This window comes from Metabacillus sp. GQ13 (assembly GCF_059758525.1).
In genome coordinates this window covers 57,672-167,977 of record NZ_JCAXET010000014.1, presented here as the reverse complement: position 1 = coordinate 167,977, position 110,306 = coordinate 57,672, and the positions used below count along the sequence as shown (strand labels likewise).

The window sequence follows — 110,306 nt, the reverse complement described above, 5'->3', positions numbered from 1 at the left end:
AATAGATAAGCTCTTTTTAGTTTTAAATTAAAGTGCTCATAAAAATAATATTCAAACAAAGTTCTGACTCCATTAAAAAATGCTCCGTAGTCGAATTTTACTTTATTCTTTGATTTTAGATTTAGTATCACTCTTAGACTTATCGAGATATGCTCTACTCCTTAAGAAGTGAAGCATTGGTAAATCTGAGTTACTGTCTCTGCAGCTCCCGATATATAACTAATTTGCTCCAGTTGTAAAAGCAAGACGATGGTGGCAATGAGAGTTAGCAGGAATTTTACTAGAATTTAAATTCCCCTTGGGTCATTAATGTTTGCCAAGTGGTGCCGTTATCTTTGGTTTGATATATATCACTTTTAAAGGTAACCATTGTAATCTCCTTGCTATTTTTTGGATTTGAAGTGATAAACATAACTGGATTTTCTTGATTTACCTCTGCTGGTATGGGAAGGTTGACCTCTTCTTGAGCCGTAAGTTCTTTCTTAATAAGAGAAGAATTATTTCCATTCAAACTAAAATATAGTATTGAGTTCTCTCGGAACTGAAAAGTAGTAACTGGATTGGATTTTGAAAATAGATTGAATTGACCACCATAATCATCTGAAATAAATAAGCCATTATCAGTTGAGATCCCAATCATCTTTGACTTTGTCGGATGTGTTGCGATATTACCAATCGAGTTAAAAGATACTCCTTGCATGTGACTTTTTGTCCAATTCTCGCCTTCGTCTTCTGAGTAATATAAACCAGTACCTATCTCTGGATTTTGCATCTCATTAATGACGTAGATCGTATGGCTAGAGTACCCTGCTGCTAAATAATGAAAATCTATTTCACCATAAAAAGCAAGTCTTTTAAAAGACCTGCCAGCATCGGTGCTTTTAATTAATCCAAGTGGGTTTTTTAAATTAGATCCTTGCTCAGGATGTCCACTAGAGTAAAAACCCTCATCGATTGCTTGGAATCCCATATAGTCATGTTTGTTTTTGCTGATTTTATACCATTTGTTTTTTGAAAATCGTACTAATCCATCATGAGTTGCGAGATACAAATTATTGTTGTTTCCTATATATCCCATCCCATGAATGTGTTCGGTTTTCTCATCTTTAATTTCTTCAAAAATGTCTGAACTGTTAGTTGAGGTTTTTGTCTCTCCTTCTGCACATGCTGTTAGAAAAATACTTATGAAAAATAGAAAGATAATCCCTTTTTTAAACTTCACTTTGTTACCTCCACGCTATTTATTAGATGAATTTCATATTTTATTGATTGTCGGAGTCACTGGCACGTATCTGAACTCCATTTATATCCTACACCCCAAACGGTTTTCAAATGTTTATCAACCGGAAATCCTGCATGACGTAGTTTGTCTCTGATGTTTCTAATATGAGAATCAATTGTTCTGTCTTCTGTTTCTGCTTTTAGTCCCCATAAGGTTGTAAGGAGATGCTCTCGTGAGAAAACTTTATTTGTGTAATTTAAAAATAACTCTAATAAAGAAAATTCTTTTGGTGTCAATGTTATTCCCTTATTAATATAATTCACTTCAAAGGTTGATTGATTTAAGGTTAAATTATTAAAAGTAATTATTCTTTCTTCATTAATAGGTCTGCAAGTACGACGAATTACTGCTTCGATTCTTGCTAGTAATTCCTGTTCGTTAAAAGGTTTTGATAAATAATCGTCTGCACCAGTTTTTAATCCCTTAACGATATCTTCCTTTGCACTTCTAGCCGTTAACATAATGATGGGAACATTCGAAAAACCTCTTATTTTTTTACAGGTTGTCCAACCATCCATTTCAGGCATCATGACATCAAGAATGACAATATCGACATCTTCATTCTCCAAAAACTGTATACCATCTTTTCCTGAGACTTTCTTTATACACTTGTAATCATAAGGAGATAAATATAAAGATAATAAATCAAGCATTCTTTGTTCATCATCGATCAGTAAAACGGTTTTCATTTTATTACTCCTTTAATACGATTTTAAAGCGAGTTCCTTTACCATCTTGACTATCAGCTGAAATTTCACCATTATGAGCTTCCACAATTTCTTTTACAATAGCCAAGCCCAATCCATAACCACCAGTCAATCTGGATCGAGATTTGTCAACACGGAATAAACGGTCAAAGATATAAGGTAAATCATCATAAGGAATTCCTTGTCCTTGGTCCTTGATAAAAATAATTATATTTTTGTTTTCCTGCAATACTTCAATCGTAGTAGTTGTATTTTCTTTAGAGTATTTTAGAGCATTGTCTAATAGGTTTAAAAAGACTTGTTCGAAGCGTATAGGATCAATTCTAACGAAAAAATCTTCCTTACAATTTAACTCCAAATGAATTCCTTTACTTTTAAATGCAGGTAGTACCTTTCCAAAAATAGATTGTAGGAATAAACAAATATGGGTCCGTTCTTTAGAAATGGAAAAGGCATTTTGGTCCATCTTTGCAAGTTCAAATAATTCTTTTAATAAATCACTTACATGATCTGCTTCTTCATGAATGATGTTTAAGTAATTAATTCTTTCTGTTTCATCTAAATCGTTTCTTCTTCCAATATCGGCATAACCTTTTATATAGGTTAAAGGAGTGCGAAGTTCGTGAGAGATACTTGCTAAAAATTCATTTCTCTCCTTCTTTAAATAATTCAAGTCATTAGCCAATGTTTGAATAGATTTTGATAATTCACCAATCTCATTATTTGAAGTAACAGGAAGAGAAACGGAAAAATCTCCATTACTAAGTTTTCTAGTTGCTTCTTTCATCGAAACAAGGGGTTTTGTTAAAGCTCTAGATAAAAAGAAAATCGTTATCAACATAAAAAATAGGATCATTAACGCAGCAAGTATGAAATGGTTATTTAATTGTGAAATAAGATTATGAATCTGATCTTTGCTTTTGAACATGTAAACATACCCTTGATTTTCTTTTCCTTCATCAAGAGATGAAACCGTTGCAATGTACTTTTCCTTTTGCAAGTCTGATTGTAATATCAGTCCATTTCTTGGTATATCATAAATCGCTTTCCTTATTACTTTTTCCATATCATCATCGATCGCCGTAGATGTTTCTAATACATCACCGTCTGTATTTGTAATCACGACTTCTGTATCTGTTTGGGATTCCATTAATCCAATGTGATGTAAAGTAGTATTTTCAGATGACATTTCTAGAACATCGCGATGGCTATTTCCTCTTGCCTTTAATGATGATAGTTCTTCATTGACAAGAGAATGCAAGACATTACGATGTAAATATATCATTGAACAAGTTTCAATAATGAAAATACAAATGAAAAACCATAAGCCTAATTTAATTGAGATTTTCATAATCATTCACCTTTACGAGTATAGAGATATTTTACTGCTAAAATGTTGAGAAATTATGCAGATTGAATATTTTTATTCTTTCTCTTCAACTTTACATAAAATCATTCAAAATAAAAACTTATAGATTGGAAAATGCATATTTTCTCCACACTTTTTAATTATTCTATTCAAATAACCATTAATCCTGAGGTGATTGAACTGAATAAGCTAACATTAACCAAGACTGGACAGATATATATACCAAGTTGTATACGAAATGAAATAAATCTCGAACCTGGTGATTTTATTAATATTTTTTTAGAGGATAAAGAAATTGTAATGACAAATAAGGAGCAAAATATTATCGAAAATCAATGCGTATATAGTCAAAACGGCACTGTTCATATACCTATAGAGATTAGAAGATTATGTAATATTGAATCAGAAGCTGTCTTTAGTTTCACCCTAAATAAAGAAGAAAAGAAAATAAGCTTAATTCCTGATTGATACTACGTCAAGAAAATAGACACAGATTTCTACCGCGCTTTCGCTTGGAAGCCTTCATAAAAAGGTTCAAATTAGGAATTTAAACTTTTTTATGAAGGTGAAATCAAGCCACGGATTTTCCGCACATTCGTTCAAATTTATTCGGTATATAATTTCGAATGAATTCGTTTGGAATTTTAGAAGAACTCAATATATCCAACAGTGACTTTCTTGCTTCTTCTCTCGTTTTACACTTGTTTGATAAACAAGCTCCCGTTTAAGAATCCTATGAAAAGAATGCGGCTAGTCATATTATACTTTTTTATTAGATTTCGGTATTCACAGAGGCATACTGAACACCGCGATCTGAATGGTGAACCACTCCTATTCCAGGTTTCTGATGTCTGTAAGCCATCTTTAACACAGAGATAACCAATTCTTTGGTCATGTTTTGATCCATGGCCGATCCTACTATCTTACGAGAATACAAACCCATTACGGTCGCCAAATACAACCAACCCTCATATGTCGGAATGTAAGTAATATCCGTAACCCAGAACTGGTTTGGTTTACTCGCTTTAAACTGTCTATTTAAGACGTTTTCACTCACTTGGTGATGATGCTTTGAATTGGTCGTAGCCTTGTACTTTTTGACTGTACAAGACTTCTATTGGTTCTTTGTCATAATCCGGGAGACCGTACGCTCACTTACTTTCACACCACGCATTTTTAGTGTTTTCGCCGATTTTAACACTGCCATAACGCTGCTTGAATTCAAAGTGGATCTTTAATATTTCTTTTGATAGTTTTTCATACTTCTTCTGTCTTTTACTTATCGGTTGATTTAACCATTTAAAGTATTCACTTTTGGAAACTCCCAACACATTGCACATCTTCTCCACTCGGAATTGGGAGCGATTTTCATGTGTGAATTCATACTTTACCGTGGGCTTTTCGCAATTTACTTTACTGTTTCCTTTTTTAATGATTCATCATACCTTTTTCCAGTACCTCTTGGCATTTCGTCACACCTCGTTATAGTTTATATTTTGATTATAACAATCTGTGCCTACTTTTTAGTCTAGCATCAAATCATTATATAAACTAAAAACGTATTTAATATTGAATTGGAAAACTCTTGAGAACTTTATAAGGATCCCAAGGGTTTTAGATTTTCGATAATTAATTAATCATGTTTTTTAGTGTTTTGACCAATAAGGTAAATATTTCCATAATCTTCAAATCAATCATTTTAATATGTCATATTTTTGGAAGGTAATTCCATAAGGTTTATATCTGAAATGCCTCTGCAACTTTCCTCAATACATCTTCTTTCATCGCATGTAGGTAACCGTCCGAATCTTTTGAAGAACTCGTTAGTAAACTCTGTAACCCTTAATAGTTCACATCCTGTAAATAGCCTTCTGACTTGGTCAAATCGATTAGAGCAAGGGCAACAACATTGATTTTGGCACTGACTGCATCTTGAGCACATAAGTAATTCCCCCTTTTGATGGTGATATTACTTATTACTCAGGAACAAGACAAGTTGGAACGGCTAATCCATTAGTTTCAGTTGTTCTACATTGAATTAAAGGATAATAATTCGTTAAAGTTCCAACGTGCTAATGTCACTACCCAGTTTAGTAGTAGTAACTCGTTCATTAAATGCAATTGTTCTTGATTTATAGGAGTAGAAGGAGTTAGAAGTTTTGCATTATCTTCATATAACATCTATATGTTAACTAGTTTTGTATATAGTATACATTGAAAGTCTTGTTCAAGAATGGATCAGTTTATTAATTAAAATAGATGATTGTGGTAATATAGAGATGGAATTGTAAAGGGGATACTTTAATGTTACCCAGAAAAATTATAACTGCAGCAATCGCAAGTTCTCTATATTCTGTACTATTGGCTTTAATCTACCCAAATCCATTTGGAGAAAATATTGACTCCTTTAGAGAATATATGTGGAATTTTATTATGGCCACACCAACATACCTAATTTATAGTTTTCCAGTAATATTAATCTATGGAACATTAACTTCTACTTTAAGTGACAATCTTTCTAAATTTATTTCTACAAATAAGGATAGTAAAATGGAAATATATATTTCAGCTCTGTTTCATTTACTTTTTGGCCTCATATTACTATGGGTAAGTCTTGCAGCATCAATTATTTATTTTTGTGTAGACAGATTTTTAATTAAAAAAATGAATAGTTACAAATGGAACCAAGCATTTAAAAGTTTAGTTATTCCACTCTTATTTTGGTTATTATTTATGGGAATTATATGGTTAATGGATTTTGTTGAAAATTGGACAGATTATATTGTCTATTAGGAATTTATGTCAAGTAATAAAAAAGGATTTTCACCGGAAGATCCTTTTTTGGCCCCGTCACGAGTCTTAATGAAATAACCCCGACTCTTTCGATTTCTTCATCAAAGCTTTTGTCTTCTTATTTAAAGGACCTTTAAGGAAGGTTCCAACTAGCAACGCAATAAAACCAAAAATTGTTAGAAACATAAGATCTTTATAAACTCTTTCCCAAACAATACCTCCAACAGCTTCTCTCATCAAATCAATAGCATAAGAAAAGGGTAAGAACGGATGAATCGTTTGGAAGAATTCAGGGAGTAAGGCTACTGGATACGTACCTCCAGCTCCCGCAATTTGCAGTACGAGTAATACAATGGCCATTGCCTTTCCTACATCCCCAAATACAGAAACTAATGTATAGACAACCAAAATAAATACTAAACTGCTCATCAGTCCAAACAAGATAAACCACACTGGTTCTGCAATATCTACCCCCATAATAAAGATATCTCCTAATGTAACCACAAGAGTTTGAACAAACCCAATGCTGATAAAAGTAAAAAGTTTGCCAAAATAAATTTGTTTCTCCGTAAAGCCTTTTGAATGATAGACGTCTGTAGCTAACAGAGAAATTAACAGAAGGCCTCCAACCCATATCGCAAGTACGGTATAAAAAGGAGTCATACCAGTACCATAGTTAGCGATTGGAAATAAGCTGTTTTTGTTAAGTAGAACGGGTTCTTCAAAGAATCCCTTCTCTGCTTCCGGGTCGTTTTGCAGTAACTCTATTATTTCATTAATATCTGTTTTCCCTTGAACTTCTCGAATCCTATCTGCCAAGAGATTAATTTTATCGTTGACATAGGGGAATTCACCTAATACATACTTGAGAATATCTTTTCCTTCTCCCAAATTTCCCTCTGTTTTGGAGAGGACCTTTTCTACTTCAGGCAGACTAGATTGGATTTTAGTCAGAATTCCTCTAGCATTACCCAATGTTTGCTTAGCATTAGCTACTTCTTGTCTGACAATGGGTTCGATGTTTACTTTATATTCCTTCACAAACGCGTCAATTTCATTTGCCGTTGTTGCTGATCTATCCTGAAGTTGGACGAGTAAATCATCCACCTCTTGTTGTTTATCCGAAAGAAACGTATTGATCCTTTGACCACCTTTTTGGAGTGATTGAAGTTCCTTCTCCAATATGGCTAAATGTTCAAGAGCCTGATTGATTTGTTCTTGATTCTGATTTGTGCCTTGTTCATTATTATTTTGCTCCTGAAGCTGCTTGAGTGCAACCTCTACTGCCTCAATATTCTTAACTGATCTGGCTATTTGCTCATTGATCTGTTCACTAATCTGCTGTCCCTGGTTCAAATTGATATCAGAGGATTGCACATTTTTTATAAAATCGTTTACTTTCGTTGCCATACTCTTTAACTGCTCTAAATCCTTTTGTACTTGAGGCGCAATTTGATTCAGTCGGTTCTCAGCCTTTTTTAGAAACTCCGTAGTTTCATCTATCGTTTGTAATCCATCACCTGTTACACGTTTTGCTTCAGGAATCAGTGCTTTTGCGTCATCAATAATTTCTTGGGCACTTTGCGTATCTGACAAGGACTCATTTAATAAGTTATATATCTCGGGTAACTTTTCTTCCATTTGAAAAACATACTCTTCAAAATTCTTGATATCAGGGAGGTCCTTTTCGATCTCAAGACCTAGATCATTAAACAGATCAAAAATAGTACCATTTACTGTTGAAATAAAGTTACTCGTAATTTGATCCACGATCCCACCTGCACCGGATTCCGTGATTTTAGGCGCAATTGCATTGATTTTTTCATTTACATAATACTCGACCTTCGCCTTTTCCGGGTGATCATTAATGACCGTTCCTAACTTCTTGGAGAAATCTTCAGGAATTACGATGACGGCAAAATAATCTCCGTATTCTACCTCATCCATGGCTTCTTTACGATTAACAAATTGCCAATCCATGTCATCATTCTTCTTAAGTTCTTTGACTAGCTCATCCCCAATATGAATTTTTTTATCACGAACTGTTGCCCCTGTATCTATATTCACAATCCCTACCGGTAGCTGATCAGTTTGACTATAAGGGTCCCAGGACGCTTCAATGTTAATCCAGGCATATAAAGAAGGTAATAAAGTTAAGCCTCCAATTAATATAGCTGCAACCCAATTCGTCAGAATGTTCTTGATATCCTTTTTAAAAATACTCCACACATTATTCATCCCAATCTTTTAGTTATAATGTTTGATTTTGAAAATCCATTAAATTTATTCAAGGTTTTATTATAGTATTGTTGTCCTATCATTCTTTGACTAAGTAACCAACTGTTTGTAAAGTGTTGCACAGTCTTTCCCCCTTAGAATTTTGTTATCTAAAGGAATGTTTTTATAGAGAAAAGGGATAGAACATCTTAATAAAAGATTGATTGAGGAACATTTGACAATAGTGTTGTTCTTTTAATGGCTAATTAAAATTAGACATATCAATGTCTTTTTTCATAAAGTGGATTGCATTATTTTGTATATTTTTTTCGTTGATAGAATTATTGCTTTTTTAGGAAAAACGAAGTGGAGCTTATATGTAAGGACAAATTGGAGAATGGATTTATATGTTAGTATTGGTATATCTACACGTCATTATTATCCTTCCTTCTCCTTTTAATTAATGCCCAGATTTAATCTAATTTATGTTTTTAATTCCGTAATAGGGCACATGAATTAAAGAAGGGATCTTTAAAGGGCTTATCAATCAGAAATGTATAGATATCATAAAAAGCGAGTTCTAGAAGCTATACTAGCTCAACCAGAGGATTTTGATAAAGTTTGGGCAGTGTTCATGGAAGACTTGGAAAAGGCTGGAGTAGAAAAAGCTGAAAAAGTAGAAACTCAATTAATGAAAGAACGTATGGAATTATGGGAAAAGTAGAAATATACCAGACACTTGATCATACACCATTATGATAACTAACTTTATATAGAGTATTCATGTGATTCTTTGAGATCTTCTTCAAAGTTGATGGAGAATTTTGAAAAAGGCTTGGTTTTATCTCATCCAAGCCTTTCTATGTATGGTGAACATCTTTAAGACTCTTCGTTCTTATAAACCTTAGTTGCCCAAAGGGAAGTAATAAATAGTAATTCAAATCCATTCATCACTGCAGAGCTTTTTATGTTTATTGGGATCGAGCTGCCAATTATCATAACAAGGGTTCCGATAAACATCCAAATCCAACCCTGCTTTTTCCAGACAATGATACTTGATACTAAGATCCATATGACTAAACCAATAACCATTAAAGGTGGACCTGACGCTGCTTCTTTGGGAACATAATGTAAGATACCGTACTCCCATTTAGGTACTATTTGTAAACCGATCGTTGCAGTGAAAAGCTCTAGTAAAACGAGTAAGATTGTGTACAACCAGGCGATAGCTTTGAAGATTTTATATTTGCTCCAATTTATCTGAGTTTTGTGAACAGCATTCATCGAAAATAGGACAAGTGTCGGTGTGAAAAATGCATGGATCCAGTATCTAAATGTGCTTACCGTTTCTAAAAAATCCCCTGCACCTATGAATTTCCCTAACAAGATAACAAGATTATCGAAAACAAGACCTAGTGTAACAAGAGGTAAGAAAATCGAATAAATATTCTGCTTATCGTTTCGAACTTGATAAAGTCCCCAACATAGTAGAAGTACATAATAAATCGTAAATAACCCATATATTATAGTATCCATAGTTACCTCCTGTTTTCCAAATAATTCTAGTATGAGTTTACCCTGAAAGTTATATCTATTAACAAAATTAGTTCAAGATTTTTTCAAAGGCAACAATAATAGCTGCAGATTTAGGTGGATGATATAATGGAATCAATCAAAAGTGCTCTAGTCCATTCAGCGCCGTATGAACTAGAGCACTCGCAATGAGATAAAAGATAAATTACATAACATGTTAAAACGGACTTTCTATTTTCGATAAGTCCGTTTACTTATATTAAACACTCAAATTCAAAAATTCAGATCTTATGAGTCATACTCGAATAAATAGATCGAATTATTAGAGTTCAAGAAGCTAATAGGAGTGATTAACTTAGTGAAGACCAACAATCCACCACAAAAAATATCTTTGTTCTATCATTTATTTTTCATCGTTATCACATTTACTTATTGGTTCTCTTTGTATATTTATGTCCCGGTTTTTGTGGAGTATTTAGATTTTCTAGGTGGCGCATATACATTAGTCGGTTTTATCGTAGGTAGTTATGGAATTATGCAAATTCTGTTACGACTTCCAATTGGAATCATTTCAGACAAATTGCAAATTCGTAAGCCGTTTATCATTATTGGTCTTGTTACAGGCGCTATTAGTTGTTTTGGATTTGCGATGACAGAGAGCTTAGGATTTGCTTTTGCATCCCGAGTCATTTCCGGTGTTACCGCCTCAATGTGGGTTGCCTTTACCGTGTTATATGCTAGTTATTTTAAAGCAGAAGATACAACAAAAGCGATGGGGAATATTCAGTTTATTACCGTCACCTCTCAGTTGATTAGCATGGGATTAAGTGGTTATCTTGTTAGTGAATGGGGATGGAAAGCCCCTTTTTGGATAGGTGGAATCATTGGATGTATCGGGATTGTGATGTCATTTTGGGTTAGGGAAGTAGAAAAACAACAAATTAGTGGAAGAATTGAATTAAAGGAATTGCGTGATGTTATAAGGGAACCGTTAGTACTGAAGGTATCTTTATTATCGGCCTTAGCTCATGCTGTTTTATTTACTACGATGTTTGGCTTTACTCCAACGTATGCGATAAATATCGGTGCATCAAATGAAAGTTTGATTTTCCTTGTGTTTAGCTTTATGGTTCCACATGCAATTGCACCGATTATTTCGGGTCGGTATTTTATTAATCGGTTTAATAAATGGTCGATTCTCTTTACCGGATTTTTAGGTACATGTCTTTTTACAGCAATCATACCAGCTATTACAAAATTAGAGCTTTTATATGTTTCACAAGCGTTTAATGGATTTGCTCAAGGACTGACGATTCCACTTTTAATGGGTATGGCAATTCAAACGATTTCATATCAAAAAAGAGCTACTGCAATGGGACTTTTTCAGGCAATCTATGCTCTTGGAATTTTCATAGGTCCTTTTACGGCAGGTATTTTCAGCCAAAATGTATCCTTTGTTGCTGTCTTTTATGCAGCCGGTAGTATCGGATTAATTGCTATGCTTCTAACGTTTATATGGGGAAGGAAAAAAATAGATACACATACAGTTCAAGACAAGGTAAAGAAAATATCTATGTAATGGGGAGTGTTTTCCCCTTAATTAGAGGATGCTAAATCAGAGTAGAAAATTTGGAATAGAAAAAGTTATGTATAGGTATAGCTAAATTAACTTTTATATGACAACATAAATGATAATGATTATCAGTATCATAAAGAAATGAATTCAACGTACATAACGAGGTTACCTTAGTACTATACGATTAAATTAATAATAAATGAAATTATATTAGGAGGAACACCATGAAGAAGTTTCTAGTTATTAGTATGTCATTGATATTTATCGTTGTATTAAGTGCATGTGGGGCAAATAAGGATGGAGCTGCTACAAAAGATACGAATGAGGACAAGAAAGAGGCTTCAGAAACAAGAACTTATAAAAGTGCAAAAGGTGATATAGAGTTACCAGCAAACCCTGAACGTGTTGTTATTGCAGTCCAAGATTATGTCGGTGATGTCTTAGCTGTAGGGGTTACACCTATTGGTGCTACAGGAACGGTCTTTGATATTCCATACTATCAGGACCAATTAAAAGACGTAGAAAATATCGGAGATGGTACAGCTATTTCAGTAGAAAAAGTAACAGCTCTTGATCCAGACGTTATTCTCACCTATACAGAAGATACATATGAACAATTATCAAAGATCGCACCAACCGTTCTCCTTCCATATGGTGAACACAATTACCGTGAGAGATTGATCGAGGTTGGGAAAATTTTAAACAAAGAAAAAGAGGCTGAGGAATTTCTTGCCACTTTCGATGAGAGAGTAAAAGAGAAGAATCAGGAAATAGCTGGGAAAGTTGAAAAAGACGAGAAAGTCGTTATATTAGAATTAACAGAAAAGGAAATTTTTCTATACGGAAAATCATTTGGCCGTGCTGGAGAAATTATTTACAACGAATTAGAACTAACGGCACCAGAGAAGGTTGAAGAGGTTGCGTTTGGTGAAGGATGGGCTGCAATCTCAATGGAAACAATTCCTGAGTATCTGAGTGAGGCTGACCATATATTCTTAGGTGTTCGTGAAGTAGAAGGGAATGCTGAAGGGGCTGAGGAGACCAAGAGTGGTGTCACAACTCTAGACATATGGAAGAACCTTCCGGCAGTTAAAGCGGGAAATGTATACGAATATGATGTCGATACAATGTATTACCAAGATCCGATTGCATTAGATAATCAATTAGATTTTGTCGTTGAGAGCTTATTGTCTAATAAATAGGCTGTTACTGTAACGATGATTTTTTCGTAAAGGTTATTGTTTTTAGCCAATACCCAATTTGAACAGATGTTGATTGTAGTGGAAAGTGCGAGACTCCTGTGGGAGAAGCATGTAAAGGGGAGACCTTCCCCCCCTCGCAAGTGCATAGCACTGAGGAGGCTCCTGGACCGCCCGCGGAAAGCGAGTACCTGCAACGGAAATCTACCCGGGTTGTTAGTGTAGATATAATTGAAAAGCAACAAAGTATGCGAAAAGTGACATTATCGTTATTTAATTTTCAAACTTCAAACATTTTAACCACGTTCTAAATTTAGGACGGGGTTAAAATGTAGTTGTTTACTTTTTGATGTAAGATATTTCACTGTACTTAAAAATAACAATCATGTCGTTTAAATCTATATGTACTCCACAATAGTGCCTTATTCGGGAATTATTCAGGTAATTGAAAAGGTTTACTCTCCATCAAATTAACTGAGGCTTTTGTAATAGAAAATAGTTGCATCTAATTTACCGCTCGCAGATAACGCATAATTAGGAATTCTACCAGCCTGAATGTAACCCATTGAAGTATAAAGGTGATTAGAAGGGTCTCCTTCTCTTGTATCTAGAACCAATAACGACCTACCATCCTGCTTTGCCCTTTCTTCAGTCTTTTGTATTAGTAAACGACCAATGCCTTTACGTCGAAAATTTGGGTGTGTCATTAATTTTGCGATTTCGGCTCTATGTCCACCGTTCTGCTTGGTACATAATTGTAATTGTACACATCCCGCAATCTGATTATTTATTTTAGCGACAAATAGAATCACTTCAGGGCTTAATGCGCTTTCCCAATATTTTGTAGCATCTGAAAGTTTCAATGATGGTAAAAAGCCAATTGACGCACCATCTTCTACTATATGTATCAAAAGTTCTGAAAGCTCATCAATATGTTCTCCACTTGATTTTAATTGTTCGATTTTTACATCACTAACCAACAAAATCACCTCATTTTAGTATCTATCACCTCAATTTAACAGGAAGAACGGTTTTCTTACAACAACAATGTAAGATATTTTACAAGCGTTTTTGAACATTACTTCCCGTTTGCTCAATTAGCCTTAAGAGGTTGTCCCACAATATAAGGGACAGTCTCTTTTTACTTTGTGATATTACAATAAATTTGAACATGAAAATTGGTATGAATATGATAATTACTAGGAGAAGGAATGACCGACCTAGTAAATGCGTATATAGTTGATATGTGAAAACAACAATCTATGGAAATAGATACGTATAATGCCAAGAACTGTTACAATACATAATAAATACCGACAATAAGAGGAGAACATAATGATGTTCAAAATTTTTATCATAGAAGATGATGTAAAGTTGGTTGCTTTACTACAAGATTTTCTTACTAGATATGAATTTGAAACGTACGCAGTAAATGAATTTGATACTGTTTTAGACCAATTTGAACAGTTTGAACCACATATAGTCTTATTAGATGTGAACCTACCGAAATATGATGGCTATTAATGGTGCAGCAAATAAGAAATAGCTCAACATGTCCAATATTATTTGTTTCAGCTAGAGACGCTAAAATGGATCAAGTTATGGCGTTAGAGAATGGCGCAGATGATTATATTACAATGCCTTTTGATTATGAAATTGTCCTTGCAAAAATAAAAAGCCAATTGCGGAGGTCATATGGTTCCTATGCAACAAACCAAAGTGGACGGAACTTAATGATAGATGGATTGGTTCTTGATTTAGAAAGGTTAGATATACGTTTTAGACAACAAAAGATTGAACTGAGCCATACGGAAGCAAGGTATGCAATGAGTGAGTGTAAGTGGAACGTAACTTCACAAACAAATGAGCCTCTTTAATATGATGCTATTTGTAGCCCTATTAGTTGGGGCAGTTTTCTTCATAGCGGCAGGAAGCTTTTTATATTTCCGCTTATATGCAGACATGGATTATGATGTCCGGCAATATACGACGATCATGAGAGTTGGATTAACGGATCAAGAGCTAACGAGAATTGTCACCCAACAACTGTTTTTATTATTTTTTGTGCCGATTATTGTTGCGATTATTCACAGTGCATTTGCATTTATCGCACTACAAAGCTATTTCACCTTATCAATTGCAAAAGAAACGATTATTGTTTTGATCTGTTTCTCCATTGCTCAACTGATTTACTATTTCTTTATTCGTAAAATGTATATGAGAAAGTTGAAGAAAGCATTAATATAGTTGAATGTTGAAAACTTAAAGCACCAATGATGTTTCAAAAATAGGAGGTTAATATGGAAAATTGGATTACGAATAGTATTGAACAATTTGGTTATATGGGAATTTTTCTATTGATTGCTTTAGAAAATGTATTTCCACCGATTCCATCTGAGGTGATCCTTACCTTCGGGGGAATGATGACGAATTTTACAGATTTATCAATAACAGGTGTCATTTTATCTGCAACAGCGGGTTCAATTCTCGGAGCTATTATTCTTTATAAGATAGGGAATCTATTGGATGTAGAAAGACTTGAAAAACTAGTCGATCGCTGGGGACATCTTCTTAGGGTGAAAAAGAAAGATATTCATAGAGCAGATTACTGGTTTGATAAGTATGGATACTGGACGGTTCTTATTTGTAGGATCATACCTCTCATTAGAAGCTTAATTTCAATTCCAGCTGGGATATCACGGTTGAACTTTTGGCTTTTTCTTCTCTTTACGACAATTGGAACGTTAATCTGGAATATCATTCTTGTTTCTATCGGAGCAAAGTTTGGAGAATCATGGGAAGAAATTGTAGATTTTATTGATATTTATTCAAATATCGTATATGTTTTGATAGTAGTTTTTACAGTTGCGTTATTAGTACTATTTATAAAAAAGAGATCGATTAGTAAGGGAGAATAGATGATGGATATTTTCGAGATAGTAAAAGCAGTTATACTCGGGTTAGTTGAGGGTTTAACAGAGTTTGCACCAGTATCTTCAACAGGACATATGATTATCGTTGATGATATGTGGCTTCAGTCTGAAGAATTTCTAGGGAAATATGTAGCAAACACCTTTAAAATTGTCATTCAATTAGGTTCAATATTAGCTGTTTTGGTGGTCTTTAAAGATCGTTTTATTGATTTACTTGGACTTGGACGTCTTAATAAAAACAAACAACAAGCTTCTAATCAAAAGCGCCTTAAACTATCACAAGTAATCGTAGGCCTTATTCCTGCAGGTGTATTGGGAGTGCTTTTCGAAGATTATATCGATGAGTATTTATTTTCAATCAAAACGGTTCTGGTTGGTTTGGTAGTCGGTGCGATTTTGATGATCATCGCAGATTTGTTCGGTCCTAAAGCACCTAAGATTGAAACAGTTGATCAAATTACGTATAAACAGGCACTTTCTGTCGGTTTTATCCAATGTCTGTCCCTATGGCCAGGCTTCTCTAGATCTGGTTCAACGATTTCGGGTGGCGTTTTACTTGGGATGAGTCATCGTGCAGCAGCTGATTTTACATTTATTATGGCTGTTCCGATTATGGCTGGTGCAAGTTGCTTGTCGTTATTGAAAAACTGGCAATATTTCACACTTGATGCGATGCCATTTTTTATTGCTGGGTTCATAAGTGCGTTTGTTTTTGCATTAATATCGATTCGCTTCTTTTTGAAATTGATTAATAAAATTAAGCTTGTACCATTTGCCATTTATCGTTTTCTTTTAGTGTTTGTTATTTATATAGTTTATTTTTAAACACTAACATATCTTTTCCATTACCAAATAGTAAGATAAAAAATAACCTTGCCCATTTCGGCAAGGTTATTTTTTATTTTAGATAAATGTCCGCTATCTTTTCTTGACTAGGTAATTAATTCCATAGATTATACTTATAAGTAATATAAATAAAAATTTGAGGTTTTGAATTTATGGGCCAAAGAGGGCGAAAAAAGGGAGAAATTGGAGAACAAAGTAAAGCACTATTACTCTCTATTGCAACTGATGAATTCGCTAATAATGGTTTTTATGAAACAAAGATAAGTACAATTGTAAAAAGGGCTGGGTTATCACAACCAACCTTTTATCTATATTTTTCTAGTAAAGAAGAAGTTTTTCAGGAATTGGTCGAGTTATTTCGTAGTAAGTTGTTTGACCTTGGTAAAGAAAGTCGACTGGATTCAGGGATTGATCTGGAAGTATTACCTAATAGAATTGCGGTTGGACTTGTTGCGTTTTTTTCCTTTTTTCAGGAAAATCAAAACCTGACTCGTATAGGATTTTTTTATCCTCAGATGCCGAAGTCATTAAAACACAATTATCTGCTCAAATAACGGATAACTTATTATCAGAACAACGGGATGGTTACTTCCGTAGTGGCCTGGACATAAACATCGTAGCCGAAAGTTTAGTAGGAACCATCGAACGGCTAACAGTGACGAAGCTCTTTAAAGGATTGAAGGCTCCAGAGGATTTGGCGAAAGAGATTGTTGCGCTTTTTTTGCATGGATTACACCCTAGATAAGTCAAGAATGATTGCTTTTTCGCAAAGTTTTTTGTTTTTACGTAAATAGTACAACACTACATATTTAGGTCAGTTTCTTTGAAGATAAATTTCATTCTATAGGTTAAAATCCTAGTGTATTAGAAATGAGCCTAAAAATAGACTAATAATGGGGATGTTAAGGGCAATGAAATTAGTTGAAGACCGAAAACATGATGATTTAGACGATGAATGGATCGAGCTTATGAGGGAAGCAGATGGATAGGAATACCACCAGATGAAATTAGGGATTTTTTATTTCATTTTAGCGTTGTTAGATGAGATTGCTCATCTAGCAATCTAAATAATAATTCTGAAATGCCATAAACCTACTCATCAAATTACTTTATTTGCTTGGAAGCAAATAAATATGAAACAAAACGAGGCACTTTCACGTATATATAATAGGAAGGAAGTGGCTATATGAGTAATTATTCAATTGATGAGTTTATTAAACAAACTGAGCAAGAAGATAAAGGTCAAGGATTATTTGAATTGGAAACACCGCGAATGCTTGAAGTCAATCTAGAGAGTCAAGTATGGGCAAAAGCCGGTTCAATGGTAGCTTATAATGGGAAAATAAAGTTTGAACGTGAAGGGATTTTGGAGCATGGCTTAGGAAAGACCTTTAAGAAGGCATTTACTGGAGAGGGTACTTCTTTAATGAAGGCGACAGGACAAGGTAAATTGTATTTGGCAGATCAGGGTAAAAAAGTGATTATTCTTCATTTACAAAATGATGTCATCTTTGTGAATGGGAATGATTTACTTGCATTTGAGCCAAGTATTAAATGGGATATTAAATTAATGAAACGTGTTGCCGGTATGATGGCTGGCGGGTTATTCAATGTCCGCTGTGAAGGAACGGGAATGATTGCGATAACGACACACTATGAACCATTGACTTTGAAAGTTTCTCCTGGAAGGCCGGTAATCACTGATCCGAATGCAACTGTCGCGTGGTCAGGAAATTTACAACCAGAATTTCAAACCGATATTACTTTAAAAACATTTTTTGGCAGAGGCAGCGGTGAATCGATTCAAATGAAATTTGATGGTGAAGGTTTTGTTGTCGTCCAACCCTTTGAAGAAGTGCAGATGAAAACCGAATAAAAAGGATGATGAATCGATTCTTTATGGACTTGCCAGTTCGGTGAGTCTTTTTATCGATTCCACTAATCGTGTATTTTAAAATACGTCTCAAGCCCTAGATAAAAATAAAGCTTGCGATTGTTTATCAAAGTGTGAGTATATAGGATTATAGAATAAGATAAGAAGTGATGAGGGATGTATATTTTACGTAGACTTCCTTTACCTAATTCTAAATTTAAACAATATTGGTAAATCAAAAGGTTTTTCACAAATTTAGAAAATTATAGGGGTTTATTATCAGAGTTTATTATATAATTTACTCATATAGGGGTAATAGAAAATTCACTTCTTAACAAGCAGAGTTTGCTTCAGTGGATTTTTTATATAATGGGGGAATTAAAATGGAAGTGTATATTATTCTTACAGAGACTGGGACGTTATTAGCGAAAATGATCAAAAGGGTGACAAAATATCCATTAAATCATGCTTCCATTTCCTTTACGAAAGAACTAGATACTACGTATAGCTTTGGAAGGAAAGTGCCTAATAACCCTTTCATCGGGGGCTTTGTAAAGGAAAAGCTGACTGGGACGTTATTCCAGGAATCAAATTGTGCTATTTATAGTTGTTCCGTTACAGAGTATGAGTATAAACAGATGCTTGAGTTTGTCCAACAAATAGAAAAACAACAAAATAATTACCGATACAATTTTGTCGGATTATTCTGCGTGTTACTAAATAAAGAGTTAAATAGAAAGCGTGCTTTCTTTTGTTCAGAATTTGTAGCAACCATTCTTTTTAAAGGCGGAATTCAAGTTAAGAATAAACCCGCGAGCCTTACAAAACCTTTTGATTTAACCGAGAGTGAAAATTTAAGTCTTATCTATGAAGGCCAGCTTAGTTCATACCTTTTACAACAAGAAAGCTCTCATATGGAGGGCGAAAAAAATAGTTGTGGAGAACGAGATATTTGTTTGAAAATAGCAAAGTCTATTGCTAGTTGAATTGGCGCCTTTGTAACGATTGAAATGACTGCAATTTTACTAAAATTTACTCATAGGGAAAATTAAAGACTGCTAATACCACGGGCAAATCCCACATTCAAATCCCACACTCAAATGGGTCTAGTCAGTTCAACGTATGAAAAGTGAATAACATGAAACGGGGTCAGTCCTCTTTCCTTGAGTCTTAGAAGATATTTCAAAGGCTCTTTTTAGTATCGTATATTTCTTTAAAGCGTATTTTTGTCTCATAATCGATAAAATGAATATTTCGAAAATAAAGTGGTTGTAAAGCTAAAAACGATTAATAAAGAGGCAAAAAACCGCTTAATCTACTGTTATTAAACAGAATTCCCAACATTTAAAGAATCGTCCATCCTCGTATGTATTCACTTATGAGGATGGAGATACTAATATGAATAGTTACCAATAAGGATGTCCATAGGAGGAAAACGAAATGCTTGCAGACATACATAAAGATAAAAACGGCTATATTGCATGCTTTGAACGACATCTGGATCACTCTATCGAAGCGGTATGGTCTTGGCTGACGGAGAATCAGAAATTAGCGAAATGGTTTGCAGAACTTAGCATAGAGAAACTTCAAGAAGGAGGTATCATTAAGTTTGACATGCAGGATGGTACTTTTGAGGAGTTGACAATTATCGATCTTCAAATATTCTCTGTGTTGGAATATACGTGGGGAGAAGACAGTGTCCGTTGTGAATTGTCTCAAGAACAAGGTGGCTGTAAGTTAATGTTAATAGAAAAAATAAACGAGATAACCCCTCATACTCCTAAGGATCTCGCAGGCTGGCATGTGTGTCTAGATGTCATCAAGGCACAACTAGATGACAGTTCGATCGACTTCCGAAAAGAGGAGTGGGCAAAATGGAATGAGAAATATATTCAGGTGATTGCAGACTTGAAGAATGGATAGTTAGAACCTGAATCACATGAAAAAAACGAGCTATGAAAGTGAGTATGGCTCGTTTTTTGTATTATGAATATTGGTTTTCACTCAATGAGAGAATTTTCCATTTTCTGAGAGTGCATTGACAAAGGTCTCACGCATTTTAAAAAGAAACCAACTTACCTTCCTATTCAGCGCCTCTGTCTTTATCAAATTCTAGATCGTCACCCTTTTCCATTCTTTTTTCCGTATTTTCGGGATTTTCATCATGATTGGTAGATCTATTTGCCGGATTCGTTTCTTCATTAGTTTGATTTTGATTATAGTCGCTTTCATAACGAACCGGTTGATAATCTACTTCTTCTTGCTCAATGATCTCGTTATTGCCTAAATTACATGCTGATAAAAAGCTTACCGAAAGCAAAGTAGACAAGATAGAGATTTTCCATTTGGCTTTCATTTTATGCCTCCCGTATTTTTCAATTTATAAATCTTAATATGCTTCGTTAATGAGTAGTTAGTACAGGTACTTTTTGGAATAATATGTATACCGATTTTTAAATGAAAAAACCTGCCTCCATTTATCTTGGAGGCAGGTAGTCTGATCTTTTTAAGGTCATGAAAAGAGTAGTAGATTTATACGAGTGAGCCTCCCTGTTTAAGGTATTTTACAATTCCTTCAGAAGCTCTATATGAAAAGGCACCTAATGTACCAGTTGGATTAAAGTTACTGTTATGAGGAAATGCTGAAGCACCAGCTACAAATACGTTTTCAGCATCCCACATTTGCATATAAGTGTTGACTGCTGAAAGATTAGGATCAGCACCCATTATGACACCACCTGTGTTATGTGTATTTGTGTCGACGTTTACGTTAAATTGTGCTTGTTCTCCGACGGTATCAATATGGTCTGGAGCCATTTCTTCGGCAATGTTCCTAGTGATTTTCGCCATATATTTTACTAATTCACGATCCTGTTCTGTATAATCATAGGTCATACGTAATAAAGGCATCCCGTAAACATCTTTATAGGTAGGATCTAGATCAAGATAGTTCTGTTGGTGCGGTAGGCTTGCACCTTGTGATTTCACTTGCAATACACTGTTTGCATATTGGATTGATTGTTTTTTGAATTCGGCCCCCCATGAAGGTGTACCGATAGGCGCATGATTATTGGCAATTGGTCTATTACCATATTGGGTTGAGCGAATGCCTGATCCGTGAAGGAACTTTTCATCTGTATGGTCAAAATTATCACCAGTGAATTCTGCAATTTCTATACCTAATGCTCCAGCACCGCCATATAAATTAAATTCCCGATCATTGTAGTACAAGGTTGAATAACCTGAACTTACTTGGTAACAATAATTTTTACCAATTACACCTGTATTCGTGGCTGGATCATAGGGTTTTCCTAGACCTGAATTAAGCAACAGTTTTACATTATTAAATACATAACTTGCTAAGACGACAACCTCTGCAGGTTGTTCGAATTCTTCACCAGTGAATGTATTGACATAAACAACACCAGTTGCCTTTGTCCCATCATTGATGATCTTTGTTACATTAGCGTGTGTTCGCAAATCAAGGTTACCCGTTTCTTTTGCAACAGGGATGACGGTAACAACCGGGTCAGCCTTGGCACCGTACTCACAGCCAAAGTTTTCACAGTAGGCACAGTATTGACATGCGGCACGTGAAATACCATCAGGATTTTTGTAATTCTCTGATAGATTTGCTGAAGGAATCATATATGGTTTATAGTTAAGTTTTTTAGCAGCTTGTTCAAATATCTCTAAAACCGGTGTTTTTATCATTGGTCCTGTTGGATAAGGGTTTGAGCGTTTTCCATAGAGGTCAACAGTCTCGCCAGAAATCCCGGCCATTTTTTCAAATGTATCGTAATATGGCTCTATTTCGTCATATGTAATGCCCCAATCTTGCAGCGGATAAACCGGATCTATTTTCTTTTCACCATATCTTTCTATCGTTTTAGATTTAATTTCAAAGTCATATGGTAGGAAACGATAAGTTTGTCCATTCCAATGACTACCTGCACCACCAAGGCCATCACCTACAATGAATGTGCCGTAGTGACGCATTGGCAAAGCTCTCATTTTTCGGTTATTACGAGAGGTTATCGTTTCCTTTGATAGGTCTTGCATTAACTCTTCGCGATGTTGGAAACGAAGTTCATCATGTACCAACAAATAATCGCTCATCTGTCTTTCTTTCCCACGTTCAAGTCCGACAACTTTAATTCCGGATTTTGTTAATTCAGAGGCGATTATACCTCCAGCCCAACCCATTCCGACAACAACAACAGGTACTTTAGGTAGTTTTGTAGCCATGTTTGTCATCCCTTTCTTCTATTATAGCGAAGCTCACATATGATCTTGAAGGCTATTAGGCTCCAATTTTACAAATTTTTTGCTTTGAATTTCCTTTGTATAACTCATTCGGGAACCAGGATACTTTCGCATTTTCCAGCCAAGCATTTCCTTATTTCCTCCGTACAATGGATCTGCATAAACCCCTTCCATTGTTAAGGTTCTCAGCAATCTGAAAAATTCAGTTGTTGAAACACCAGAAAGTGGATCAGCATCACCCTTCTCAAACATGATTAAAATTTCGTCTTGTTCAGTTGCTGCCAATTCAGAAAATTTCTTTTTGTATTGTTTGTTGCTGTAATTATTTAGTCCTTTGAGGCCTAAACGGAATAAATCTTTACGTAAAATCTTTATTTGTTCGCCTTGTGTTGGTTCTGGTTCGTAATAGGGTCCTAACCGATAATCTTTTGCATTTACTCCCCATTGACTGGCCAATTGATGATCAACATAAATAGCTGCGTTTAAATCCTTAGCACCTGGACCATAATCGTCCTTTGGAAAGATACGTTCAACAGCAGCCACTGTTGTCTGATATTCCTCTGGGTAAAAAAACATTAAGGCTACATTCGGATTAGCAGTTTGAGCTTGAGTCGTATGTTCTGTTTTTTCACCACTTTCAGTATCTCTTCCTAACAGACTTCCAACAGCTCCACCTATAAAGAGCCCACCTACTGTTAAACCAGAATTCTTTAAAAAGGTTCGTCGTGTACTTCTAGTTTCGATTTGACTTTTCGATTTGTCAGACAAAATAAGACCTCCTAATATATAGAAAGAAACGTGATTAACTAACAAATTGAAACAACCAAACGTTGTTTGAGAGCTATGGAATTCTGCAAGCATTTAGCTGGATTTGCGCTGCAATTCTTCTCTCTCTTACGTTAATTGGTCTGACATTAGTTAAAAGATTGAGACACGTTACCATTTTTCCATAAGTCTATCCTGAATTCTGAAAATATAAACTTGATTTAAGTGGGTAAGAAAATTAAAGCAAAGTCCTTTAACCGATAAAATTTTTGATTAACTTACTTAAACTATGGCAATTCTAATACCATTGAAATAGTTAAGGCGAACTTTATATGAAAAATAGGTGGTTAAGAAACATGGAACAAGAATACACGCTTGTCGAACATTTAACAGAGTTAAGGAAACGAATCATTATTATTGCGGGAACCTTTATTGGGTTTCTTGGTATGGGGTTTAGTGTTGCATCCAAGTTACTAAACTTAATTAAATTGCAACCTACTGCTGTAAATGTGGATTGGAATGTCTTTGGTTTTACTGATGGTATTCTCATATACTTTAAGTGTGCAATTATGATTGCCATTCTTCTTACATTACCTATAGCATTGCACCAAATTTGGTTGTTTGTAAAACCAGGGATGTCAAGTGAAGAAATGAAGGGTACGTTTAAATATATACCGATTTCCTTTCTCTTGTTTCTTGCTGGTGTAAGTTTCAGTTATTTTATTTTATTTCCGTTAATGTTGAATTTTATGTCAGCTATCAATCAATCGGTAGGTGCAACAGAAACATATGGAATGAACCAATACTTCACCTTTATGTTTAATTTAATCATCCCTGTTGGAATTGTTTTTGAAATGCCTGTTATTATCCTATTTCTAACCAAGATGGGGATAGTCGATCCAAATTCATTAAGGAAAATGAGGAAGGTAGCTTATTTTTTATTAGTGGTAGTTGGTGTGTTACTATCACCTCCGGATTTTATCTCTGATATTCTGATTATCATTCCGTTATTACTTTTATTCGAAATAAGTATCGCGATTTCTGCCTGGTCTTTTAACAAAAAATAAATGCTCTTAGGAGGAAAACTCATGCCAAATATCGGTGTCCCAGGATTAATATTAATTTTAATTATAGCTTTAATCATTTTCGGACCGGCCAAACTACCACAATTAGGAAGAGCTGTCGGCCAAACCTTAAAAGAGTTCAAAAACTCAACAAAGGGGATAGTAAATGAGGTAACAGAAGAATTTGAATTAGAAGAAAAACAGAAAGAACTAAAGAGCGATAACTAGAATAAAAAGAACCATTTAGAGCCATTATCATGCGGCTTAATGGTTCTTTTTTTATTTGGCAATAATTATCGTTAATCAATACGTTACTTTCAGGGGAAACTGTAACCATTACAGCTATTATATTATTGTAGTTATTCTTCTTCTTCATAGTTAAACGTGATTTGGATTATAAAGTGGTATTTGAAAATGGCCCTTTTAACTACTAATTTTGGAGGTTCTTTATATGGAGAAAAAAACATTGATTATGCTTGGTATGAATATTATTCTAACAGGTACTTTGGTATTTTTACTATTTTTCTATGAAGTCCCTCAAGGTACGGAACCAGCAAGGTCTGGTGACACTGCTTCTGTTAGTAATCCTGAGGAGATTGTAAATGAAAATTGTCTAACTTGTCATGGAGAAAACTTACAAGGGGGAGCAGGACCAGCATTAGATAAGATTGGCTCAAAATATGATCAAAGTGCAATAGAGGATATTATTAATAATGGGAAAAATGGTATGCCAGCTGCTGTTATTTCAAAGGAAGAGGCGACTATTGTTGCCGAATGGTTAGTGCAGAAAAAGTAGATGAACAAAAGAGAAGAAAAATCACATACAGCATTAGGCCAAATGAATGTGCCAATGCTGTTGTGGTATTAGGTCTTAGTATAACAAATTTTAGAATAGATCCTGTTAAAAAAATGAGGACCAATTAAAGACAATAGACCATAAAACAGTAGTAAATAATAACCCTATTATAAAAATAATCCATTGGTTTTTCTTATGTTCCCAACAAGCAATAATGATAGCAAGTCCTATTGGAGCACATATAAAAGGAAGCCGTGGAAATGTCTCAAAGGATTTTAAACAATAAATACCCAAACAGGTTGTTAACAATAAAGACAAAAAAAACTCGTTAAATAATGATAATTCTAATTTAATATGAGGGTTCATGATTTCCTCCTTAGATAAATCCTTGGTATAGTTACAAGAGCTATATTAATAAAATTTGTTGTTTCCTTAGTGTGACAGGAAATCAGCTTTTTATGTAAGGATATTATGTATAGAAGGTATATTTGGGAGGTATTTCATTGAATCAACACCCTATAATAGAGTATTCAATTGATTCAGTTACAAATAATGTTCAAAGTCAGAAGAATTTCTTTTCTAGTGGCAAAACAAAATCAAAAGCGTTTAGAGTTAAAATGTTAGAAACACTTGCGGAACAAATCCGCGTAAATGAGGAAGCTGTTTGTGAGGCTTTAAGAATCGATTTAAATAAATCAAAAACAGAAGCATATCTCACTGAAATAGGCTTTTTATTGGATGAAATTCGATATACACTTAAAAATCTAGATAAGTGGATGAAGCGGGAAAAGGTTAAGACAGCAATGACTCATATTGGGTCGAAGGGTTATAAGATTGCTGAACCATACGGGGTAACGTTGATTATTGCTCCTTGGAATTATCCGTTTCAATTGCAGCTAGCACCGTTGATTGGAGCAATTGCAGCGGGAAATACAGCAATCTTAAAGCCGTCAGAATTAACACCCACTACATCTCATTTGTTAGCTCGCTTAATCAATGATGTGTTTGACCCAGCCTATATTAAGGTGTTAGAGGGAGGGGTTGAAACAACCAGTCATTTATTAGAACAACCATTTGATTATATCTTCTTTACTGGTAGTGTCCCTGTTGGGAAAATTGTCATGCAAGCTGCTGCTAAGCAATTGATACCCGTAACCCTGGAGCTAGGAGGGAAAAGCCCATGTATCATTGATCATACTGCTAATTTAGAGCTTGCGGCGAAACGTATAGCCTTTGGAAAATGGACGAATGCCGGGCAAACATGTATTGCCCCTGATTATTTATACGTACATAAAGATATTCGGGCTCGTCTCATTGAAGAGTTACAAAAAGTTGTCGGTGATTTTTATGGTGACAATCCAATAGAGAATGATGATTATCCGAAGATAGTGAATGACCGACATTTTAATAGAGTTAAGAATTATTTATCTGATGGTAAGATTTTGTTTGGTGGTCAGTATGATGAAAATAAACGGAAACTTGGACCAACGTTACTAGTTCCAAGAAATATGGAAGTACCTGTTATGACAGAAGAGATCTTCGGTCCAGTTCTACCGATTATTGAGTATGAAGATATACAAGACGTTATTCAGTTTGTAACGGATAGACCGAAGCCTTTGGCGCTTTATCTGTTCACAACGAACGAACAGATTGAAAAAAGCGTCATTGATCATCTTTCTTTTGGTGGAGGCTGTGTGAATGATACATTGATGCATATCGCCACACCTTATTTACCATTTGGTGGCGTAGGTGAAAGTGGAATTGGTAGCTACCATGGCGAATCAAGCTTTGTAACCTTTTCTCATTACAAAAGTGTTCTAAAACAAACAAATCGCTTTGATATTGGTTTACGCTATCCTAATGCAAAAAATGGATTAAAACGAATTAAACGATTTATGAAATAATCTCTTGTAGCAGGTTATTGAAATTTTAAAAGGTTTCAATAACCTTTATCCTTGAGAATATTCAAACCATCCAATCCCCTGCATTCAAACTCATTCAACATTTTAGAGTCTAACTTAATAAGTTGGAAAGGGAAATAGTAGGTCGGGGAATTTCTTCAACTCATGTTTTGTGAGATTGTATATTGGATAACTAGTAACGTGAACTTATATAATATAGAAGTATATTTGTTTTTCGAAAGGATCTGTAACATGTAGATCTGAAATTTTTGTGGCATGAGGAAGTTGGAATGAAATGAGATTAAGCGTTCTTGATCAATCTGTTATTCGTAAGGGTGATAGTGCTACTGATGCTTTCCGAAATACAGTGGAATTAGCTCAGTTGACCGATGAGCTTGGCTATACGAGATTTTGGGTGGCAGAACATCATAATACGAACGGGATAGCAGGTTCTTCACCGGAAATTTTGATATCCCATATAGCAGCTCGTACAAATAGAATACGTGTTGGTTCAGGAGGAGTATTGCTTCCACAATATAGTCCCTACAAAATTGCTGAAAACTTTAAAGTGTTAGAAGCCATTAATCCGAACCGTATCGATTTAGGTATTGGTCGTTCACCAGGTGGTTCACCTTCTACAAGATTGGCCTTAACTGATGGTGTAAGAAAAAGTATGAACGATTTTCCGAGGCAGGTTAAAGATCTAAAGGGGTATTTAATGGGCGAATTACCTAAAGAACATCCATATCATCATGTCATTGCTTATCCAAAAATAAATACGATTCCTGAGATGTGGCAGTTAGGAGTTACTCCTAGAGGCGCTAGAGTTGCAGCAGAAAACGGAATTGCTTTTACATATGGACATTTTATAAACCCAACACATGGTACACAAGCAATTGATTATTATTTGAACAATTATGTAGCATCCGAAGTACTTGAAAAACCAAAAGTAAATATATGTATCTTTATCATATGTGCTCAAACTCAAGAGATGGCAGAGCAACTGGCTCTGAGTCAAGATCTTTGGCTTCTAGCCGTTGAAAAAGGAGAAGATACACGGATTGTCTCCTTTGAAGAGGCCAAAAGCAAGTCACTCTCAATAGCAGATAAGAAAAAAATACAAGAAAATAGAAAAAGAATGATTGTAGGAACGCCTGAAATTGTGAAGGATAAAATCCAAAAACTAAGTGAACGTTATCAAACAGATGAATTTATGATCTTAAGTAACCTTTATGATATCGATGCAAAACAGAATATGTATACATTATTAGCTGAAACTTTTATATAGAGTATTTTCGGGGCATGATGTCTAGTGGTAGGCTACACACAATTTCATTTCAATTCGTTCAAGACAAGGTTCTTAATCAGGTTAATCGATTCGTACGATTTTGGAAGGTGATTATTGTGAAATTAAGTATACTGGATCAAGCACCAATCTCCTCTCGTAAGACAGCTAAAGACGCACTAGAAGCGTCCATTGCCCTAGCTCAGATCGCTGAGAAATATGGATACTCACGTTATTGGATTGCCGAACATCACGATTTATCTGGACTTGCCTGCTCGGCACCTGAAGTGTTGTTAAGCTATATTGGTTCAAAGACTGAAAGAATTCGCATTGGTTCTGGGGCTGTATTACTTCCACATTATCAGCCTTATAAAGTTGCGGAGACTCATAATATGTTAGCAACTCTTTTTCCTGATCGCATTGATATTGGCATTGGCCGATCTCCTGGTGGATCCGCGGAAGCGACATTAGCTTTATCTGCTACCTTTTTGGAGCAGGTTAGGAAGTATCCTGACTCGGTAAAGGAGCTCTTGAACTTTTTTAACAACAGCTTTCCTTCGGATCATATGTTTTCAAAAATAAAGGCATCACCTTTACCTCCAAAAGCTCCGGAACCATGGATTCTTGGGACAAGCAAAAAGAGTGCATTGTTAGCTGCTGAAAATGGTGTAGCTTATGCCTATGCAGACTTCATGAGTGAAAGTGATGGATCGAATATAGTAGAACTATATCGGGACAATTTTAAAAGTTCAGGTAACCTGAGTAAACCAAAGTCAATGATAGCAATTGATGTAGTTTGTGCTGAAACAACAGAACTTGCCGAAAAGCTAGCATTAAGTTATCTTTTATGGAAACTGAAAGCTGCAAAGGGTGAACATGTTTCTGGAATAACAACACCAGTTGAAGCTGAAAATTATCCATTTACAAGCACTGACATAGACTTAGTAAATCAGATGAAATCGAAATTAATCATTGGTAATCCACAAGAGGTTCGACAACAGCTTCTTGATATACAAGCTTTGTACAAAGCAGATGAATTGATGATCCTGACAATTACCCATAGTTATGAAGCTAGAATACAGTCATATCAGTTAATTGCAAAGGAAGTTATCGATAAATCTCAAGCGTAGTTGTATGACGTTTACCCTCATTATGACGAATAGTTGAATTTATTTCCATTTCTTTGACTAATCTATCAATGAAGAGCGATTTCTTTAATAACGAATAGTAATAAAGCATCTAAAAATCTAATTCAACTAGAAAAGAGGATATAACAATGAATTGTAAAATAAATCGAAATGCAGCAAAGGTTTTACAAAAGATGATTAGTAGTGAGGATGCTGAAGGGAAAATGATTCGTGTATTTGTAACACATCAACATGGCGACCATGCACACTATGATATCAAGCTAGATACCCCAACTGAAAAAGATGAAATTGTTAAAACAGATAAGGGTATTGATATTTTGTTAGAAAGAGACAATGACTTCTTAGATGGCGTATGGATTCAGTATTTTTATGTTCCAAAAGAGGAGTTTGTTATTACGAATCCTGCAAAAGGGAGCCATACACATTAATGGCCATAAACGTTAATGTAAAGTAGATAAACGTTCTGCTAGTTTTCAAAAGTAATCAAGAGAAATAAGGTGAATATATGCAAAAAATTTTACCCGCATTTACTTCTATTAAACAATTTGAAACATTCCTAACAAGTCAATATCAGATTGGAGTGTTTCTGGAAACTCATATATCTCAGTTGGTTAATATCCATAAGCTTGCAAATCAATACAACAAAAAAATCATTTACCATGTAGACCTAATTCATGGTTTGAAAAATGATGAGTATGCGACAGAATATATTTGCCAAGAATTTGATCCATATGGACTTATCTCAACAAAATCAAGTGTCATCTTAAAAGCAAAACAAAAAGGCGTTCTTGCAATCCAAAGAATGTTTCTAATTGATTCCCACGCACTTGAAAGAAGCTATCGATTAGTGAAAAAAACGAAGCCTGACTATATTGAAGTTCTACCAGGTTCAATGCCATGGATGATTAAGGAGGTAAAGGATCGAACGAACATAAAAATCTTAGCAGGGGGACTGATCCGGTCATCAAAAGAAGTTGAAGAGGCACTGGCAGCAGGGGCTGAAGCCATCACAACCTCTAAAAAAGAACTATGGGAAGAGGTTAACTGAGTTTTTGATAATAAGAGAAGAGGTTTCTGCTACATAATGTCAATAGGTGTAGAAGAAGCTTTTTTAAAAATTGTCTCGAATTAGAAGAAAAGTATACTAAAATGGGATTATCCGAATCTATTCTTTTAGGAGATGCTTAAGATGGAACAAGACTTATGGCTGACAATGTCTGATCAGCATGATGTGTTTGTACATAAATGGTTTGATGTATCGACACCACCTAAAGCGATTTTACAATTATCACACGGAATGGCGGAGCATATCCTTCGTTATCATAGCTTTGCACAGGCTTTAGTAGCAGAAGGGATTTTTGTTTATGGTCATGATCATCGAGGTCATGGGAAAACGGGAGAGAAAAACGGCCTGTTAGGATTTTTTGCTGATGATAATGGATTTGAGCGAGTGGTTGATGATTTAAATGAAATAAATGAGTTTATCCATAAACAATATCCAGATTCGCCAATCTTTTTAATGGGACATAGTATGGGCTCGTTTATTGTAAGGCGTTTTGTACAACGCTTTCACGGCCGTGTAAATGGTGTGATCCTCTCTGGGACAGGTGGAAATCCAGGATTGATGGGGAAGGTTGGACAAAAACTAGCACAATCTCAAATGAGAAAGTTGGGAAACCGAACGGAAAGTCTATTAATGAATAAACTTACCTTTGGAAGTTATAATAAGAAGATACCTAAGGTTGAAACTGACTTTGATTGGTTAACACGAGATCAGCAGGAGATTCAAAAATATATTAAAGATCCACATTGTGGATATGTTTCAACAACCGGATTTTTTTATGATTTATTATTAGGATTAGACATCATACATAACGATAACGAAGTGAAAAGAATAGAAAAGAAGTTACCATTCTATTTTATAAGTGGAAATCAAGACCCTGTTGGAAACTACACAAAAGGAGTTATTGGCGTTATCAAGCAATTTAAAAAGTGTGGAATTGACCAAATAGACTATAGGTTTTATAAAGAGGGACGCCATGAATTGCTTAATGAACTAAATAAACAAGAAGTAATCGATGATATTATTCAATGGTTAGAAGGTCAAATCTAGATTAGAGTAAATACAAGATTGACATATAACCAAAAGAACTGGAGATGTAATGATGCAAACAAATCAGCAAGGTAACGTACCAGAAATTCGTAAAACAACAGTTTTTCAAGCACCAATCGAAAAGGTCTGGCAAGCAGTTTCCACTTCAGAAGGGATTGAGCAGTGGTTTATGCCAAATGATTTTCAAGGAAAAGTTGGCCATGAATTTACTATTCAATCTCCATTTGAGAAATCACCTTGTAAAGTAGTAGAATACAATCCTCCGACTGGTCTTTCTTTTACTTGGGGAACGTTTGGTTGGCAAGTAACGTTTCTGTTAAAGGAACTAGAGGGAAAAACAGAATTTACACTCATTCACTCTGGCTGGGGTGCTCCTGATGAAATCGTTGGACAAGCTGGAGAAAAGGTTGCGGTTATCAGAGAGCGAATGAACAATGGCTGGGACGGAATTGTTTTAGAGCGCCTCCGCAAAGTTGTTGAGGAGTAATGTCTGATGTTCAAAAATACGATGTATTTCAAGCGATTGCTGATCCTTCAAGACGCCAAATGCTTAAACTTTTAGCTAACGAGGAATTACCTGTAACAGTTATAAGTAAGCATTTCCCGATGAGCCGTACAGCAGTATCAAAACATCTTCGTATTCTCTCGGAATCAAATCTCTTAAGTGTAGAGAAAGTAGGTAGAGAGGTCAGGTATAAACTCAAGCCAGATACATTACTCGAACTTAAGCAATGGCTCTCCTTTTATGAACAATTTTGGGACAACAAAATGTCTATGTTAAAGCATTATGTGGAGGAAAACGAATCAGGTGATGACGATGGGTGATCAATAGACGAATGAACATGAAGGTAGTTCTGATCAATAACAATCGTTGCTAAAATTACCTTAAAATAAAAGGAGGTGGAAAATATGGCAGAAGAACTTAGAAATGTATTTAACCAGGACTTCATTCATCAACTTTCAAAGGTCTTTAAACAAGAATACCCAATGTTTAAAGATGGTGTATTTCTGGAATTAATTTATGATGATAAGTGGTCAGAGTTAGCGCTCAAGCAACGAGTGAGACATATTACTACCTCTCTTCATCAAACATTGCCAATGGACTATAGTGATGTACTAGCGTTATTAAAGAAAGTAGCTCCTCAGTTTCAGGGTGGGTTGGCTGGTATTATTTTTCCGGATTATGTAGAGGTTTATGGACTTAATGATTGGGATGAATCAGTTTCAGCACTTGAGTATTTCACATCATTGTCGACTTCAGAGTTCGCAGTTAGACCGTTTGTTATGAAAGACCAGGATAAAATGATCAATCAATTTTTAGAATGGAGTACTCATTCTAATGAACATGTCAGAAGACTAGCGAGTGAAGGTTCTAGACCGAGGCTGCCATGGGGAGTGATTTTAACAACCCTTAAACAGGACCCACTACCAATAATCCCGATTTTAGAAAACCTTAAAGAAGACCAATCTTTATACGTTCGAAAAAGTGTCGCAAATAATTTAAATGATATTTCTAGAGACCATCCAACTTTGGTACTCGATCTTGCGAAAGACTGGTATGGAGTAAATGAAGAAACAAACTGGATTATCAAAAGAGGGTTAAGGACCTTAATGAGGCGAGGGAATCAACAAGCACTAGAATTAATCGGCTTTCCAGGGAATCCTTATATTGATATTACAGAAATACAAGTAACAGACTCGATCTGTATTGGAGAATCAATCACCTTTTCCTTTCAACTGACATCAAATGATCACTTGAAATCTAATAAGGTAAGAATCGAATATGCCATTGAATTTGTGAAAGCAAACGGTAAGCATTCTTCTAAAATATTTAAAGTGACAGAAACAACTATTAATCCTAGAGAAATAAAGTTATATGAAAAAAAGCATTCCTTTAAAAACTTAACAACAAGGAAACATTATCCAGGAAAACATAAGTTATCGATTATTGTTAATGGTGTAGTAAAGGGTAGTGAGTACTTTTATGTTGAGTAAAAAAGAATCTGCAAAGGAAAGTAAGATTTCCTTTGTGGATTAAGCTCTTTTCTAAAAAGTAATGTGCTCCAAAACCCAGTAAAAAATCGGCCCTTGGATTTTTACTAACTAATTAAAGCCAAAGTGCATAGTAACCCACAAAGTAACAAAACGAAAAGAGCTCTAAATATAGCTGAATCAGTATAATAAGTGCTTTAATCCGGTAGATCTCCCAAACATTCATTTCATACTAGTTTGTTGCTTAATCCCCAGTAAAAATCACCCCCTGGATTTTTACTAACTAATTAAAGCCAAAGTGCATAGTAACCCACAAAGTAACAAAACGAAAAGAGCTCTAAATATAGCTGAATCAGTATAATAAGTGCTTTAATCCGGTAGATCTCCCAATCATTCATTTCATACTAGTTTGTTGCTTAATCCCGAGTAAAAATCGGCCCTTGGATTTTTACTAACTAATTAAAGCCAAAGTGCATAGTAACCCACAAAGTAACAAAACGAAAAGAGCTCTAAATATAGCTGAATCAGTATAATAAGTGCTTTAATCCGGTAGATCTCCCAATCATTCATTTCATACTAGTTTGTTGCTTAATCCCCAGTAAAAATCGCCCCTTGGATTTTTACTAACTAATTAAAGCAAAGTGCATAGTAAACCGCAAAGTAACAAAACGAAAAGAGCTCTAAATATAGCTGAATCAGTATAATAAGTGCTTTAATCCGGTAGATCTCCCAATCATTCATTTCATACTAGTTTGTTGCTTAATCCCCAGTAAAAATCGGCCCCTGGATTTTTACTTACTAATTAAAGCAAAGTACATAGTAACCCACAAAGTAACAAAACGAAAAGAGACTTATATATGGATAAATCAGTATAATAAGTGCTTTAATCCAGTAGATTTCCGCAATCAATAATCCATCATATATAGCTCTAATTTACCGTGAACCTTCTTGTTCTAACTCCAACTCATTCTTAATCAACAAACCTAACATACAACGCTAAAAAACTGCATGAAAACTAACTTCATTTTTATCAATTTTCAGTATTCAGATCGAAGCCATCTTCTATAAACATGTTCCTTTCCACTACAACATTTAAAGTTTTCTAGTATTGCTTAAGTATTTCTTAGGCAAAATAGCTAACAATTAGTTGGAAACGCTTTAAAATTAATTGACAAAACTGAAGTTAGAAAGTAACATAATATTTAAGTTATCGGTAAACTAATTGTTGGAGGTTATTGATTTGAGTAAACTAAAAAATGAACTTGAATCTCATTTGTTAAATCATATTTTACCTTTTTGGGTAAAGCTTAAGGACCAGGAAAATGGTGGGTTCTATGGCAGGGTTAACTATGATTTAACCATTGATAAAGAAGCAGATAAAGGTGGAATAGCTGTTTCACGCTTTTTGTGGTCATTTTCAGCTGCTTATCGGATTACAAAAAAACCTGAGTATCTAGAATGTGCACACCAAGCATATAGATTTTTAGCTGAGAAAGTTTATGACCATGAACATGAAGGGTTATTTTGGCTAGTAGATTTCAAAGGAAACCCTGTCGAGTCACAAAAACATGTCTATACTCAATCATTTGGTGTTTATGCATTAAGTGAATATTATCGAATTACTAACAACGAAGATGCATTAACGTTAGCTAATAAAATTTTTGACCTAATGGAAACAAAAGGGTTTGATAAACAATTCAATGCCTATAAAGAGGAATTTGATCGCGAATGGAATGAACTTCCTAATGAAAAGCTAAGTGAAAATGGTGTCATTGCTGAAATTACAACAAACACACATCTTCATGTGTTAGAAGCTTATACAAATTTATATAAGGCATCACCTACAGAATTAGTTAAAGATCGCTTAACTAATTTAGTGGAAATATTCTATGAGAAAATTTATGACAAAGAGACGAAATTCTTAAATGTGTTTTTTGATAAGCAATGGAATTCCTTGCTTGATATAAAATCATTCGGACATGATATTGAAGCAAGCTGGTTGATTGATGATGCACTTAAAGCGTTAGGTGTTGAAGATGAACGTTATGACAAAATGGTCATCGATATTGCCTACAATATTGCTAAATCTGGAATTTTAGAGGATGGATCTCTTGCAAATGAACAACATGGCGAAGAAATAGATGCAACGAAAATTTGGTGGGTTCAAGCTGAAGCAATTGTTGGGTTCCAAAATGCATATGAACGGACAAATGATGATCAGTTTTTGTCAATTATTGATGGGTTATGGTTGTATACAGAAAAGAATATCGTTGATCACCGTGAAGGTGGAGAATGGTATTGGTCTGTTGAACCTGATGGTAAACCGACTGAAAGAGCGGTTGGAGAACCGTGGAAAACACCTTACCATAATTCAAGATTCTGTTTAGAAATGATAGAGAGGATTGGAAAATAATGATACATGAAAAATACTTTGAATTAGCAGAGAAACAAAATGAACTATTAAGTAAAAAAAATGAGAAGAAGGCTGACTTTTATAACGGAGTATATGACCGTTATGAAAACCCAGTTGTTACTCGTCACCATGTTCCTGTACATTGGCGTTTTGATTTAAACAAAGATACAAATCCACATTTCATGGAGCGTTTGGGTATCAATGCAGCATTTAACCCAGGTGCTATCTACTTAAATGGTAAATATTATCTTGTTGTCCGTACAGAAGGATTGGATCGTAAATCGATTTTTGCAATCGTCGAAAGTGACAATGGTATTGATAACTTTAGATTCATTGATACGCCATTAACTTGGGAAGATATTGATGAAGGTGAAACGAATATTTATGATATGCGTTTAGTTCAGCACCAAGATGGTTGGATTTATGGTATTTACTGTTCAGAAAGTAAAGACCCTGATGCTCCAGCTTTTGATACATCTAGTGCGATTGCACAAGCTGGATTAGTTCGCACAAAGGACTTGAAAAAATGGGATCGTCTTCCAAACATTCAAACACCATCACCACAACAACGTAATGTTGTCCTTCATCCTGAATTTGTTGACGGTAAGTATGCATTTTACACTCGTCCACAAGATGGCTTTATCTCAACTGGATCTGGTGGAGGAATTGCATTTGCATTATGTGATGATATTTTAAATCCTGTTGTAAATGATGAAAAAGTTATGCATGAAAAGCGTTATCATACAATTTATGAAGTTAAAAATGGCCAAGGGCCAGCTCCAATCAAAACTGATAAAGGTTGGATTCACATTGCACACGGTGTAAGAAATACTGCAGCTGGATTACGCTATGTTCTTTATACTCTAGCTACTAGCTTAGATGATCCTTCTAAAGTCATTGCAACACCTGGTGGACACTTTATTGCGCCTTATGACAACGAACGTGTTGGTGATGTATCGAATGTTATCTTCTGTAACGGTGCAGTTGTAAATGAAAATAATGATGTATTTATTTATTATGCATCAAGCGACACACGTGTTCACGTTGCAACAACAACTGTAGATAAATTAGTCGATTATACATTCAATACGCCGGAAGATCCATTCCGTTCACTTGACTGTGCAAAGCAGCGTAAAGAGCTTATAGAGAAAAATCAAGAATTACTGAAGAGTGTTAATAAATAAGGCTATTATTAGGGCTGATATGTTTTTCGTGTAGAATAGTTTACTAGTAAAAACATATCAGTTTCATTATTAAAGATTGGCTCGGAGGAAATGATAATGAAAAATAATGTGACCATGAGAGATATAGCCGATCGATTAGGTGTGAGTAGTGTAACTGTATCAAAAGCACTTAATGATAAAGATGGTGTGAGTGACGAGCTGAAAATAAAAATTAAGAACCTTGCTGAGGAAATGGGCTATCGCTATAATGCGATGGCTAAGTCTATGAAAGAAGGATTATCCTACAACATTGGGGTAATCATTCCAGAGCGATTTGCAGGAATGGCTCAATCCTTTTATTTAAATGTTTACCAAAGCATTACAAAAGTGTTAGAGAATCATGGATATTATGGCATTCTTCATATATTAAATAATGAAGATGAAAAAATGCTTTCCCTCCCAAGGATCTATAATGAAAACAAGGTAGATGGCTTCATCATTCTTGGGCAAATTAGCAAACAATATATTGAAAAAATACAAAGTATCGAGCTTCCTAAGGTTTTTCTTGATTTCTATGATGATCATGCGGATATAGATTCAGTCATTACAGATAATTTTTATGGAGCTTATGAAATCACGAATTACCTTTTTCATAATGGTCACTATGATATTGCCTATGTAGGAAATTTATACTCTACTAGCAGTATTCAGGATCGCTTCTTAGGTTATTATAAATCATTGCTTGAACATAATATTGTTCTAAACAATGACTATGTTCTTAATGACCGTGATGAAGATGGCGTGTATATTGATATTCAAATCCCTGATAAGCTCCCAACTGCATTTGTGTGCAATTGTGATCAAGTTGCTCATAATTTAGTTCACAAGCTAACTAAGCTAGGGCTTAACGTACCTGATGACTGTTCGGTGGTTAGCTTCGATAACGATGTGTATGCAACAATAACAGAGCCTGGATTAACAACAGTTGAAGTAGATATCGAAGAAATGGCTAATAATGCTGTTAACTTTATGTTGGAAAAAATAAAGGATCAAAATAAATCGTTTGGACGTGTATTAGTTAAAGGGAAAATTGTCTATAGGAATTCGGTTAAGAAAGTAAAAACAGGGTAAATAGCTGCCTTGTTTTATTTTTTTACTCAATTTAGGGTTTGCTATTAGCGATATGCTTCTCATTGTTTTGACCATCCCTGATAAGTTGGTTATGATTAGTATAATAGGAACAGATTAAGCGGAAATCACGAAGATTAGCTATATAGTTTGGCATTTTACGAATACTGGATCTATATTGTTATACTCATTTTGGGGTAAGAACCAGTTTATATATAGCTATTCGGTGCTAGCGCTTAAAAAAATAATAAGCTATGGGAAAATAGCAACCAGGTAGAGGGATAAAATGAATAGTAAAACAATGATGTTATTTCAATACGTGTATAAATATTTCCAAGTAAGTTTGTATTTCTGGCTATATTTGATAAAAGGGCTAGTTGTTTACAGCCTAGTACCGACTCTAAGTGCACTTTTTTTAGTGCTCCATGATATTAATAAAGGTGAAGATGAAGAAAAGAGCAAAGAGGTAAAGGAACTTTTCAGAGAATATTATGAAACCTACAAAAGTCATCGGCTGCCATCCTTTCTTTATACGATTATTTTCATCCTGCTTTATACGTGTCTGTTTTTTGTGACGATAAGTACCAATGCCTTCACACTTATATTGCTGATTTTATTCATCTATATGTTAGTAATGGCTTTATTGATGATAACGTATAGTACAATCTATGTAAGTTTCAAAAAAATGAATGTAAAAATGGCAAATATGCATGCGTTTGTCGCGATCATCAGAAATCCTATTCAATCTGTAGCGTTGATTATGGTCTTTATCCTTCTGTATCTTGGAGCGGGTTATAACTTTGCCTTTTTTGTTATTTTTGGACCGTTTTTATATGGACTAGGAGTTATTCTATCTTTGGCTAAGTTAATGAAAGAAGAGTAGAAGAAATAGGTAAGTTTGAATTTATGAATATGGTCATAGATAGGGCAAGGCTTTCAATATGGAGCAATCCATCGTTGAGTAGCCTTGCTTTTTTGCAGGTAGGGTTTGAAGGGCTAAATTTAAAACGTTAAAGATATCCTTTTGGTGATTTAAGTTATGACCGCTCAAACAAGAGACAAAAGGTTCACATAAATGTTTGTGATTTTTTAAATAGGTGCGCATACCTCTCTACTGACAGGAAAGGATAAACTATATAACTCTTGCTCCATTCCTAGTTACCTTTATACTAACATCTTTAAGTGAAAACAAGTTAAATTACCTATCTATATAAGTGTAAAGAGCATGACAAAGGGTATATTCGTAGAATGAAATGAAGTTCGTGAGATGATGATCTTAGCGAACAATTGATTTCTTTTATCATGTGTTAAGTTTAAAAAGTAAAGTGGGAAAATTTTATTAACTTAACGTTAACTTTACTGTTGTTTATTTAACAAGGTTGGTTTATTATAATAATTAAGGTAGTTAAGTCATTTGGACTATAACACCAACGATACATTTCGTTCTGGTTATTTATGTTATCCTTCCTGCTTTAAAGTCATTTAATGTTGAAAAAACACTTGAAAATGAAAGGGCTTTTTTAATAAAATTGTGACTAAAGTAGTAGGAAAGATAAAAAATAGTCGAAAACATAAAAAATGTCGAAAAGTTATTGACAAGAAAGCGTTACCAAATTACAATTAACTTGTAACCTTTACGGTAACTTAAAATAGGAATAAAGAGAGGGGTCAAACAAAATGAAAAAAAGTAAATTACTTAGCTTATTTATGGTAATGGTACTTGTAGTTCTAGCTGCTCTAACTGGTTGCTCATCAGCTAATGAAGGTGAGAAAAAGGATGAGGGTAACAAAGAGGCAGATGTAAGTTGGAAAGATAAAGATCCAAAAGAGATTGAAGGGGAAATTACATTTATTACTCAACGTACTGATATCGTGGATACAGTTTTCCCAGAATATGCGAAAGAATTTCAAAAAACTTATCCAAATGTTGACGTGAAATTCGAAGCTTTAACAGATTACGGCGGACAGATCACACCTCGTATGAATACAGAGGATTATGGTGATGTATTATTAATGGCTCCGCAAGTTCCGATTGAAGATGTTCCAAACTTCTTCGAGCCACTTGGTAAACTTGATGAGATGGAAAAGGAATACATGGGTGTTGAAGAAAGAGCTGTTGAAGGAACAGTTTATGGTATTCCGATTGCGATTACCTATACTGGTGTCGTTTACAATAAGAAAGTATTTGAAGAAGCGGGAATTGAAAAAACCCCAAGAACAATTGACGAATTTATGACAGCTTTACAAAAAGTTAAAGACAATACGGATGCTGTTCCATTGTACACGAACTATGCTGCTGGATGGCCTTTAACGCAATGGCAAGGTGCTGTAGCGACTGTTGCTGGTGATGCTGCTTATTATAATCAAACATTGATTAACGAGCCAGATCCATTAACGCCAGGTAAACCAGAATACGAACTTTACAAAGTTATGTATGATGTTGCTAAAGCAGGCTTAATTGAAGAAGATCCACTAACAACTGATTGGGAATTATCTAAAGAGTTAATGGGTAAAGGTAAAATTGCAACAATGGTATTAGGATCATGGGCTGTTGACCAAATTAAAGGTGTATCAGAAAACCCAGATGATATTGGTTACATGCCTTTCCCGACTGATGCGGAAAAAGTTATTTTTCCTTTAGGTGCTGATTTACAAATTGCTGTTAACAAACACAGTGAACATAAAGATGCGGCTCTTGCTTGGGTTGATTGGTTCATTCATGATTCTGGATATGCTGTAGAACAAGCTGGTGGTATTAGTGCTTCTAAGAGTGTTCCACTTCCAGAAGAGTTAGCAGTATACGAAGAACAAGGTGTAGTATTCTCTTTACTTGATCCTGCAAAAGAAGGACAAGAAGGATTACTTGACCAAATCGATAAAGAATCAGAAGTTGGTTTATGGCTTGAAGATAAGAAAAAACGTATGATTGAATCTGCTATTGGTAATACAGACGAAACGTATGAGGATATCAATAAAGAACTAAATGCTGATTGGAATGAAGCAAGAATCAAAATCATGGGTGAGTACGAGTAAGACAAACCTGTGTCAAAGTGTGAAAGATAGAAAAGTGCAAATTTTGCACTTTTCTTATCCTTTACTCGTTATTAAGCCAAAATTAGTGAGTGAGCATGAGAAAATAATAAGTCTCTATATCACAAACCACTCATTAATTAAAGGTGGACATCACCTTTTATTAATGAGTGGTTTATTGAAAAAGGACTGCTTTAAGAAAGACTAAACTGCTTTTACCAAATATCATCATTGTTCATTATTACCGGGAGGTGTAGTTCGTGTTCAAATTCTCAAATCTATCGTATGATGCGCAAAGAAGGGTCATTATCATTCTTTTCTCCCTTGTCCCGGTTGCGTTATTAGTAACCTTTGCATATGTACCGGTAGCAAATATGTTTTATTATAGTTTTACAGATTGGAACGGATTTAGTGACAAAGGTTTTGTTGGCTTTGAAAATTATCTGACAATTTTTACAGACCCAGATTACTTTGTTGTATTTAAAGTAAGTTTATATTATTTCTTTGCTACATTTGTTCAAATGGGGCTTGCTTTATATTTTGCAACGATCCTTACATTTAATGTTCGTTTTAAAAACCTTTTTAAAGGTGTATTGTTTTTCCCTTACTTACTTAATGGTGTTGCAATTGGGTTTATGTTCCTGTTTTTCTTTAGACCTGAAGGAACATTAGATACTGTTATGAATGCGCTAGGCTTAGGAACGCTAATAACACATTGGTTAGGTAATCCAGATGTTATTAATATTTCATTAGCTGGAACGTCTGTATGGAGATATATGGGCTTTAACTTCATTATTTTCCTAGGAGCCATTTCTTCGATACCAAAAGAAGTTTACGAAGCTGCAGATATTGATGGTGCGAATAAATGGCATCAATTTAGATATATTATCATGCCGAGTATTCGTAGAATTATAGAACTTAACTTGATTTTAGCGATTAGTGGAGCACTTTCTTCTTTCGAAATTCCATATATCATGACTGGTGGATCGAACGGAAGTAAAACATTTGTCATCCAAACCGTTGATATTGCCTTTAAATATGGTAAAGTCGGTCTGGGTTCTGCGATGGCAGTAGTTCTGATGATTATCGTTATTCTCGTAACAGTATTACAAAAGAAATTCTTTAAGGAGGACTAGAAGTGTATAAATTAAAATATACGTTAGGTAGCGTTGTTAAATACGTTTCATTACTTCTAGGAGCATTCGTTGCCTTAATTCCTATTGCGGTTGTATTTTTTGCCTCCTTCAAAACAAGTGATGAATATACTAGTACAGGCCCGTTAACACCGCCTGAAAATTGGTTGAACTTTGAAAACTATACACGTGCATTTGTTGAAGGGAATATGATGACTGGTTTTATAAACACTGCGATAATTTTACTTATCTCAATCGTTGGTGCTACATTAACTGGTTCTATGATTGCCTTCGTATTAAATCGATTTAAATTTAGAGGTAGCGGTCTATTGATGGGTGCTTTCTTGCTTGCAACTTTAATCCCAGCTGTTACAACTCAAGTAGCAACATTCCAAATTATTGAAGGACTTGGATTATTTAATACGAGATGGGCAGCAATTATCTTGTATATGAGTACTGATATTATTGCGGTTTATATATTCATGCAGTTTATGGAATCAATCTCAGTTTCCTTAGATGAGTCGGCTATGTTAGATGGTGCGTCATATTTTACTATTTACCGGACCATTATTTTACCATTGTTAAAACCAGCAATTGTGACGGTCATCATTGTGAAAGGTGTAAATGTGTACAATGATTTCTACACCCCATTCCTATACATGCCGAAAAAGGATCTCAACGTTATCTCAACCGCGTTGTTTACCTTTAAAGGACCGTATGGGTCGCAGTGGGAAATTATCTGTGCAGCTATAATGATAGCAATCATTCCAACACTTATTGCTTTTCTAACATTACAAAAACATATCTATAACGGTATGGCTGGATCAGTTAAGTAATAAAATAACAACTATTAATAATGATCGGGGACTGATTTCTTGTATATAAGAGTCAGCCCCTATTTTTAAATGAGGAGCGGTATCAGTGGACTTCATCAATGGATTTACGTACGGATGGATGAGTAAGAAGGGCGATTTTAAAAAGCCTGAAGCAAAAGAATCGATGAGACTTTTAAAGGAAAGAACGAATACAGGTTATGCTGTGATTTCCTTAGCGGCTCTTCAGGATGGTGCCCATACAACAGTGGTTGATTATACTGGTGAGCATATGGTGGATGATGATGAACTAATTGATATGATTGAATATGCACAATCAATTGGATTAAAGGTTATTCTTAAACCAACCGTAAATTGTAAGGATGGTACATGGAGAGCTCATATCAACTTCTTTGACCTCGATGTACCTTGCGAACCTAAATGGAAAGATTGGTTTAAGAGCTATACAGAGTATCAAGTACATTATGCGAAAATTGCCGAACGAACAAACTGTGATATGTTTATTATTGGCTGTGAGATGGTTCAAACTGAACGTAGAGATCAAGAATGGCGTGCACTAATAGATGATGTGCGTTCAGTATACACAGGTCCAATTACGTATAATACTGATAAATATCAAGAGGGAAATGTGAAGTGGTGGGATGCGGTGGACGTCATTTCATCAAGTGGTTACTACCCAATTAATGATTGGGATAACCAATTAGATCGTATCGAAAAGATCATTAAACCATATAATAAACCATTTTTCTTTGCAGAAGCTGGTTGTCCTAGTCGTTCAAATTCACCATATGTACCGAATGATTGGAATCTTGAAGGTGACATCGATATGAAAGCACAAGAAGATTTCTTTAAAGTAATGTTTGAAAAAACAGCGGAAAGAGATTGGGTACAAGGCTTTGGACTATGGGATTGGAAAGCTATTCTTTATGCCGAAGAGAATGCGGGTAATGATGATGAATATGCCGTTTATGGCAAGCCTGCTGAAAAGATTATCAAGAAGTTTTATGAGACTAAGTAATAACTAATTTAATCTTAATACAGGTAGCCATCTCTTTTATTGAGGGCTACCTTTTTTATGATGCTGTGTGAGTTGTGGTGAAAAAGACGCAATACAAGGAGGATTTAACGCAACGCCTTATGAATCTGTATTGATTTTACAAAGCATACTATGTACATAACCTAATTTGTACACTCTTCGTTACTATACTTAACTTTCACCTTCATTTTCTTAAAGATGTCTAAAAATAACAAACTTCTAAAGAGATTATTTAAATAGAAGCTAAAAAATAAAAAAGGGATAATAAAAGGCTTTACTATAGCGGTTGGTTGTTATAAAGTTAGGAGTATAATAACATTAAAATAACTAAACTAACAAAGTGGATCTTCGCTATAGGGATAACATAAGAAGAGTTATAGCTTGATGTGAAGAGTGTAGTAAGGAAATGGAATGGTCTGGTTATATTTATTTATAATTAAAAAAACAATAGAAAAAGAAAATGTAAATAACAAAACTAACAAAAGGGTGAGATGAAGATGAAGAAGATGGATTTGAATGGAACTTGGCAGATGAGAAGCACTGAAAATAACGAATGGCTAGAATCAACTGTACCAGGATCAGTGATGAGTGACTTATTAACAAACGGAAAAATCGATGATCCATTTTATCGTGACAATGAGGATCATGCGTTTGAAGTTGCTTCAAAGGATTATCAATTCGTGCGTGATTTTACAGTTGAAAAGGAACTATTAAGTTATGAACATGTTGTCATTCGCTTTGATGGTCTTGATACTCTATCTGAAATAACAATAAATGATCAATTAGTTGCTCAAACAGATAATATGCACAGAACATATGAATTTGATATCAAATCATTTTTAGTAGTTGGTGAAAATAAAATAAAAGTTACTCTGTTTTCACCAATCAATTATATAACTGAAAAACAAAAGGAAAACAAGCTATGGGGCGTAACAGATGCGATCGAAGGTTTTACGCATATTCGTAAAGGACATAGTATGTTTGGATGGGACTGGGGCCCGAAAATACCCGATTTAGGGATATGGAGAAATGTATCATTGCTTGCATGGAACGTTGGACGTATTGAGGATGTTTATGTTAGTCAAGACCATCGTGAGGAAGGTGTGGCTGTAAATATCCGTGTAAGGTTAGAAGATTGCCAAGAGGAAACAGTCAATTTGGAAGTGAAACTAACAAGTCCAACAAGTGAAGTTGAAACAAAGAAGCTCACAACGAATAAAAAAGAAGAAAATGTGTTAATAAATGTAGAAAATCCACAATTATGGTGGCCGAACGGATACGGAGACCAATCGTTATATAAAATAGAAATTCTTATCTCTAACGAAGAAGATCAATTGGATGAAAAGACATTAAATGTAGGACTTCGAACAATCAAAGTAAAACACGAACCTGATCAGTGGGGAAAATCATTTGAGTTTGAAATCAATGGGCTTTCTATTTTTGCGATGGGTGCTAATTACATTCCTGAGGATAATCTATTAGCACGAAATTCATCTGAGCGAACAGAGCGATTAATCAATGACTGTGTTGAAGCTAACTTTAATATGATTCGCGTATGGGGTGGCGGAATTTACCCTGAGGATTACTTCTTTGATCTATGTGACCGTAAAGGTTTGATTGTATGGCAGGACTTTATGTTTGCGTGTAGCATGTATGACTTAAATGATGAATTCAGAGCAACGGTAGAACAAGAAGTAATCGATAATATGAAACGTATTCGTCATCATGCAAGTCTTGGTATTTGGTGTGGTAATAACGAAGTTGAAGAGGCATGGGTTTATTGGGGTGATATGCCTGACGATGATTACAAGCATAAAGCAGATTATATTAAGCTTTTCGAATTTATTATTCCTGAACTGGCTAAGGAACTTGATCCGCAGACATTTTATTGGTCATCATCACCATCATCTGGTGGAGGATTTAATGAACCACGTAATCCAAATGAAGGGGACATGCACTATTGGGATGTATGGCACGGACTAAAACCTTTCACAGAATATCAAAAGTTCCATTTTCGTTTCTGTTCTGAATTCGGATTCCAGTCTTTCCCATCAATGAAGACAATTGAAACCTTTACTAAGCCTGAAGATCGAAATATTTTCTCCTATGTCATGGAAAAGCATCAAAAAAATGGAGCAGCAAATGGAAAAATTCTCAACTATCTATCTGAGAACTTCCTTTATCCTAAAGACTTTGATTCGTTGTTATATGCATCACAGCTCTTGCAGGCAGAGGCCATTAAATATGGAGTAGAGCATTGGCGTAGAAATCGTGGTCGTTGTATGGGATCCCTATACTGGCAGCTAAATGACTGTTGGCCGGTTGCTTCATGGTCAAGTATAGATTATTACGGTCGCTGGAAGGCATTGCATTATTTCACAAAGAAATTCTACTCTCCAATTCTAGTATCACTAAGAGAAGATGGAACAGATGTAGAAATTCATGTAACAAATGATTCATTAGCAAATGTAAAGGCTCGAATTGAATGGAAATTACGTACAAATACTTCTGAAGTCATTCAAGAGGGAACGGTAACTCCAGAAATTGAAAGCCTTACTGCGAAGCAATGTGAAAGCTTATCATTCGGTGATATTCTGACAGAAGAAAATAAAAGAAATACCTATCTTGAGTGCACATTATTTATTGATGATGAGCAAAAATCGGTCACTACCATGCTGTTTACGAAACCAAAGCATTTTGACTTTTTAAATCCTGAACTGTCATTGAGTGTGACTGAAAGCAATGACACATATACGATTACAGTAGACTCAAACGTATTCGCAAAATATGTTGAACTAGAATTAACATCAGCTGATTGTAAGTTTAGTGATAATTATTTTGATCTATCGGCAGGAAATTCTCGATTAATTGAAGTGAAAAAGCAAAGCTTAAGTGAAACACTCAACTTAGAAGAGTTTGAGCAACAGCTCACAGTTCGAAGTGTTTATGATATTGCTTAAAAATAAACTAGATCCTAAAAATGACTCTCATATCCCTGCGTTATTGAAAGGTCCTGTTCCGAAAGATTGTTGTTCAGCATATAAGCTTAACCGAACTGTCTAAAACGAATGTAAGCTGCCGGAGAAAAGATACAAAGTAGAATTTCTACATTCAAAAAGGATAGATAGGTAAAACAACGTTTCTTACGAAATTAGCATCTTGATAGTGATTAGGTTGATAGAATTCACGTATGAATGAAAAGATTTACGTACAATTTATACTAATAGTAGAACAAAATCAAATACGTTGGTGGAGTGAGAAATAGGTATGGCAAAAAAGGTAACAATGCAACAAATTGCTGATTACTTAGGTGTATCAAAATTTGTTGTTTCCAGAACGTTGGCTGGAAAAGAAGGGGTAAATCCGACAACACGTGAAAAGGTTTTCCAAGCCGCTTCAAAGCTTGGATATTTTGCACAAAAAAGTATTTCAGTTGATGAACGGTTGATCCACAATAATGAAAATGATCTAGAGAGTACACTTAACAAAAATAAAATTGTGTTAGTGCTGATGCCGAACATTCGCTATCAAAGTAAGGAATCCCTTTACTGGGGACGGATCGTAGATGGAATCGGTGAAATGTTAGAAGTAATGGGTGCAGGAATGGTTGTCCTAACTGAAAATAACGTCGAGAGTCTTGATGCGGTTTTAAATCCAAAGGGTTTTATAGGTGTCATTAGTATCGGGGTGGTTTCGACTGCCCTTTTACTGGAGGTGCATCGACTAGACATACCGTTAATCATGGTCGACTATGAAGATCCACTTATCCCAGGAGATGCAATTTTTAATAATAGTTTTGATAGTAGCTTTAACTTAACGAATCACTTAATCGGTCTCGGACATAAGAAGATACAGTTTATTGGAAATATCGAATATTCGCGTAGCTTTTATGACCGCTGGCTTGGTTATCGGAGTGCGATGGAGAAAAATAAACTGCCTATTCCAGAGGATAAACTTGAATATCCCCAGGATGATACAGGGACACGTGCAGATATTAAAGGTTGGCTAAAAAAACATACGAAGAAAACTATGCCCTCAGCCTTTGTTTGTTCGAATGACAATATGGCAAAACGAATGATTACGGAGCTAGAAGAAATTGGTTTACAAGTCCCCAAGCATGCATCGGTTACTGGTTTTGATAATATGGAATTTTCTTATGAAGTGACACCGACAATTACAACAGTAGATGTCGCTAAACGTGATTTGGGGAAACGTGCTGTTGAAATGTTAATTCGCAGAGTTAGAGATAAAAATAAACCCTTTGAAAAGATCCTTCTCGCTGGTGAAATTCTTTTAAGAGAATCAACAGCAAAAAGTAGTTAAATCACCAAATATGTTAGTGCTTATTTAACAAATGGAGGATTAAAAATGACATATAAACCTAATTCGAATAGATATGACAAGATGGTATACAACTATTTTGGTAAGAGTGGACTTAAGGTTCCAGCTATTTCATTAGGTCTCTACCGAAACTTTGGAGCAACAGATGATTATATGAATGCCAAAAACATGATTACAACATCATTTGATCTAGGAATTACTCATTTTGATTTAGCTAATAATTATGGTGAACCTCCCGGTAGTGCCGAAGAAACCTTCGGGAAAATACTGAAAAATGAGTTAGCTGGTTATCGTGATGAACTACTGATTGCTACCAAGGCGGGTTATGACATGTGGCCAGGACCTTATGGGGAATGGGGCTCAAGAAAATATATGCTCTCAAGTCTGGACCAAAGCCTAAAGCGTCTAGATCTTGACTATGTTGATATTTACTATTCACATCGCTATGATCCTAACACACCTTTAGAAGAAACAGTAGGGGCACTTGATATGGCTGTAAAGCAAGGGAAGGCTCTTTATGTTGGAGTTTCAAACTATCCAGCAGATGTTACTAGACAAGTGATTAAGTTATTCAAAGAATTAAAGACTCCTTTTGTCTCACATCAGCCTAATTATTCGATGTTCTTAAGAGATGCAGAAGAAGAATTGTTTGATGTATTAGAGGATGGTGGTATTGGTGCGATTGTTTTTCAACCACTGTATCAGGGGCTTTTAACAACCAAATATGTTGATGGCATTCCGAAAGACTCTCGAGTCGCAAAGGGTGTTGATTCAATATCAGCAGATCAAGTTACAAAGGATCGAATAGAAAAGGTCCAAAAACTGAAATCGATTGCAGATCATCGAGGACAAACCGTTGCTCAATTAGCGATAGCGTGGACGCTAAGAAACAGAGCTGTTGCCAGTGCGTTAATTGGAGCAAGTCGTATAGAACAAATAAACGAAAATATGAAGGCTTTGAAAAACCTAGCATTCTCTGAGGAAGAACTTGCTGCAATTGACCATATATTAAATAATTGATAGTTCAGTATTTAAATAGAAGGTAAAGGATAGTTATCGATGCTTCTAAACAAAATCTAGCTTAAACTAGAGGGGCTTTTTGAAACACAGAGCATGTATAAGTGCAAGAAGCTTGCACTTTCACATTAAGGGGAAGAAAGACATATGTTTAAGTCACATCAGAGAGATAAGCAGTTTTATAAAAAAATGTTTGGGTTAGCTATTCCGATTGCCATACAAACGCTTTTGATTTCGTCACTAAACATGGTAGATTCGTTGATGGTTGGGCAGTTGGGTGTGAACCATATTGCTGCTGTCGGTGTAGGGAATAAAATTACCACAATCCTTATTTTAGTCTTACAAGGATTCGGTACAGGAGCAGCAATTTTCTCAGCGCAATACTGGGGGAAGAAGGATTTAAATGGGATTAAAAAGGTTTTATATTTAACCTTTCTAATTGTAACGATTTTTTCATTATTCTTTTCGTTATTAACCCTATTGTTTACAACCTCATTTATTCAGATTTTCACCAATGATGCCGTTGTAATTGCACTGGGAGCAAGTTACTTAAGAATCATAGCGCTAAGTTACTTTGTAACAGCATTAACGGTGTTGTTTTCTACTGTTTTAAAGTCGATGGGTGAAGTGAAAAGACCATTATATGTAGCGATAATCGCAATTGGATTAAATACATTATTAAATTACTTGTTAATTTTCGGTAAATTCGGTTTTGCTGAACTAGGTGTAGAAGGTGCAGCAATTGCCACGCTAATTGCTAGAACAATACAAGCATTGCTGCTTTTTGTTCTAATTAAACAATATTTATCACTTACAATAAAATCGCTTAACCTGAAGGAAATGTTTGATAAAGCATTATTAAAAAGATACTTGTCCGTTACAATTCCTTCTATTATCAATCATGCACTCTGGACAGTTGGTGAAACCTCCTACTTTTGGGTATATGCACAAATGGGTACTGAGCAGTTAGCCGCTGCAACATTAATAGACCCACTGCTGTTTGTTTTCATGGCACTGTTCATTGGATTAAGTGATGCCTCAACGGTGATGGTAGGAAATAGTATTGGTGCAAATGACGAAGATAAAGCTGTTAACTATGCTAAGCAGTTTCTAATCATTACGTTTGGATTATCGCTCCTTGCTGTTATAGGTATTGCCTTAATGGCTCCATACTATATCTCGATTTACAATGTGACGGATGTTGTCGCCGAGCAGGCAAAAAACATTCTCTATGTTTATGCGTTTCTCGTCATTGGTAAAATGCTGAATATGGTAAACAATATTGGAGTATTACGAGCAGGTGGAGATACAAAGTATGTTCTATACCTCGATGTACTTGGAATATGGATAATTGGGCTACCATTAGCACTGTTAGGAGCCTTTGTATGGGATCTTCCAATCTATCTAGTATTTGGATTAGCGAACTCACATGAATATGTGCGAGCATTCTTTGGAATAAAACGTACCTTCTCTAGAAAGTGGATAAATAATGTTGTAGATCCAAAATGACTTGATGAATCGAAATCAGAAGCAACAGTTGTTGTAAATTAATGTTGTTATAAGTCAAAAGTTCAAAAGGGTTATCGATTATTCTATTTAGATAACGTTGTAAAAGAATTGGAATTTTTAAGAGGAGGAAACAATATGAAAGAAGTCTTCGTAAAAGGGATGACATACGGATGGGACACATCCCGTGGAGCCTATCGAACCCCTGAAGCAGTAGAATCTTTGGAAAAACTAAGTGAAACAGGTAGTGAGTGGATTGCATTATCGTTTTTTACTTATCAAGAAACATACGCATCGACAGATATAACCTTTGATTATGGGTATACCATGACAGATCGAGATATAGAGTTTGCCGTCAAAAAGGCAAAGGAACTAGGAATGAAGGTTTGTTTAAAGCCTGTTGTTAATTCTAAGGATGGTTTATGGAGAGCAAGAATCGGCTTCCCTGAGGATGCGACAGACTATTGGAACAAGTGGTTTACATCATATGAAAACTTCTTACTTCATTATGCAGAGCTTGCAGAAGAACTAGGCTGTGAAATGTTCTGTGTAGGCTGTGAAATGATTGGAACCGAATCAAGAACAGAACAGTGGGTACAAGTTATTTCAAAAGTTAGGAACGTGTATAGTGGACCGATTATCTATAATGCAAATCATGGTAAAGAAGAAGGTGTTGAATGGTTCGACAAGGTCGATATTATTGGGACAAGCGCCTACTATCCAGTTGCAGAAAAACCAGGTGACACTGAAGAAAATATGATCAAAAACTGGGAAAAAGTAAAACTGAAATTAGTGAAACTTCACGAAAAATTCAACAAGCCGATTTTATTTATGGAAATTGGTTGCCGTAGTGCAGAGGGTTGTGCAACAATGCCGTGGGACTTTGAACATACCGAACTTCCATTTAATGAAGAAGAACAAGCAAATTTCTATAGCTCTGTCATGAAGGTCTTCTGGGATGAACCTTGGTTTGCTGGATTTTTCTGGTGGGACTGGAGCACAAAGCTCTACCCATTAGAAGATGCAAAGTCCAACACATACTTTGATATCTATGGAAAAAAAGCCGAGTCGGTTGTTAAAGAGTGGTATAGTAAGTAACTTTCAATTAGAGACATATGGTTAAATCGTTGAGTCATATTAAAGTTCTACTAGAGGGAACAGAGAATTTTTAATTTGATGTTCCCTCATTTAATAACAAGAAAGCTAAGGAGGCAAAAGCATGGAGGTAAAAAGGATTGTCTTAATTGGCGATAGTATTACCGAATGGGGAAGAAAAGGTGATCCAGAAGATATCGGCACAGGATATGTAAAGCTGATTCATGATTATTTTGTTACCACATTTCCTAATCAAATATTTCAATTTTTCAATAGAGGAGTAGGTGGAGATCGGATCACTGATTTAGCAGCAAGATGGCAGACGGATGCAATCGAACTTCAACCAGATTATATCTCGATATCAATAGGTATTAATGATGTCTGGAGACAACTAGACCACCCTGATATGGATCAAGTTGATTCTGAGCAATTTGAACAATTATATGTTGAATTATTAACACAAGTAAAAGAAAAGACAAACGCGAAGATCATAATAATGGAACCAACTATTATTGAAGAAGATGTTCATGCACCTGGTAATAACATGCTAAAAAAATATGTGGAAATGATCCATAAGGTTGCAGAACAATTTGATGCCGTTATCGTACCAACACACACTGCTTTTATCAATTATCTACAAGCTGACAATGGTTACAAATTAACGACAGATGGTGTACATATGAATCCAGCTGGAAATATGCTAATGGCAAGCACCTGGATCAAATCAGTGAATGGACAGTTAAACTAATAGGGAGGTAATTTTAAATGGCGATTGTACAATTTCAGAAAGATATAAAATGGGGAACAGCAACAGCTTCTTATCAAATTGAAGGAGCAACATTTGAAGGAGGAAGAGGATTATCCATTTGGGATACATTTTCACATACACCAGGTAAAGTGAAAAATGGAGACAACGGTGATATCGCATGTGATAGTTATCACCGTTATGAAGAAGATATTGAAATCATGAAGGATCTTGGCATTGATGTCTATCGATTCTCAGTAGCATGGCCGCGTATTTTTCCAAACGGAACAGGTGAAGTGAATCAAGCAGGACTCGATTTTTACCATAACTTCGTTGATAAATTAATTGAAAATGGAATCGAACCAATGTGTACCCTTTATCACTGGGATCTTCCACAAGCATTACAAGACAAAGGTGGTTGGGATAACCGGGAAACAATTGATGCATTTGAAAACTATGCAGACACGATGTTTAAAGAGTTCTCAGGCAAAATCAAACAATGGATCACTCTAAATGAACCATGGTGTATTTCTTTTCTATCAAACTATTTAGGAGAGCATGCACCAGGACACCGTGACCTACAATTAGCGGTGAATGTTGCACATAATCTAATGGTAGCCCATGGTAAAGCTGTTCAAGCATTTAGAGCTTCTGGTGTCGAAGGAGAAATTGGTTATGCTCCGAACACAACTTGGATGGAGCCTTATAGTAATAAACAAGAAGACATTGATGCATGTAAACGTGAAGTAGGCTATTTTGTTGAGTGGTTTATGGACCCAGTATTCAAAGGTGAATACCCACAATTTATGGTCGACTGGTTTAAAGGAAAAGGCATTGAACTAAACATTCAAGAAGGCGACCTTGAGACAATTAATCAACCAATCGATTTCCTGGGCATTAACTATTATAATGGACAAGTGGCACGCTATAAGGAAAATAGTGGTCTATTTGACTCTGAAGGTATCGACATGGGGTATGAACGTACAGATATAGGCTGGCCAGTATTCCCTGAAGGCTTCTACAAAGTATTAACCTATATTACAGAACGATACGGCCAAGTACCAATCTATATTACTGAAAACGGCTCATGTTATAATGATGAACCTGTCGATGGACGAGTGAAAGATGATCGCCGTATCAAATATTTAAAGCAGCATTTAACAGCATTAAATCGAAGCATTGAATCAGGAGTTAATATTAAAGGTTATTTAACATGGTCTTTAATGGATAACTTCGAATGGGCTGAAGGGTACAGTAAACGTTTTGGTATTGTCTATGTAAACTACAATACGTTAGAACGAATTAAGAAGGATAGTTTCTATTGGTACAAGCACATGATTTCAAATGGTTTTTTTGAAAACGAGTATTAAGAAGTGTTGAAGAGACTGACCATTGGTTAGTCTCTTTTGCTTACTATAGACGTTGATTTACTTAATTGATTACTCTAGTTTCTACTATTATATACTCGAGAAAGATAAGGCAAATATTATATAATAATATAATATGGAGATAGATACGCAAGTAAAGAGGGAAGGGTGATAATATGGATATCGCTGTTATTGGTTCCAACATGGTGGATCTTGTTACATATATCGATCGAATGCCTAAGAGTGGTGAAACACTTGAAGCACCGCGCTTTGAAATTGGCAATGGAGGTAAAGGTGCAAATCAAGCAGTTGCTGCAGCGAAATTAGGTTCAAAGGTCATGATGCTTACGAAAGTAGGGGATGATATATTTGCTGATCGAACAATCAGCAATCTAGAAAGCTATGGAGTCGACACGGAGTATACTAATAAGGTTCCTGGAGCATCTAGTGGGGTAGCCCCAATTTTTGTTGATTCACAGTCAAGAAATCGAATTTTGATTATCAAAGGAGCGAATCAATACCTATTACCAAATGACGTAGATGAGGCAACAGAAAAACTCAAGAACTGTTCGATCATCCTACTACAACTTGAAATCCCATTGGAAACGATTTACCATACCATACATTTTGGAAATCAACATCATATCCCAGTTATTCTAAATCCAGCCCCAGCAACTCAGGAGTTAGATTTTGATTATGTTTGTAAATGTGACTTCTTCATCCCAAACGAAACTGAATTAGAAATTTTAACAAATAAGCCCGTTGAAACAGTTGAACAAATAAAGGCGGCAGCGGTGACTTTGTTAGAGAAGGGTTTAAAAAATATCATCGTGACAATGGGTGATCGCGGAGTGATTTGGGGAAACAAAGCCAGTAGTTTGCAACACATTAAAGCACATGAAGTGACAGCCCTCGATACAACAGGAGCTGGCGATGCCTTTATAGGCTGCTTTGCCCACTTTTACGTTCAAACCGGAGATATTAGCGAGGCAATCAAATTGGCCACAGCTTTTGCCGCCATAAGTGTGACAAAGCGAGGTACACAAACCTCATATCCGGATAGAGAGCAGTTACAGAGCTTTTTGGAAGAGTAGTAGGCTATTTTGTACGGATCTTAATAGAAGTGGTGTGGGAGTGACAGGAAGCGATATATGCTTTCTGTTTTTTTGTAGAGAGGTTCAATAAAAAGTGGAAGTGGTTCAATAAAAGGGAAAAGTGGTTCAATTCCGGAGGATTGTGGTTCAAAAAAATGGATGAGACGGCTCAAAATAAGGGAGTGGTTCAATAAAGAGTAGAAGTGGTTCAATAAAAGGGAAAAGTGGTTCAATTCCGGAGGTTTGTGGTTCAAAAAAGTGACAGAGACGCCTCAAAATAAGGGAGTGGTTCAATAAAGAGTAGAAGTGGTTCAATAAAAGGGAAAAGTGGTTCAATTCCGGAGGTTAGTGGTTCAAAAAAGTGACAGAGACGCCTCAAAATAGGGGAGTGGTTCAATAAAAAGTGGAAGTGGTTCAATAAAAGGGAAAAGTGGTTCAATTCCGGAGGTTAGTGGTTCAAAAAAGTGGATGAGGCGGCTCAAAATAAGGGAGTGGTTCAATAAAAAGTGGAAGTGGTTCAATAAAAGGGAAAAGTGGTTCAATTCCGGAGGTTAGTGGTTCAAAAAAATGGATGAGACGGCTCAAAATAAGGGAGTGGTTCAATAAAGAGTAGAAGTGGTTCAATAAAAGGGAAAAGTGGTTCAATTCCGGAGGTTAGTGGTTCAAAAAAGTAGAAGAGGCGGCTCAAAATAAGGGAGTGGTTCAATTCCGCCGTAAAAAGTGAGAAACCGGCTCAGTAAAAAATGTTCAAACAAATCAATGAATGTAGAAGGAACCTTCACTTTTTTACCGAATAGGTATCATGAACTATACTACTAATAGATAAGAGGTGGATCTCCTTGATTATTATGGAAAGAAGAAAGTCTTTGAAACTACAAAAGGTAGAGGTGATTTTACGAAGGTTACGGAAGGCGCATGCAAGTTTCCCTATGCTCGAACATGATCATGCGAAGATGTTGGCTGGATACAAAGGTGAAAAGTCAATTGATTATTTTTTGAGTTATATCAACGAAGATTACTATATTTTCAACAATATAAGATTGTCAGATAGGAATTATTTTTTTCAGATTGATTCACTTATTATTTCTCCGTTTTTCATATGTATTCTTGAGGTGAAAAACATTGCGGGTACAATATTTTTCGATGATGTATTTGATCAAATGATTCGATCGATAGATGGTAAGGATGAAGGGTTTTCTAGTCCTGTAATTCAAGTGAGAAGACAGAGAGACCATCTTAAACATTGGTTAGTAGAGCAGAAGTTTCTCCCTATCCCAGTAGAAACCCTTATCGTAATTAGTAACCCATCTACGATTATAAAATCCTCCAAAACAGATTATCCTCAGGTTATTCACAGTGCTAATATACCACTCGAAATTAAACGATTGGAAGCGAAATATAATAAAAAAATAATCCCTAAACAATCGCTAAAAAAACTAGCAGGACTTCTCGTTGAATTGAATACAGAAGATGATACCAACGTATTATCTCTATACAAAATTGAAAGGAAGGAAATAGTTACAGGTGTTCAATGTCAAAATTGCGGCAATTTTGATTCAGTGCGAAGACAAGGTTTTTGGCGATGTTCCATTTGTACTCATAAATCAAAGTATGCACATATTCAAAGTTTAGAAGACTATAAACTTATATTCGGTGAAAAGATAACTAACCAAAAACTCCGTTCGTTTCTCCACATAACCTCAAGAACAACTGCTACTAAATTGCTCCGAAGTTTAAATTATAGTCATGAAGGAAAAACGAAGGATCGATTTTACATTATAGAATAATGGGTGTCTTCTTTTCTAATAGTGCGACCAGCATGATAACTAATCCAATCATCCACAAATTCATCCATTACTGGTAATCATAATTAATCTATGATAAAGTTGAAATTGTGGTTTTTTTGGGAATTAGGAGTTACTAGTTATATTTGAAATATAATTGTAATATTATAAACACATATTTGTCACTTTTTGATGATATACTACTAATTGTGGCTAATATAAGCAAATAGTAGTATAAAACAAGAATTGTTAGGGGTTACATAGTTACATAGATAGAAAGAGAATATGTAATTGCAAGAGAGAATTTGTACAAGAATGGAAAGTAGGGGAAGAGAATGTCGAAAAAGAAACTAGTAATCATGAACTTAGCTGTCATGATTGGATTAGGTAGTTCATTTGCTATTCCTTCGGCTAAGGCTGAAAGTCTAACTGAAGTTCAAACACAACGTTCACAGGTTCAAGCCGAAATGGCTAACGCAGATAAAGAACTTAAGGCTGTACAAGAGGAACTTGCAAATTTAAATGCTCAGGTTAAACGTGTTGACGAAGCAGTAGCTGAAAACAACAAAAAAATGGAGCAAACTAAGAAAGATATTGCTGTTGCTAATACAGATATTAGTAAAATGGAAGAAGAAATCGCAGTTTTAGAAGAGACAATTAAAAAAAGAACAGATATCTTAAAGCAACGCGCTATTTCATACCAACATAGCGGGGGAAGTGTTGACTACTTTGATGTATTAGTTGGTTCTTCTAGTTTCAGTGATTTTTTAAACCGAGCAATTGCAGTCGGAAAAATAGTAGAAGCAGATAGTGAGCTTTTAAAGCAGCTTGAAACGGATGAAAATGTTTTAAATGAAACGAAGGCTTCTAAGGTTCAAAAACTTGCAGATCTTACAGATATGAAAACAGAGTTAGAAGGTATGCAGACAATTGTCTTAGAACAAAAAGCACAAAATGATCAATTGAAAGAACAGCTTAAGAATGAAGAATCTGCTAACTTAGCTGCTAAGACTAGTTTACAACAAAAAGATAGTGATCTTGCAACACAAGAAACTAGCTTACAACAAAGCACACAATCTACTTCTGTAGAACTAACAAGTGGAAATAGTGTCGACTCTAACAACTCAAACTCTAGTAATAGTAATAGTAATAGTAATAGTAATAGTAATAGTAATAGTAATGATAAAAATAATAGTAGTAGTAATAATAGCGCTAAGATCGCATCAACACCTGTAAATCCTAATGGTACAGTTAGTGATCTTATCTCTGCTGGTTATAAGTATATTGGTAATTCTGTTTATGACTTTGGTGGAGGAAGAAATGCTTCTGATATAGCGGCTGGCAGATTTGATTGCTCTGGTTTTGTTGCTTGGGCATATTCAACTGTTGGAGTGAATGTAGGAGCAAGTACTAGTGCATTGAGAAATACAGGAACAAGAGTATCAGCTAGTGATATGCAACCTGGTGATATGGTTTTCTTTAATACCTATAAAACCGATGGACATGTTGGTATCTATATGGGTGGAGGAAAATTCATCGGTTCACAAAGTTCAACAGGTGTAGCTATAGCTAATATGTCTAGTGGATACTGGGCTGATAAATTTAGCGGGCGTGTTATGCGTGTGAAATTATAATAGTATCTGGAGCTGGCTTACGAGTCAGCTCTTTTTTGTTGGATTTTTTTAAAAAAAGATGTTGCCACTTCATGATAGGTGTTTACTAGTTTATTCCCCCCTATTTAACGAATGAAACGTAAAACTGCCTATTCTTTAATAATATTGGAGCTTCACGTGAATTTCAAAATAGTTACCAACAATTTGTTACAAATCTTGACAGTATTTTCATTGTAGCCTATGATTAAATCAACTTAATTAAATTAAATAAAAAATAGGTTGATAGATTGAGCAAGTCTATCATTAAAAGGGAAGTCGGTGTTAGTCCGACGCGGTCCCGCCACTGTAATTGGGAGCTCATTACAATATGCCACTGTTTAATATGGGAAGGCTGTAATAGAGTGTTGATCATAAGCCAGGAGACCTGCCTGTTTGACATTACCATTAACTCTACGCGGATAGGGATGGTGTTTGGACACGGGTCTCTCATTTATAATGAATAAACTTGTTGAAAGCACATCTCTGCATTGGGGTGTGCTTTTTTATTTAAGTTATATACAAAATGAGGGGGCTTTATATTTTGAAGATTCGTAACATGTCACAACGAATTATTGCACTTTTTACTATTTTATTATTGGTTACTTTTCAAGTAGCTACATTTTTTCCACAGCAGGTTGATGCTGCTTTAGCAAACGGAGTAACTATATCGGTTGAGGATCAAGACGGAAATAAGATATATCCATTAAAAGCACTAGAAATAGAAGAGGCCCAAACAGCTTTGGATCTTATTAAAGAGATAAATGAACAACTAGGAAAAGAATATTTTAACTATTCAGTACATGAGGAATTTGGTGCTTTTATTAATAGTATAGGAGACATCACTCCTGAAGGTGATAAATACTGGGGATTCATTGTAAATGGAGAGGAAGCATCAGTAGGAGTCTCTCAATTTCAGCTAACAAACGGTGACAATATCCGCTTTAAACTAATTGAGTGGCCTTCTAAAAAGGTAAATGTAAAGGTTTCAGCAAAAGATGGTGATAGTAAGCAAATCATTGATAAAACAGTACAGGTCGTTGAAGGATCTAGTGCTTATGATGCACTGAAATTAGCTGGTGAAAATGCAAAGGTTAAAGTAGATACGTCGATTGACCAGACTTATTTTGCTTTTATTAATAATATTGGTGACAAATCGTTAGGAGAAAATGATTATTGGAGCACGTCAATTAATGATGGATATATGTCAGAGGGGTTATCCGCTTATATCGTAAAAGAGGGAGACCAACTAGGTCTTGAGGTAACAACATGGATACCACCAACTGAACCAACTGAAGAAGACGAACCGACACCTGACACAGATAATAAACCTTCTGTAGATGAGGAAGTGACTACGCCAGATCCAAGTCAAACTCCTGAAGCAGTGATTCAACAGGTAACGGAAGCTATTCAAACAGCGACACAGTATGTTGCGAAGAATAATAGTGATGATTTTTCAATAGTGGCACTAAAAGCAGCTGGAGGAAAGATCCCTTTACAATACACAGAGAAAATCAAAAACAATCTTATAACCAATGAAGGTTATTTCAGAAATGTCACAGATTATGAACGAACTGTCCTTGGTCTAACAGCAGCTGGAGAGGACGCAACAGACTTTGCAGGTTATAATCTAATCGAAAAAATATATTCAAATGAGAGAATGACCAATCAAGGTAACAATGGAGTTATCTACGCGTTGCTTGCTTATGATAGCGGGAATTATCTTGTGCCAGATGATGCAGAATGGACAAGAGAACGTCTAGTAAATTACTTATTAGATGTGCAATTAGAAGATGGTAGTTGGTCACTATTTGGTTCGACTCCAAGTGCTGATATTACCGGGATGGCCCTGGCTGCATTAGCTCCATATAAAGAGCAAGCGACTGTGCAAGCGGCAATTGATAAAGCAGTAGAATGGATTGCTAGTAATCAAGATCCTACAGGTGGTTTTAGTAGTGATTTTAATGGTGGTGAGTCCAGTGAGACAACTGCACAAATTATTATCGGACTTTCTACAGTCGACGAAAATCCAACTGGGGAACGTTTTACGAAGCGAGCAGACGAGGGAACAAACGCAAGAAATTCCTCAACTTCAGAGGGAGTAAACCTTATTCAGCATCTGTTAACATTTAAGCAATCAGATGGTGGCTTTGCTCATCTTATTGGTGATGGCTCAAACGGAATGGCTAGTACGCAAGCTCTTTTAGCTTTAGCTGCATATGATCGGATAGGAGAAGGATCAATCTATCAATTTATACCTGCAGAAAGCGAAGAGGATCCAATAGATGAAGAAAAACCACCAGCAGGAAACGAAGAGGATCCAATAGATGAAGAAAAACCACAAGTACCAGGAAACGAAGAGAATTCATTAGATGAAGAAGAACCATCAGCAATTCCTGATCAAAATCCAGGTAATAAAAATGTAACACCAATCATAGAAACACCAGAAACACTTCAGGTTATTCCAGTTAATAATAAAGAAACTGAAAAAGCTCAAGGAAAGCAGCTACCTGATACAGCAACACCATACTTTAATATGGTAGCAGCTGGAGGGACGCTGCTTGTCATTGGATCATCTATATTCGTATACGCAACTAGACGTCAAACGAATAACTAAGTGAAATGAGGCTGAATCAAAGGACCGACCCTACTAACAACATGTCTGTGGGTACAGTACTTTGACAGCCTCGTTTTCCTATTTAAAAATCTAGCTAGGAGAGTGTTAAAGGATGCGAATGCTGAAAGTGATGCTATATGCGTTACTGGTCGTTTTTTTCATGTTAACAGGATGTGAAAAGGATGAAATTGTTCCAGTAGCTGAACCTGCGAAAGAAGTTAGTGATTCCGCATTGGATATTTCATCAGCTGATAGAGAGCAACAAAGCTCAAAAGCGACTGAAGGACCGACGAAAGCTACAGATAGCGATAAGGTAGTGGCAGACGAACAAAAGAAACAAAACAGTAGTCAAACTGAATCAACAACAAAATCAACTACCTCTAGTGAGGAAAAGGCACCAAACAAAAACCTTTCTACTGATAAAGCGAATTCCGGTACAGACAATGAAGAAAAGTCAACAACGAATAAAACGAACACAACAAACAGTTCAGCAAATAAAACCGCTATTAAAACGGAAGAAAAGGATACAAATCATACACCACCTGCTACACAGGAAAAGCAGACGAACTCGACTGCCAAACCAAATACTGAATCAAAAGCGAAGGAAAAAGAGCAACCAACAAAAACAACTCCTCCACCAAAGAAAGAAGTCCAAGCCAAAACGGTGACTGTAACGGTTGTTGGGGATCAGCAGGTAGGGACGATTTTACCGACAACAAAGGTTGAATTAAAGGATGGTAATACGGTGTTAGATGTAACCTTATCAATACTTAAGCAAAAAGGTGTTCCAGTAAGTGTTAGAGGAAGCGGGACAGGTGCTTATGTTGAGGGAATTGCCAATTTATTTGAATTTGATCGTGGACCTTTAAGTGGTTGGCTTGTCAAACGCAATGGGACGCTTCTTGATCGAAGTTCAGGTGCTGTAGAAGTTAAAAATGGTGACTCCGTTCAATGGATTTATACGACTGATTACGAAAAGGATACAAATTAATGACAAGAGGAATTCATTCCTTTCATCCAATTGTTTGTTTCCTTTATTACATGGGAGCAACTGCACTGGTCATGCTTTATAAGCATCCGGTGTTTTTGGTGATTGGTGCAATGATACTCATCCTTTTTAATATTCAGTTAGACAAAGGAAAGTCCCTGAAAAACTGGTTTAAAATGTTGGTCTTTATTTCTGCCTTTTTCTTGATTATCAATCCTTTGTTCAATCATCGAGGTACCCATATTTTATTTTATCTTCATTATAATCCCATCATGCTTGAAGCAGTGATCATCGGTTTGATATCAGCAATTTCTATTTTTACGATTATGATGTTATTCACTTCCTATAATCTCGTGATCACAGCGGATAAATTTTTGTTTTTGTTTTCAAGGTGGCTACCACAGTGGGCATTGTTAACGATGCTTTCGATGAGATTTGTTCCGCTTTTAAAAAGAAGACTACAAGAGATCGAAACTGTTCAAAAAGCAAAGGGGCTTACAGTTACTGAAGGTAAAATCAAAGAACGGGCTAAAAATGGCATTTTACTTGTGCAGATTTTATTAACCTGGTCACTTGAGGAGGCGATCCAAACTGCCGATTCAATGGCTGCACGAGGCTATGGGATCATGAAACGTAGTAAGTATACACCTTATAAGATGATTATGCGGGATTGGCTCACGATTATTTACCTCGTTATTCTGATTGCGATTGGGATAGGGGGGTGGTGGTTAGGCGATGGAGTTTTGAGCGTTTACCCGGTATTAGAAACAATGTATATACAAGGCAGGGAATGGTTTTATTTACTGATCTTTATGCTGTATATGGGATCGCCGCTTATCATTGAAGGAAGGGAGGTCCTCCTATGGCATTCTTGGAGACGAATCGTTTAAGCTTTACTTATCCAGAAGAAAAAAGGAGCGTCTTAAAGGATGTATCGTTTACTGTTGAACAAGGTGAGTTCATTCTCCTATGTGGTCCCTCTGGAAGCGGAAAATCAACCTTATTACGGTTGATAAAAAGAGAAATAGCTCCACATGGTACCTGCCATGGGGACATTTATATAGAAGGTCATCTCTTAACAGCTTTGTCCGCTCTGCAATCAGCAAAGGATATAGGGATGGTTTTTCAGGATCCTGAGAATCAAATTGTCATGGACAATGTTTTAGAAGAGCTAATATTTGGTATGGAGAATATGGGGGCTTCAACGGAGGAGATGAGGAAGCGTGTTGCTGAAATCGTCCACTTTTTTGGCTTAGAGGAATTGCTAGAACGAAAAACGCATGAGCTATCTGGTGGTCAAAAGCAATTAGTTAATTTAGCCTCGGTGCTATTACTAGAGCCAAAGCTATTATTACTTGACGAACCAACTGCACAATTAGATCCAGTTGCAGCGAGGGAATTTATTGGCATGCTTAAGACAATGAATGAGGAATTCGGCATTACTGTCATTATTGCTGAGCATCGTTTAGAGGAATTGTTTAGTATTGCTGATCGTACAATCGTTTTAGATAGAGGGGAGATTGTGGCATTTGAGAGCCCAAAACATGTTATTCATCGACTAGGTCAAAAACAAAACGAAGAGATGTACAACTATCTACCAAGTCCAGCGCGAATCTATATCGAACATACACCAACGATTTCAAACGAGGAGATTCCATTATCAGTGAAGGAAGGGAAGCAGTGGCTAAAGAAAAAAACGGTAAAAAAATCGGATGTTATAGAGACTGTTCCATCCTATCAAAATGAACTACTAACACTCAATCAGATTGATTTTCAATACTCAAAGGAAACGAAGAAAATTTTGAATGGATTATCATTAACCGTTTATGCTGGAGAATGGCTTTCGATTGTAGGGGGAAACGGGACAGGGAAATCGACGTTATTAAAGATTATCGCAGGTCTTGAAAAGGTTCAGCATGGGAAGATTTTATTTAGAGGGAAAAAATTCAAAAAACAGCTGCCCACTGAAATTGCTTACCTTCCACAAAATCCAAAGCTATTTTTCATTCAGGATACACTTGAAGCAGAAATGAACGAAATCATTGATTTTCATAAACTAGAATCAGGTAAGGAAAGAATGGAAGAACTTTTTAAGATCTTTAACATAAATGAATTAAAAGGGCGTCATCCATATGATCTTAGTGGAGGAGAAATCCAAAAGGCGGCACTTGCTGGTGTAATACTGCCAAAGCCAAAGCTTTTATTAGTGGATGAGCCTACAAAGGGTCTAGATCCAGAGGCTAGACAGAAATTTGGGGATTTATTAAAAATATTACAGGAACAAGGGTTAACGATTGTGATGGTTACCCATGATATTGAATTTGCTGCAAGATATGCAACGAGATGTGCAATGATGTTCCAAGGTTCGATTACAACTGAAGCACCTTCAAAAGACTTCTTTCAAGGAAATGCCTTCTATACAACAGTAGTGAACCGAATGATAAGGGGATTCAATGTTCCAAATGTTTTAACGGTAGAGGAGGCTCGTAGATCTTGGCGCGTTCTCGGGTAATTCTTTTAGCAATCGCGGGGCTAAGCAGTGTTGTTTTAATTATGACCACGCTTTTAGCAGAGCAGCATTATCTTTTGGTCAGTATTTTCTTCATGATTCTTACCTTTCTCCCCTTTGTGATCCGCTTCGAAAGACGTAAGGTTGCGGGTAGGGAGTTAGTTATACTAGCTATATTAGCGGCTGTTGCTGCAGTTAGTCGAGTTCCCTTTGCATCATTACCAAGTGTGCAACCAACAACCTTTGTGATTATTGTGACAGCTATTGCGTTTGGGGCCGAAAGTGGTTTCGTAGTGGGGGCACTTGCTGCATTAGTTTCGAACTTATTTTTAGGACAAGGGCCTTGGACCCCATGGCAAATGTACACGTGGGGGATGATTGGCTTAACTGCCGGGTTATTACGTCATACAAGAATGATGAATCATTTAAGTGGAAAAATAATCTTTGGTTTTGTAGCAGGGATATTATTTGGATGGGTAATGAATCTTTGGCATTTTGTAAGCCTTGGTGAATATGCTGATATTTCAACAATTATTGCTTATTATACGAAAAGCATTTATTTCGATCTAGCACATGCACTATCCAATGTCTTCTTCTTAACAATCTTTGCAAGTAGTTGGCTGAAAATTTTACAGAGGTTCAGAAAAAAATATGGAATACTAGCAAGATAAAGTGTTTAATCTGTGAAAGTGGGTTAAGTACTTTTTCAATGGAAGTGTAGTTTTTAACATATAGTTGAAGAAATTGCCCATAATAGAATGAGGCTAATCCGATATAGGTGCTCTAAATAAATTCCGTTTACACATTGATTGTAAATAAAGATTGAATCACATTAATTTTTTGAAAATTTACGTTTTTACCTATTTATCTTTTCTTTCATTTCAGGTATACTTACGGAGTAACAAATGTTCATGGTATATTGAACGTAATTTCTAAGTGACTAGAGTAATGATGAAAATATAGGATTAAAGCTGGCAGATATGTCATAAGTCATTCAGGAATGCCAGGTATAGTCGTTACCTTTCATTCCTGAGTGCCTTAGGATTGGGCTTAAAAAAGTTAGTTGAGCTTTTGTTCAAAATGGGGGGAACGTAGATGAAAATAGGTGTAGTTCATTTTGGTTGTGCTTCAGCAGGTTCTGCTCAGATTGCTCGTACCCTTATTGACGAGGTATCTGAACAAGTAGAATCGGTCTATGGTATCGAATGGAATCGATTTTCTAAAGAAATTGAGCTTGGTGAGCTTTCTCAAAAAGGATCAGCGTTTAGACTAGGTTCGGATAGCTTTGTATTAAGTAGTTTTCCAATTGCTATATGGAAAGAAAAAGCTAAAGAAATAGCCGATAAACTTTCAAGCTTAGATAAAATTATTTTATTAGGGGAAAGTGAAGGTGAGCCTCGTCACCTAACACTTAAACAGTTACACGTTCCGATAAGTATCTTTAACAATATTGAAGGATCACAATTAACGCTGGGCTATGATACGGCTTTAAACTCGATTGTTAAAAATATCGAGAGTGTAAGAGATACAGCTAGTTCCTTGTCGTATGGTAAGGTACGAGTATTCAATGTGCAAATTCCTGGTACAACAGGTTCTTCCATGCTATTAAATAACTCTAGTTTAGCAGTTGACGGAGTGGTTGTTCCACGAGCTAATCAGGATATAATTGAACAGCTGAAACGACATATTAGAGAGAAAGAAGCTAAGCATGAAGGGTATACATTTTTGTTAATGGACCAATCAGTTGATCCGACAAAGCTTGGTGAACACTTTGAAGATTTTGATCTCGATTGGAAGGTTGTCGAAATAGATGAATCTCAATGCGGTGGGCCATATCCGACAGCTTTAGACAGGGTGATTGCTAATCAGCTGAAAAGGGCTGTCGTTGAATGGACTCTATCAAATCAATCTTCAGGGCGTTTACTTGTTCAAGATAATACTATCCTGTTTCAAGAGGAATCTGTTTCAGTAGCGAAGGCTTAAATTAAGCTATATTCGTTAATCATATTACTTTCAAGTTGGATATTAGACATTAGACAATGACTAAGTTATTATTTTTAAGCTAAGAGAATTAGCTAAAATTTACCTATCTACCATTCAGTAGGTTATAATCTTACTGGTGAAATATTTTTAATTCGGAGGGAAAACAAATGAGTGAATTAACACAGATCGAAAAGTTATCTATTGAAACAATCCGTACATTATCTATTGATGCGGTTGAAAAGGCAAATTCAGGTCATCCTGGAATGCCAATGGGTGCTGCACCTATGGCTTACACACTTTGGACGAAATTTATGAACGTGAATCCTTCAAACCCAAGTTGGTTTAACCGTGATCGTTTTGTGCTTTCAGCAGGTCATGGCTCAATGCTTTTATATAGTCTGCTTCATTTAACCGGATATGGTCTTTCGATGGATGATTTAAAATCGTTTAGACAGTGGGGAAGCAAAACTCCAGGACATCCTGAATTTGGACATACTGCAGGTGTTGATGCTACAACTGGACCACTAGGACAAGGGATTGGTATGGCAGTTGGTATGGCAATGGCTGAGCGTCATTTAGCAGAAAACTACAACAAACCTTCATATAATGTAGTCGATCATTTCACATATGCAATTTGTGGTGACGGTGATTTAATGGAAGGTATTTCTTCTGAGGCAGCGTCTTTAGCAGCCCACTTAAAATTAGGTCGTTTAGTTGTATTGTATGATTCAAATGATATTTCATTAGATGGAGATTTACATCTTTCATTCTCTGAAAATGTAGAACAACGTTTTACTGCTCAAGGATGGCAAGTCATTCGCGTTGAAGATGGTAATGATGTGAACGAAATTTCAAATGCGATTGAACAAGCAAAATTGGACTTAGACCGTCCAACATTAATTGAAGTTAGAACAACGATCGGTTTTGGTTCTCCAAATAAATCTGGTAAATCTGCTTCACATGGTTCACCACTTGGTGCGGATGAAATTAAATTAACAAAAGAAGCGTATAAATGGACATTTGAAGAAGATTTCCATGTACCTTCAGAAGTTTATGATCACTTCAATAACACAGTAAAAGAAGCTGGAAACTCTAAAGAAAAAGAGTGGAACGAACTTTTGGATGGTTATGGAAAAGAATATCCTGAATTAGCACAACAATTCGAAACTGCGATCAGTGGAGAGCTACCAGAGGGCTGGGATAAAGATATTCCTGTATATGAAGAAGGTTCAAGCCTTGCTTCACGTGCATCTTCTGGTGAAGTATTAAATGGAATAGCGAAAAGCCTTCCATCATTCTTTGGAGGATCTGCAGATTTAGCCGGTTCAAACAAAACAACGATTAAGGATGGCGGAGATTTCTCACGTAATAATTTTGGTGGACGTAATATTTGGTTCGGTGTTCGTGAATTTGCAATGGGTGCTGCGTTAAATGGTATGGCATTACATGGCGGATTACATGTATTTGGAGGAACATTCTTTGTCTTTTCTGACTACTTACGTCCAGCTATTCGTTTAGCAGCGTTAATGGGCTTACCAGTAACGTATGTATTTACACATGATAGTATTGCTGTTGGTGAAGATGGTCCAACACATGAACCGATTGAACAACTACCGTCTCTACGTGCAATGCCGAATCTATCAGTGGTTCGTCCTGCTGATGGGAATGAAACAGCTGCAGCTTGGAAAACAGCAATTGAATCAAAATCAACACCAACTGCACTAGTTTTAACACGTCAAAACTTAAAAACAATTAAAAATACAAATGAGACTGCATATGAAGGGGTTCAAAAGGGAGCATATGTTATCTCACCGGCTGCAAAAGAAACAGCTGATGTTCTCTTACTAGCTTCTGGTTCTGAAGTTGGTCTTGCAGTTGAAGCTCAAGCAGTATTATCAGCTGAGGGAATTGAAGCAGCAGTTGTAAGTATGCCTGCATGGAATCGTTTCGAAGCTCAATCTGAAGAATACAAACGTTCAGTTCTTCCAAAAGATGTGAAAAAACGTTTAGCTATTGAAATGGCTTCTCCACTTGGTTGGGATCGTTATACAGGAGACGAAGGCGATATTCTAGCGATCAACACATTTGGTGCTTCTGCTCCGGAATCACGCATTCTAGCTGAATACGGCTTTACTGTTGAAAATGTAGTCGCTCGTGTAAAAAAACTTATTGAAGGTTAATTTTTATAAAAAAAGTATAGATAGCGGTCTATGACGTTTAAAGATCCTACTCATTCTTATTTCAAACCATGGAGAGGCTGACTAATGAAAATATGTCAGCCTCTCTCTTTTACAGAAATTTGTTTGCGGTTAATTCAAGAAATATATATCGATAAAACACAGGCTAAGTAATTCTTAGAGCACTGGTTTTAGAATACGTATTTATCGTTTAACGATTTACCTTAAATTATGATTAATTAGGTGCTGTGTAAATGGAAAATGAAAAGCTTAATAAAATAATTGAAGTCGCGAGGCTCTATTACCAACTTGATTATAGTCAGCAAGAAATTGCAAAAAAGTTAGATGTATCGAGACCAACTGTATCTAGATTATTGAAGCAGGCAAAGGAAACAGGTATTGTTGAAATAAAGATCCATAACCCTGTCGAAGCAGGGGCACTATTAACGGAACAATTGAAGAAGAAATTTGGTTTAAAAGAAGTTGTTGTGGCATCTGTTTCAGAGTATGATAATGCACTAATTAAAAGGCAACTTGGTGAGGTAGCTGCAAATTACCTTAATAAAGTAGTGAAAGATCATGATGTGATTGCAACATCATGGGGAACAACTGTCTATGAATTGGCAACAAAGTTAAAGACAAAGCCTATTAGTCAGACAACGGTTGTTCAACTTAATGGTGGAGTTAGCCATTCGGAAACCAAAACATATGCTTCTGAAATTATCCATTTATTCGGTGAAGCATTTAATACTCAAACCTTTTTATTACCACTACCAGCAATTGTCGATCATATTGTTGTAAAGCAGGCAATTGAAGCTGATCGACATATCCGTAAAATTCTTGACTTAGGGAAACTAGCAAACATTGCAATTTTTAGTGTTGGATCCCCAGTTCTTGATTCCGTATTATTACAAGCAGAATACTTCTCAAAGGATGATCAGCATTTAATTCAATCGAAGGCGGTTGGAGAAATATGTTCACGATTTTTTGATAAAAGTGGACAAATCTGTGTTGAAAATTTAAACAGTCGCACAATTGGAATTGAATTAGATGAACTAGCTAAAAAGGAAAAGTCTATTCTAGTGGCTGGTGGTCCGAAAAAGCTCGAAGCTATTTACGGAGCACTAAAGGGCAAATATGCAAATGTCTTAATTACAGATGAACATACTGCTAGTTTATTAATTGAAATGGATTATTGAGCCATTGAAGCTTTATTTTAAGCCTAAATGTTTTTTTATCCTTTACTAGGTAGTCTCAGGGACTGCTAGCGTTCTATGTTTGTCATCTATAACGAGATACGTTAAGGTAGTAGATATAATAGAAGGAGGGGTATTGATGAAGTTAACTGGAAAAAAGGTATTGAGTTTTGTTCATGAGGATTTTGAAGATTTGGAGCTTTGGTATCCGATCCATCGGTTGCGTGAAGAAGGAGCGGTTGTTCATTTAGCTGGTGAGGATGCAAAATTTACATACAAGGGTAAGTATGGAGTTCCGGCTACTTCTGACTTTGCATTTAATGATATTGATCCAAATGATTATGATGCCTTACTAGTACCGGGTGGTTGGGCTCCTGATAAACTTCGCAGATTTCAAGAGGTAATTGATATTGTTCACCATATGGATGAAAGTAAAAAGCCGATTGGCCAAATCTGTCATGCGGGCTGGGTATTAATTTCAGCAAAAATATTGAATGGAAGAACGGTAACTAGTACACCAGGTATACGTGATGATATGGAAAATGCTGGTGCTATATGGTTAGATGAAGCGGTTGTCGTTGATGGTCATCTAATTTCTAGCAGACGTCCACCAGATCTGCCCGATTATATGAGAGCCTTTATCCAAGCTTTTGAAGCATAAGTAATAACTAAAAACTAAAAACTAAAAATAACAGAGAGGCCCCACCAAGCATGTATCAATACCTAATGGTGGTCTGGCCTTTCTTTTTTTTGTATGCTTCTTAAATGAGAGCTGATCCTTCCAAGATGTTGCCATATTTAAGCAATCCTTCGGCCAACGCTAAGTAAGCAGGTAACATTCTCTTTTCGGCGAATTTAAATAGGGATAAACAGGTTAGTGAAGAGAGTAATGCATACAAAATTACTGTTTGAAAAGGAGAATAATGATGTCAAAAAAAATATCGTATAAAGTGAATGACGAGATAACAGCTGAAGAGTTATCAACTGTCTTTAAAAGATCCGGAATAAAAAGACCTGTTGACGATTTGCCAAGACTTCAGCGAATGATAGATTCAGCTGACATTATCATCTCAGCAAGGGATTCTCAGCAACAATTAGTAGGGGTTGCTAGAGCCCTTACTGACTTTAGCTATTGCTGCTATTTATCTGACTTAGCAGTTGATAAAACATATCAAAAGAATGGAATTGGTAAAGAATTAATTCAATTAACAAAGGAAGTGTTAGGAGAGGAAGTTGCCTTACTATTACTTTCTTCCAAAGAAGCGATGAATTACTATCCTCGGCTTGGTTTTGAACAAATAGACAATGGATTTAAAATTGCGAGGAAAAGATAAACATGAAAGTTGATTATTTAGGAAAAGCTCTCTCCTATGTAACTAATTGGAGGGAGCTTTTTTCTGGTTCTCTTTAATTTTACTAACCGCATATCTAATAAAAATCATAGGTAGTATGAACGTCAAAAGACTTAATACAGTGTCTAACACACTACGATCTGTTCTAACGATTTCGAGGTATTTTAGTAACAAATCATAGGCTACATAAGCAAATAACAAGAAAAAATTCCAAGTTCTTTTGACCTTAAATGAGCTTGTGTAGGCTACCAGTGTACCAAAAGTGATTGATGTCAGGGTATTAATAGCCGAACTATCACGATGGAAATGTTCAATCCAGCCAACATGAAACGTTCTTATCTGTAACACGGCATATAAAAAAATGCTAAGTTGGGTATATATTGAGTAAAAGATCGCAAGTGTAGTGCCAAAAAGTAACCACTTACTCCTCCTTTTTTGGAGATGGTGCCACCACATTTTCACGACAAAAAAGTAAGGAATAAGGATAATGAATGTATACCATGTCCTCCACCAGTTGGTATGAAAGACACCTAAATTTTCAAAGAGTAGTTCAATCCCTGAAAAAAACGCTGCAGCAACGATAGCCCAAATCCATTTACCGCGTAAAACGATAAATAAAATCGCGAAGGAAGATAATATATAACCGTTTATTAGTGCCCCAAGGTATGAGTCATACCTACCCTTTATAAAATTAGGCTGATACAAGTAGGCATTTCCCCATACATAAATAAGGTAATCAAAGAAGAGAGTTACACCAGAGACAGCAAAAAGGAACACAAATAACAGTGAAGTTCGATTATTTCGATAAGAGATGAATAAAGATAAAATCGATAAAGTCATTAAGGTAAGGTAAGACCAACTTCCAATACTCACTACAATCACCCCCACCAAATACTAATTTTACTGTTCCCATTTCAGATGAAATATATCCCATATTCGTTTCCAATGAGGAAAAGAAATTTCTACATTTTTACACAAATACAGCTTTAGACTTAGAAGGTTTTACATCTTAAGTCATTTATGCCTTCCAACTTTTTTTATTAAAATAGTTTTTGTAGTGAAAACCATATTTACTATTTTTTACCTATAAGGTGAATATCAATTTGGAGGGAGATTTAAACAATGTCTTGGTTTACGCAATGGTCTTTTAAGAACAAAGCAGCAATAGCTATTATGTCGATGCTTATTTTAGTCCTAGGGGTTTTAAGTTATTTTCGATTGCCGATGGAGTTTCTGCCATCCGCGGACCAACCATTTATCTCAGTTGTCGTAATGGGAGAAGGAATGGATGCAAGGTCGATGGAGGACCAAGTAACAACGCCAATTGAACAGGCTGTAGATCAAGTAAATGGCAGGAAAAATGTATTCTCGACTTCAGGGGATGGTTATTCATCTGTTGATATCCACTTTGAGTCAAATATAAATAAAAAAGAGGCAAAACGTCAAATTGAAGAGGCGCTATCAACGCTTACGCTTCCAGCAAATGTGATGAAACCAAATATTGTCCAATTAAACACATCAATGATTCCTGTTTCATATATCGCGTTAACGTTTGATGAAGGAATTAATGCAGAGACGATTCAATATGCTGAAGATGAAATTATCCCGTATTTTAAAAATATTGAGGGTGTTTCTGATATACAAGCAAATGGAACAATTTCATCATATCTATCAGTTAAATTAGATGAAAAAAAGATGGCCGAAAAGCAAATTTCACTTGAAAACATCATGCCATTGTTGCTGGGCCAGAACATTTCAACTGCTGTTGGTGAAAAAAATGTGGATGGGAAAATAGCCAATATAAAGGTAATCGGTGATGTTAATACGATTGAAAAACTTGAGACTACTGAGGTTACCCAATCTGTACCACTCAAAGATATTGCTACGATTTCAGTAGAAAAACAAGATAATAATCTTACTAGATTGAATGGCAAGGATGGATTAATTGTTGTTATGACAAAAGATAGTCATTCAAATGCGGTAACAATCAGTAAGGAAACAAAAAAAGTAGCGGAAGAAATAAACGAGAAATATGATAAGGTCCAAGCAACGATTGTTTTATCAACTGCTGATTCGGTGGAGTCTTCCGTTCATAGTATGATTAAAGAAGTATTGTTAGGTGCGCTATTTGCAACGATTGTGATTATGCTTTTCTTGCGAAACATTCGCTCTACGTTAATTACAATCGTATCGATTCCACTCTCACTAGGATTCACCTTATTTCTGCTGGCACAATCAGGTGTAACGTTAAATGTTTTGACATTAGGTGGTGTTGCAGTAGCTGTTGGACGCCTTGTTGACGATAGTATTGTTGTGATTGAGAATATTTTTAGACGGGCTCAGAGTGAGAAATTCACGGTGAACATGGTGATTGAAGCAACCAAAGAAGTAGGAACAGCCATTACCTCATCAACACTTACAACGGTTGCTGTCTTTTTACCATTAGGATTATTAGCTGGAAGTCTACAGGATTTTCTACTACCCTTTGCATTAACAATTACGTATTCCCTACTAGCTTCCTTACTTGTTGCCGTTACAGTTGTGCCGATAATGAGTGCAGGTTTACTTAAACATGCAAAAATTAAAGAACATAAACCTTCTGCAAAATTTTCTTCACTTTTAACATGGTCCTTAAACCATAAATGGATTGTTTTAATTACAGCATGTATTGTATTTGCTGGTTCAATTGGTGCTTATATGATTCTTCCAAAAGGGTCTGTCAATAAAACGAAAGCGGATTACGTATTTGTTTCATTGCAATACCCAAATGAAACCCCAATTGAAAAAGTGAAAAATGAATCTATAAAGCTTGAAAAATATATGTTGGACCAGGATGGAATAGATCATGTCTATTTACAATTAGGAAACTCAGCGGACTCAGCTAAATACGGAGAGGTTGGAAATCCGACTCAAACACAAATTATGGCAATTCTCGAAAAGAATGCTGATATGGAGGCATTTGTTGAAAAGATAAACACACAAAAGAATGAATATCAAGATGCAACTTTAGAGGTAACAGAAGCGTCACTAATGGGTGGGGGTTCAACTTCAATTACGATTGATATCATTGGTGAATCGGTAGATGAATTGATTACCATGTCAGAAAAAGTTCAAGAAAAAATTGAAGGAATTGATGGGATAGAGAAAGTGAGCTCTAACCAGGAAGAAACAAAAGCAGTTTATTCATTTATCGTAGATCCAAGTGTCGCTAAGGCTGAACAAATTGCCCAACAAGCAGCTGTCATGTTAAATAAGACACCGATTGGCACGGTGAAATTGAATGACTTGCAAACAATGGTCATGATTGAACCACTTTTTGATCCAGATACTGAAAAAGAATTATCAAACGTTCCTATCATGACAGCTACTGGGATGACAACGATCTCTAAGGTAGCAGAACTTAAAAAAACAGAGGAACCCACTAGTTCGTTCCATAAAGATGGCGAACAATATGTTAGAGTGACCGCAATTGTTGATCCGGAAAAGCTATCAACCATTTCTACTGAAGTAAATAAAAGGATATTCGGTGATAAAACAGTTAAGGGGTTAGACGTGCCAGACCAAATCGATGTATTTGTGGGTGGGGCAAGTGCTGATCAGGCTAGTGAATTTCAAGATTTATTTATGACAATGCTTGCATCGATTGGGATCGTATTCCTGATAATGGTGATTACCTTTAAAACAATTCGTGCGCCAATTGCGATTTTATGTTCCTTACCACTTGCAGCGATTGGAGCAATAGTAGGAATCTTATTGACTGGGATTTCCGTAGATGTTACAGCACTTCTTGGTGCATTAATGTTAATTGGGATCGTCGTAACTAACGCAATTGTTCTGCTTGACCGAGTAAAACAAAACGAACAATCCATGATCATCCGCGATGCGGTAGTTGAAGCAGCAACGATTAGAATGCGTCCAATTCTGATGACAGCGATAGCAACTATTTCAGCCATGCTTCCTCTATTATTTAAAGAAGCTGAATCTGGAAATTTAGTCTCTGCTAGTCTCGCCGTTGTTGTCATAGGAGGGTTGAGTGCAGCGACAGTATTAACACTCATTGTCATTCCTGTTATCTATGAACTATTATACTTTAAGAAGGCAAAACGTCAAAGAGAAAAACAAAAACGTGAAAAGATAGAAAATATGACTGCAGAATAAGGAAAGAGGATTGACTCACTAAGGGGTCAATCCTCTTTTTACAATAGAATAGAAAAACATTTAATCTACCTATTTATTATATATTTCTTCTTCGGTTAAATAGCCATCTTGGATAACGGTACTATTAATTGTTTCTTTTGTTACTGTTGTGGGGTCAAGTAAAATAGTAGGGACTTTTACTTTTTTATTATCAATTGTTGTATCAGTGGTGATTTTTTCGCCACGCGCTACCTTGAGAGCCATTTCAGCAGCCTTTGTTGCGATCACGTTTATAGGTTTATACACTGTCATGGTTTGTGTACCACTAATAATTCTCTTAATGCCATTTAATTCAGCGTCCTGACCTGAAACGGGGATTTTACCCGCTAAACCGACAGAGGATAAAGCAGAAATAGCACCACCAGCTGTTCCATCGTTTGCAGCTATGACAGCATCAATTCGATTACCAGACTGTTTAAGTGCTGTAGTCATATTCTTTTCAGCAACTTTTGGATTCCATTCATCCGTATATTGATCATAGACTAACTGTATATCACCTTTATCGATTAAAGGCTGTAGCACAGACATTGCACCTTTTTTGAATAAGATTGCATTGTTATCTGTTTCAGCACCACCAATATATGCATAGTTCCCCTTTGAAACGCTGCCTACCAACTCTGTAGCTTGTAACTCACCTACTTTTTCATTATCAAAGGAAATATAATAGTCTAAATCACTGTTAGTAATTAAGCGATCATAAGAGATGACTTTTACATCATTTTTATGTGCGACTTCAACAATCTTACTGGCTGCATCAGCATTGTGTGGAACAACGACGAGAACATCTACTCCTTCTTCAATTAATAGCTGAGCTTGTGTCAGTTGAACTTCATCAAGTCCATTTGCAGCTAATGTTTTTACCTGACCGCCCAAAGCTTTTACTTCGTCTTCAAATAACTGCTTATCGTTATACCAGCGTTCTTCTTCAAGTGTATCTAATACAAAACCAATATAGGGCACCGAGTCATCGGACTTTAGATTTACTTGTTTTTTACTAGTTGCTTCATTAGCTGTTGAACAAGCAGTTCCTGCAAGAATCACAACAAGAAACAAAAGTCCAAGAAATGTCTTTTTATAGAATATCGTCACTTTTGTACCTCCGGATTTTTAATAGTGAGCATTGCCTGTAATAGATGTAGGTTCTTTTCTAAAAGTTTTTTGTTCTTAGTCCTAGTGTGAAGATAGGCTAAATACATATTGAATTGCTTATTTGAAAACAACATTCTTTGCAAAAATAGCCTAGATTTACTTACTTCATGCACCCTTCTTATACTTTGAATTTACTGATCATTTCGTTCATACGGACAACCATAGAAGATAATGTATTTGCGCTAGTTGAGACATTATCAATCGATTGACTTTGTTCATAAACTGCAGCCGATATTTCCTGTGATCCTGCAGCTGATTCCTCTGAAATTGCTGCAATATGTTCGACAGACTGATTGATCACTTGGCTAGTTTGTTCAAAGTAATTGAAAGCAGAAGATATATTTTTTATTCGTTCTGTCATGTCCGTTATTTTATCCTTTATATCAGAAAAAGATTGGCCAGTTAATTGTATTTGTTCGGAACCTTCATTAACCTTTTGAAAACCACTCTTTAATTCAGCAGACATTGAAGAAGTTTCTTGTCTAATACTGGTAACGATTGAGGTTATATTTTCAACTGAACTGGAAACTTCATTGGCTAGTTTTTTCACTTCAGAGGCAACAACAGCAAATCCCTTTCCGCTTTCTCCGGCCCGTGCAGCTTCAATTGAAGCATTTAGTGCAAGTAGATTTGTCTGTTCTGCGATTGATTTGATTACAGTTACAAGATCCGTAATCGAGTGTGTCTGTGTTTCAAGACTTTTTATTTTAGCAACAGAGCGTTCAACAATAGAATGGATCATATTCATTTGTTCAAGAGACTGTTTCATTTGCTGATCCCCGTTAATAGAAACCTGTAGCACTTCGTCTGAGAAGTTGACTAATTTACTACCATCCTGATTTACTTCAACCAATTTATCACTGAACTCTTTTATGTTTTCTGAGATATCAGATACTTCATTTGCTTGGTTATTCACTCCAGTAGCCAGATCTTCAATCGTGTTCGCAACTTGTGAACTTCCAAGTTTCAATTCTGAAGCCGTTTCAGCAAACGTTGTACTTTGACTGTCAACATCTGTAGCAATATAGGAAACTTCTAAAATCATTTCACGTAATCTAATTCCCATATGATTAATTGATTGAGAAAGCTGGGCAATTTCATCACTACCAACAATTTTTAAGGGGTCAAAGTTAAGATTTCCATTTGCGATTTCATCACTGGTTAAGACAACTTTATTTAACCCAGTTGAAATCTTGCGACTAATCACAACAAGTAGAATCGTCGATATTACCAATGCACCTACACCCGAAGCAACTAATAAAATGATTGTCATTTCAATCTTGTTTTGTGATGCAGTAAGTGATGCTTTATTTGACTCAGTTGCTATGTTTTTAAGTTGATTACTTAATTCAATTGTTTCAAATTTTATCGCATTAGCCTCACTTTGAAGTTTCGCGAATTCTGCTGTGTTAATTTGTTGTACTTGGGGTACAATCGTACTAAAAAAGTACTCATCAAGTTTATTATTATTATCAATAATTTTCCCGAAAATAGCTAAATGTTCTTCATTGTTCAATTGTTGCTTTAATTTTTTTGCAATCGAGACAAAATTCCTACTATCTTCTAAATATTGCATGAGCTTTTCCTCATCTGCTAGTAAGATATATTCTGGAAGTTGATTGTACTTTTCATGATATAGAGAAACCAAATCAGCACTATAGAGTGCAATCTCATTTTTCACTAATGTGTTTTTCATCGTTTGACTCGTCTGTTGTAATAATAAATAAGTAATGACAATTGATAGTAGGAACGTGACGGCTACTACCATAAATACATAAAAATATTTACCACCAATTTTTGTGTGTTTCCAACTAAGCTTATTAAGCAATCGTATCCCTCCTGTATGACTGACGATGGTGTGAAAAAATCTTTGAGATCCAAAAGATAAAGTTAACTTTCGTTTTATTATCGACGAAATTCTACAATTGTTTAATAGGAGGATCATCTTTATAATTGATATAATAGTAATAGGATAAATTTACTACAATAATCAAAAAGACTATATTTTATAGAGAAAATATGGTTATAATATAGTATGATTGTAAGCGAATACAAACTAGAGTTGGACAATAGATTAGTAAATTGTGTTTATGCCGAAATTTAGAATAGTAGCCTTCTACTAAGATTACTAAGTTTCGTTCGTAATTATCGGAATTATGAGAATATACTTTTCTGTCCTGTAGCAGATAGAATAGCTGAAAGAAAATAATAGGAGTGAAAATTAGTGAGGAAATTAGTTAAATTTAAAAAGAAACCTTCTCTAAAAAAGAATGTCAAACGAAATGGAGAAAAAAGGAAACTTTCTTTTTCCAAAAACTTAAAAGGAATGTCATTAAAGTCTAAAATTATTTTGTTTCTCCTTTTATTCACAATTATTCCGAGTGTGATAATCGGTAATGTAGTTTATTTTGTATCCTCAAATACGATCGAAGATAAAGTATCGGATATGAATGATGAAATCGGAGTACAAGTGACAAAGAACGTCAATCATGCATTAAAGGAATTTGAAAATATAACATTAGTTCCTTTTTCAAATATGGATTTAATGAATGAATTGAAATCTGATGAAGGTTTGACTGAATATGAAATCTTAGGAAAAGAAAGAGGGATTACGGAGTATTTTTCAAGTATTATCTTTACGAACAAAAATGCAAAAGCACTCTTATTTATAAATGAAGATAACAAAGTCTATGGTGATACGAACTCTGCATCGGACTTTGACACGGATCAGTATTTAAGCTCAGATCTACCTGCTAAAGTAGAGGAATTGTCTGGATCAGTTATGTGGGGTTCAGGTATCCAAGACAATTATGAAAATATCTACCTTTTTAGAAAGTATGATCGTCTTGGAGCCCTAACGTTAATTGCAGATGTGAAACTTTTTCAAGATGTCTTTGAAAGTGGAGAAGAAAATTCAAGCAGAGAAATTACGATTATCAATGAAGATGGTGTGATTATCGCTAGTAATAACCAAGAAATTATTGGTAGTAAGTACGAAGGTCATCAAAATAACAAGGAAAATTTAGTCAGCATGAATGAGAGTACAAATGGTTGGAAAGTATCTGTTTCCACTTCAAAATCCTATTTATTAAAAGAAATTCAAAATGTTATTTATCTCGTTTATGTGATTATTTTAGCGTTTGTCTTATTAGCTGTTTTTGTTAGTTTCTTTTTAGCGAAGAGCATGATAAAACCAATAAATGAAATCGTTTTGATTATGAAAAATGCTGAAAAGGGCGACTTAACCCATAGAGCAGCATATTTATATAATAATGAAGTTGGTCAGCTTGGGCAAAGTTTTAATAAAATGATTGATAATATTACGATAATGATTGATGAAAATAAAAAGGTTTCAACGTATGCGGTTAATAGCGCAAATGACCTTAAGAGAATTGCGGAAGAATCGTCATCATCAACGGAACAAATTGCTCATGCAATTGAAGAAGTTGCTAAAGGTGCGGTTAGCCAGGTGGATTATTCTGAACGAACAAACCGTGAAATGAAAGAGCTATCAAGTGAAATAAACGAAGTAGCCAGCAATATGGAAAAGGTACAAACAATCACAGAAACAACGAAAAAGCTTAGTAGCCAATCAATTCTGACAATAGAAGAATTAACTGAAAAGAATCAAGAAGTGGGCACTAACATTGGACAAGTCGATTCAACGATGACTGCACTTAATAAAGAAATTGCCCAAATAAAGGATATTGTTGAAATCATCAAAAGTGTTAGCGAGGAAACAAACTTATTATCATTAAATGCTAGTATTGAGGCGGCAAGAGCGGGGGCAGCTGGACGTGGTTTTGCTGTTGTTGCTCAGGAAATACGCAAGCTTGCTGACCAAACAAAATCTTCATCGCTAAGAATTGAAACGGTTATTGCAGGTATCTTAGTACAAACAAAAAAATCTGTTGAATTAGTTAAGACAACGATTCTCTTATTTAATGAACAAACTAGTTCAATCCATCATACTAGAGATGCTTTTGAAAATATCCTAGATGGTACAAACTCAATCATAAGTGAGATTGATTATGTAGAAGCATCTATTGGAAAAATAAATACGAATAAAGAAAAGGTAGAGACAGCGATAAATGAAATGGTTGAGGTTGCAGAAATATCGTCAGCAACAACGGAAGAGGTTACTGCTACAACCGAAGAACAGGCAGCTTCTGCAGAAGAATTAGGTGATTTAGCAGCTTCCCTTTCAAATACAATTCATGAATTAGAGAGTATGATTAATAAATTTAAAGTTTGATATCGACCTTATTAATACGGTTAAAAGGGGCAATCCTTCTATTGCCTCTTTTTTCGTTTTTTTAAACATAAAAGATAAGTAAGGATAGTATTGCTTGAGCTAGCTATCTGTAAAAGAATGGACAAAGATTATCGTTATTAATTGCAGGAAATGCATGTATAATAGATAGTGAATTACTATAAATTGGAGTTGATAGGGTGTTTAACACATCTGTAGGAATATTACGTTTTATTGGAATTTTAGAGGGGATTTCATACTTAGTTTTACTTATTATTGCCATGCCATTAAAGTATTTATTTGATCTTCCTATGGCAGTCACAATAGTTGGTGGGCTGCACGGTTTTCTGTTTGTTTCATATGTCATTATGGTAGCGTTCGTTAAGTTTAAAAAACGGTGGTCGATCTTATGGGGAATTTGGGCTGTCTTCTTAGCATTTATACCATTCGGTACCTTCTATTTAGATAAGCAATTAAAAACAAAATAGGCAAGTACAATCCTTTTTTAGCAGACTATACTTGGACCAGGTTGTAAAAGCTAATAAGTTAGAAGGATATATTCCTTTTCCCTCAAATAAGAAGGGCTGATGTAAAAATCAGCCTTTTTGTATTTTATTAATAGAGCGGATATTAGTAGTATGTTAATCTATAAAAGATATAAGGTTAGCAATCTATAACTAAGGCTGTTTTCGCAAAGATTGTTGCTTTTCGTAGTAGCACTTCTTTACGTATTTAACCTGTCTTCGTGCTCTTTTCGTTAAATGACTCAGCTATTTTCTTTTAAAGTAGTTTTTAATTATACCAAAAAAATTCAATTACCGATTTTTTAGGTTTGGTAACAACAAACTTTTAGAAAAGAGCCATAACTAATCAAAAAGGAGAAAAAGCATGTTTATAAATAGTATCGATGACGTTTTATCTCTAAAGTTGATCGAATTAAAAGACGGAGGAAGAATTTTCGAATTAACCAATACCTCGAGGGAATATCTACAGGAATGGCTACCATGGCTGCAGGTTACAACAAAACTCGATGATACAATGGCATATATTAAAGGATGTTTAAAGGGTTACTCTGAAAATAAAAGTATGACCACCGTTATCTTATATGATGGAGAAATTATAGGAGTAGCTGGCTATAATCAGTTAAATTGGTCTAACAAAACAGCCTATATTGGTTATTGGCTTGGTGAAGAATTCCAAGGGAAAGGCATTATGACAAAGGTAGCTAAGGCATTGACTGATTATGCGTTAGGTGAGTTGCATTTTAACAAGGTTGAAATTAGGGCAGCTGTTGGAAATAACAAAAGTCGGAGTATCCCTGAGAAATTGGGCTTTGTAAATGAAGGAAGTATCAGACAAGCCGAATGGTTATATGACCATTATGTTGACCATGTTGTGTATGGAATACTAGCTGAAGAATGGAATAAAAAAGGTTGATTTTTGATAGGAGAGCTCCAACTAGAATAGAACTTTTAGAGAATCCCTACAACTGAATACTGCACTTGACATATTCCTGACACATACCATTGCTATCCTATATTCATCAAAGATGAAATGAAGAGTAATTGGAGGTCAATGATGGATAAAATAGGAAGCATGATTAGTTGGAGTGTATGTGGAGTTTTACTGCTTGCTGGCTGTGGAGTAACAAGTGATATTTCCTTAACTGGAACACCTTCAAGTTTACAGCAAGAATCACCAAATGGTGAAGTTAGGTCCGATTTTGAAGGTGAAGAGCTTAGTGAGGATGACATTTTAGTAAGGGCAGAACAAGCGGGAATTGTGACAGAGGGTAAAACAATTGACGAGATACAAGAAGAAATGAGCAAGATAAGGCCCAATACCGGTGGACATAAAGAGTTAAGTGATGAAGAAGTTATAGAGATGGCTAAACAGGCCGGAATTGAGACAGAAGGTAAACTGATTGAAGAATTACAAGAAGAAATCAGGGCCAGTAGATCTGGGATGGGTTTGAATGAAGATGATTTGAAAAAACAAGCTAAAGAAGCTGGAATTGAAATAGAAGGAAAATCGGTAGAGGAGATTGTCCAGGAGCTAGGAATTAGAGAACCACCAGTGAATGAGGATGTTTAACAAATACTGACTAAATGAAAAGGGATGACTCGAATAGGGACATCCCTTTTCATTTTAGTCCCTTTTAGATTAGTGTCTGCCTTATCGTCAAATATAAAAAAATTACTTTATTTCAACTTCTTCCAATATAATTTGAGTCGTTTCTTCTTTTTTATAATACTCAATATAAATCTCAGCATTTGTTTGAAGTGGTTCTAATACCTTCCTTTGTTCTTCATTTATTTGGATGGCAATAGGTTTATTATTTATTAGAACCTCGATTGAATGTGGATCAATAAGTCCGATATAAATAGCTTGTGTAGTAACCGATTCTTTTATAGGAGTTTTAGCTTCTAGCTGAGTACTACTTTCCCCCTTAATAACATCAGCTGTATGTTCTTTCGACGCACCACCACATCCAGATAAACATAGAATAACGATTGTAAAAATAAATAAGAGTTTCCTCATAGAATTCCTCATTTCTTAAGGTTCTTCCTTTAAATATATGGACAGGATGAATGAATGATTCGTTAAATAGTTATAAATCCTGAAGATAGCATCATTATAAGTTCGTTAGATAAGCTAATAAATGAATTTAAAGGTTTGACATATACCGTAGAGGGGTATAGTATATAATATAAAGAAACGTAAACCTATTTGGGGTAAAGGAGAAATAACAAGTGGAACAAAAAAAACAGGAAGTTAACTTAGCAATTTTGGGAATGACGTGTGCAGCCTGTGCAAATCGGATTGAAAAAGGATTAAAACGGATGGATGGCGTTAATGAAGCGAATGTGAACTTTACATTAGAGAAGGCTACAGTCATCATTAATCCTGATCAAATTAATATAGAAAATCTTCATGAAAAGGTAAGCGACCTTGGATATGAAGTTGTTACTGAGAAGGATGAATTCAACATTACCGGAATGACATGTGCAGCCTGTGCAAATCGAATTGAAAAAGGGTTAAATCGTCTTGATGGTGTGAAGAAGGCAACGGTTAATTTTGCCTTAGAAACAGCAAATGTTGACTACTATCCTTCAGAACTGACAACGAAAGAAATAACTGACAAGGTAGAACAACTAGGGTATCAAGCAATCGTAAAAGAGGGAAAATTAGAAGTTAGCAACGAACATCGGACAAAGGAATTAGCAAAACAAAAAAGTAAATTTATCTTTTCTCTTCTTTTATCTTTGCCCTTATTATGGTCGATGGTCAGTCATTTTCAATTTACTTCATTCATATACGTACCAGAAATATTCATGAATCCATGGGTGCAAATGGCGTTAGCGACACCGGTTCAGTTTGTTGTCGGAAAACAATTTTATGTTGGGGCTTATAAGGCATTAAAAAACAAAAGTGCAAACATGGATGTGCTGGTTGTTTTAGGAACTTCCGCAGCTTATTTTTATAGTGTTTACTTATCGTTCAAAGCAATCGGATCTACTGAACATATGTTGTCGCTTTACTTTGAAACAAGTGCAGTGTTAATAACCCTAATTATTTTAGGGAAATTATTTGAGGCAAAAGCAAAGGGTCGATCATCAGATGCAATTAAAAAGCTAATGGGCTTACGTGCAAAAACGGCTCTTGTGATAAGAAATGGTCAGGAAATTGAAGTGCCAATTGATGATGTTGAAGTAGGAGAGATATTCCTTGTAAAACCTGGAGATAAGGTACCAGTTGATGGTCAAATTATTGAGGGGCGCTCTGCATTAGAAGAATCAATGATAACTGGTGAAAGTATCCCTGTCGATAAATCAATTGGTGATACGGTTATTGGTGCAACAATCAATAAAAATGGGTCGTTGAAGGTAAAAGCTACAAAGGTAGGTAAAAATACAGCTCTCGCGCAAATTATTAAGGTTGTTGAAGATGCTCAGGGCTCCAAAGCTCCTATCCAGCGTTTAGCTGACCAGATATCAGGTATATTTGTCCCAATCGTTGTTGTCATCGCGTTTCTCACCTTCTTTATTTGGTATATTTGGGTGAGTCCGGGTGAATTCGCAGTTGCTTTGGAAACATTAATAGCTGTTCTTGTTATCGCTTGTCCATGTGCTTTAGGTTTAGCGACACCAACATCCATCATGGCTGGTTCAGGACGTGCTGCAGAATATGGGATTCTTTTTAAGGGTGGAGAGCACCTTGAAACAACTCATCAAATTACAACAATTATCGTTGATAAAACAGGGACAGTAACGAATGGAAAGCCAGCCTTAACAGATATCGAAGTAGAAGATTGGATGAATGAACAGGACTTTCTTCAATATGTAGCTAGTACTGAAAAATATTCGGAACATCCGTTAGCAGAAGCCATTGTTAATGGTATGAAAGAGAAAGATGTATTGCTTCGTGACGTGGATGACTTTGTCGCAATACCTGGATATGGAGTAAAAGCTACTATTGATAAAAAAACCATTTTGATTGGAACTAGAAAATTAATGGGTAGCTATAATATTGAACTAGGTCAAGCTGATGAAAAAATGAAATTGTTAGAAGCCAATGGGAAAACAGCGATGTTAGTTACAATTAATAACAACTATGCAGGAATGGTTGCTGTTGCTGATACTGTTAAGGAAACATCAAAACAAGCTGTTAGTCGATTAAAGGAAATGGGATTAGCAGTTGTTATGATGACTGGTGATAATCAACGGACTGCTAAAGCAATTGCTGATGAAGTTGGAATTGACTCCGTTATTGCAGAGGTACTTCCTGAGGGAAAAGCAGACGAAGTAAAGAAATTACAAGCACAAGGAAAGATCGTCGCAATGGTTGGTGATGGGATTAATGATGCACCAGCATTAGCGGTTGCCAATACGGGGATGGCGATTGGAACAGGTACCGATGTTGCAATGGAAGCCGCAGATATCACATTAATGAGAGGCGATTTAATGGGTATTGCTGATGCGATTCTAATCAGTAAAAAAACGATTCGCAACATTAAGCAAAACCTCTTTTGGGCATTCGCCTATAATACAGTGGGCATTCCAATCGCAGCAATTGGCCTATTAGCCCCATGGCTAGCAGGAGCAGCAATGGCCTTCAGTTCAGTATCTGTTGTTTTAAATGCATTAAGATTGCAAAGGGTGACATTAAATCGATAGGCTCACTTCATTCACCACGATTAATTTTGCATAGTCCCAGGGGGTATATTAAAATGGAGAGACTAAGGTATGGGGGGATGTTTCCTTGAGCACAGAGTATGATAATCAAGAACATTGTGAGGATAGTCAACATAGAAGTAGTCATCATTCAGACAAAATGAAAAAAAATCTCGTTACGCGATTAAATCGAATTGAAGGTCAAATTCGTGGGATAAAATCGTTGATTGAAAAGGATACGTATTGCGATGATGTTATCACGCAAATTTCTGCGACACAATCAGCGTTAAACAGCGTAGGAAGGCTATTACTTGAAGGGCATCTACGGACATGTGTCGTAGAAAGAATTCAAGAGGGTGACGAAGAAATCATTGATGAATTATTAATTACCGTACAAAGGTTAATGAAAAAATAGGAGGCGTTATAGATGGAAACAGCACTGTTAAAAGTAGAAGGTATGTCATGTAATCATTGTGTAAATTCAGTTGAAAGTAGTGTAGGTAAATTAGAAGGTGTTGCAAATGTAATAGTAAACTTAGATCAAGGAATGGTCGAGATAAATTTTGATAGTAGTAAAGTGTCAAAGGATAAAATTAAAGCTGTCATTGAAGATCAAGGATATGATGTTGTTTGATGGGATAGGTTTGATATGCACTTGTTTGTTTAAGTCAAGTTCCTATCAAACCTATAAAATATATTCAACCATCATTTATTAGAAAAAACATACAAATAAAAACGCTCAGAGTAGTAATCTGAGCGTTGAATTAATGTTGTCCTTTCATTCACAATGTCTAAGTTTCTTTGAAAAAAAGTAATTATTTTCCTTCAAAGTGATAGAAAGATGCCTATGAACTTTTTCTAAGTTTAAACAACTTATATTGATAGGAAATGTACGGAAGTCCTGGAAATATAAGGATAGAGAGAGAAGCAAATCCTAAAACCTCACCAACAATTCCTATCAAATCAGGTATCCAGCCATAGTTACTAAGTATACTTAGTAACAGAAAGACAACAGTTGAAATAAAGAATGGAAAAGCAGCTTTCCCCATTTGCTTTTTTTCTCGTTCATATTTTTCAATCGTTGTAGGTTTGTCTGTATAGATTGGCTTTGTACCTTTTGGTGCACTAAATATATGAATTTCGTTTCCTACTGAACAAACGTGTGACCATCCAGCTTCTTTAAAAATAAAAAAATACTCATCATCTGCTTCCTTTTGATAATCAAGTGAATACTCAATATTCATACATTCGCCTTTTCTTAATTTATACCCCAGTCCAGCAAAACGTTCTAAAATCCATCCCTTACTTGCGTATGCAGAAAGTTTTTTCATATCTTTTTCTTCATAAAAAGCTAATCCACCACTAGGTACATATTTTGTTTTCTTCACAGCAAATGCTCCCCTCGTTGTTCAAAAACTTCTTCGGCATGTAAAACCATTTCTTTTCTTCGCTTTACCTCGGTTCTTAAAAGTTGAATACCCTTCTCTGTTGCAATATACGTCTTTTTTTTAGCATCACTCTCATCAATAAGTCTGATACAATCAGCTGATAATAGCTTTTTGATCGTCGTGTACATAGAAGCAGGTCCAATTGAAAAACGATGATCTGTCATTTCATCAATTGTCTTCATAATTAGATAACCATGCTTTGCATCAACTAAAGATAATAAAATGTAGTAAGCTGTGTCTGTAAGCTCCCCCATATCTAACGTGTCAGTTCGTGGCACTCAAAAAAACCTCCCTATATCATTCAATGATATATCATTGAATATAATATATCATTGAATGATATATAAAGCAATACAAAGTTATAAAATAGTAACTTTTAAAATAATTTTAAAATAAAGATATTCAGAAAAAAAGGGCGATTCCTAGCTAGGAGTCAGTCGGGTTTTATATTGGTGATTAAGAATAGATAAATAAAGCACCTGTTGAGATAAGAATAGAATAATTTTGATGAAGATGAAATTGGCGATTTTTGTTTCGCGCAATCCGTCGAACCTTCATTAAGTTAAGCGAGATAAAGGCCTAGCTAGGCTGCGCAGAAAAAATTGTATAGCCTAGCTTCTCAGCAAACGGTGCATTTAAAAGCCTCTTGCTTTTTAATCAGATCTATGTAAAATTAGTAAGTATAGATACCTAAATATTCGAGGTAGGTGAAGAAATGTTTGATCGCGAGCTAATAAAGGGGAGTACTTCGTTAATTTTGCTCCAACTTTTAAATGAAAGAGATATGTATGGATATGAATTAGTGAAAGAAATGGAAAAACGAAGTGGAAATGCACTTGAAGTGAAGGAAGGTACGCTATATCCTGCACTCCACAAGCTAGAAAGTAAAGGCTATGTTGAAACATACTGGCAAGAGCAACAGAAAGGGCCTGCTCGTAAATATTATAAAATTTTAGATGAGGGTAAAGTAATATTAACGGAAAAAACGAAAGAGTGGGGTAAGTTTGTTTCAATGATGAATGGGATTATTGGGAGAGACCGTTATGATTCCATCTAAAGAAAAGTATTTGCAGAGGCTATCTCAATCCTTGCCCAAAACGGTTAACAAAGACGATATTATTCGTGAATATGCATTACATATTGAAGATAAACTGGCTGATCAACCACAACTAGAAATAGAAGATGTATTAGAGCAATTAGGTGATCCTGTTGAGCTTGCAAAACAGTACGAGGAAGGTGAACCGATTGCCAAAAGTTTTGTGAGTAAACACTTTGTCTTTTGCAATTCATTGTTTTTTCTTATCGGTGGTTTACTTACGGTTTGCTACCACATGTTTGAGGATTCAATTTTGTCTGATGCCTGGGGGCTACTTGCACAAATTCCACTAACAATAGTAGTTGTGTACACTGTCTTTTGGATGGTGTTAGGATTTGAAATAGGTAGAGAATATGGATTGGTAGGAAAAGGAATATTTTCAAAAACAGTCTTTCTCTGTTTAGTACCAAATGTTTTACTAATGGTCATGACGCTTTTTCAATTTATCCCGACCGAGTGGTTTCAACCAATTTTGACACCAGCGTTTATTGTACTTTGTGTCATCATGACTGTTATGATTTATCCAATAAGTAAAGTATTTTACTATTTAGGAGTTTACCGTTCAGTGTGAAAAAACTTTTAGAAGTAACCCATATACAGGATAAGTGGGGGGCTTCTTAATGTATCCACTAGTACATCGAATTTCTATGTACTAGTGACGACGGAGCCTTTTAATGATCTAAGAAACTAAGGAATTATTATATGTATATACATAGAAATTCTATGTGTATAGAGGGAGTGAATATAATGGAAAGGACAAGTAAAAATTTACTTATCTGCTTAGTGGGAGGACTTCTCTTCCATTATTTATTTTATGGGAAAGGGCTCGGGATATCCTATCCGCTATATGTAGCCGTTCTCTATCTGATTTTTCATCTAAGAGTTCGTTCTAATAGAGAGCGACAGACATTTTTTGATTTGCTACTAATTGGTTCAGCATTATTGATAGCTAGTAGTTTTGCATTATTCAGTAATGGTATCTTATTAGCTTTAAACTTCCTCATTGTACCACTAATCCTTTTTATTCAGATGACCCATTCAAAAAGATGGAATAGAAAGAAGTGGAGTAATCGCTTATTTATTCGCGCGATGTTCATGACCTTTTTTGATACGTTCCAACAATTTTTTAATCAATTTGCTGTTATAGGTAAAGTTGGAAAAGGGGTAATGCAAGATAAAAGTTACCAGACACTAAAGAAAGTAGTCATTGGATTTGTCTTATCAGTTCCATTACTATGGACAATCATTTATTTACTGATGTCCTCGGATCAACATTTTCAGCACTTTTTAGGCAAGCTCCCAATTTGGCTATATCATGCTAATATTGGAAGTGTACTTTTTCAATTATTTATTGTGCTTTTCATCTCACTATGTTTATTTGCCTACTTCATTACATTAGCGAAGCCATTAGAAATGAAGGAAGAACTCGAATTTCATGAAGTGAAAATGGATCAAGTGATCGTAAGTACAATTCTCTTATTACTTAATGCCGTTTATTTCCTTTATGTAACAGTTCAATTTACATATTTCTTTAATGGTGATCCATCGAGTACAGCTATGAATTATACGTATGCAGAATATGCAAGACGGGGATTTTCCGAGCTTACGATTGTCGCAATCATTAACCTTGGTTTGTTATTTTTACTTACTCATGTTGGGCGTTTCCAACAAGATACTTTACCGAAAATAATAAAATTGTTATTAAGTATCCTAGTTATATTTACAGTGATTATGCTCAGCTCAGCTTTCTATCGACTATCGTTATATGAGCATGCGTATGGATATACGTATTCACGTTTGTATGCTCATCTGTTTATGATTCTATTATTTGTCTTGTTACTATTGGCTATGTTCAAGATATATATGGAAAAGTTTAAACTCTTAAGAGCGATGTCAATTGCTACACTAATCGTATATGTGATCGTCAATTATCTGAATGTTGATCAATTTATCATCAGTCAAAATATGAAACGTTACGCTGAAACAGAAAAACTAGATGTTGATTATTTATCGTCACTGTCCTATGAGTCGATACCAGTTCTGATCGAGCAGGATAATCAGTTATTCAACGAACTTCTTAACGAAAAGGCAATGGAATTAAAAATGGGTTCCACAAAATGGCAATCATTTAATCTTTCAAAAGATAAAGCAAAACGTATGTTAGATGAATGGTTACAAAGTGAAGAGAGGTAATAAGCACATTAAAACAGAACAAAGGTGTGAGGTAGATGTCGATTATTATTCTATTTATTTTAGCGGGAATAACTATAATAGCAATCCAATTCTGGATGAAGAAGCATAGAATAATCTCGGTAATATTACTAAGTCCGCTACTAGTATTGGCTGTTATTATTGGCTACTTTTTTTATCAATCTGAGTATCATACAGCGGAAGACTCCTTACAATTATCTGTTAACAAAAAAAATGAAACGTATGTCGTTACAGGGGAATGGAGGGATCGATTAGAGTTCTCTCGATTTCCTACTGATTTTCTAGTGTTCTATGTTCCTGAGAATCAAAAAGTCTCCAATTTAAACAGACCAAGAGTGACTAATATAGAAATGGACTGGGACTTTTTGAAGATGGAAGTAGAAGATGAACTGCAAAAGGAACTTCCTTCCGAGTGGGAGCCACAAGTTTTTGATATCCAAACTGATAAACAATTTCAATTCTCTTTTGTCTTTCCAGAAAATGTCCGGGCTAATGATGTGAAAATATATTATGTACATACCGTTGAGGAGCCGATGGAAGCTTTGGAGTTTTGGTATAAATATATTGATTTAGAGAACCCACAATATTAGAAGAACAATAGTAGATGACCACATGATTCATTGCTAATATAGAAATAAAAGTGTGATTCATAAAGGGGAGTTTACAAGTATGATGAAAAAATATATCGAGGATATAGAAATAGCCTATTTATCCTCATTTTCAACAAAGATAAAAACAAGTTGGGGCTATTTTTTTTATAATGAACATCAACCAAATTATTATGATGCAAATCATGCAATATTTTTACATATCAAGGTGACTATCAAAAAATTATTGAGGAGGTAATCTCCTTTTACTAGGAAAAAAACTTATTCCTAGATTCTATCTATCAAACTATGAGGATCACGAAGATTTTATTTTAGTTCTGAAGGAAAAAGGGTTTGGCTTTGAAGAATTCGATAGTCCTATTCAGATTTGGAAGAAAAAGGTTGAAATCGACAGGGATCCTAATGTAACAATTGAAGAGGTAACAAAAGAAAATAAACAGGCTGCTATCGCCATTGAATGTCAAATGAAAGAATTAGGTGGAGAAATACGTGAGAAGGCATTTGAAGAGGAATTCGTAAATGACTCATATACTCACTATTTATTAAAATATAAGGGTGTACCATGTTCGACTGCTTGTACTTTTCGTCATGAGCAGGATGCTTGTTTAGAAAGTGTAGCTACTTTACTAGCATATCGTGGAAAAGGGCTGATTGGGCAATTAATTGCCTATATTCAAGAAGAAGTCATAGCAGGTTCAGTTGAACGGCTTTGGGTACAACCAATAAGTGAAAGCGTGGAAAAGGTTTATAAGAAGTCAGGATTTGCAACGATAATGACATTGAAAAGCGGTCATGCGTTTTTAGTAGGAAAAAGTATTGAAGAGATTAGGAAAGGGCTTTAGAATCGTTTAAATCGTAGGCTAGTTTGTTAGGAAAAAGGGTCAACTCGCTTTTTCCTAACTTTTTCATTATACTTTGTGAATAAATTCACAAATAACTATTGTTTTTTTAAACGAGTGGCATTATAATAAAAATATAAATTATGTGAATAACTTCACAATTTAATGTGAAAATATTCACAAACTATTTCTAGGAGGAATAATTGATGAAGATTGCTATAATTGGATGTACTCATGCAGGGACTGCTGCTATCTCTAATATGATTAAATTATACCCAAATGCGAATATAAATGTGTACGAAAAGAATGATAATATCTCATTTTTATCTTGTGGAATTGCCTTACATGTAGGTGGTGTAGTCAAGGATGCAAATGGTTTATTTTATTGTACGCCTGAGGAATTAGCTGATCAAGGTGTAAATATGTTAATGGAACACGAAGTATTGGATGTCGATATTGAAAACAAAACACTTGTTGCTCGGAATCTTGTTACGAATGAAACCATAAATGATAGCTTTGATAAATTAGTGATGGCTACTGGCTCATGGCCTGTTATCCCAAGAATTGAAGGGATTGATATGGAGAATGTTCTACTATGTAAAAATTTCCACCATGCGAATACAATTATTGAAAAGGCAAAAGAGGCAAAAAATATTGTTGTGGTTGGAGCAGGCTATATTGGAATTGAGCTAGTAGAAGCGTTTGAAATGAACGGGAAAAAAGTAACTCTTATTGATGGCGAAGACAGGATTTTGAGCAAATATTTAGATGAAGCCTTTACCGATACGCTTGAAGATGACTTTAGAAATCGTGACATCCGTTTAGCTTTAGGTGAAACAGTGACTAGGTTTGTAGGGGAAGATAAAGTTGCAGCTGTTGAAACAACTAAAGGAACATATGAAGCAGATTTAGTCATTCTCTGTATTGGTTTTCAACCGAATACCAAACTAGTTAAAGGTCAGATTGATATGCTCGAAAATGGTGCAATTAAAGTTGATGAGTATATGAGAACAAGTAATTTAGACGTGTTTGCAGCAGGTGATAGCTGTGCGATTTTTTACAACCCAACAGGAAAGCATGCATATATTCCATTAGCAACAAATGCGGTTAGAATGGGAACATTAGTCGCGAAAAACCTAGTCAATCCAACAATTCGATATATGGGAACACAAGGGACATCAGGTATTAAAATTTATGATCAAAATATCGCAACAACCGGTTTAACAGAAATGATGGGTCTTCGTATGGGGATGAATGTGAAAAGCATCACAATCTTAGAGCATGACCGACCTGAGTTTATGCCAACCTATGAAGACATTCGATTAAAGGTTGTATATGAAGAGGATACAAAAAGAATAGTTGGGGCTCAAGTGATGTCTAAAGTAGACGTTACCCAATCTATTAATACCTTATCTGTATGTATCCAAAACAACATGACAACAGACGAACTTGGTTTTGTCGATTTCTTTTTCCAACCACATTATAATAAGCCATGGAATTTTCTTAACCAAGCTGGATTACAAACAATCTAATCTGAATAAAGCATTTTCTTTCTTTTGTAAAGGCTCTTTTCTAAAAGTTTGTTTCTCTAATACTAATAAAAATCGGCTTTTGGATTTTTATTGTGTAAATTGAAACGATCTCCAAAGGGATATCAGAGTAATTAAACGAAAAGAGCACGAAGATAGGCTGAATTCGTAAAGATTTACTTATTACGAAAAACAACAATCCTTGCGAAAACAGCCTTTGTTAAAAAGGATTAGGCATAGAAGCTCGATTGCTGAGCGTTTCTATGCCTATATTTTTGTTTAGGAAATGATAAAATTCTTGTAATTTGATATGAGCTTTGTGATCTAGCGTCTATCCTCTCGAGGGGAAGAGCTAAACTTCTTTTTCCTACGCTGAACAAGCGCTTGAGCTTTTGTTTTTTACCAAGAGGCGAAAAAACCTTGATGAATAATTTCTCATATGTTTTTCAATAATGGGTATATTATTCCTAGATGTACTGAATAGGAGGTTTTTAGGTGGAGGATAAAACAAACATCCCATTAACTGCTGCGGAAATGTCTAGTTTATGGTCGCAATATTTAAATGACACACTAGCAGTCTGTATGAATACATACTGCTTAGAAAAGGTAGAAGATAAGGAAGCACGTCCCATTTTTGAGTATGATTTAAATGTAGCTAAAAGCAATCTTTCTATGATGCAGGAGATTTTTAAAAAAGAAACATTTCCTATACCAATCGGATTCACGGATCAAGATGTCAATCCTACAGCTCCTAAACTTTTCTCAGATACTTTTGCGTTAATGTATTTACGTCAATTATCCAATATTGCAATGGCATCAAGTAGCACGGCGTTGGGATTGGTAACACGCCCAGATGTAGTGAATTTTTTTAAAAGTGTATTAAAAGCGGGAGTTGAATTGCAGGACCTAACACGAGATTTAATGCTAAAACAAGGAACTTATGTAAAACCCCCATATATAACTACTCCTGACGAGGTTGATTTTGTGGAGAAACAACATTTTTTGGCTGGGTTTTTGGGGAAAAAGAGATCGGTTACTTCAATGGAAGTCACTCAATTATTTTTAAATATTCAAACAAATGCCATTGGAAAGGCACTTATAACAGGGTTTGCGCAGACAACCCAAAATGAAGAAATTAAGCAATATTTGTTAAGAGGGAAACAACTCTCCCAAAAATATATAGACATATTCAGCAATTTTTTAATAAAAGAGGACTTACCTGCTCCAATGGGGTGGGATTCGGCTGTGTCAGATAGTACAACAAGTGTCTTTTCTGACAAGCTAATCATGTATAATGTATCAGCAATGGTTGCGGTAGGTATCGGAAATTATGGAATGTCAATAGCAACTAGTCCAAGAAGAGATCTAGGTAGTAAATATGCGTCATTAATTCCAGAAATTTCGCTTTATGCCGAAGATGGAGCAAACATAATGATTAAACATGGATGGATGGAGGAACCCCCACAGGCAGATGACCGTGAAAGTTTGGTAAAGGGTTAGAATGATGGGGAATAGCTCTTTAGCAAAGTTCAAGATTCTGCAAGCGGGCGTTTATTGATCTAAAAGGAATGTTTGAATTGAATATAGTAAGGGCGTGTTTTGATCAATCATTATTTTCAAAATACGCTCTTTTCATTAGAACCTTTTTTAAAAGGTTGTTGCTGAAATTGAATGAATGAAACAAAGGATGACCGCTTATTTGATTCAGTATATTCCTTTTAAATAGACTAAAAAAAACATACAATAATAGAGTGATATCATATTTCGGAGGTGGATGAGAGTGAGTGATCGGATTGAAAAGGATACGATGGGCGAAATTCATGTACCAGCAGAAAAGTATTGGGGAGCACAAACCCAGCGTAGTAAGCAAAATTTTAAAATCGGTGAAGAAAAGATGCCATATGAAGTCATCACTGGATTCGCAATTTTAAAAAGAAGTGCTGCTAAGGTAAATGAGTCACTAGGTAAGCTTGATACAGAAAAAGCGAAAGCAATCATAATGGTGTGTGATGAAATCATTGCCGGTAAACTAAATGATCATTTTCCTTTAGTCGTATGGCAAACGGGTAGTGGAACACAAAGTAATATGAATGTAAATGAAGTGGTTGCTAGAAGAGGAAATGAAATTCTTCATAAAGATGGCAGTAAACAAATGATCCATCCAAATGATGATGTTAATATGAGTCAAAGTTCAAATGATACCTTCCCAACTGCAATGCATATTGCTGCTGTATTAGCAGTTGAAATAAAACTATTGCCGGCAATTGATCGACTAGTGACCACACTAGAGGAAAAAGTGACGAAGTTTAATCATATTGTCAAAATCGGACGTACCCATTTACAGGATGCTACTCCTTTGACATTAGGGCAGGAGATTAGTGGTTGGTCACATATGCTTCATCAAACAAAGGAAATGACTAAACAAGCTACAAGCTATATGAAAAATCTTGCCATTGGTGGGACAGCGGTAGGAACAGGAATTAATGCTCATCCGGAATTTGGAAGTAGAGTCGCTAAAGAAATAGGGTACTATACGAATATTGATTTTCAGGAATCTATTAATAAATTTCATGCTTTAACAAGCCATGATGAAACCGTTTATGCACATGGTGCATTAAAAGCGTTAGCGGCCAATTTAATGAAAATTGCAAATGATGTCAGGTGGCTGGCAAGTGGGCCACGATGCGGCATTGGTGAATTAAACATTCCTGAAAATGAACCAGGTAGTTCAATCATGCCGGGAAAAGTAAACCCAACTCAAAGCGAAGCGCTAACAATGGTTGTCGCACAAGTAATAGGAAATGATGCAACAATTGGTTTTGCCGCAAGCCAGGGGAATTTTGAACTAAATGTATTTAAACCAGTTATTATTTATAACTTTTTGCAGTCTGCACAACTACTTTCAGATGCGATGATCTCATTTAATGATAACTGTGCAATAGGAATCGAAGCGAATCTTCCGGTCATTAAGGGTTATGTTGATGACTCATTAATGCTTGTAACGGCACTAAATCCGCATATCGGTTATGAGAATGCAGCGAAAATTGCGAAGTTAGCTCATAAGGAAGGCTTAACATTAAAGAAAGCGGCTGTTCAACTAAATTTGTTAACAGAAGAGCAGTTTGATCAATTTGTGATACCAGAGGATATGACGCATCCAAGTGAATAACGATTTCTTTACGACATTTTTATAAGGGGAGTTTTTAAAGGTAGTGGATTCCAAATCCCTGCCTTTTTTAGGGCTACTTGCATTCTGGAAAAATGTACAGTACTATGACGTTATACGATATAACGCAAGTCGATATAAATATCTAGAGTAGTAGGAGAGATTACGATGAAAAACAAATCAGCATCTAGGTTCTTACCTTTGACACATACAACATACTATACGTTAATTGCCCTTGAGAACCCATTACATGGTTATGGAATCATGCAAACGGTTGATGACATTAGTGGGGGTCAGGTAAAGTTGGGACCAGGGACATTATATGGTGCTTTAAGTAAGTTGGAAAAGCAGGGGATTATTAATAAATTTGATAATAAGGATACTGATCGTAGAAAGTTATATATCCTTACTGAACTTGGTAAAGAAGTAGTCAAATTGGAATTTGAGCGTCTAAAACAGTTGGTTGAAGTCAGTGAAGTCTATATAAATAGAATTGGGGGGCCTAAATAGAATGCGAAGAATGGTTAAAGTGTTTTTTGCTTGGCAAGATGGCAAGGAGGAGTCATGGCTTCGCTCAATGTCTAAAAAAGGATGGGCATTAAAAAAATATAATCTCTTTGTTTACACATTTGAAAAAATTAAACCTACAGACTTTATCTATAAATTAGATTATAAAACATCAAAAAATGATGATTTAATAGAGTATATGACTCTATATAAAGATGCAGGTTGGGAGCATGTCACCCAATTTTTCGGATGGCATTACTTTAGAATAGATAAATCGAAAAGTAAACAAGTAGATATTTATTCCGATAACTTATCCAAGATTCAAAAATATAAAGGGTTATTATCGATATTGATTTTGTTTTTATTCATCATTTCGCTACCTGCTTTATCTTTGTTCCTTGTAAATACCAGAGAACTATTAGTGCTATCGATTTTTAAATGGTTGTATATTTTTGAGATTGCCCTATTTATCTTTGCAATTACAAAAGTTTGCCTAAAAATCAGTAAACTAAAAAGTTAATTTCGATCAACAATCAACAATACTTACCTCTTGTAAGAAATAGTGGAATTTTCTTGTCAGAAAATCCACTACTTTTATTGAAAAATAGAGTTACAATACTAATTAAGAATTTCAGATTGAGTACTAGGAATTTTAACGTAAAATGCAGCCCCGTTTTCTTCATTTTCTGCCCAAACCTCTGCATCATGTAGATCAGCAATTCGTTTAACGATGCTTAAACCAATGCCAAATTCACCTTTATGCCCTTTTTGGAAGGGTTCAAAAAGTTGATCCTTAATACGTTCATCAATTGATGGTCCATCATTCCATAATCGTAAAAGAATTCCTTGATTTGATTTAGTTAGTGAGATGGAAATGAGTTTGTTTGCATATCTCAATGAATTTTCCAAAAGGTTTTCGACGAGCTTTTCCCATTGTTCAGAATCACCCAAAATTGTTGCTTCTTCCAATTTAAGCTGCCAATCAAGTGTCGGCTTTGCCCATTTGATCCGATCAACTTCATCTTCAAGTAGCGTATCTAAGCGAAAAGCTTCTTGTGTTGGTGTATGTGTCGATAAGAAGTCCAATTTCGTAAGATAAAGTAAGTCCCTTATCTTTTTCTCGAGTTTTTCAGATTCCTCTTGTATGACATCCATTGTGCTTGTTAAATCCCCTTTAGGAAAGATGCCATCATTTACTGACTGTGCATAACCACGGATGACCATAACGGGTGTTTTTAAATCATGTGAAATATTTTGCAGCAAGGTTTGCTGAGCTTCGTCCTTTGTAACAAGGCGTTGCCTCATTTTTTCAATTGTATGCCCAAGTTTACCAATTTCATCATTCCGATCAACTTCAACAGGTTCATGCCATGCTTGCTCAGATATGTTTTTTACATGTTTTTCAAGCTTTACAAGTGGTTTAGATAAATATTTTGCAAGCCATATCGAAGGGATCCAACTAAATAAAAAGACAATGACCATCACCAGCATTAGTTGCCGAAAAAGGGTATAAACAAGGTCATTTCGGTAGGAATCCCAAGAATAAGAGAGAAGATAACTGTCCTCACCATTGACTCTTAACTTTCGGATCACATAGAAGAGTGTTTGATTCTTCAAATTTTTTTCATACCGTTCAACTGGTGTTGATTGACTTGCTGCTAAATCCTGTGTTTGCTCTATAAAATCATGTGGCAATTCATTGGAATAAAGAAAGAATGAACTCTGAATCGGTAACACCAAATGTGAAACAGAACGATCTCTTTGTTTTGAATCGGCTAATTCGGATCCATTATTTCCGGGATTCCCATATTCGGTTAAGATAAGCTGTTCATTTTCAATCGTTTTATAAATTTCCTTCGTAAAAAAACCACGTAATGTTGTCGGGAAAAGGATAACCAGTAATAAGGATATTACTAGTAATATTCCTGAGAAGACAATCCATATTTGAAATGCTAATGATTTATTTTTCATCCTTTTAGCATCCTGTATCCGAATCCATAAATTGTTTCTAGTTTAAGCTCAGGCATTTTTTTTCGTAAACGCCTGACAAGATCATCAACAACACGATCTGTTCCGAAATAATCAGTGCCCCATAGATTTGTCAAGATTTGTTCCCTAGAAAATGCTTGTCCTTGATTGTGTATAAAGAGCTGTAATAAATCAAATTCCTTTGAAGTCAGACTTAGTTCTTGACCATTTAAGTAGGCGATTCTAACTTGTTCATCGATATGGTAAGGAGGAAGGTTAATCAGTGTCGTTGTTTCCTCAGAATAGGTACGGGATAACAGTTTTTGAGCTCGTATAACCAATTCTCTAGGCAAAAAAGGCTTAGATATATAATCATCACTTCCTAACTCTAAACCCAAGACACGGTCAATATCTGCGTCTCTTGCGGATATGAAAATAACTGGTACATCTGGTGTAGCAACTTTAATTTCTCTTATTAATTGGTAGCCATCAATATCTGGTAGCATAATGTCTAAAATCCATAAATGGGGTGGTTGATTAATAATGCTTCTTGCTTCAGTTCCTGTTAAGCAAGAAGTAACAGACCATCCCTCATTTTTTAAATACATTGTTAGTAACTCATTTAAGTTCTGTTCATCTTCAACGATATAAACGGTGTATTTCATGCTTTCACATCCTCTCAAACGCTATTATACAACGTACAAACATAATCGTTCATTTTTTTCACAATTTCCCATAATTCTTTCATTATTATCCCAAACTCAGGATGTATAGTTACATTATAAGTTAGCAGAACCGCATATTTGCTTCGAATAGAGTCAATTAGTCGTTTTAAAAAAACGAAAGAAGGAATTAAAAGATGAGAGCAATTATATTTACAGGTATTTCATTATTAGTCATTCTAATCGTGATCGGTGGATTCGTTAGTTCACAAGGTATTTAATTTAGATGATCGTGGTTTACTCATTTTTAAAAAATAGTAGGAGGTTTCCTTAATGGGATATTATGACGAAACAGACATTGTACAAGAAAAGGTAAGACCGCGGAGAAGCTTTAAACCGTTATTCACATCACTTCTAAGTGGAGTGATCGGTGGGGCATTAGTTTTGGGTGTGACCACTTTTACAGATCAACAAGAACAACCATCTTTATCATCAAATAACAAAGCAGTTGAAACATCCGTAGAAAATAAAGAGATTGATCCAGGAGCAGAAGTCTCAACACAGAATTTATCAAGTGATTCAAATTCAATCGCTGACATTGTCGATAGTCTTTCACCTGCGATTGTTGGAATAACCAATATGAAATCTCAAACAAATGGTAATATCTTCGGTAACAATGCACCCAATGGTAGTGAGGGCCAGGGGGAGAGTGTTGAAAGTGGAACAGGTTCGGGCGTTATCTTTAAAAAGGAAGGTGATGCCGGCTATGTCATCACAAACAATCATGTTATTGAAGGTGCAAAATCCGTCGAAGTTACTTTATTTAATGGGGATAAAGTTCCAGCAGAGGTAGTTGGAACAGATGCATTAACGGATATCGCTGTTCTGAAAATTGATTCAGAACATGTCACGGTTGTTGCAGATTTAGGTGATTCTTCTGTACTTCGTACAGGTGAGGATGTCATTGCGATTGGAAATCCACTAGGAGAAGAATTTTCGCGAACTGTCACCCAGGGGATTATTAGTGGAGTTGATCGGACAATTGATGTGACAACATCTGAAGGAGATTGGTCTTTGAATGTTCTCCAAACAGATGCAGCAATTAATCCAGGTAATAGTGGTGGACCCCTTATTAATATGAGTGGTGAAGTAATTGGTATTAATAGCTTGAAAATAAGTGAAAGTGGTGTTGAAGGATTAGGTTTTGCAATCCCGATTAACGAGGTGATTCCAACTACTCAAGAATTAATGGAAAGTGGAAAAGTACAACGACCATTTATTGGAGTGGGACTTATTGAAATGAGTGAAGTACCGGCGTATTATCTACAAGAAAATATGAAACTCCCTAAAGATGTAAAGAATGGGGTCATTGTTGGAAATGTTTCACAAGGTTCACCCGCTGATGAAGCAGGTTTAAAACAACAAGATATCATTGTTTCTATGGATGAAACAGCGATAGCAAGTTCAAGTGAATTGAGAAAATATTTATACACCGAAACTGAAATAGGTGAAGAAGTTAAATTAACGATCTACCGTGCGGGAGAAAAAATGACTGTCACTTTGAAGTTATCGAATCGAGATGCGACAAATGCATAGATGACTAAAGTGATCATTGGTTGAATTACACTGGGTCAGCTTCATCTTGATGCGCAAAGTTGCTGATTGTATATTTCAGCATAGCTACTGGGAAGGATAAATCTAAAGGAAGTGATGACGATCAATAAGAATCAAAAGAATAAAGATAAAATTGCACCAGGCATGAACGATGCTGAAGAATTAAATCAGAGCGCCTCTAAAAAAGACGTTCAAGATGGAGATTCAACGAAAGTAGTCACTTTATCCTTAGATGAGGTCGAACCATCATAGTCCCTAATGGCTGAACAACACAAAGTGTTGTTCAGCCATTTTTTGTGGAGATTAGATTGAACGCCACACCAAGGGAAAAAGACTCGACAAAGTATCGATTAGACGCAACGCCATGAATAAAATCCAAACGGAATTCACATAATCATTTCCTATCCTATTTTCAAAAAATTGAAGTTTAGAAGAAAAATGGGTGTTGAAATACGCGATTGTCTTTAACGATCAAGTTTGTTTTGCATATATTGTTTATGTGTTGTTACGTTTCAAACGAAAGAGGTGAACATAAATGGGTTATGAAGGTGGAGGAAATGCAGGAGGTTTTGCATTAATCGTTGTCTTGTTCATCTTGTTAATCATCGTAGGTGCTGCTTACGTTGGTGGCGGATACTAATTAGTTTAGGTCAAGCAATATAAGAATGGAAGAGAGCCTGCCTCGAGTAGGCTCTTTTTTCCATTATAATAGGCATAAAGATTCTGTTTGGTAAAAGGAACGTGCAAGCTTAACATAAATAGGATCAATTTTTCACATTAGGATATGTTTGATTAGATTAAATCTTTTCGTATAATGAAAATACATACATTAACTTAGGAATCTAATAGATTGCTCATTTTAAAAAATCTATAAATCTTGCTGTTAGACCAACAAAGTTTTAGAAAGAAGCCGAATATAAAGTATACATACTATCTTCATAGTTTATGAACAGGTGTGAAAGGAGAACCGCATGACTATCACGAAGGCTAGCAATAAAAGTGAAAAGCTAAAGTGTTTCCTAAAGAATAGCAGATTTTTTAGTCAACAGTTATTTAAGGAACACCAAGAAGGATATTATGCACTCGATATTGATGGAAGGTTTATACAAGTAAATAAAGAATGTGAGAAATTAACAGGTTATTCGAAATTAGAACTTACTAACTTATTTTACGGTGATCTTTTAACAAAAGATTCAATAGAATTAGTAAATAACAGTTTTGCGAAAACTCTTAGGGGAGATATTCAAAATTATCGATGCACACTTGTGATGAAGGATAAGAAGAAATTAGAGGTAAGTGTCACAAATACACCTATAATTGTCGATAATGATGTGCTCGGTATTTATGGATGTGTAAGGGATATTACAAAGAATAAAGAGCAAAAAAGAAAATTGCCTGAGAGTGAACGATTGCATCGGAGTCTTGTTGAGCATTCACCAGATGCGATTGTTGTCATAAAAGATAATTACATCGTCTATTCTAATCTAAGTGCAGCAATATTGTTCGGATTTTCAAAAGGTATTGATTTAATAGGAAAAAAAGTCTTTCAGTTATTTCCGACTACAAATATGGCTTCAATTTTAAGTTCTCTTAACAGGGCTGTTGAGTTTCACCCATCTGCTCTCGTTGAAGAAAAAGTTTTTTGTGAAGGAAAAGAAATTGATGTTGAGGTAAAGGCGGTTCCGACGGTTTTTGAAGAAAGTCCTGCGGTATATCTTATTATTCGAGATATAACAGAGAGAAAGCTTGCACATGAATTTATGGTTAATTCAGAAAAGCTATCAGTTGCAGGACAATTAGCTGCAGGAATTGCACATGAAATTCGAAATCCGATTACTGCAATTAAGGGTTTTTTTCAATTAATGGAGCGAGGAGGATATAAAAAGGAGTTCTTTCCTGTGATTACTGCTGAAATTAATCGGATCGAATTAATTTTGAGTGAATTATTAGCGTTAGCAAGACCACAGCTAGAAAAATATCAGCAAAAAAATATTCGCAACGTTTTACAACATGTTGTGGCTCTAACAAGTTCCCATGCTATTTTACATAATATTCAAATCACTACGAGCATAAAAGAAAAGCATTTAATTGTTCTATGCGATGAAAATAAACTAAAACAGGTATTTATTAATTTTATCAAAAATGCAATTGAGGCTATGCCAAATGGCGGAACTATTACAGTGAGAGCCATCTCTGAAGGAGAAGGATCTGTTATCATCCAAATCATTGATGAAGGCACAGGTATACCGCAGAACTTGTTAAGTGAAATTGGAAAACCATTTTTTACGACAAAGGAAAACGGGACAGGTCTTGGTCTAATGGTGAGCTATGAAATTATTAACCATCACAATGGAGAAGTAAAGATAGAAAGCAATTCAAATGGCACAACCATTTCAGTTATTCTACCAATATCAAAATAAATTTTAAATAGGTCTCTTATGTTTTTCATTCAGTTGATGTCGTTATATCGCATAAAGGTTCGTTGTGAAATAAATCTTTCTAGGACAAGCTACCTCGACATAAATATGAATGAACAACAACTAGGAGGTTACTATATGAAAACGTTTGAAGAGGTAGCGGCGTTTGAACACCAATTTTGGCTCCAAGTATTAGGGGATCATGCTAGGTTTATTTTAGATTCTTTAGCGGTAGCACAGCGAGAAGATATTGATAAGGCTACGAAATTTCGAACTGTTTTTGACAAGTTATTAATGAGGTCTAGGAAAGAAACTGATTTGCATGCACTAACAGCTGAAGCAGAGAAAAGTACTTTAGAATTTCGTGAATTTAAACTTTCGATTATTAGAAGACAGATTGCCGGGAAAATAAAAGTTCATTTACCACCTACCTTTATCAATCACATGGTCAATGAATTAGAGGAATATCTATTGGTTTTGTCTTATTTAAAAAAATCAGAAAAACCACCTATATTTCATGAACTTCACCATCATTTGTTATGGTTGCAAGATGCTGCTGGTCATGCAGGGGCAATAGCGGATAATCTGGACCAAGTGGAAAAACAATTAAAGAGTAAAAGTAAGTTGTTTACGAAGCAATTTGAAGATTTTTATCTTAAGGCTGTTGAACTTTCGGGATATTTAAGAGCAAATATTGATTCTTTTCCTGCCCTTACAAAGATGAACAAAGATGTCGAACTTGAGATTGAGCTTTTTAGAGGCTTTCTAGCTGAAATTGAAGAGATGGAATTAACAAATCAAATGTTAAGTACATTTTCTGCTTTAATGGCGGATCATATGATGCGTGAGGAATGCTATTATTTAATGAAGGTTGCACAAGCTGCTAACACAAAAGAGCCTTCTTGTGATCCGGAAAAGCCAAGATTAGAAGTCTAAGATAGTCGTTCGTTTTGAAGAAAGAAAGGGTCTACTTCCTCTTAGGTTAAGGTGGTAGACCCTTATAGTCCACAAATATCTTATTACAGAGTGCTCAAGTTCATGCGGCACTAAACGGACGCTTGCTTTTTTCTAAAAAATTGAGGAATAGCAATACCGAATAAAATAACAAGTACACCAAGAACTTGTATAAAGGAGACATGTTCTTTTAGAATAAATACAGATGCAATAACGGCAGTGGGAAGTTCAGCAGCACCAATTATAGTAGCGAGTCCAGCGCCGATTTTAGGTGCTCCAATTGAAAATAGTAAAACAGGTAAAAGGACACCGAATAAACCCAAGAGACTCCCATATTTCCATAATCCATCACCTAAAGAACCATTTAAGATGAATCCAGGTGAAACCACAAACAATAGAAAAATTAGAGCACCGGTTGACATAAAGAAACTTCTTGTTATAGCTGGCAAATGAATCGCAACTCTACCACTAACAAAAATGAAACTTGCAAATGAAACTGCTGATAATAATCCGTAAATGATACCGCTAATTGGTAACATGAATAAGCTGTTATTTAATCCACCACCTGCAAGAATCGTTCCAATAAATAAGAGTATAATAGCGATTGTTTTACCTTTACTTGGCCATTTTCGATTTGAAATTGCCTCAATAATAATTCCGATCCAAGTAAACTGAAATAATAATACTACTGCAATTGATGCAGGAATAACTTCGAGGGACTTCCCATAAAATAGCCCTGTTAAGCTAGTGGTAATGCCGGATAGAGTCAAAAAGAGGATGTCCTTTTTAGAAAAATGTTTCTTCAGGAATAAAAAGGGTATCAACAAAAATAAAAAGCCAAATAAATATTGACTTCCAATCACCTCTGAAACCGAAAACCCTTGAGCATAAGCAAGTTTAACGATGACAGAGAGAATTCCATAGCTACATGCGCCAAGTAAAACTATGCTTGAGTATTTTAATGTATTATACAAAATAAGCCTCCTTAATAGGATAAAGCCAGATGATAAACGTTTATTGGTTATAAACGATAATTACGTCTAATGTTGGAGATGGCTTTCAATCCTATCACTTAATAAGGAATAAATTTTAAACCTATTGTTGCAGAAATAATCATGGCAATAAACAACAATCGTTTCCAGCCAGCAGATTCTCCCAAAAATAAAATCCCCATTAAAGCACTACCTACTGTACCGATTCCTGTCCAAACAGCATAAGCTGTACCCATTGAAATAGTTTTCATTGCAAAAGAGAGAAGGGAGAAGCTTAAAGCAAATCCAGCAATCAAATAAAGAATATTCAATAATGACTTTTTCTTATTAAACCTAGAAATAGCAGCAACACCAGCTATTTCACAGAAACCTGCTAAAATGAGACAAAACCAATTCATCTCTTACACCGCCCCTTTACGATCGTCAGGTTCACCAGTTACTACTTTTAAACCAACGACCCCGGTAATTAAAATAGCACAAAGACCAATTTTTACCCAACTAAACGGTGTACTGAAAAAGATAATTTCTACTAACACAGTTCCGGCTGCACCTAAGCCAGTAAATACGGCGTAAACAGTACTAACTGGTAATGACTTCGTAGATTTGATGAGTAAATAAAAACTAATGACGATCGCTAAAATTGTTCCTGCCCATGTAATTGTATCGTCAGAATGTTTTAAACCGGTCACCCAGCTTACTTCAAAAATTGCCGCTATATAAACGAATAACCACTTTTTATTCATCGATAAATCCCCCTTACTTTAATGAAATGGTGACGAAAGTAGGCTTCAAGAGCGAGTGTTAATAGTCTTTATACCTATATAATTCCCTGCCAATAGACCTTCCAGCAAGCTTGTAATCTACGTTGATACCGATCATTTCCACTGTATAAAAGTTCCACTAAAATAGCGTCATTTAAACCGATAAAGGCGATTACAGCATTTTCTACTGATACAGATAGAAGTTGCTTATTTTTTTCGAAAACACTAAATAAAATGACTTCCATTTCATCATAATAGGTATAGACACCTTCCATTACCTTTTGATGCAAATGAACAGGTGGGAGAAAGGCCATTCTAAGTAAAAATGCAGTATCCGCTTGTAAATGATAACGTTCGCTATAGCCTATTAATAATTGATATAAATTTGTTTCAAGATTTGATCCTTTATTATCTTGGAAATATTGTTTAATATACTCCTTTTCACGACCTAACACCTCATCCATTATCGTTAGGAAAAGAGAATCCTTGTTTTTAAAATGAGCGTATATTGATTGCTTTTTAATCCCTACCTCACTGGCAATTATCGATAAGGATGTTCCACTATATCCACTGGTAGCAAAGTGAAGTAAAGCAGCTTGTTTGATTTTGCTTGAAGACAACTTGCTCCTCCTCCTCCTGACGACCGTCAGTTTACTAGTATAAATGTCTAGTTAGATTCAGTCAATAAAAAGTGATTATTTGACCTCTAGATATAATTACCTACCCTTGTATCTCGATGACCTTGATTTTTTTGTACATGCCTTGTTATGCTATGAAATGGTTATAAAAATCTTAAGGAGTACGTAAGATGAAAATTAAACGATGTAGTTCCATCTTAATCATAACAATGTGCTTATTCTTATTTCCGAATTTGATGAGTGCTAATACAGAAAATCCAACTATTCAAATAAATAGTGAATCAGCGATATTAATTGATGCCAACACTGGCCAAGTTCTATATGAAAAGAGAAGTCAAGAAAAGCGAGCTCCAGCAAGTATTACCAAGATCGCAACAGCTATATACGCGATTGAAAAGGGAAATTTAGATGACATTGTAACAGTTAGTGAAAAGGCAAGAAATGTCGAAGGTACAAGAGTTTATTTAGAAGTAGGAGAACAGGTACCACTAAAAAAACTAGTGCAAGGTCTCTTAATTAATTCTGGAAACGATGCTGGTGTAGCGATTGCAGAACATCTTGGCGGTTCAGTAGATGGATTTGTACAAGACTTTAATAAATTTTTACAAGAAGAAATTGGCGTAGAACATACCCGCTTCACAAATCCACATGGACTCTATAACCCAGATCATGTAACGACAGCAGAGGATATGGCTATCATCACCCAGTACGCGATGAATAATGAGGAATTTAGTGATATTTTTAAAATGAAAGAGCTTGAATGGAACGGAGAGAGCTGGGACACAACCCTTATTAATCATCACGAAATGGTTCGAGATGATTCTTATAATGGAATAACTGGTGGGAAAAATGGGTTTGTTACTGAATCTGGATTTACCCTCGTTACGACAGCAGATCAAGGGGATCTGAGCTTAATAGCAATCACACTACAAGCTATGACGGATGAGCAAGCATATGAAGATACAACCACATTATTAGATTATGGCTTTCAATCATTTGAAACGGGTATAACTGCAGGTAACCAGCAATATCAAGATTCACATGATCATAAATATCTACTTGAACAAAAAATTTCATATACAAAAAAGATCGGTGAGGTTGTCGAAGAGGAGGTTCTTCCAACAGGGGAACTACTAATTAAAGGTGAAGATGGAAGAACAATTCATCAACAGATGCTTAGAAAAATTGAAAATAATGACCGAGATAAAAAGTTAAAAAATGAAGTTGTTGCTTCGCCAATTGCTCAAGGAGAGACAAAGGCAGAAATTCACTTGAGTATCATTATTCCATTGTCATTAATGCTCACGTTCCTACTCTCTGGAATCTTTTATTTTCAAGTAAGAAGGCTGTAGATAATCATGAAGATACCTGGGATTTCAGAATGATTTCCTTTAACTTTGCAACGTTTTCCTTATTTGGATATAATTTATTTAAATTATTAACTTCTTAGGGATATAGTGTCTGAGTGATGGTATATTGATATATAGAGAAATAATAATGTTATAAATAAAACTATACAGAACTTAATGTAAAAAATTACATTTAACTTATTTTTGATATAATAAAAGAGGCGGCAAGTTTGCTAATGTCGCCTTTTTTCCTTTTTAAAATGGTTTTTACAAAGCTGGTTGTTTTGTGGACATTTTTAACATGTTAAACAGTTAATATTTAAGGAGGCGGAGAGATGAAGACACCTAGCTATAAAAATACATGGGATTTAGAAACGTTTTTTAAAGGTGGTAGTCAGTCTTTAGAATTTAAGGAGTTTTTATTGGGGATTGAAACTCTTATAACTGATTTAGATAAGTGTGTTAAGGAATGGTCTGATCTAATTTCAGTGGAAGATCACATAAATATACTTTTAGACGCTATCGGAAAAATATCTTCAATAACATTAAAAGTAGAACAAGCTGGATCATTTGTTGGTTGCTTACAGGCTCAGAATACAACTGATACAAATGCCAATTTATTGCGGTCAAAACTGACAACGATTAGTACATCATTTTCAAAGATCATGTTGAACTTTGAACAATTTCTTGGGGATATTGAACAAGATGTCTGGCGGAATATAATAAATGACCCAATGGTTAGTGAGCTTACATATATTTTAAATGAAATGCGTACTCAAACGAAAGAACGTTTATCTGTTGATAAGGAGCAACTAATACAGGGATTATCTGTTGATGGTTATTATGCATGGGAGCAACTTTATGATTTATTAGTTGCAAAAATAGAAATTCCCTTCGCAGAAAATGGAGAGCAGAAAACCTTATCAGTAGGTCAGGCTGCAAATAAATTTTCTGATCCAGA

Annotated in this window: 100 protein-coding genes, 1 pseudogene and 1 riboswitch (1 of these 102 only partly in view); of the genes and pseudogenes, 79 read left to right on the top strand and 22 right to left on the bottom strand. The window is 35.5% G+C overall.

Annotation, left to right across the window (positions count from 1 at the left end; translation table 11 throughout):
• Positions 1-280: 280 nt before the first annotated feature.
• From AC6CHR_RS17995 to AC6CHR_RS17985, 3 genes are read right to left on the bottom strand one after another with little or no spacing between them, the layout of a single operon-like run.
• Complete coding sequence (locus AC6CHR_RS17995) at positions 281-1,222, bottom strand: F510_1955 family glycosylhydrolase (RefSeq protein ID WP_498250388.1); 942 nt, start codon at positions 1,220-1,222, stop codon at positions 281-283.
• Positions 1,223-1,278: 56 nt separating this feature from the next.
• Positions 1,279-1,971, bottom strand: a complete 693-nt coding sequence (locus AC6CHR_RS17990; protein ID WP_498250387.1) for a response regulator transcription factor — start codon at positions 1,969-1,971, stop codon at positions 1,279-1,281.
• 4 nt (positions 1,972-1,975) lie between these two features.
• On the bottom strand, positions 1,976-3,340 hold the full coding sequence (locus AC6CHR_RS17985) for a sensor histidine kinase (protein ID WP_498250386.1): 1,365 nt from the start codon (positions 3,338-3,340) through the stop codon (positions 1,976-1,978).
• Between the two features lie 189 nt (positions 3,341-3,529).
• Between AC6CHR_RS17985 and AC6CHR_RS17980 the strand changes: the two genes are divergently transcribed.
• Positions 3,530-3,826 (top strand): AbrB/MazE/SpoVT family DNA-binding domain-containing protein, encoded by a 297-nt coding sequence (locus tag AC6CHR_RS17980; RefSeq protein ID WP_498250385.1) that lies wholly within the window; start codon positions 3,530-3,532, stop codon positions 3,824-3,826.
• A 304-nt stretch (positions 3,827-4,130) separates the two neighbouring features.
• On the opposite strand, the gene AC6CHR_RS17975 is transcribed toward AC6CHR_RS17980, so the two are convergent.
• Positions 4,131-4,415, bottom strand: a complete 285-nt coding sequence (locus tag AC6CHR_RS17975) for a DDE-type integrase/transposase/recombinase (RefSeq protein ID WP_498250384.1) — start codon at positions 4,413-4,415, stop codon at positions 4,131-4,133.
• 1,247 nt (positions 4,416-5,662) lie between these two features.
• Between AC6CHR_RS17975 and AC6CHR_RS17970 the strand changes: the two genes are divergently transcribed.
• On the top strand, positions 5,663-6,151 hold the full coding sequence (locus tag AC6CHR_RS17970) for a hypothetical protein (RefSeq protein ID WP_498250383.1): 489 nt from the start codon (positions 5,663-5,665) through the stop codon (positions 6,149-6,151).
• Between the two features lie 66 nt (positions 6,152-6,217).
• Here AC6CHR_RS17970 and AC6CHR_RS17965 read toward each other — a convergent pair whose 3' ends face one another.
• Positions 6,218-8,389 (bottom strand): YhgE/Pip family protein, encoded by a 2,172-nt coding sequence (locus AC6CHR_RS17965; RefSeq protein ID WP_498250382.1) that lies wholly within the window; start codon positions 8,387-8,389, stop codon positions 6,218-6,220.
• Positions 8,390-8,921: 532 nt separating this feature from the next.
• Here AC6CHR_RS17965 and AC6CHR_RS17960 point away from each other — a divergent pair.
• On the top strand, positions 8,922-9,092 hold the full coding sequence (locus AC6CHR_RS17960) for a hypothetical protein (protein ID WP_498250381.1): 171 nt from the start codon (positions 8,922-8,924) through the stop codon (positions 9,090-9,092).
• A 155-nt stretch (positions 9,093-9,247) separates the two neighbouring features.
• Here AC6CHR_RS17960 and AC6CHR_RS17955 read toward each other — a convergent pair whose 3' ends face one another.
• Entirely contained in the window at positions 9,248-9,904 is a 657-nt protein-coding gene (locus AC6CHR_RS17955) for a hypothetical protein (protein WP_498250380.1), read from the bottom strand.
• Positions 9,905-10,259: 355 nt separating this feature from the next.
• On the opposite strand from AC6CHR_RS17955, the gene AC6CHR_RS17950 reads away from it, so the two are divergent.
• Together AC6CHR_RS17950 and AC6CHR_RS17945 are read left to right on the top strand one after the other, a co-directional pair.
• Entirely contained in the window at positions 10,260-11,480 is a 1,221-nt protein-coding gene (locus tag AC6CHR_RS17950) for an MFS transporter (protein WP_498250379.1), read from the top strand.
• A 221-nt stretch (positions 11,481-11,701) separates the two neighbouring features.
• Positions 11,702-12,679 carry an iron-hydroxamate ABC transporter substrate-binding protein gene (locus tag AC6CHR_RS17945; RefSeq protein ID WP_498250378.1) on the top strand — a complete coding sequence of 326 codons (978 nt, stop codon included), beginning with the start codon at positions 11,702-11,704 and terminating at the stop codon, positions 12,677-12,679.
• 467 nt (positions 12,680-13,146) lie between these two features.
• Here AC6CHR_RS17945 and AC6CHR_RS17940 read toward each other — a convergent pair whose 3' ends face one another.
• Positions 13,147-13,656 carry a GNAT family N-acetyltransferase gene (locus AC6CHR_RS17940; RefSeq protein ID WP_498250377.1) on the bottom strand — a complete coding sequence of 170 codons (510 nt, stop codon included), beginning with the start codon at positions 13,654-13,656 and terminating at the stop codon, positions 13,147-13,149.
• 358 nt (positions 13,657-14,014) lie between these two features.
• On the opposite strand from AC6CHR_RS17940, the gene AC6CHR_RS17935 reads away from it, so the two are divergent.
• From AC6CHR_RS17935 to AC6CHR_RS17895, 9 genes and pseudogenes are all read left to right on the top strand, one after another.
• A complete protein-coding gene (locus AC6CHR_RS17935) occupies positions 14,015-14,200 on the top strand; it encodes a response regulator (protein WP_498250376.1) in 186 nt (61 codons plus the stop codon).
• Complete coding sequence (locus tag AC6CHR_RS17930) at positions 14,200-14,553, top strand: response regulator (protein WP_498250375.1); 354 nt, start codon at positions 14,200-14,202, stop codon at positions 14,551-14,553. The genes AC6CHR_RS17935 and AC6CHR_RS17930 overlap by 1 nt, the downstream gene beginning before the upstream one ends.
• Positions 14,543-14,923: pseudogene (locus AC6CHR_RS17925) on the top strand (ABC transporter permease); the annotation flags it as partial. The gene AC6CHR_RS17930 and the pseudogene AC6CHR_RS17925, both read left to right, overlap by 11 nt.
• Positions 14,924-14,976: 53 nt before the next feature.
• Positions 14,977-15,594: a DedA family protein gene (locus AC6CHR_RS17920; RefSeq protein ID WP_498250374.1), complete on the top strand. Its 618-nt coding sequence runs from the start codon at positions 14,977-14,979 to the stop codon at positions 15,592-15,594.
• Between the two features lie 3 nt (positions 15,595-15,597).
• On the top strand, positions 15,598-16,434 hold the full coding sequence (locus tag AC6CHR_RS17915) for an undecaprenyl-diphosphate phosphatase (protein WP_498250373.1): 837 nt from the start codon (positions 15,598-15,600) through the stop codon (positions 16,432-16,434).
• Positions 16,435-16,607: 173 nt separating this feature from the next.
• The gene (locus tag AC6CHR_RS17910; protein WP_498250372.1) at positions 16,608-17,009 is read left to right on the top strand and encodes a TetR/AcrR family transcriptional regulator; all 402 of its coding nucleotides are present in this window, start codon (positions 16,608-16,610) and stop codon (positions 17,007-17,009) included.
• Between the two features lie 632 nt (positions 17,010-17,641).
• Complete coding sequence (locus tag AC6CHR_RS17905) at positions 17,642-18,331, top strand: AIM24 family protein (RefSeq protein ID WP_498250371.1); 690 nt, start codon at positions 17,642-17,644, stop codon at positions 18,329-18,331.
• A 380-nt stretch (positions 18,332-18,711) separates the two neighbouring features.
• On the top strand, positions 18,712-19,314 hold the full coding sequence (locus tag AC6CHR_RS17900; RefSeq protein WP_498250370.1) for a hypothetical protein: 603 nt from the start codon (positions 18,712-18,714) through the stop codon (positions 19,312-19,314).
• Positions 19,315-19,768: 454 nt separating this feature from the next.
• Positions 19,769-20,251 carry an SRPBCC family protein gene (locus tag AC6CHR_RS17895; protein WP_498250369.1) on the top strand — a complete coding sequence of 161 codons (483 nt, stop codon included), beginning with the start codon at positions 19,769-19,771 and terminating at the stop codon, positions 20,249-20,251.
• Positions 20,252-20,411: 160 nt separating this feature from the next.
• Here AC6CHR_RS17895 and AC6CHR_RS17890 read toward each other — a convergent pair whose 3' ends face one another.
• The 3 genes from AC6CHR_RS17890 to AC6CHR_RS17880 all read right to left on the bottom strand — a co-directional run bounded on the left by AC6CHR_RS17890 (position 20,412) and on the right by AC6CHR_RS17880 (position 23,362).
• Complete coding sequence (locus tag AC6CHR_RS17890; protein ID WP_498250368.1) at positions 20,412-20,684, bottom strand: hypothetical protein; 273 nt, start codon at positions 20,682-20,684, stop codon at positions 20,412-20,414.
• Between the two features lie 176 nt (positions 20,685-20,860).
• The gene (locus AC6CHR_RS17885) at positions 20,861-22,576 is read right to left on the bottom strand and encodes a GMC family oxidoreductase (RefSeq protein WP_498250367.1); all 1,716 of its coding nucleotides are present in this window, start codon (positions 22,574-22,576) and stop codon (positions 20,861-20,863) included.
• A 33-nt stretch (positions 22,577-22,609) separates the two neighbouring features.
• Complete coding sequence (locus AC6CHR_RS17880) at positions 22,610-23,362, bottom strand: gluconate 2-dehydrogenase subunit 3 family protein (protein WP_498250366.1); 753 nt, start codon at positions 23,360-23,362, stop codon at positions 22,610-22,612.
• Positions 23,363-23,715: 353 nt separating this feature from the next.
• Between AC6CHR_RS17880 and tatC the strand changes: the two genes are divergently transcribed.
• From tatC to AC6CHR_RS17680, 40 genes are all read left to right on the top strand, one after another.
• The gene (gene tatC, locus AC6CHR_RS17875; RefSeq protein WP_498250365.1) at positions 23,716-24,426 is read left to right on the top strand and encodes a twin-arginine translocase subunit TatC; all 711 of its coding nucleotides are present in this window, start codon (positions 23,716-23,718) and stop codon (positions 24,424-24,426) included.
• Positions 24,427-24,447: 21 nt separating this feature from the next.
• Entirely contained in the window at positions 24,448-24,651 is a 204-nt protein-coding gene (gene tatA, locus AC6CHR_RS17870; RefSeq protein WP_498250364.1) for a twin-arginine translocase TatA/TatE family subunit, read from the top strand.
• Between the two features lie 223 nt (positions 24,652-24,874).
• A complete protein-coding gene (locus AC6CHR_RS17865) occupies positions 24,875-25,219 on the top strand; it encodes a c-type cytochrome (protein WP_498250363.1) in 345 nt (114 codons plus the stop codon).
• A gap of 503 nt (positions 25,220-25,722) precedes the next feature.
• Positions 25,723-27,123, top strand: coding sequence for an aldehyde dehydrogenase (locus tag AC6CHR_RS17860; protein ID WP_498250362.1), 1,401 nt, complete (start codon positions 25,723-25,725; stop codon positions 27,121-27,123).
• Between the two features lie 292 nt (positions 27,124-27,415).
• Positions 27,416-28,408, top strand: a complete 993-nt coding sequence (locus AC6CHR_RS17855; protein WP_498250361.1) for an LLM class flavin-dependent oxidoreductase — start codon at positions 27,416-27,418, stop codon at positions 28,406-28,408.
• Between the two features lie 116 nt (positions 28,409-28,524).
• Positions 28,525-29,535 (top strand): LLM class flavin-dependent oxidoreductase, encoded by a 1,011-nt coding sequence (locus AC6CHR_RS17850; protein ID WP_498250360.1) that lies wholly within the window; start codon positions 28,525-28,527, stop codon positions 29,533-29,535.
• Positions 29,536-29,681: 146 nt separating this feature from the next.
• A complete protein-coding gene (locus AC6CHR_RS17845) occupies positions 29,682-29,981 on the top strand; it encodes an iron-sulfur cluster assembly accessory protein (RefSeq protein WP_498250359.1) in 300 nt (99 codons plus the stop codon).
• A 77-nt stretch (positions 29,982-30,058) separates the two neighbouring features.
• Positions 30,059-30,601: a glycerol-3-phosphate responsive antiterminator gene (locus AC6CHR_RS17840; RefSeq protein WP_498250358.1), complete on the top strand. Its 543-nt coding sequence runs from the start codon at positions 30,059-30,061 to the stop codon at positions 30,599-30,601.
• Positions 30,602-30,742: 141 nt separating this feature from the next.
• Positions 30,743-31,666 (top strand): alpha/beta hydrolase, encoded by a 924-nt coding sequence (locus tag AC6CHR_RS17835; RefSeq protein ID WP_498250357.1) that lies wholly within the window; start codon positions 30,743-30,745, stop codon positions 31,664-31,666.
• Between the two features lie 52 nt (positions 31,667-31,718).
• Entirely contained in the window at positions 31,719-32,153 is a 435-nt protein-coding gene (locus AC6CHR_RS17830) for an SRPBCC family protein (protein ID WP_498250356.1), read from the top strand.
• Positions 32,153-32,491 (top strand): ArsR/SmtB family transcription factor, encoded by a 339-nt coding sequence (locus tag AC6CHR_RS17825; RefSeq protein ID WP_498250355.1) that lies wholly within the window; start codon positions 32,153-32,155, stop codon positions 32,489-32,491. The genes AC6CHR_RS17830 and AC6CHR_RS17825 overlap by 1 nt, the downstream gene beginning before the upstream one ends.
• Before the next feature lie 84 nt (positions 32,492-32,575).
• Positions 32,576-33,661: a DNA alkylation repair protein gene (locus AC6CHR_RS17820; RefSeq protein ID WP_498250354.1), complete on the top strand. Its 1,086-nt coding sequence runs from the start codon at positions 32,576-32,578 to the stop codon at positions 33,659-33,661.
• A 1,237-nt stretch (positions 33,662-34,898) separates the two neighbouring features.
• Positions 34,899-36,071 (top strand): AGE family epimerase/isomerase, encoded by a 1,173-nt coding sequence (locus tag AC6CHR_RS17815; RefSeq protein WP_498250353.1) that lies wholly within the window; start codon positions 34,899-34,901, stop codon positions 36,069-36,071.
• Positions 36,071-37,255: a glycoside hydrolase family 130 protein gene (locus tag AC6CHR_RS17810; protein ID WP_498250352.1), complete on the top strand. Its 1,185-nt coding sequence runs from the start codon at positions 36,071-36,073 to the stop codon at positions 37,253-37,255. Before AC6CHR_RS17815 ends, AC6CHR_RS17810 begins: the two co-directional genes overlap by 1 nt.
• Positions 37,256-37,351: 96 nt before the next feature.
• Positions 37,352-38,365 carry a substrate-binding domain-containing protein gene (locus AC6CHR_RS17805; protein ID WP_498250351.1) on the top strand — a complete coding sequence of 338 codons (1,014 nt, stop codon included), beginning with the start codon at positions 37,352-37,354 and terminating at the stop codon, positions 38,363-38,365.
• Between the two features lie 283 nt (positions 38,366-38,648).
• A complete protein-coding gene (locus AC6CHR_RS17800) occupies positions 38,649-39,245 on the top strand; it encodes a DUF624 domain-containing protein (RefSeq protein WP_498250350.1) in 597 nt (198 codons plus the stop codon).
• A gap of 794 nt (positions 39,246-40,039) precedes the next feature.
• A complete protein-coding gene (locus AC6CHR_RS17795; RefSeq protein WP_498250349.1) occupies positions 40,040-41,395 on the top strand; it encodes an ABC transporter substrate-binding protein in 1,356 nt (451 codons plus the stop codon).
• Positions 41,396-41,652: 257 nt separating this feature from the next.
• Complete coding sequence (locus AC6CHR_RS17790) at positions 41,653-42,528, top strand: carbohydrate ABC transporter permease (RefSeq protein WP_498250348.1); 876 nt, start codon at positions 41,653-41,655, stop codon at positions 42,526-42,528.
• Between the two features lie 2 nt (positions 42,529-42,530).
• Positions 42,531-43,361 carry a carbohydrate ABC transporter permease gene (locus AC6CHR_RS17785; protein ID WP_498250347.1) on the top strand — a complete coding sequence of 277 codons (831 nt, stop codon included), beginning with the start codon at positions 42,531-42,533 and terminating at the stop codon, positions 43,359-43,361.
• Positions 43,362-43,446: 85 nt separating this feature from the next.
• Entirely contained in the window at positions 43,447-44,376 is a 930-nt protein-coding gene (locus tag AC6CHR_RS17780) for a glycoside hydrolase family 113 (RefSeq protein ID WP_498250346.1), read from the top strand.
• Between the two features lie 515 nt (positions 44,377-44,891).
• Complete coding sequence (locus AC6CHR_RS17775) at positions 44,892-47,354, top strand: beta-mannosidase (RefSeq protein ID WP_498250345.1); 2,463 nt, start codon at positions 44,892-44,894, stop codon at positions 47,352-47,354.
• A 307-nt stretch (positions 47,355-47,661) separates the two neighbouring features.
• The gene (locus tag AC6CHR_RS17770) at positions 47,662-48,717 is read left to right on the top strand and encodes a LacI family DNA-binding transcriptional regulator (RefSeq protein ID WP_498250344.1); all 1,056 of its coding nucleotides are present in this window, start codon (positions 47,662-47,664) and stop codon (positions 48,715-48,717) included.
• A 45-nt stretch (positions 48,718-48,762) separates the two neighbouring features.
• On the top strand, positions 48,763-49,755 hold the full coding sequence (locus AC6CHR_RS17765; protein ID WP_498250343.1) for an aldo/keto reductase: 993 nt from the start codon (positions 48,763-48,765) through the stop codon (positions 49,753-49,755).
• Positions 49,756-49,899: 144 nt separating this feature from the next.
• Positions 49,900-51,261: an MATE family efflux transporter gene (locus AC6CHR_RS17760; RefSeq protein WP_498250342.1), complete on the top strand. Its 1,362-nt coding sequence runs from the start codon at positions 49,900-49,902 to the stop codon at positions 51,259-51,261.
• 135 nt (positions 51,262-51,396) lie between these two features.
• A complete protein-coding gene (locus AC6CHR_RS17755) occupies positions 51,397-52,356 on the top strand; it encodes a glycoside hydrolase family 113 (RefSeq protein ID WP_498250341.1) in 960 nt (319 codons plus the stop codon).
• A gap of 121 nt (positions 52,357-52,477) precedes the next feature.
• Complete coding sequence (locus tag AC6CHR_RS17750; RefSeq protein ID WP_498250340.1) at positions 52,478-53,101, top strand: SGNH/GDSL hydrolase family protein; 624 nt, start codon at positions 52,478-52,480, stop codon at positions 53,099-53,101.
• Positions 53,102-53,118: 17 nt separating this feature from the next.
• Entirely contained in the window at positions 53,119-54,468 is a 1,350-nt protein-coding gene (locus AC6CHR_RS17745; RefSeq protein ID WP_498250339.1) for a GH1 family beta-glucosidase, read from the top strand.
• Between the two features lie 173 nt (positions 54,469-54,641).
• Complete coding sequence (gene rbsK / locus AC6CHR_RS17740; protein ID WP_498250338.1) at positions 54,642-55,559, top strand: ribokinase; 918 nt, start codon at positions 54,642-54,644, stop codon at positions 55,557-55,559.
• Positions 55,560-56,407: 848 nt separating this feature from the next.
• The gene (locus tag AC6CHR_RS17735; RefSeq protein WP_498250394.1) at positions 56,408-57,346 is read left to right on the top strand and encodes a nuclease-related domain-containing protein; all 939 of its coding nucleotides are present in this window, start codon (positions 56,408-56,410) and stop codon (positions 57,344-57,346) included.
• A 332-nt stretch (positions 57,347-57,678) separates the two neighbouring features.
• Positions 57,679-58,977, top strand: a complete 1,299-nt coding sequence (locus AC6CHR_RS17730; protein ID WP_498250337.1) for a coiled-coil domain-containing protein — start codon at positions 57,679-57,681, stop codon at positions 58,975-58,977.
• A 238-nt stretch (positions 58,978-59,215) separates the two neighbouring features.
• Positions 59,216-59,402: riboswitch (cobalamin riboswitch) on the top strand.
• A gap of 134 nt (positions 59,403-59,536) precedes the next feature.
• A complete protein-coding gene (locus AC6CHR_RS17725) occupies positions 59,537-61,609 on the top strand; it encodes a DUF4430 domain-containing protein (RefSeq protein WP_498250336.1) in 2,073 nt (690 codons plus the stop codon).
• 112 nt (positions 61,610-61,721) lie between these two features.
• Positions 61,722-62,600 (top strand): DUF4430 domain-containing protein, encoded by an 879-nt coding sequence (locus AC6CHR_RS17720; RefSeq protein WP_498250335.1) that lies wholly within the window; start codon positions 61,722-61,724, stop codon positions 62,598-62,600.
• Entirely contained in the window at positions 62,600-63,487 is an 888-nt protein-coding gene (locus AC6CHR_RS17715; RefSeq protein ID WP_498250334.1) for an energy-coupling factor transporter transmembrane component T, read from the top strand. Before AC6CHR_RS17720 ends, AC6CHR_RS17715 begins: the two co-directional genes overlap by 1 nt.
• The gene (locus AC6CHR_RS17710; RefSeq protein ID WP_498250333.1) at positions 63,460-65,109 is read left to right on the top strand and encodes an ABC transporter ATP-binding protein; all 1,650 of its coding nucleotides are present in this window, start codon (positions 63,460-63,462) and stop codon (positions 65,107-65,109) included. Before AC6CHR_RS17715 ends, AC6CHR_RS17710 begins: the two co-directional genes overlap by 28 nt.
• Positions 65,088-65,777 carry an ECF transporter S component gene (locus AC6CHR_RS17705; RefSeq protein ID WP_498250393.1) on the top strand — a complete coding sequence of 230 codons (690 nt, stop codon included), beginning with the start codon at positions 65,088-65,090 and terminating at the stop codon, positions 65,775-65,777. The genes AC6CHR_RS17710 and AC6CHR_RS17705 overlap by 22 nt, the downstream gene beginning before the upstream one ends.
• A 424-nt stretch (positions 65,778-66,201) precedes the next feature.
• Positions 66,202-67,089, top strand: a complete 888-nt coding sequence (locus AC6CHR_RS17700) for a 6-phosphofructokinase (protein WP_498250332.1) — start codon at positions 66,202-66,204, stop codon at positions 67,087-67,089.
• 167 nt (positions 67,090-67,256) lie between these two features.
• Positions 67,257-69,269 (top strand): transketolase, encoded by a 2,013-nt coding sequence (gene tkt, locus AC6CHR_RS17695; RefSeq protein WP_498250331.1) that lies wholly within the window; start codon positions 67,257-67,259, stop codon positions 69,267-69,269.
• A gap of 251 nt (positions 69,270-69,520) precedes the next feature.
• On the top strand, positions 69,521-70,465 hold the full coding sequence (deoR, locus tag AC6CHR_RS17690; protein WP_498250330.1) for a DNA-binding transcriptional repressor DeoR: 945 nt from the start codon (positions 69,521-69,523) through the stop codon (positions 70,463-70,465).
• 136 nt (positions 70,466-70,601) lie between these two features.
• Entirely contained in the window at positions 70,602-71,123 is a 522-nt protein-coding gene (locus AC6CHR_RS17685; RefSeq protein WP_498250329.1) for a type 1 glutamine amidotransferase domain-containing protein, read from the top strand.
• Positions 71,124-71,388: 265 nt separating this feature from the next.
• Positions 71,389-71,796: a GNAT family N-acetyltransferase gene (locus AC6CHR_RS17680; RefSeq protein WP_498250328.1), complete on the top strand. Its 408-nt coding sequence runs from the start codon at positions 71,389-71,391 to the stop codon at positions 71,794-71,796.
• A gap of 42 nt (positions 71,797-71,838) precedes the next feature.
• Here the strand turns inward: AC6CHR_RS17680 and AC6CHR_RS17675 are convergent, their stop codons facing one another.
• Positions 71,839-72,687: a hypothetical protein gene (locus AC6CHR_RS17675; RefSeq protein WP_498250327.1), complete on the bottom strand. Its 849-nt coding sequence runs from the start codon at positions 72,685-72,687 to the stop codon at positions 71,839-71,841.
• A gap of 249 nt (positions 72,688-72,936) precedes the next feature.
• Between AC6CHR_RS17675 and AC6CHR_RS17670 the strand changes: the two genes are divergently transcribed.
• Positions 72,937-75,972: an efflux RND transporter permease subunit gene (locus tag AC6CHR_RS17670; protein ID WP_498250326.1), complete on the top strand. Its 3,036-nt coding sequence runs from the start codon at positions 72,937-72,939 to the stop codon at positions 75,970-75,972.
• A 69-nt stretch (positions 75,973-76,041) separates the two neighbouring features.
• On the opposite strand, the gene AC6CHR_RS17665 is transcribed toward AC6CHR_RS17670, so the two are convergent.
• Positions 76,042-77,100, bottom strand: coding sequence for a sugar ABC transporter substrate-binding protein (locus AC6CHR_RS17665; RefSeq protein WP_498250325.1), 1,059 nt, complete (start codon positions 77,098-77,100; stop codon positions 76,042-76,044).
• Positions 77,101-77,278: 178 nt separating this feature from the next.
• Entirely contained in the window at positions 77,279-78,988 is a 1,710-nt protein-coding gene (locus AC6CHR_RS17660) for a methyl-accepting chemotaxis protein (protein ID WP_498250324.1), read from the bottom strand.
• Between the two features lie 396 nt (positions 78,989-79,384).
• Between AC6CHR_RS17660 and AC6CHR_RS17655 the strand changes: the two genes are divergently transcribed.
• From AC6CHR_RS17655 to AC6CHR_RS17640, 4 genes are all read left to right on the top strand, one after another.
• On the top strand, positions 79,385-81,415 hold the full coding sequence (locus tag AC6CHR_RS17655) for a methyl-accepting chemotaxis protein (RefSeq protein ID WP_498250323.1): 2,031 nt from the start codon (positions 79,385-79,387) through the stop codon (positions 81,413-81,415).
• 197 nt (positions 81,416-81,612) lie between these two features.
• A complete protein-coding gene (locus tag AC6CHR_RS17650) occupies positions 81,613-81,900 on the top strand; it encodes a DUF3817 domain-containing protein (RefSeq protein WP_498250322.1) in 288 nt (95 codons plus the stop codon).
• Positions 81,901-82,300: 400 nt separating this feature from the next.
• Positions 82,301-82,849 carry a GNAT family N-acetyltransferase gene (locus AC6CHR_RS17645; RefSeq protein ID WP_498250321.1) on the top strand — a complete coding sequence of 183 codons (549 nt, stop codon included), beginning with the start codon at positions 82,301-82,303 and terminating at the stop codon, positions 82,847-82,849.
• Positions 82,850-82,990: 141 nt separating this feature from the next.
• The gene (locus AC6CHR_RS17640; protein WP_498250320.1) at positions 82,991-83,506 is read left to right on the top strand and encodes a hypothetical protein; all 516 of its coding nucleotides are present in this window, start codon (positions 82,991-82,993) and stop codon (positions 83,504-83,506) included.
• A gap of 102 nt (positions 83,507-83,608) precedes the next feature.
• Here the strand turns inward: AC6CHR_RS17640 and AC6CHR_RS17635 are convergent, their stop codons facing one another.
• Entirely contained in the window at positions 83,609-83,953 is a 345-nt protein-coding gene (locus AC6CHR_RS17635) for a LytA/YqiH family protein (protein WP_498250319.1), read from the bottom strand.
• Between the two features lie 212 nt (positions 83,954-84,165).
• Between AC6CHR_RS17635 and AC6CHR_RS17630 the strand changes: the two genes are divergently transcribed.
• The 3 genes from AC6CHR_RS17630 to copZ all read left to right on the top strand — a co-directional run bounded on the left by AC6CHR_RS17630 (position 84,166) and on the right by copZ (position 87,220).
• Positions 84,166-86,589 carry a heavy metal translocating P-type ATPase gene (locus AC6CHR_RS17630; RefSeq protein ID WP_498250318.1) on the top strand — a complete coding sequence of 808 codons (2,424 nt, stop codon included), beginning with the start codon at positions 84,166-84,168 and terminating at the stop codon, positions 86,587-86,589.
• A gap of 85 nt (positions 86,590-86,674) precedes the next feature.
• Complete coding sequence (locus AC6CHR_RS17625) at positions 86,675-87,001, top strand: metal-sensitive transcriptional regulator (protein WP_498250317.1); 327 nt, start codon at positions 86,675-86,677, stop codon at positions 86,999-87,001.
• Positions 87,002-87,013: 12 nt separating this feature from the next.
• Positions 87,014-87,220, top strand: coding sequence for a copper chaperone CopZ (copZ, locus tag AC6CHR_RS17620; protein ID WP_498250316.1), 207 nt, complete (start codon positions 87,014-87,016; stop codon positions 87,218-87,220).
• Positions 87,221-87,431: 211 nt separating this feature from the next.
• Here copZ and AC6CHR_RS17615 read toward each other — a convergent pair whose 3' ends face one another.
• On the bottom strand, positions 87,432-87,974 hold the full coding sequence (locus AC6CHR_RS17615) for a DUF2812 domain-containing protein (RefSeq protein ID WP_498250315.1): 543 nt from the start codon (positions 87,972-87,974) through the stop codon (positions 87,432-87,434).
• Complete coding sequence (locus AC6CHR_RS17610) at positions 87,971-88,312, bottom strand: PadR family transcriptional regulator (protein ID WP_498250314.1); 342 nt, start codon at positions 88,310-88,312, stop codon at positions 87,971-87,973. The genes AC6CHR_RS17615 and AC6CHR_RS17610 overlap by 4 nt, the downstream gene beginning before the upstream one ends.
• Positions 88,313-88,749: 437 nt before the next feature.
• Here AC6CHR_RS17610 and AC6CHR_RS17605 point away from each other — a divergent pair, with 437 nt between their 5' ends.
• The 10 genes from AC6CHR_RS17605 (at position 88,750) to AC6CHR_RS17560 (ending at position 98,510) form a co-directional block, all read left to right on the top strand.
• Entirely contained in the window at positions 88,750-89,091 is a 342-nt protein-coding gene (locus AC6CHR_RS17605) for a PadR family transcriptional regulator (RefSeq protein WP_498250313.1), read from the top strand.
• Positions 89,078-89,701, top strand: a complete 624-nt coding sequence (locus tag AC6CHR_RS17600) for an HAAS signaling domain-containing protein (RefSeq protein WP_498250312.1) — start codon at positions 89,078-89,080, stop codon at positions 89,699-89,701. Before AC6CHR_RS17605 ends, AC6CHR_RS17600 begins: the two co-directional genes overlap by 14 nt.
• Positions 89,702-89,877: 176 nt before the next feature.
• Positions 89,878-91,323, top strand: a complete 1,446-nt coding sequence (locus AC6CHR_RS17595) for a DUF4153 domain-containing protein (protein ID WP_498250311.1) — start codon at positions 89,878-89,880, stop codon at positions 91,321-91,323.
• A gap of 35 nt (positions 91,324-91,358) precedes the next feature.
• On the top strand, positions 91,359-91,931 hold the full coding sequence (locus AC6CHR_RS17590; protein ID WP_498250310.1) for a hypothetical protein: 573 nt from the start codon (positions 91,359-91,361) through the stop codon (positions 91,929-91,931).
• A 482-nt stretch (positions 91,932-92,413) separates the two neighbouring features.
• The gene (locus tag AC6CHR_RS17585; RefSeq protein WP_498250309.1) at positions 92,414-92,791 is read left to right on the top strand and encodes a GNAT family N-acetyltransferase; all 378 of its coding nucleotides are present in this window, start codon (positions 92,414-92,416) and stop codon (positions 92,789-92,791) included.
• A gap of 203 nt (positions 92,792-92,994) precedes the next feature.
• Positions 92,995-94,320: an FAD-dependent oxidoreductase gene (locus AC6CHR_RS17580; RefSeq protein ID WP_498250308.1), complete on the top strand. Its 1,326-nt coding sequence runs from the start codon at positions 92,995-92,997 to the stop codon at positions 94,318-94,320.
• A gap of 492 nt (positions 94,321-94,812) precedes the next feature.
• Positions 94,813-95,817 (top strand): DUF3231 family protein, encoded by a 1,005-nt coding sequence (locus AC6CHR_RS17575; RefSeq protein ID WP_498250307.1) that lies wholly within the window; start codon positions 94,813-94,815, stop codon positions 95,815-95,817.
• Positions 95,818-96,097: 280 nt separating this feature from the next.
• Complete coding sequence (fumC, locus tag AC6CHR_RS17570) at positions 96,098-97,486, top strand: class II fumarate hydratase (protein WP_498250306.1); 1,389 nt, start codon at positions 96,098-96,100, stop codon at positions 97,484-97,486.
• A gap of 165 nt (positions 97,487-97,651) precedes the next feature.
• The gene (locus AC6CHR_RS17565) at positions 97,652-97,993 is read left to right on the top strand and encodes a PadR family transcriptional regulator (RefSeq protein ID WP_498250305.1); all 342 of its coding nucleotides are present in this window, start codon (positions 97,652-97,654) and stop codon (positions 97,991-97,993) included.
• 1 nt (position 97,994) lies between these two features.
• A complete protein-coding gene (locus tag AC6CHR_RS17560) occupies positions 97,995-98,510 on the top strand; it encodes a DUF2812 domain-containing protein (protein WP_498250304.1) in 516 nt (171 codons plus the stop codon).
• Between the two features lie 98 nt (positions 98,511-98,608).
• On the opposite strand, the gene AC6CHR_RS17555 is transcribed toward AC6CHR_RS17560, so the two are convergent.
• Positions 98,609-99,961 carry a HAMP domain-containing sensor histidine kinase gene (locus AC6CHR_RS17555; RefSeq protein ID WP_498250303.1) on the bottom strand — a complete coding sequence of 451 codons (1,353 nt, stop codon included), beginning with the start codon at positions 99,959-99,961 and terminating at the stop codon, positions 98,609-98,611.
• The gene (locus tag AC6CHR_RS17550; RefSeq protein ID WP_498250302.1) at positions 99,958-100,623 is read right to left on the bottom strand and encodes a response regulator transcription factor; all 666 of its coding nucleotides are present in this window, start codon (positions 100,621-100,623) and stop codon (positions 99,958-99,960) included. The genes AC6CHR_RS17555 and AC6CHR_RS17550 overlap by 4 nt, the downstream gene beginning before the upstream one ends.
• 330 nt (positions 100,624-100,953) lie before the next feature.
• On the opposite strand from AC6CHR_RS17550, the gene AC6CHR_RS17545 reads away from it, so the two are divergent.
• The 5 genes from AC6CHR_RS17545 to AC6CHR_RS17525 all read left to right on the top strand — a co-directional run bounded on the left by AC6CHR_RS17545 (position 100,954) and on the right by AC6CHR_RS17525 (position 105,587).
• The gene (locus AC6CHR_RS17545; protein WP_498250301.1) at positions 100,954-102,216 is read left to right on the top strand and encodes a S1C family serine protease; all 1,263 of its coding nucleotides are present in this window, start codon (positions 100,954-100,956) and stop codon (positions 102,214-102,216) included.
• A gap of 114 nt (positions 102,217-102,330) precedes the next feature.
• Positions 102,331-102,486: a hypothetical protein gene (locus AC6CHR_RS17540; protein WP_498250300.1), complete on the top strand. Its 156-nt coding sequence runs from the start codon at positions 102,331-102,333 to the stop codon at positions 102,484-102,486.
• Between the two features lie 283 nt (positions 102,487-102,769).
• The gene (locus tag AC6CHR_RS17535; protein WP_498250299.1) at positions 102,770-102,874 is read left to right on the top strand and encodes a YjcZ family sporulation protein; all 105 of its coding nucleotides are present in this window, start codon (positions 102,770-102,772) and stop codon (positions 102,872-102,874) included.
• A gap of 331 nt (positions 102,875-103,205) precedes the next feature.
• Positions 103,206-104,654 carry a PAS domain S-box protein gene (locus AC6CHR_RS17530; protein ID WP_498250298.1) on the top strand — a complete coding sequence of 483 codons (1,449 nt, stop codon included), beginning with the start codon at positions 103,206-103,208 and terminating at the stop codon, positions 104,652-104,654.
• A gap of 135 nt (positions 104,655-104,789) precedes the next feature.
• Complete coding sequence (locus AC6CHR_RS17525; protein ID WP_498250297.1) at positions 104,790-105,587, top strand: DUF2935 domain-containing protein; 798 nt, start codon at positions 104,790-104,792, stop codon at positions 105,585-105,587.
• A gap of 110 nt (positions 105,588-105,697) precedes the next feature.
• Here AC6CHR_RS17525 and AC6CHR_RS17520 read toward each other — a convergent pair whose 3' ends face one another.
• From AC6CHR_RS17520 to AC6CHR_RS17505, 4 genes are all read right to left on the bottom strand, one after another.
• The gene (locus tag AC6CHR_RS17520) at positions 105,698-106,579 is read right to left on the bottom strand and encodes an EamA family transporter (RefSeq protein WP_498250296.1); all 882 of its coding nucleotides are present in this window, start codon (positions 106,577-106,579) and stop codon (positions 105,698-105,700) included.
• 98 nt (positions 106,580-106,677) lie between these two features.
• Entirely contained in the window at positions 106,678-106,995 is a 318-nt protein-coding gene (locus AC6CHR_RS17515; protein ID WP_498250295.1) for a DMT family transporter, read from the bottom strand.
• Positions 106,996-106,998: 3 nt separating this feature from the next.
• Positions 106,999-107,340, bottom strand: coding sequence for a DMT family transporter (locus AC6CHR_RS17510; RefSeq protein WP_498250294.1), 342 nt, complete (start codon positions 107,338-107,340; stop codon positions 106,999-107,001).
• A 74-nt stretch (positions 107,341-107,414) separates the two neighbouring features.
• Positions 107,415-107,978 carry a TetR/AcrR family transcriptional regulator gene (locus AC6CHR_RS17505; RefSeq protein WP_498250293.1) on the bottom strand — a complete coding sequence of 188 codons (564 nt, stop codon included), beginning with the start codon at positions 107,976-107,978 and terminating at the stop codon, positions 107,415-107,417.
• Positions 107,979-108,166: 188 nt separating this feature from the next.
• On the opposite strand from AC6CHR_RS17505, the gene AC6CHR_RS17500 reads away from it, so the two are divergent.
• Both AC6CHR_RS17500 and AC6CHR_RS17495 read left to right on the top strand, forming a co-directional pair.
• Positions 108,167-109,348 carry a D-alanyl-D-alanine carboxypeptidase family protein gene (locus tag AC6CHR_RS17500; protein WP_498250292.1) on the top strand — a complete coding sequence of 394 codons (1,182 nt, stop codon included), beginning with the start codon at positions 108,167-108,169 and terminating at the stop codon, positions 109,346-109,348.
• Positions 109,349-109,680: 332 nt separating this feature from the next.
• A protein-coding gene (locus AC6CHR_RS17495) for a M3 family oligoendopeptidase (RefSeq protein WP_498250291.1) crosses the window boundary here: on the top strand, positions 109,681-110,306 show its 5' end (the start). The gene runs 1,174 nt beyond the window's last position; only the first 626 of its 1,800 coding nucleotides appear in the window; it begins with the start codon at positions 109,681-109,683; the stop codon falls past the right edge of the window.

Bases quoted from the DNA above. Each gene is read 5' to 3' on its own strand.
- AC6CHR_RS17545 (WP_498250301.1), top strand. From the start codon at position 100,954: ATGGGATATTATGACGAAACAGACATTGTACAAGAAAAGGTAAGACCG.
- AC6CHR_RS17510 (WP_498250294.1), bottom strand. From the start codon at position 107,340: ATGAATAAAAAGTGGTTATTCGTTTATATAGCGGCAATTTTTGAAGTA.
- AC6CHR_RS17745 (WP_498250339.1), top strand. From the start codon at position 53,119: ATGGCGATTGTACAATTTCAGAAAGATATAAAATGGGGAACAGCAACA.
- AC6CHR_RS17500 (WP_498250292.1), top strand. From the start codon at position 108,167: ATGAAAATTAAACGATGTAGTTCCATCTTAATCATAACAATGTGCTTA.
- AC6CHR_RS17855 (WP_498250361.1), top strand. From the start codon at position 27,416: ATGAGATTAAGCGTTCTTGATCAATCTGTTATTCGTAAGGGTGATAGT.
- AC6CHR_RS17810 (WP_498250352.1), top strand. From the start codon at position 36,071: ATGATACATGAAAAATACTTTGAATTAGCAGAGAAACAAAATGAACTA.
- AC6CHR_RS17755 (WP_498250341.1), top strand. From the start codon at position 51,397: ATGAAAGAAGTCTTCGTAAAAGGGATGACATACGGATGGGACACATCC.
- AC6CHR_RS17765 (WP_498250343.1), top strand. From the start codon at position 48,763: ATGACATATAAACCTAATTCGAATAGATATGACAAGATGGTATACAAC.
- AC6CHR_RS17910 (WP_498250372.1), top strand. From the start codon at position 16,608: ATGGGCCAAAGAGGGCGAAAAAAGGGAGAAATTGGAGAACAAAGTAAA.
- deoR (WP_498250330.1), top strand. From the start codon at position 69,521: ATGGAAAATGAAAAGCTTAATAAAATAATTGAAGTCGCGAGGCTCTAT.
- AC6CHR_RS17845 (WP_498250359.1), top strand. From the start codon at position 29,682: ATGAATTGTAAAATAAATCGAAATGCAGCAAAGGTTTTACAAAAGATG.
- AC6CHR_RS17585 (WP_498250309.1), top strand. From the start codon at position 92,414: ATGAAAGAATTAGGTGGAGAAATACGTGAGAAGGCATTTGAAGAGGAA.
- AC6CHR_RS17580 (WP_498250308.1), top strand. From the start codon at position 92,995: ATGAAGATTGCTATAATTGGATGTACTCATGCAGGGACTGCTGCTATC.
- AC6CHR_RS17530 (WP_498250298.1), top strand. From the start codon at position 103,206: ATGACTATCACGAAGGCTAGCAATAAAAGTGAAAAGCTAAAGTGTTTC.
- AC6CHR_RS17955 (WP_498250380.1), bottom strand. From the start codon at position 9,904: ATGGATACTATAATATATGGGTTATTTACGATTTATTATGTACTTCTA.
- AC6CHR_RS17515 (WP_498250295.1), bottom strand. From the start codon at position 106,995: ATGAATTGGTTTTGTCTCATTTTAGCAGGTTTCTGTGAAATAGCTGGT.
- AC6CHR_RS17560 (WP_498250304.1), top strand. From the start codon at position 97,995: ATGCGAAGAATGGTTAAAGTGTTTTTTGCTTGGCAAGATGGCAAGGAG.
- AC6CHR_RS17760 (WP_498250342.1), top strand. From the start codon at position 49,900: ATGTTTAAGTCACATCAGAGAGATAAGCAGTTTTATAAAAAAATGTTT.
- AC6CHR_RS17800 (WP_498250350.1), top strand. From the start codon at position 38,649: ATGAATAGTAAAACAATGATGTTATTTCAATACGTGTATAAATATTTC.
- AC6CHR_RS17775 (WP_498250345.1), top strand. From the start codon at position 44,892: ATGAAGAAGATGGATTTGAATGGAACTTGGCAGATGAGAAGCACTGAA.
- AC6CHR_RS17735 (WP_498250394.1), top strand. From the start codon at position 56,408: ATGGAAAGAAGAAAGTCTTTGAAACTACAAAAGGTAGAGGTGATTTTA.
- AC6CHR_RS17985 (WP_498250386.1), bottom strand. From the start codon at position 3,340: ATGAAAATCTCAATTAAATTAGGCTTATGGTTTTTCATTTGTATTTTC.
- AC6CHR_RS17835 (WP_498250357.1), top strand. From the start codon at position 30,743: ATGGAACAAGACTTATGGCTGACAATGTCTGATCAGCATGATGTGTTT.
- AC6CHR_RS17920 (WP_498250374.1), top strand. From the start codon at position 14,977: ATGGAAAATTGGATTACGAATAGTATTGAACAATTTGGTTATATGGGA.
- AC6CHR_RS17890 (WP_498250368.1), bottom strand. From the start codon at position 20,684: ATGAAAGCCAAATGGAAAATCTCTATCTTGTCTACTTTGCTTTCGGTA.
- AC6CHR_RS17685 (WP_498250329.1), top strand. From the start codon at position 70,602: ATGAAGTTAACTGGAAAAAAGGTATTGAGTTTTGTTCATGAGGATTTT.
- copZ (WP_498250316.1), top strand. From the start codon at position 87,014: ATGGAAACAGCACTGTTAAAAGTAGAAGGTATGTCATGTAATCATTGT.
- AC6CHR_RS17960 (WP_498250381.1), top strand. From the start codon at position 8,922: ATGTATAGATATCATAAAAAGCGAGTTCTAGAAGCTATACTAGCTCAA.
- AC6CHR_RS17715 (WP_498250334.1), top strand. From the start codon at position 62,600: ATGACAAGAGGAATTCATTCCTTTCATCCAATTGTTTGTTTCCTTTAT.
- AC6CHR_RS17990 (WP_498250387.1), bottom strand. From the start codon at position 1,971: ATGAAAACCGTTTTACTGATCGATGATGAACAAAGAATGCTTGATTTA.
- AC6CHR_RS17825 (WP_498250355.1), top strand. From the start codon at position 32,153: ATGTCTGATGTTCAAAAATACGATGTATTTCAAGCGATTGCTGATCCT.
- AC6CHR_RS17540 (WP_498250300.1), top strand. From the start codon at position 102,331: ATGACGATCAATAAGAATCAAAAGAATAAAGATAAAATTGCACCAGGC.
- AC6CHR_RS17595 (WP_498250311.1), top strand. From the start codon at position 89,878: ATGGAAAGGACAAGTAAAAATTTACTTATCTGCTTAGTGGGAGGACTT.
- AC6CHR_RS17820 (WP_498250354.1), top strand. From the start codon at position 32,576: ATGGCAGAAGAACTTAGAAATGTATTTAACCAGGACTTCATTCATCAA.
- AC6CHR_RS17550 (WP_498250302.1), bottom strand. From the start codon at position 100,623: ATGAAATACACCGTTTATATCGTTGAAGATGAACAGAACTTAAATGAG.
- rbsK (WP_498250338.1), top strand. From the start codon at position 54,642: ATGGATATCGCTGTTATTGGTTCCAACATGGTGGATCTTGTTACATAT.
- AC6CHR_RS17700 (WP_498250332.1), top strand. From the start codon at position 66,202: ATGAAAATAGGTGTAGTTCATTTTGGTTGTGCTTCAGCAGGTTCTGCT.
- tkt (WP_498250331.1), top strand. From the start codon at position 67,257: ATGAGTGAATTAACACAGATCGAAAAGTTATCTATTGAAACAATCCGT.
- AC6CHR_RS17965 (WP_498250382.1), bottom strand. From the start codon at position 8,389: ATGAATAATGTGTGGAGTATTTTTAAAAAGGATATCAAGAACATTCTG.
- AC6CHR_RS17795 (WP_498250349.1), top strand. From the start codon at position 40,040: ATGAAAAAAAGTAAATTACTTAGCTTATTTATGGTAATGGTACTTGTA.
- AC6CHR_RS17590 (WP_498250310.1), top strand. From the start codon at position 91,359: ATGTCGATTATTATTCTATTTATTTTAGCGGGAATAACTATAATAGCA.
- AC6CHR_RS17770 (WP_498250344.1), top strand. From the start codon at position 47,662: ATGGCAAAAAAGGTAACAATGCAACAAATTGCTGATTACTTAGGTGTA.
- AC6CHR_RS17730 (WP_498250337.1), top strand. From the start codon at position 57,679: ATGTCGAAAAAGAAACTAGTAATCATGAACTTAGCTGTCATGATTGGA.
- AC6CHR_RS17600 (WP_498250312.1), top strand. From the start codon at position 89,078: ATGATTCCATCTAAAGAAAAGTATTTGCAGAGGCTATCTCAATCCTTG.
- tatC (WP_498250365.1), top strand. From the start codon at position 23,716: ATGGAACAAGAATACACGCTTGTCGAACATTTAACAGAGTTAAGGAAA.
- AC6CHR_RS17970 (WP_498250383.1), top strand. From the start codon at position 5,663: ATGTTACCCAGAAAAATTATAACTGCAGCAATCGCAAGTTCTCTATAT.
- AC6CHR_RS17645 (WP_498250321.1), top strand. From the start codon at position 82,301: ATGTTTATAAATAGTATCGATGACGTTTTATCTCTAAAGTTGATCGAA.
- AC6CHR_RS17935 (WP_498250376.1), top strand. From the start codon at position 14,015: ATGTTCAAAATTTTTATCATAGAAGATGATGTAAAGTTGGTTGCTTTA.
- AC6CHR_RS17885 (WP_498250367.1), bottom strand. From the start codon at position 22,576: ATGGCTACAAAACTACCTAAAGTACCTGTTGTTGTTGTCGGAATGGGT.
- AC6CHR_RS17865 (WP_498250363.1), top strand. From the start codon at position 24,875: ATGGAGAAAAAAACATTGATTATGCTTGGTATGAATATTATTCTAACA.
- AC6CHR_RS17905 (WP_498250371.1), top strand. From the start codon at position 17,642: ATGAGTAATTATTCAATTGATGAGTTTATTAAACAAACTGAGCAAGAA.
- AC6CHR_RS17915 (WP_498250373.1), top strand. From the start codon at position 15,598: ATGGATATTTTCGAGATAGTAAAAGCAGTTATACTCGGGTTAGTTGAG.
- AC6CHR_RS17635 (WP_498250319.1), bottom strand. From the start codon at position 83,953: ATGAGGAAACTCTTATTTATTTTTACAATCGTTATTCTATGTTTATCT.
- AC6CHR_RS17535 (WP_498250299.1), top strand. From the start codon at position 102,770: ATGGGTTATGAAGGTGGAGGAAATGCAGGAGGTTTTGCATTAATCGTT.
- AC6CHR_RS17720 (WP_498250335.1), top strand. From the start codon at position 61,722: ATGCGAATGCTGAAAGTGATGCTATATGCGTTACTGGTCGTTTTTTTC.
- AC6CHR_RS17895 (WP_498250369.1), top strand. From the start codon at position 19,769: ATGCTTGCAGACATACATAAAGATAAAAACGGCTATATTGCATGCTTT.
- AC6CHR_RS17710 (WP_498250333.1), top strand. From the start codon at position 63,460: ATGGCATTCTTGGAGACGAATCGTTTAAGCTTTACTTATCCAGAAGAA.
- AC6CHR_RS17930 (WP_498250375.1), top strand. From the start codon at position 14,200: ATGGTGCAGCAAATAAGAAATAGCTCAACATGTCCAATATTATTTGTT.
- AC6CHR_RS17605 (WP_498250313.1), top strand. From the start codon at position 88,750: ATGTTTGATCGCGAGCTAATAAAGGGGAGTACTTCGTTAATTTTGCTC.
- AC6CHR_RS17525 (WP_498250297.1), top strand. From the start codon at position 104,790: ATGAAAACGTTTGAAGAGGTAGCGGCGTTTGAACACCAATTTTGGCTC.
- AC6CHR_RS17900 (WP_498250370.1), top strand. From the start codon at position 18,712: ATGGAAGTGTATATTATTCTTACAGAGACTGGGACGTTATTAGCGAAA.
- AC6CHR_RS17805 (WP_498250351.1), top strand. From the start codon at position 37,352: ATGAAAAATAATGTGACCATGAGAGATATAGCCGATCGATTAGGTGTG.
- AC6CHR_RS17830 (WP_498250356.1), top strand. From the start codon at position 31,719: ATGCAAACAAATCAGCAAGGTAACGTACCAGAAATTCGTAAAACAACA.
- AC6CHR_RS17945 (WP_498250378.1), top strand. From the start codon at position 11,702: ATGAAGAAGTTTCTAGTTATTAGTATGTCATTGATATTTATCGTTGTA.
- AC6CHR_RS17680 (WP_498250328.1), top strand. From the start codon at position 71,389: ATGTCAAAAAAAATATCGTATAAAGTGAATGACGAGATAACAGCTGAA.
- AC6CHR_RS17565 (WP_498250305.1), top strand. From the start codon at position 97,652: ATGAAAAACAAATCAGCATCTAGGTTCTTACCTTTGACACATACAACA.
- tatA (WP_498250364.1), top strand. From the start codon at position 24,448: ATGCCAAATATCGGTGTCCCAGGATTAATATTAATTTTAATTATAGCT.
- AC6CHR_RS17640 (WP_498250320.1), top strand. From the start codon at position 82,991: ATGGATAAAATAGGAAGCATGATTAGTTGGAGTGTATGTGGAGTTTTA.
- AC6CHR_RS17750 (WP_498250340.1), top strand. From the start codon at position 52,478: ATGGAGGTAAAAAGGATTGTCTTAATTGGCGATAGTATTACCGAATGG.
- AC6CHR_RS17840 (WP_498250358.1), top strand. From the start codon at position 30,059: ATGCAAAAAATTTTACCCGCATTTACTTCTATTAAACAATTTGAAACA.
- AC6CHR_RS17670 (WP_498250326.1), top strand. From the start codon at position 72,937: ATGTCTTGGTTTACGCAATGGTCTTTTAAGAACAAAGCAGCAATAGCT.
- AC6CHR_RS17555 (WP_498250303.1), bottom strand. From the start codon at position 99,961: ATGAAAAATAAATCATTAGCATTTCAAATATGGATTGTCTTCTCAGGA.